Raw genomic sequence first — 115,343 nt, forward strand, 5'->3', positions numbered from 1 at the left:
AGTAGCGGCGAGCGAAACGGGAACAGCCCAAACCGAAAGGCTTGCCTTTCGGGGTTGTAGGACACTCAACATGGAGTTACAAAGGAACGGGGTAAATGAAGCGATCTGGAAAGGTCCGTCATAGAAGGTAAAAACCCTGTAGTTGAAACTTCGTTCCCTCCTGAGTGGATCCTGAGTACGGCCGGACACGTGAAATCCGGTCGGAAGCAGGGAGGACCATCTCCCAAGGCTAAATACTCCCTAGTGACCGATAGTGAACCAGTACCGTGAGGGAAAGGTGAAAAGCACCCCGGAAGGGGAGTGAAACAGTTCCTGAAACCGTGTGCCTACAAGTAGTCAGAGCCCGTTTATGGGTGATGGCGTGCCTTTTGTAGAATGAACCGGCGAGTTACGATTACATGCAAGGTTAAGTTGAAGAGACGGAGCCGCAGCGAAAGCGAGTCTGAATAGGGCGAATGAGTATGTGGTCGTAGACCCGAAACCAGGTGATCTACCCATGTCCAGGGTGAAGTCCAGGTAACACTGGATGGAGGCCCGAACCCACGCACGTTGAAAAGTGCGGGGATGAGGTGTGGGTAGCGGAGAAATTCCAATCGAACTTGGAGATAGCTGGTTCTCTCCGAAATAGCTTTAGGGCTAGCCTCACGTAGTAAGAGTCTTGGAGGTAGAGCACTGTTTGGACTAGGGGCCCTCATCGGGTTACCGAATTCAGACAAACTCCGAATGCCAAAGACTTATCCGTGGGAGTCAGACTGCGAGTGATAAGATCCGTAGTCAAAAGGGAAACAGCCCAGACCACCAGCTAAGGTCCCAAAGTATACGTTAAGTGGAAAAGGATGTGGAGTTGCTTAGACAACCAGGATGTTGGCTTAGAAGCAGCCACCATTTAAAGAGTGCGTAATAGCTCACTGGTCGAGTGACTCTGCGCCGAAAATGTACCGGGGCTAAACGTATCACCGAAGCTGTGGGTGGACACCGTATGGTGTCCGCGGTAGGAGAGCGTTCTAAGGGCGTTGAAGCAGGATCGGAAGGACCTGTGGAGCGCTTAGAAGTGAGAATGCCGGTATGAGTAGCGAAAGATGAGTGAGAATCTCATCCACCGAATGCCTAAGGTTTCCTGAGGAAGGCTCGTCCGCTCAGGGTTAGTCGGGACCTAAGCCGAGGCCGAAAGGCGTAGGCGATGGACAACAGGTTGATATTCCTGTACCACCTCTTTATCGTTTGAGCAATGGGGGGACGCAGGAGGATAGGGTAAGCGCACTGTCGGATATGTGCGTCTAAGCAGTTAGGCTGGTAATGAGGCAAATCCCATTACCATTAAGGCTGAGCTGTGATAGCGAGGGAAATTTAGTACCGAAGTTCCTGATTCCACACTGCCAAGAAAAGCCTCTAGCGAGATAAAAGGTGCCCGTACCGCAAACCGACACAGGTAGGCGAGGAGAGAATCCTAAGGTGAGCGAGAGAACTCTCGTTAAGGAACTCGGCAAAATGACCCCGTAACTTCGGGAGAAGGGGTGCTTTTTTGGGTGTTAAAGCCCGGAAGAGCCGCAGTGAATAGGCCCAGGCGACTGTTTAGCAAAAACACAGGTCTCTGCGAAGCCGCAAGGCGAAGTATAGGGGCTGACGCCTGCCCGGTGCTGGAAGGTTAAGAGGAGGGGTTAGCGCAAGCGAAGCTCTGAATCGAAGCCCCAGTAAACGGCGGCCGTAACTATAACGGTCCTAAGGTAGCGAAATTCCTTGTCGGGTAAGTTCCGACCCGCACGAAAGGCGTAACGATCTGGGCACTGTCTCAACGAGAGACTCGGTGAAATTATAGTACCTGTGAAGATGCAGGTTACCCGCGACAGGACGGAAAGACCCCATGGAGCTTTACTGTAGCCTGATATTGAATTTTGGTACAGCTTGTACAGGATAGGTAGGAGCCTGAGAAGCCGGAGCGCCAGCTTCGGTGGAGGCGTCGGTGGGATACTACCCTGGCTGTATTGAAATTCTAACCCGCACCCCTGATCGGGGTGGGAGACAGTGTCAGGTGGGCAGTTTGACTGGGGCGGTCGCCTCCTAAAGAGTAACGGAGGCGCCCAAAGGTTCCCTCAGAATGGTTGGAAATCATTCGCAGAGTGTAAAGGCACAAGGGAGCTTGACTGCGAGACCTACAAGTCGAGCAGGGACGAAAGTCGGGCTTAGTGATCCGGTGGTTCCGCATGGAAGGGCCATCGCTCAACGGATAAAAGCTACCCTGGGGATAACAGGCTTATCTCCCCCAAGAGTCCACATCGACGGGGAGGTTTGGCACCTCGATGTCGGCTCATCGCATCCTGGGGCTGTAGTCGGTCCCAAGGGTTGGGCTGTTCGCCCATTAAAGCGGTACGCGAGCTGGGTTCAGAACGTCGTGAGACAGTTCGGTCCCTATCCGTCGTGGGCGCAGGAAATTTGAGAGGAGCTGTCCTTAGTACGAGAGGACCGGGATGGACGCACCGCTGGTGTACCAGTTGTCTTGCCAAAGGCATCGCTGGGTAGCTATGTGCGGACGGGATAAGTGCTGAAAGCATCTAAGCATGAAGCCCCCCTCAAGATGAGATTTCCCATAGCGCAAGCTAGTAAGATCCCTGAAAGATGATCAGGTTGATAGGTCAGAGGTGGAAGCGTGGTAACATGTGGAGCTGACTGATACTAATCGATCGAGGACTTAACCAAGTCATTAAGGCTTACTCGTTCTAACTTATTTCTTCTATATTATCTAGTTTTGAGGGAATGATCCCTTAAGTACATAGTCTGGTGGCGAAAGCGAGAAGGTCACACCCGTTCCCATACCGAACACGGAAGTTAAGCTTCTCAGCGCCGATGGTAGTTGGGGGCTATCCCCCTGTGAGAGTAGGACGTTGCCAGGCACTTATTATGCGGAAGTAGTTCAGTGGTAGAACACCACCTTGCCAAGGTGGGGGTCGCGGGTTCGAATCCCGTCTTCCGCTCCAATTCTTGCCGGGGTGGCGGAACTGGCAGACGCACAGGACTTAAAATCCTGCGGTAGGTGACTACCGTACCGGTTCGATTCCGGTCCTCGGCATTCTTAATATTTTTTGGGGCCTTAGCTCAGCTGGGAGAGCGCCTGCTTTGCACGCAGGAGGTCAGCGGTTCGATCCCGCTAGGCTCCACCATAATTCAATTTTATATTTGGCGGTGTAGCTCAGCTGGCTAGAGCGTACGGTTCATACCCGTAAGGTCGGGGGTTCGATCCCCTCCGCCGCTACCAAATGTTTATCTAAATAATGGAGGAATACCCAAGTCCGGCTGAAGGGATCGGTCTTGAAAACCGACAGGCGGGTTAAACCGCGCGGGGGTTCGAATCCCTCTTCCTCCGCCATATTTTTTTTGCCCTTTTTGGAGGGGTAGCGAAGTGGCTAAACGCGGCGGACTGTAAATCCGCTCCCTCAGGGTTCGGCGGTTCGAATCCGTCCCCCTCCACCACTATAGGGGTATAGTTTAAAGGTAGAACGAAGGTCTCCAAAACCTTTGGTGTGGGTTCAATTCCTACTACCCCTGTTTTAAATATGTCTTAGTTTATTCAATTTTGCCGGTGTGGCGGAATTGGCAGACGCGCACGACTCAAAATCGTGTTCCGTGAGGAGTGTCGGTTCGACCCCGACCACCGGTATCAAAAAGTTACGAAAGAAAAACGAGAATGCTCGTCATATCAACGTTTTTAGCGTTCCTGCTACGGTGGGGGCGCTTTTTTCTTTGCCCTAAAAACTGTCTACGAATAAGTTCAAATCTGACGCACCTGTTAAAACGCAGTGGAGGTCGAATGAATCGATGAGCAGGAGAAAAAACGTGTTAGATCAACGAGAATTACGGATTATGGAGATGAAGGTGAAGACATACGTAGAGTCGTGTGCATCAGCGTTGGATTTATTTATAAAGGACTGTGAGGTACGTAATTTACGTCCGCACACCATTCGTAACTATCAGATTGAAATCTATGCGTGTTTGAACCAACAAAGGGAACAGGGGGATTTGAATCGTTGTCTCCAGTTGAGATAACACAGGTGCATATTAGAGAGAAATGTGATTGCTTATATACGTCAACAAAAGGGTTTACGGATTGTAACAATTAAAACACGCTTGCGAGCGTTCTTTAACTATCTGTATAAGACGAAGCATATTCCACATAATCCGATTGACAGCATAAGGTTGCTGAAAGACAGAAAGACCGTCATAGCGACTTTTTCAGCAGAACAGCTGAATAAACTGATTAAGCACCCAGACCTTAGGACGTTCACAGGAGTACGTGATTACACGAAACTATTTCTTATAACACCCCTTCTCAAAAGTCACCCCTATGTTTATACACTTAATGCCTAGTGGCTTACGGAAATGGATATGAAAACATGGAATCCCAACTGTTAATTAAAAAAGTATATTTAAAATATCAATATATACAAGCAATATAGCCCTCGCTGAATAATATTTATCAAGTCCATATCACAATTATGGATAAAAAAATATTAATAGGAGTGAACAATATGTCATGGCATGATCATTGTAATCGAGATAGTTTTCGTTGGGCTGCTTCAGTATGTGATTCCGTACCAGCAGGAGGAGTTAGCCTACGATCGCAGTCAGCGGATAATCCAATAAAGCGTCCAAGACGGGAAATGACGGGTCTAGTACAACCGCTGGAAAGGCAAATGGAGATGGAACGAATACGCAAGGAAATTTTTAGTACGTCCAAGAGAAGAAGAAGAGGCTTTATGTAGAGAAGTAGAACGACAAGGAGTACCATCTAGAGAGTTAGAAGAAATCCGACGAGCAATGCGTGGTCCTGCCCGCTAAGAAGGAAACGAACCAAACCTTGGAGAAAAGCTACGGGAAAGACAAGAAGGCGAACGGAGATAGTGAGTTCAAAGACATGCTGATTATCGAAGATACTGTGACACCGGAGGTCGCTGTGAAAGTACCGAAAGCACATATCGAGATAGCCGTTATAGCATTATTACAAGCGGACTATAAAAGGGCTCGTTTCTTTTGTCAGTTAATGGATCAACGTAGGAGGTAGACACCCTATCACAAGAGGAAGGGGGGCGTTCATATAGCATTATGCCAGGTGTTGAAGAACATGGGCGAAAAATCACGAAACCTTGACAAGGCGATCGTAGTACCGCCCCCTCCGTCTCAATGAAATCTGTTCGTATATATAACCAATTACGTTTAAAAATTTTGCTGTAAAATCGTAAACTCGGGGTCTATTCATCAATGTCCATAGGTGATAAATGTATGCCAACAGGTGATCGTGCGAATGGACTTTTTCGATTTCGGCAGTGGAATGTAAGAAAACGTTGAATGGACTGCATATCTCGTAATTTATTTCGTAAATTAAACTTTTAGCACGACTCAAAATCGTGTTCCGTGAGGAGTGTCAATTCGACCCCGACCACCGGTATTTTTAGAAAAATAACGATAATTTTAAAAAAGTATAAATGCTAACAAACGTTGATCTATCAACATTTGTTAGCATTTTTCTTTTTTCGAGAACACGATAAAAAACGATAAGAATTGATTTTATTTTACACAGATTTTACACAAGAGAAAATTGTCAGATGGTATGTTCCTTACTTTAATATCGATTTATTTGAATCAAAATAGAATGATCTCCCATATATTAAGGAAGTTCCATTTACTTACTTTGTTAGAATCCTCTCCAGTTGATTAAGGAATGAATTTTCTATTATATTAAATATCCTGTAACAATTTACGACTAAAAAACGCATATCTGAAATGATATCCAGATATGCGTAATTAATCAGTTCGTTAATATCTATCCGTAACTATTATGAAAACAATGATATCCAGACGATATTAGTTAAGCATTTTTTCAAATATATTCGTGGTGAAAAGTATCACGATTTAGAAAGCCTTTTGATATACCTGAAGAAATGAGTATCGCCAATATTAAAGAAGTCATCGGCCGCCAATATGCACAAGCTGCAATAAATGCGGTGAAGGGGTTTTGACGGAGTTGAAGTGCACGGTGCCCACGGATTTAATTGATTAATTTAATTCAGATATTTCCAATCACCGGACAGATAGATATGGAGGAGATCTTGCAGGCAGACTAACATTTATGAAAGAAGTCTTAAAAGTAGTTATTGATGCAGTGGGAGCTAATCGTACACTTTTCACTAACTGGGTGCGATTCTTGAATAAAGAAGGATCGTTTTTTATTATTCAAGTAACGGGGCACGTTTAAGGACAATCCTTCGTAAAGTTATAGAAAAAGCCCATCTTTAAATTATTATCCCCTCCAAGTATAGTCTAACACGCACTTATGAAAAGTGGGATTTTTACACTATCTACTTAGGGGGGATAATTTCATGAATACCAGCTTCTCTATTAATTCCTTTTTAAATCGGATAAAAGGTAACTCGTAAATTGTTCTATAATATTAGATACCTCCTCATTTTTTCTGGTTAATCTCCAGAGGTAATTTGAAAGAGTAGTGTGTTCATTGATTGAAATCGTTATTACTTTATTTCTTATATGAGAAGGCAATGAGTGAACAATATAATTTGTTGCAATGGTTATTGCATTCCCATGAACAACCATTTGTAATAACGCATCCAGATTATTAGATATTAAAGCAATTCTATTCGGTAGGTCATCCAAAAATAGTTTTTCAGCAATTATTTTTACATAAGGGTCATTGTATAAAACAATCGTTTCATTTTTTAGGTCATCACCCGAAATACTATTGTTAAACCGTAATGCAGAGCTTTTGGGTACCACCAGCACTGCTTCATCTCGCATTACTGGATCCCAACTTAAAGTCTTATCATGATTATCCGTACCAAATGATACAAATCCCATATCGGCATGTCCATTCTTAACTTGATCTAGAACTACAGTAGTATCTCCTTCCACCATTTGAACATTTATATAGGGATATATCTTTCGGAAATCCAAAGTAGTGTTTACTACTTGTCGAACCATACCTGGGATTGTGGCAATGATTATATTGCCATGTTTTATATTTTTCGATAAAGAAATATCATATTTCATTTTATCGACAGTTTTTAGAATGGTAATAGCATGTTGAATGACTTTTTTTCCTTCCGTTGTTGGAACGACACCTTTCCTTGAACGAGAAAAAAGTGATACCTCCAATTCGGTCTCTAACTGACTGATCGATATACTTATGGTAGGAACTGTCATTCCGTTCTTTTTTGCTGCTTCTGTAAAAGAGCCTAGCTCTCCTACATCGACGAGGTATTGAAGTTGTATTATATTCATTTTCCTTCACCTTGAATAATATTTAAATCTGATTAGTTTTTCTTAAATTTATTTTAACAAAAATTTATGTTAGGATACATATGTACCTCGATTAAAAGAAGGACTAATTATCTGATAAATAAAGACTTTAATAAAAGTAATATTAAGCGATTAAGTATTTAACTATTAAGGTAAATACTTAGTCGCTTTTTACGTTTTAGAAAGAGAAAAGCCATGAATTTAAAAGCCAAATACACATTCATTTATAGTTAAATAAAATTTAATGGTATTTAAATTTAATTAAATTTATTTTATGTAATATCTTTGTTACGATATATATTACCTCATTTAATATTCTAAATAAATAGATTTTAGATTCTAAAGTGGCTGTTTTAAAAGTAAAAAGACTTATGTAATCAAAGATAATTAATCTTGAAAAGGAGAGGACATTATGTTATCAAGAGTAGCTGTTATCACAGGTGGAGCAAGTGGAATAGGAAGAGAAACAGCTTTAAAGTTTGCTAAAAAAGGTGATCGAGTCGTAGTTGCTGACTTTAATGAAGTAATTGGAAAACAAACAGTTGATTTAATTAAATCGAATGGTGGAGAAGCCATTTTTGTAAAAACAGATGTTTCAAATTATGAGGATGTAGAAGCTTTAGTTGATAAGGCTGTTGAAACGTATGGCAGAATCGATGTTATGTTTAATAACGCCGGGATTGGCCGCATTACCCCAGTACTAGATCAAAATTTGGAAGATTATCATAGTGTGATCAATGTCAATCAACATGGTGTAGCTTATGGAATTATAGCTGCGGGAAAGAAAATGCGGGAATTAAATATTAATGGAGTAATAATTAATACAGCATCTGTATTCGGGTTCTTAGCATCTCCTGGTACATTTGCCTATCATGCCACTAAGGGAGCTGTAATCATGATGACCAAGTCTGCAGCCCTTGAACTTGCAGAATATGGAATCCGAGTGGTAGCGATCGCTCCAGGTGTTGTCGATACGCCTATCATTCAAGGGTATAAAGATAGTGGAGTAATAGACTCTATGAAGGCTAAGGTTATGGGGAATAAATTGACTCAGCCCGAACAGATTGCGAATACAGTTTATCTTATTTCATTAGAAGAAGCAAGCGCGGTTAATGGCAGTGTTATCATGGCAGATGAAGGATATGCTTCTTTTAAATAGAATGGTAAATATATCAGTAATACTAACCTATGAAACGATTGGATGAATTTAGATTTATTCTTCTTTTTTATGAGCATGAAAAAAAGGCAAATTCCTAACAAAAAAACGGAGTGATTACTCACTCTGTTAACATTTCATAAAGTAAAGGTGAGAGCTATAAAAAAAGGAAACGTGAAATGATTCTCCATGAGGCAATTGTTCTTTTTAAATAGAACAATTATGGACAAACATTCTTAACAATTTTAAAGAAAAAAGCAAAAATGTTAATCATCGATTGAGAAAGGATTGTTTTTAATGAAAGATACAAGTATTATTCCTGAACCTAAAACATTTGGTCCACTTGGTAATTTACCTCTTATAGATGTGGATAAACCCACTTTATCACTTATGAAATTAGCAGAGGAGTATGGCCCCATTTTTCAATTTAGTACTCCTAGGGATCGCTCTATAATGGTTTCTGATCATAAATTAGTAGCGGAAGTTTGCAATCAGTCCCGTTTTGATAAAAGTATTGAAGGAGCTTTAGAAAAGGTCCGCGCCTTTTCTGGAGACGGATTATTTACAAGTTGGACACACGAGTCTAACTGGAAAAAAGCTCATAATATCCTTACTTCTTCTTTTAGTCAACGAGCTATGAAAGGTTACCATTCCATGATGGTAGATATTGCTGTTCAACTTGTTCAAAAATGGGCTCGTCTTAATCCTGGTGAGAGTGTTAACGTACCAGAAGACATGACTAGGCTGACTTTGGATACCATTGGTTTATGCGGCTTTAACTATCGTTTTAATAGTTACTATCGGGAAACACCTCATCCCTTTATAACTAGTATGGTTCGTGCACTTGATGAATCCATGCATCAAACGTTGGATAAATCAGATGAAGCAATGATGAGAACCAAGCGTCAATTTCAACACGATATTCAAGTGATGTTTTCTCTAGTAGACAATATTATAAAAGAACGTAAAGAAAACGGGAATCAAGAAGAAAAGGATTTATTGTCTCTTATGCTAAATGGAAGTGATCCAGAAACAGGAGAGAAACTAAGTGATGAAAATATTCGTTTTCAAATCATTACGTTTTTAATAGCTGGACACGAAACGACAAGTGGCTTGTTGTCTTTCGCTATTTATTTTTTAATGAAGAACCCTGATAAATTGAAAAAAGCGTATGAAGAAGTAGATCAAGTATTAAATGGAGAAATTCCAACCTATAAACAAGTTTTGCAGCTTAAATATATTCGAATGATTTTAAACGAATCATTGCGTTTATGGCCAACAGCTCCAGGTTTTAGCCTTTATGCAAAAGAAGCTACGGTAATTGGAGGGAAGTACCATATAAAAGAAGGAGAAAAGGTAAAAGTCCTTATCCCTCAGTTGCATCGTGACAAAGGAGCATGGGGAGATGACGTGGAAGACTTCCGCCCCGAAAGGTTTGAGGATCCATATAAAGTTCCTCACGATGCTTATAAACCATTTGGGAACGGCCAACGAGCATGTATTGGAATGCAGTTTGCGCTTCATGAGGCTACTCTGGTACTGGGAATGCTTCTCCAACATTTTGAGTTCAATGATTATACGAATTATCAGCTGGACATCAAACAAACGCTAACGCTAAAACCAAGCGATTTTATGATACAGGTTAAGTCTCGAAATCGGACTGCTATTGGTTCCTCTATTTTGAGACCTAATGTAGAAGCAACAGGTGATCGCAAAGAAGAACAGGAAGGTCAAAATACTTCGATTATAGGAGTAAATAACCGTCCGCTGCTTGTTCTTTACGGCTCCGATACCGGTACGGCAGAAGGAGTTGCAAAAGAACTTGCGGACACAGCAAGTTTACATGGCGTTCGAACGGAAGTAAAAGCCCTTAACGATCGGATTGGCAACTTACCAAAAGAAGGGGCAGTTATCGTTGTTACTTCTTCTTATAACGGAAAGCCGCCAAGCAATGCAGGTCAGTTCGTACAATGGCTGGAGGAAATAAAACGAGGTGAGCTTATAGGTGTTCATTATGCGGTGTTTGGCTGTGGAGACCATAACTGGGCAAGTACATTTCAGTATGTACCTAGATTTATAGATGAGCAACTTGCTCAAAAAGGTGCAACTAGATTTTCAGAACGTGGGGAGGCCGATGCAAGTGGAGACTTTGAAGAGCAGTTCGACCAGTGGAAACACAGAATGTGGCTGGATGCTGCCAAAACTTTTGGATTAGAGCTTAACGAAAATGTGGAGAAGGTAAGAAACACCTTAAGTCTTCAGTTTGTCAAAGGTCTTGGAGGATTCCCTTTAGCTCAGAAATATGAAGCGGTTAATGCATCTGTTGTAGAAAGCCGTGAACTCCAATCAGCTGACAGTGATCGAAGTACTCGGCATATTGAGATAGCATTACCACAAGGAGCTAGTTATCAGGAAGGAGACCACCTTGGGGTGCTACCAAGTAACAGCCGGGAAAATGTCAACCGAATTTTAAAACGCTTTGGATTAAATGGGAATGATCAAGTCATACTGACTGCAAGCGGACGGAGCGAAGCTCACTTGCCTTTGGATCGTCCTGTTAGTTTATATGACCTTCTTAGCTATAGTGTTGAGGTGCAGGAAGCAGCAACTCGGGCACAATTACGGGAACTGGCATCGTTTACGGTTTGCCCTCCACACAAAGTTGAATTGGAAGCTTTAATGGAAGAGGGAATATATGAAGAGCAAGTACTAAAGAAACGCATTTCAATGTTGGATTTTCTTGAAAAGTATGAAGCATGTGAAATACCGTTTGAACGGTTTTTAGAACTTTTACGCCCACTAAAACCTCGGTATTATTCCATTTCGAGTTCTCCTCGTGTGAACCAGAATCGCTGTAGCATTACAGTCGGCGTGGTTCGGACCCCAGCTTGGAGCGGCCAAGGGGAATATCGCGGAGTGGCATCTAATTACTTGGCGGACCGCAATGTAGGGGAAGATGTTTTACTATTCGTTCGCACACCGGAATCTAGATTCCAGCTTCCTGAAAATTCTGAGACCCCGATCATTATGGTAGGACCTGGTACAGGAGTCGCACCTTTCCGAGGTTTCCTGCAGGCGCGCTCTGCCATGAAGCATGAGGGAAAAACACTGGGTGAAGCCCATCTTTATTTTGGATGTAAAAATGAAGCTGATTTTATCTACCGTGAAGAGCTGGAGCAGTATGAAAAAGAGGGAGTTGTCAATCTTCATACGGCCTTTTCTCGTATGAAAGATAAACCTAAAACCTATGTCCAACACTTGATGGCACAGAATGCTGAGGAGTTAATCCGCATTTTGGATCAAGGAGGACGGCTTTATATATGCGGCGATGGTAGCAAGATGGCACCGGAAGTGGAGTGGACTTTGCAAAAAGTTTATCAATCAGTTCACAGGGTTGGAGAACAGGAAGCCCAAAAATGGATGGAAAAGCTTCAGGCGGACGGAACCTATGCAAAAGACGTCTGGGCAGGCATTTAAACACTAAAAACTTAGCATGAACATCTATTTGAAAAGAATCAAGGATGAAATCACAATGGTTTCATCCTTTTTATTAATGAAAATAATAACGAGAATGTGATGAATTGTACTTAAGCTCCATGAAAATAAATATCTGTAACTGATTAAAACATAATAATCGCTATCAATGTGGCTTAATCAAAACAACCCCAGTTCAATACCAGGATTGCTCATTAGTTGTATAGATGCTTTTTTTAAACTTTCCGTTGAATAGGCACAGTTCACTTTTGCAAAGCGATTTTTAACCTAATTTAGCCACAATACGAAGAGCTGTACCATAATTAAACTGTTATGTATAAGAGTTGTAGGTTAATTGAATTGATTGCTCTTTAATCATTACTTTTCTAAAAATAATGATTAAAGAGCAATTTTCGTTTAAATATAATGCTTTGATGAGTATGCTATTTCGAACCCTCATCGAATAATGAATAGAAATAAATTAGATGCTAAAAATATCTATCATTAAAGAGGTGATTACGATAAAAAGTTCGGATTCCATTTCAAATTTGCAATTAGTGCTACTTATTATAACTGTTACTGGTTTAAATAATCATGTCTTTATTATTTCGCCATTGATTCAGACGGCAGGGAGGGACGCATGGTTAGCTGTATTTGTAACGTTAATTTTAATACTACTATGGTGTTTACTCCTATTTTATATTCACAGGAAGGTGAATGGAGAGCATATATTTAAGTGGCTTAGAGGTTATGCAGGAAGCTGGGTCAGCAATTTTTTTGTTTTTATTATTATTCTTTACTTTACGATTATGGCAGCAGTTACATTAAAAGAAATGATCACCTTTATTAATATTACATTTCTACCAGAGACGCCATTATTTTTTTTGACATTGCTCTTTGGGTTCCTGTGTTGGTTTTTGGCGGACACTTCTCTGCGCACCATAAGCATTATTAATGCTTTTCTATTATTTTTTATTGTTATTTTCGGTTTTTTTGTAGCAATTGGAAATTTTCAATTTAAAAACTATTCACTGCTACTCCCGTTTCTAGAGCATGGATATAAGCCTGTTATGAAAAGTTTGATTTTCCAAGCATCCGGAATGGTAGAATTGATCCTATTTATATTTTTGCAACATAAGACGGAAGATCCCTTTCGCTTTCGTCATTTTGCGGTTACAGCTATTCTTTTAACTGTACTTACCCTTGGACCTCTTATTGGAGCAATTGTTGAATTTGGACCTACAGAAGCATCTAAACAACGTTTTCCTCCCTATGAAGAATGGGGGCTCCTTTCGTTGGGCAACTATGTGGAACATGTAGATTTTTTATCTGTTTACCAGTGGCTTTCAGGAACATTTATTAGAATTTCATTATTCGTATACGTCTCAAAAGAGATCATTCCGGTTGAAAAGAGTCAGAGATGGCTCCTTATTTCCATCTTAGTAGCAATTGTCATCATGGCATTAGTGCCTATTAGTGATTTCAAATACTCGGAAATATTAAAATTCGTCATTTTACCGGCCACAGTTTGGTTTGTTCTAGCCTTATCTATTTTCCTCGGCTTTTTAGTAGCTATATTGAAAAAAAGATGGAGGTCAACAGATGTGGTATAAGAGAAATTTTAGTAAAAAAGGTCACAAGTCAACGAGTGGATCTAAATCGCGGAGAGAAAAATCAAATAAATTAACGGAGCTTACTGAGCAGACACTTCGGGAACTTTTTAAAGAATGCACGGATGTAAAATTTGTCTCTCTTCAATTTCACAATTACACGGTGATGCTAACTTACTGTGTAGGAATGGTTAAAAATGACACCCTATACAATGTAATTCCACAACAACTTAGCTCTTTTTTTTCAGACCTAAATAGTAGACTGACTAAAGAAGAAATACTTGAAAGGCTCCATCTACCTTCCCTCAGCTGTATTGAAAACAAAGAACAAGCAATTTCAGAAATATTCGCTGGTAAATTATTTTTAGACTTTGGAATAGAAGGCACCATTTTTTCGGTTGATATTTCAGACCGTCCTCAGAGAAATCCAGATGAATCAAAAACAGAAATTAGTCTATTAGGTCCAAGGGACAATTTTATCGAGGATATTACAGTAAACATGGCTCTTATTCGAAAGCGTCTAAGAACAAATTCACTCGTTAATGAAATGTTTGAATTAGGAAGGAGAACGAAGACTAAGGTCGCAGTATTGTATATAAATGATATTGCTAATCAGGAAATTCTTCAGCAGATTAAAGAAAAACTAACGGATATTGATATAGATGGTCTCATAAATGGAACCCAATTAGAAGAATTAATGAACGATAAGGCATATGCATTATTTCCACGGCACGCCTATACAGGGCGTCCAGATTTTGTTGTCGATTCACTTTTAAACGGTCGATTCGTTATTCTGCTGGATGGTGTCTCATATGCTTATGTGACTCCAATTAATTTGTTTTATCTTCTTAAAAGTGCAGAGGATAAAGAATTTACTTATGTGTATAGCACCTTTGAAAGATTGATGCGAATTGTCGGGTTAGCTGTAGCGACATTCCTCCCAGGATTTTTTGTGGCGCTAACAGCTTTCCATCAAAATCAGCTTCCTCTAACTTTTTTAGCTACGGTTGTAGAATCAAGGAGAGGTGTTCCTCTTCCTTCCTCTTTAGAGGCGATATTGATGCTTCTTTTGTTTGAGTTATTTAGAGAAGCTGGGATGCGTCTCCCATTAGCTGTCGGCCAAACCTTGAGTGTGATAGGTGGTTTAATTATCGGTGATGCAGCAATTAGGGCAGGCTTAACAAGCCCTGCAATGCTTGTTGTTATAGCAGGATCGACAATTGCCACATTTACTTTAATCAACCAGTCCTTGGTGGGAACTATTTCCTTAATTCGATTTTTTGTTATCATTTTGGTTTCATTTTTTGGATTTTTTGGATTTTTTTCGTCCATTTTTTTTGTAGGAGTTTATATCGCTAAAATTCGCATTTTTGGAGTACCATATTTAGCAGTTGCATCCAGAATTGAGTGGAAGAACATTATCAAATCATTATTTCGTTTACCTGAGCAAAAAAAAGGAGGAAGAGCCGGACTTCTCAATCCTATCGACTCAACTCGAAAAGAAGGCGAATCGTGATGAAACAAATTGTTTTAAAAAAGATCTTTATTTTGTTGACGATCTTACCATTAGCTGGTTGTTGGGATACAAATGAACCGGAGAGATTGGTATATGCTCATGGATTGGGCATCGATTATAAGGATGGAGAATATCGTATTTATCTACAAATTATTAATTTACGTTTATTAGCTAAAGCAGAAGTAAGCAGCGGTGGAGCTGAAGTAAAGGTTGAATTAGGAAATGCTAAGGGAAAAACAGTGGATGAGGCTGTTAATAATTTATATCATAGCTCACAAAGAGTGATTTTCTGGGGGCACCTTTCCTTTCTTGTCTTCACGGAAGAGGCGTTAAAACATAGTACCATTAAAGGGACAATTGACTTATTAGATCGGTACCGTGAGACGCGTTATCGTATTTGGGTATTTACGACAAATGATCCATTATCGAAATTACTAGTTTCAATTCCTATACTTGATATGTCAACAGTTTTATCACGATTAAGTGATCCAAAAGCTTCGTTTGCACAAAGTTCAATTATTCGTCCCATTGATATGAGAGAATTGCTAATCTCTCTTAACGAACCTGGGCATGAAGTCGTTCTCCCATTTTTAACAATTGACAAAGATCAATGGACAACAGACAAGGGTCCCCATAATGCTATCAAATCGAATGGTTTAGCTGTTGTGACAAAGAATAAATTAAAGGGGATCCTTACTATTCCACAATCGAAAGGATTTAGGTGGATCAGCAAAGAATTTGTTCGAGATCAGCTCAGTGTTAATAGTAAACGATATTCCACTATTGACCTTTTGATAGAAAAGAAAAAAATAAAGGTAGAGCCAGTAATTAGCGATGGAAACATATCTTTTACGATTAAGGTAAAGGCAAAAGCGATCTTGGATCAAGTAAATTTATACATCAATCGTCAAATTGTATCGTCCGAAGTAGAAGAAGTAATAAAAAAGGAAATTATGAAAACCTATTTAGAGGGGCTTGCTATTGATTCAGATATTTATCGACTTTCAGAAGTACTCTACAGAAAAAACGTACACATTTGGAAAAAGGTCGAACATAATGGGAAAATCCCTTTAACGAAGGAATCCATTCGGAAAATAAGTGTTTCAGTGAATATTGTAAACGGATCGAAGCAGCGTCAAGAACCTACATTAGAATAATCACAAACATAATAAAGCAATGTACATATTATATATCCCATTTTTTATAAAAAGAAAAAACATACCTGAAATAAAAATCCTTCCTATTAACAAGGGGGGATTTTTTATTTGTTCAAAATTTGGTCATAAAAAAATAGAGATTTATGTTTCACTATTTCGTTAAATGTAATATACTATATTCAAATGAGTATAACACATTTACATTAAGCTATATAAATGTAACACAATTAAAGTGGGTAGGGGGTGATTGGAATTAAACTAACGAATCGCCAAGATGAAATCCTTAAAATTGTTAAAGAAAGCGGGCCCATTACGGGGAAGCAGATTGCAGAAAAATTATCTTTAACAAGAGCGGCATTAAGACCGGACTTAGCTATTTTAACAATGGCAGGTAATTTGGATGCAAGGCCGCGGGTCGGTTATTTTTATAACCATAAACGTGATGGTAAGCGTCATGCGGAAAATTTTTTACACCAAAAGGTAGCTGATTATAAAGCTCACCCTATTGTGGTAGAAAAATCAACATCTGTCTATGATGCGATCGTACAGCTATTTTTAGAGGATGTTGGCACATTATATGCCGTTGATGGACTAGGGCATTTAGCAGGGGTCATTTCGAGGAAGGATTTACTTAGAACCGCAATTGGATCAAACAATCTTCATGAATTGCCAGTCAGTGTGATCATGACGAGAATGCCCAATATTATTACAATCGAACCACAAGAAACTTTGCTCCAGGCTGCCAAGAAACTAATTGAAAATCATATTGACTCATTACCTGTAGTAAAGGAAGTGGAGAATCAAAGGAATACATATTTACTAGTAGGTAGAATTACGAAAACGACAATCACTCGTGCATATTTAGAAATAATGGATGAAAAGTCTGGCTAAGGAAAGGGGAAGCAGTATTGGTTCAAAGAGAAGTTGTCTATGTCATCTCTGACTCTGTTGGTGAAACAGCTGAGTTTGTTGTAAAAGCAGTGGCAACACAATTTAATGGGGGTCAAGTAGAAATCCGACGGAGTTCATATGTGGATGACTTTGAAGATATTGAGGATGTGATAGCCTTAGCCAAAAAAGGAAATTCAATTGTCGCATATACACTTGTCATTCCATCTTTAAAAGAATATCTTGACCAACGAGCAAATGAAGAGGGAATATTAGCGGTTGATTTACTTAGCCCGTTAATGAACGCCTTTGTCACAAAATTTAACAAAGAACCTAATCATCGCCCGGGGTTAATGCGAAAATTGGATGAAGAGTACTTCCGGAAAATTGAAGCAATTGAATTTGCCGTAAAATATGATGACGGCCGTGACCCTCGAGGAATCAAAATGGCAGACATTGTTATAACGGGGGTTTCGAGAACGTCTAAAACCCCGCTATCGATGTATTTAGCACATCAGGGGTTTAGGGTCGCCAATGTACCGTTAGTTCCGGAGGTTCCGCCACCTGATGAATTATATGAGGTACCCCGCAAAAATTGTATCGGCTTAGTCATTTCGCCGGATAAATTAAACGGAATACGCATTGAACGCTTGAAAGCATTAGGTCTAGCTTCACGGGCCAATTATGCGAGCTTTGAGCGAATCCTTGAAGAATTGGAATATGCCGAAAAAATTATGAAACGAGTCGGCTGTCCGGTAATCGATGTTTCCAATAAAGCAGTAGAAGAAACAGCTGGTTTAATTTTAGATGTTTTAAAAAAAGAGAGGAGCAAATAAACGTGGAAAAATTTGTTTACCTATTTCATGAAGGAAAAGGCGATATGAAAGAATTGCTTGGAGGCAAAGGAGCCAATTTAGCAGAAATGACACGAATTGGTTTACCTGTACCATATGGCTTTACCATTACGACACAAGCATGCAATGCCTACTATGAAGCTGGTAAAACGATTCCAACCTTAGTAGAAAGCCAGACCTTAGAGGCATTGAGTGTCTTAGAGGAAAAAATGGGTAAAAAATTAGGAGACAAGCAGAATCCGCTGCTTGTATCGGTTCGCTCCGGTTCAGTTTTTTCCATGCCAGGCATGATGGATACGGTTTTAAATCTTGGAATGAATGATGAAACGGTTTTAGCTGTGGCGAAACTTACTGAGAACCCACGTTTTGCATATGACTCTTATCGTCGTTTTATTCAAATGTTTAGTAATGTCGTTCTAAATATTGATGTTTACTATTTTGAAAGATTCCTAGAAGAGACTCGTGAACATAAAGGCTATATGGCTGACCCTGAAATGACTGCAGAAGACTGGCAAGAAATCATTAAAGGCTACAAGGAAATTGTAAAAAAACACACTCGAAAAGCATTTCCTCAGGATCCAAAAGAACAACTATTCCTAGCCATTAATGCGGTATTTAATTCCTGGAATAACCAACGAGCCATCGTTTATCGCCGTTTGAATAAAATAGCGGACCATTTAGGCACTGCCGTAAACATTCAAAGCATGGTATTTGGAAATATGGGAAATGATTCAGGAACAGGCGTTGCTTTTACAAGAAATCCATCAACAGGAGAGCCAGTACTTTATGGTGAATATTTAATCAATGCCCAAGGTGAAGATGTAGTTGCAGGTATTCGTACGCCGCAGCCAATCGCCACTTTGAAGGATGAAATGCCTAGTGTATACAAGCAATTTGCTGACACATGCCACCGACTTGAGCAGCATTATAAAGAAATGCAGGATATTGAATTCACCGTAGAGCGTGGAAAGCTGTTTATTTTGCAGACTCGAAATGGGAAACGTACTGCTCAAGCAGCGATTCGGATTGCGGTTGAAATGGTGGAAGAAGGAATTATTGATAAAAAAACAGCGCTTTTACGTGTCGACCCTGATCAATTAAATCAACTTCTCCATCGCCGTCTAGATGATACGTTTGAAAAGACAATTTTAGCAAAAGGCTTACCAGCATCACCTGGTGCAGCGACAGGTCAAGTTGTGTTTGATGCCGACGAAGCCGAACAATTAAGCAATGATGGGAAAAAAGTCATCCTTGTACGTCCTGAAACAACACCGGACGATATTCACGGGATTGTCGCTTCGCAAGCGATTGTAACAAGTCGCGGCGGTATGACAAGCCATGCAGCCGTTGTGGCAAGAGGGATGGGAAAGGCTTGTATTTGCGGCTGTGAAGCTTTAAAGATTGATTTAAAAGCAAAACAATTTACTGTGGGCGAAACATTGATTAAATATGGTGATGTGATTACCATCGACGGTTCTACTGGCGAATTAATGGTTGGAGAAATTCCAATGATTGACCCTGAGCTCTCTGAAGAGTTCCAACTATTGCTTGCTTGGGCAGACCAAGAAAGAAAAATTGGAGTTCGGGCGAACGCTGATAATCCAGTGGATGCGAAAAAAGCCTTCGAATTCGGTGCCGGCGGAGTTGGATTGTGCCGAACTGAGCACATGTTTATGGATGTAAAGCGCCTGCCGATTGTTCAAAAAATGATTTTGGCCGGAAACTATGAGGAAAGAAAGGAAGCACTCGACGAGCTTCTACCAATGCAGCAAGGTGATTTTGAAGGAATTTTTGAAGCGATGCAAGGCTTTCCGGTTACTATTCGTTTGCTTGACCCACCATTACATGAATTTTTACCGGATAAAGAAGAGCTGTTAGTTGAGGTAACAAAGCTCCAAATTTTAGACCCGCAATCACAGGTATTAAAGGACAAAGAAAAATTGCTTAGAAAAGTTCGCCAACTAGATGAGTTTAACCCGATGCTTGGCCTCCGCGGCTGTCGTCTTGGCATGATTTATCCGGAAATCTATGAAATGCAGGCCAAAGCTATATTCTATGCGGCCGCAAACGTAGCTGATCGAGGGTTAGAAGTGAAACCTGAAATCATGATTCCACTTGTCGGTCATTTCAATGAATTAAAAGAAATGCGCAAGCTTGTAATCGATGCTGCTGATCTTATCCAAGAGGAAACAGGCAAAAGCTTTGAATACACTATTGGGACCATGATTGAGATCCCTCGTGCTGCATTAACAGCCGATCAAATTGCTGAAGAAGCCGACTTCTTCTCATTTGGAACAAACGATTTAACGCAAACAACTTTTGGCTATAGCCGTGATGATGCCGAAGGAAAATTCCTGCAAGCCTACATTGAAAATAAGGTTCTTCCAGAAAATCCATTCGCTGTACTTGACCAACAAGGCGTCGGCAAGCTTGTGGAAACAGGTGTGAAGTTAGGCCGTGAGACGAAACCTGGGCTGAAAACAGGTATTTGCGGAGAACACGGCGGTGAAAAGAGCTCGATTGAATTCTGTTACCAAGCAGGATTAGATTATGTAAGCTGTTCGCCATACCGCGTTCCACTAGCACGTTTAGCAGCGGCCCAAGCAACGATTCGGCATGAACTAAATAAAGAAGAAGCTTTGACAACTGCTTAACGATTTGGGGACGGCACCTATTTAGGTGTCGTTTTTTTATGGGAAAAAGTTTTTTGAAATTAGTAGTAAGTTGCGATTGTTTGGTGATATTATCCAAAAAATATCGGTAATTATACTAAATAATGTCGGTAAGTCTTTGAAAATATGTAGTAAGTGAATTGAATTAGGTAGTAAGCAACGCTTGTTTGGTAATTAAATCCTAATAATGTAGTTAGTGTTTGTAAATCTGTAGTAAGTACATTTAATTATGTAGTAAGCATCCCTTAATTTGTAGTAAGTAGTACAAAGTTTGAAGCACAAGCTAAAAATGGTCATAATCAGTATTAGATCTACCTTATGATAGGATTAGTCTCCCATTTTTCTGCTTATACTAAAAAAAAATCTAAAAAGGGGACTTATTATGGGAGCAATTGAACGGAACGGGTATAGGTTTGTACCAGAATTCAGTTTGATTCAACAAAATGGTGCAATACATGTGTATAATAGAGAGGAATTTATTGAAGAAATCAAATTTCATTTCTCCGGAAAGTTTCCTGAATTTGACCAAATTGAGGACCTGGTGGATGAATACTGTCAAGAGCATAATATTTAGAAGAACGCTTGTTCGATAAATTGTTAGGTGTTATAATGTAAATGCAATAGAATAGGAATTTCTCAAGGGTGGAGGCACATCTCCTAATGAAAGGAGGTGATGCTATTTGACAGTTTTTCAAGCATTGATGCTGGCAATTTCGTTTGCGGGTCTCATTGTCACGGTCCTGTCATTTCACCAAAAAAAATAATCCACCCTTGAGCCGGCAAGCATAAGCGGTGGATTACTGCCCTTTACGCCAATCCCCTTTAAGGGAACCAACTATTGCATGACCGAGTATCTTTGTCATGCTCGGTCTTTTTTACTATGAGCACTTCTTGACTACCATTATACATAATTATGACGGAAAAATAAATCATATTGGAGGGAATTTCATGAGCAAATTAATAAGCATTTACCCTCAAGCAATTGAACATACAAAAATGAAAGTATATCAAGATATTGACCAGTATTTAGAAAGGAAAGAAACCCTGCCAAGCTTTGACCAATATATAACGGATCGCAGACAATATCTTGAACAGCTTTGGATCAATGTCTGGCTTAACAAATCCACAAATGATGTATCCAAAGACGAAAAAAAGCTATATTTAAGCGAGAAGGAATATGAAGTTCAGGGTGTGGATCGAAAGCTGATTAATAAACTTTTTCGTGATGAAATGAGAACATATTTGCCTTTTGACGTCCTGTCATGGGTTACGGAAACTTTTAAAGGGCAGGAAGTGAAATGGGCTGAGTGTTACGAGCAAGCAAAGGAAAACTTTCGAAAAAGAGAGGCCGAAGCACAAATTGAAGAAAAAAAGTTTGCACTGCGAGAAGAAATTGAAGAACTGGCTGCTGATTGGCTGGAAGAAAAATATGAACAGATCTACTTGCATGCCCGCCACTTTGTTGCTAAGCAGTTAGCTGCCGATCTACAAAATAATGTTGAGATTCAATCGAATTATAAAACGGTTGCGGACTTTTTTGAGGAACTGACCGGGGGCATCCAATCAACACTAGATTGGAGCAATAAAAATTTTCAAAATGAAACCTATTTTTATCTTTATGAGGGCTTAATTTCTGATTATCTTACAGAATTACTTCCTAAAAAAGTTGTAGTGGAACTTCCGCCTGACCTAAAAAATGAATTCTCTCAAACGTTTGGTAAAGAAGTAAGTGCATCCTTTGTAAAGGGCTGTATGATCGAGCTTTTGTATGATATCGAGGGTTATATTCTTGAGGACATTCAAGCAGAATATCTTTCTGATTTAATAAAACTGGCTGACATTTCTTTTGATATAACAGTACATCAGCGGATATTGGAAAAAGATCTAGAAGAACGTGAAAGAAGGCAAGCTGAAGAACAAGCAGAAATCCAGCGGAGAAAAGAAGAAGAAGAGAGAATCATGAAGGACATTTTTTCGACAGAATATGATCCTTCATTAAAGCGTCATGTCCGTTATGTTCTTCATATCGGTGAAACCAATACAGGAAAAACCCATCATGCGCTCGAAAAAATGAAAGAAGCAGCGAGTGGATTATACCTTGCCCCTCTAAGACTGTTAGCCCTTGAGGTTTATGATAAATTAAACGCAGAGGGTATACCTTGCTCATTAAAAACAGGCGAAGAAGAAAAAATGGTTCCAAATGCAAGTCATATAGCCTGTACTGTGGAAATGTTTCATGAAAAAGAGTTTTATGAAGTAGTCGTTATTGACGAGGCACAGATGATTACCGATAAGGACCGCGGTTTTTCTTGGTATAAGGCGATTACCAAAGCTAATGCTTTGGAGCTTCACATCATTGGTAGCAGAAATTCACAAAACATGTTGCTTGAGCTTTTAGGGGATGCCGATATCGAAATTCATGATTACAGTCGCAATACCCCGCTTGAGGTGGAGTCAAAGAAATTTGATATCAAACATATTAAAAAAGGGGATGCCCTTATTTGCTTTTCAAGAAGGCGTGTGTTGGAAATGGCATCAAGGCTGCAAAATGATGGCCATTCCGTGAGTATGATTTACGGCAGTATGCCCCCTGAAACTCGCAAGAAGCAAATTCAACAATTTAATGAGGGAAAAACAAAGGTTATGGTCGCGACCGATGCCATTGGAATGGGCTTAAATTTACCAATTCGACGGATTGTTTTTTTGGAAAATGAAAAGTTTGATGGAACAAGAAGACGGCTCTTAACCTCGCAGGAAGTTAAGCAAATTGCTGGAAGGGCCGGGCGCAAAGGGATTTATGATGTTGGAAAGGTTGCTTTTACAAATGACATCAAAAAAATGAAAAATTTACTGCATCAAGAGGACAGGCCCGTACAAACATTTGCCATTGCCCCAACCAATTCAATTTTCGAACGTTTTCAACGCTACTACCATGACCTAGGCACTTTCTTTGAACTGTGGGGGAAGTTTGAGAGCCCTAAAGGTACGAAAAAATCATCGCTCGCTGAGGAACGGATGCTTTATGAAATGATAGCCGGGACAGAAATTGAAGCGCGGTTAACGCTTATGGACTTGTATGGCTTTTTACACCTTCCTTATTCTAAAAATGAACCTGCGTTAACAAAACAATGGGAAGAAACAATGTACTCTATTATTCAGGGAAGAGAACTGCCTGAACCTATTGTAAAGGAGCGCAGTCTTGAAGAACTGGAGTTAAGCTATAAGGCAGTTGGTCTGCATCTTTTATTTTTATACCGTTTAGGTGAGCGAACAGAAACGATTTATTGGGAACGTCTTCGCGAGGAAATCAGTGACATGGTCCAGGAGAGGCTGAAAACAGATATTAAGAAATTTGAGAAAAAGTGTAAAACATGTGGGAAGAAGCTGCCATGGAATCACTCATTTCCAACGTGTGATGCCTGTTACAGGGCAAGGTATCAGGGATATTGGGACGACGAATTTTAGAAGAGCGGAATCAGTTGCAAAGCTGGACAATTCTTAATGCTAAAATTTTCATATTTTTTTATAAAAGGCTGTGTTAAAGGGCATTGTTGATATTGAAACTATGTTGATTGGGGCGGAAGGAGCGAGACTCCTGCGGGAGTACGGGGCAGGGGAGACCCCGCAGACGCTTAAGCGTCGAGGAGGCTCCCCGGAACGCGCGGAAAGCGAAGCGCCTGGAGCGCAAATCAACAGACAAGTTTAACATAGCCTTATAAAAACCAAGTTGTTAAATAACTAGTTCCTTATTAGTGGAGAATAATCGCAAATAGCATACGAATTAGCAGGCCAAATCGCATTCTGATTTGGTCTTTTCTTTAGGATTTAGTTATTTTCCAAAGACTTTTACTGAATCATATAGAAAGTTTACTAAATTTACTGGTGATATACTAATGAAGATAGTGAATTTAAAATGCTGTTATTCTTTCTAAATCCTTGTTTATAAAGGTTATGGTAATTATTCGATAAAAATTCTGAAAATTACTATTGCGCTTATTATTTGAATTTGATATATTTTATCTATAAAAAATGTTTAGTAAATTGTTAACTAAATTTACTAAACATAAGTAAAGAGGTAATCGAATTGGCAACTATAAATGAAATCGCCAAAAAGGCACAAATATCAAAAACGACCGTTTCAAGAGTATTAAATGATGATCAAACTTTATCTGTAACAGAAGAGACTCGCAATAAAATCCTTAAGGTTGCGGAAGAGCTAGATTACATTCCTAAAAGGCAACGGAACAAACCCAAAAAAATAAATGATCCTAAGAAATACGAAAAAATTGGACTATTGATGTATCTTTCACTGGAATCAGAATTTGATGATCCTTATTATTCGGCCATCCGCAATGGGATAGAAAAAAGGATGTTTGAATTGGGAATTGATTTATCGAAAATATTGAGACCTCCTTTTAATAAAAAGGATCTCGAAGGATTGGATGGATTAATAGTTGTTGGAGTCATTGGTCAAGAAGAAGTGGAAAATCAAGTAAAGTTAGTAAAACATTTAGTGTTTGTCGATGTATCTCCTGATGAACAACTTTATGATTCAGTTGTGATAGATTTTGAAAAAGCCACTTCGAATGTTATTCAATACTTATTGGAATTAGGACACGAGAAAATAGGCTATATTGGCGGACAATCATATACCATGGCTGGATTATCAGGGAAATTAGATATTCAAGATATACGAAAAAGAACTTATGAAAAAGTGCTAACAGACCGGGGTCTATACAACTCGGAATATACTTATATAGGAAAATGGACAACGAAAGATGGCTTAACGCTAATGGAGGAAGCGATTAATTCAGGAAATCTCCCTACCGCCTTTTTCATTGGAAGCGACCCTATGGCCATTGGTGCGATGAAAGCCTTAACGGATGCAGGATTAAAAGTACCTGAAGATGTCGCAATCTTTGGCTTTGATGGGATCGAATTATGTGAATTTGTTACTCCTCCATTATCCACTGTTAACGTTCATACTGAGGAAATGGGGAAAGTAGCAGTAAATCTTCTAGTCGAACGCATAAATGGGAGAAACCTTCCATTAAAAGTAGTTGTCCCGACTAGTTTGATCATTAGAAAAAGTTGTGGAGGTGATGGGAGCTAAAAATTTTAAGCAAAAATGATAGCGCTTTCTTTCAGCTGGATTTCAAGATAGTTAAAGAAAAGACAAAATTGATCTTCATTAAGAATTGATAGGGGGATTTTATGATGAAAAAAGGATTGTCGTTATTATTTATTCTTGCTATTTCTCTTGGAATGTTGCTCTCTGCTTGCGGTAACAGTGAGAAAACTGCTAGTCAAGGTAAAAGTGGAGATAAAGTTTTACGCTTTGCTACATGGGATACAGGTGAGAGTCTCAAATACGAGCAAGATATTGCTAAAAAGTTTGAAAAAGCGAATCCAGGAGTAAAAGTGCAGGTTGAAGCATATGCTGACGGGTTTGACGATAAGCTGGCTGCTTCTTTCGGAGCAAAAAATCCCCCTGATGTCATGTATATGTGGAATTATCCAGATTACTATAAATCTCTGGAGCCACTTGATGACTATGTAAAAAAAGACAGTAGTTTTAAAACTACCATTGATGATTTTTATACAAATATATTAAACTATCACAAATTCAATAATGGTACCTATGGATTTCCAATTGGTTTTACTACTCGTGTTATTTACTATAATAAAAAACTTTTCCAAGAAGCAGGGATACCACTTCCGACTTCTAATTGGACATGGGAACAGTTCAGTGATGCAGCGAAAAAGTTATCGAATCCTGAAAAGAAACAATATGGATTTGTCTTCGCTCCTAAAAATAATTCATATGCATTCCAAGAATTTGTATGGAGTAATGGTAGTAGTTTCATTAGTCCTGACGGCAAAAAAGTAGATGGATATATGAATAGTGCAAAAACACAAGAAATTCTTAAAGACTTTAAACAAATGATTGATGAAAAAAGTGCTATTGTGGCTTCTGCCTCTGACAAAATTAGTGATAATTTCAAATCAGGGAAAATTGCGATGATCGAGAACGGCATTTGGCCGCTAGAAGATTTTAAAAAGGCTGGCATGGATTTTGGGACTGCAGAAATTCCATCCTTTAATGGGCAACCTTCAAAAGGTGTGATCCACTCCGCAGGAATTGCAATGGCTAAAGACTCTAAAGAAAAAGACTTGGCTTGGAAATTTATCAAATACTATGTATCAGCAGATGCAGCAAAAATGAGAAAGGCTGATATGCCAGTATTGAAGAGTGTGGCTTCAGAACAAAATTATAAAAATGATCCGTTATTAAATACATTCTATTCGATGCTTGAAAAATCATCAGATACTCCAGGATTTTTACTTACAAGCAAATGGACTGAATTTGACAAAAACTTAGATTATGCCATTAGCAGTGTATTATTAGGGCAAAGTTCAGCAGATAAAGCCTTGAATGAAGCGGTTAAATTAACAGAGCCTTCATTGAAAAAATAGTTTTAAGAGAAAGAAGGGGATCTTTTCATGATTATGAAAACTGAAAATAAAATAACTCAAACGGTTCCCGAACGAATATCCATACTATCAAAAAATAGATGGGGAGAACTTGCTCCCTATCTATTCATTTCTCCTTGGATCATTGGTTTCTTCTGTTTTACGTTCGGACCCTTAATTTTTTCTCTTGTCATTAGCTTTTTTGATTGGCCTGTGGTTGGAACCCCAAAGTTTATTGGTTTCAAAAATTATGTTGATATGTTTACAAATGATCCAGTGTTTTGGCAATCTTTAGGCGTTACTTTTAAGTTTGCAGCTATTTTAGTACCGTTAAACATCGGTATTGCTCTCTTGCTAGCTATATTATTAAATCAAAAAGTAAAATGGCTTTCAGGCTACAGAACGATATTCTATCTACCTACGGTTGTTTCGGGAGTAGCCCTTTCAATGATTTGGTCATGGATGTACGACGGAGAATACGGTTTACTAAACTATTTCCTGTCATTAATAGGCATAAAGGGACCAAACTGGCTAAATGATCCCACCTGGTCACTATTCGCTATTGTGTTTGCAGGGATTTGGGGTCAAGGTGCTATGATGTTGATATTTTTAGCCGGCTTAAAAAATATACCAAAAGATCTATATGAAGCTGCTGAAATAGATGGTGCAAGTAAATGGCATAAGTTCGTTAAAATAACACTTCCGATGCTGAGTCCAACTCTTCTGTTTAATGTCATTACTGCTATCATTTCAGCATTTCAGCAGTTAACTCTAGCGCTTGTTCTTACGGGTGGAGGTCCCTTAAGAAAAACGTATTTCTATGCGATGTATGTTTATGAAAATGCTTTCAAGTATTTTAAAATGGGTTATGCATCCGCAAATGCATGGATTATGTTCTTAATTATTTTGACATTGACATTATTAGTTTTCAAATCATCTAATACTTGGGTTTACTATGAAAATGAAGTGAAAAAGAAACAGAAATAGGAAAGGAGGAAATATGATGAATACGAGAAGTATAACATCGAAGGTTTTTGTACATACAATACTGATCATTTTTAGTTTATTATTTATCGCACCATTTCTTTGGATGTTCATTACAGCATTAAAAACCCCTTCTGAGACATTTGTTTTTCCTCCGAAACTAATTCCGTCTCATTTTGAATTTAGTAATTTTTATAAAGCCTGGACTGTTTTACCTTTTAATACGTTTCTGAAAAATTCTTTGATTGTTACAGGAGTAGGCATCATAGGACAATTGTTATCATCTTCTTTAGTGGCCTATGGATTTGCCAGATTCAATTTTAAAGGAAGGAATATTCTTTTTCTAATTTTACTTGCAGGAATGATGATTCCCTGGGATGTAACTGCGATTCCCTTATATATGGAATTTAATCATTTGGGCTGGATTAATACTTTGAAACCGCTGATTGTTCCGACCTTCTTTGGATCACCTTATTTCATTTTTTTACTTCGTCAATTTTTATTAGGAGTTCCTAAAGAAATGGAAGAAGCAGCGATCATTGACGGGGCGAACCATGTTCAAATTTTTATTAGGATATTCATTCCTTTAATGTCTCCAGTGTTAGTGGTAGTCGGTGTGTTCCAAATGTTAAACGCATGGAATGATTATTTAGGACCTTTAATTTTTCTGAACGATCAAAGCAAATACACTTTAACGTTAGGACTCATGCAATTCAAAGGGATGTTTGGAGTTGATATGACTTCTATCATGGCTTCGACTCTATTAATTTGTATTCCACCCATTATCGTATTTTTTATTGCACAGCGCTACATCCTCGATGGCGTTCAAAATACAGGTATCAAATAATGTTTTTTCACTACCTGAACAAGGATGACAGATAGGAGGAAGTTAGCTGTGATCGCAAGAATTTATCAATTATTTGAATGGATCATGAAATTGTTCATTTTAAACGTATTATGGATTGGATTTACATTACTTGGTTTTGTGGTGTTCGGATTATTCCCAGCCACTGTTGCAATGTTCCATATTGTTATGGAATGGATGAACAAAAAGGATACAAAAATGGTAGCGACTTTTTGGAATTCCTATAAATCTAACTTTTTAAAATCGAACAAAATGGGTTTTGTTATCGTTTTAATAGGTTCCATCCTTATGACGGATCTTCAATTTTTCCATAGGTATGACACCTTGGTATTTAAGGTTCTTTACCTTATGAATTTATCAATGCTGCTATTTTATGTAGTGAATTTACTCTATATTATTCAGGTATTTAACTATTTTGAAGTTAAAACATTTCATTATTTTAAATATGCCACATTAATAGGAATATCTAACCCGATAAAAACGATCATGATCATCATCACTGTCATTCTGTTGTCACTTCTTTTTTTAATCTATCCAGGTCTGTTTTTCATGTTTGGTGGTAGTGGTATTGCCCTCATCTTAGTTTTTATGACAAAAAATAATTTTGCACGCTTAAAAGGTGTAGCTCTATAAATTCATGAAAAATACAGGAGGAGAGGCTATGATCGCACAAAAGGTTAACATTGAGGCCATTCATGAAGATAGTGTTAAAGTCAAAGTTGACCAAAGAGAAGTAAATGGAATTTTATTTGTTCATATCCAAATTAGATCAGAACAACCAATTCAATTCCCGAAAGTAAATTTCGTATGGCATCACCCAATTGTAGATATTCAATCCTATTGGCATCCAGGATCATTCCGTAGTAAAAGTTTCGGTGTCGATTGGGATGGAGGTTTTTCTTCTAAAGCAACAGTATTAGCCCCTGTTGGCTGTTTTTATAATCAAGAAGGACAAAACAGGTTGGCAGTAGCATATTCCAATGCGATGGAGACTGTTAATTTTAATCTAGGTGTCCACGAAGAAACTGGAACGATCAAAGGGCAAATCACATTATTTACAGAGCCATCAAAAATTCGATCATCCTATGATGGAGTTATTCGAATCGACAAAAGGGATATCTCTTATTATCAAGCAATCAAAGATATTTCCTTGTGGTATGAGGAAATGGAAGGATATCGGCCATCCTTTGTTCCAGAAACTGCGAAGCTTCCTATGTATTCGACATGGTATAGCTTTCATCAGGAAATTACTGATGATGAAATCGAGAAACAATGTGAGATTGCAAAACAATTAGGCTGTGGAGCAGTCATCGTTGATGATGGCTGGCAGACAGAAGACAATCATCGTGGTTATGCTTATTGTGGAGATTGGGAAGTGTCTCCTAAAAGAATCAGGGACATGCGGAAACATATTGAACAAGTACATGCTTTAGGAATGAAATATTTATTATGGTATAGTGTCCCATTTGTGGGGATCAATTCAAAAGTGTGGGAACGATTCCAAAACAAAATTTTATATTTTCATGATGATCTTCAAGCAGGAGTATTAGACCCACGTTACCCAGAAGTCAGGGAATATTTGATCTCTACTTACGAAAAAGCTCTAAAAGAGTGGGACTTAGACGGATTTAAACTTGATTTTATTGATTCATTTGATTTAAATCGAGCGAAGGGCCATGCAATTCAATTTGACCCAGAACGAGATTATGAGTCAGTCCAGGAAGCGGTGGATTGTTTATTTACCGATATTATGGAAAGTTTAAAATCAATTAAGCCATCCATTATGGTTGAATTCAGACAAAGATATATCGGCCCTTATATGAGAAAATATGGAAATATTTTCAGGGTAGGAGATTGTCCGAATGATGCAATTACTAACCGTGTTGGGATTATGGATCTACGCTTGCTATCAGGAAACACTGCAGTTCATTCCGATATGATTATGTGGAGTCCAGAAGATACCACTGAAAATGCTGCACTGCAATTAATCAATGCCCTATTCGGTGTTCCGCAATTTTCCATGCGTTTCGAAAAATTAAATAAAGACCATTTTGAAATGGCAAAATTTTGGCTAGGTTTTTCGAAGAAATACCAAGATGTTTTGTTGAATGGTGATTTAAAGCCAACCGCACCAGAATTGCTTTATCCGATAGTAGAAACTGAGAATGACTTTACGAAACTAATCGCCATTTATGCAAATGTTTGTATTAAGTCTGGTACCAATATTCCAGAGGAATTAATTATAGTTAATGGCACGTTATCCGAGGAGTTCATCCTAGATTTAGAAGAAGATCTTAACAATATATCAATCGAGACATTCAGCTGTACAGGAATTTTAATCCGGAAACAAAAAACAGATCTTCCTAAAGGGTTACATAGGATGAAAACAGAAAAATCTGGAGTTCTAATTTTTAGACCTGCCTAAATAAGATTATGACTTGATGTTAATGAATGCTGTTATTCAGCTAGACCAAACTGGTTCTAGGATTACAGCAATGGGACGATTTTTAAACTAGGCTGTGTTAAAGGTCATTGTTGATTTTTACAACTATGTTGATTGGAGTGGAAGGCGCGAGATCCTCGAAAATGCTATCGCATTTCCTTCGTGCGGTGTAGATTCAAAGATGCTGATTCAACGTCCTGCGGGAGTCAGGGCAGGAGAGACCCCACAGGCGCCTAAGCGCCGAGGAGGCTCCCCGGAACACCCGCGGAAAACGAAGCGCCTGGAACGCAAATCAACAGGCAAGTTTAACACAGCCTTAATTTAAAAAGCCGATCCTAGTTGCTAAATATACAAAATAAAAATATAAATTTGGAGGATGAAGATGTCGAAAATTACATTTTTAGGTGCGGGAAGCACGGTGTTTGCCAAAAATGTCCTTGGTGATTGTATGCTCGTTCCAGCGTTGGAGGGATTCGAATTCGCACTTTATGACATTGATGAACAAAAATTAAAAGATTCCGAGAATATGTTGACCAACTTGAAAGTAAGTTTGAACAAAAATATTCAAATTAAAGCCTATTTAGAACGAAAGGAAGCGCTTAAGGACGCAAAATACGTCATTAATGCTATTCAAGTTGGCGGTTATAAACCTAGCACGGTGATTGATTTTGAAATTCCAAAGAAATATGGTTTACGGCAGACGATTGCTGATACAATCGGGATAGGCGGTATCTTTCGCAATCTTCGGACCATTCCGGTGATGCTGGATTTTGCAAAGGATATGGAAGAGGTTTGCCCTGATGCACTCTTTTTAAATTACACAAACCCTATGGCGGTATTAACAGGCGTGATGAATCGTTTCACTGCAATAAAAACAGTCGGCCTTTGTCACAGCGTTCAAGTTTGTACAAGCGAACTATTCAAATCATTGGGCATGGATTCAGAAGGGGTTCAAGAAAAGATTGCAGGGATTAACCATATGGCATGGCTATTGGAAGTAAGAAGAAATGGTGAGGATCTCTATCCAGAGATTAAAAGAAGGGCAAGAGAAAAGCAAAAAACAAAACATCATGATATGGTGAGATTTGAATTAATGGATAAGTTTGGTTATTACGTGACCGAATCATCAGAGCATAACGCCGAGTATCATCCGTACTTTATCAAATCCAAATATCCGGAGCTTATCGAAAAATACAATATTCCGCTTGATGAATATCCGCGCCGATGTGAACAGCAAATAAAGAATTGGGAAACAATGAGAGAGGAATTAGTAAATAATAGGGCATTAGACCATGTACGCACAAAAGAATATGGTTCACGAATTATTGAAGCGATTGAAACGAATATTCCATTTAAATTTGGTGGGAATGTACTGAATACTGGAAGACTTATCAGCAACTTACCTGAAAAAGCTTGTGTGGAAGTTCCTTGTATTGCGGATAGAAGCGGAATCACGCCAACGTATGTAGGAGACCTCCCTGAACAGCTTGCCGCATTAAACCGTACCAATATTAATACGCAGCTGTTAACCATTGAAGCAGCCATTACTCGCAAGCGAGAATATATTTACCAGGCGGCGATGCTGGATCCGCATACGGCTGCAGAATTGTCATTGGATGATATTGTTTCCCTTTGTGATGATTTAATTGAGGCACATGGGGAGTGGCTTCCAAAATTTAAGTCGACAGAGGAAATTACCATCAGCTTGTAAGATTTTATTTTATAGTAGATAGGTAACAGGTTCATTTTAAGAATGAAGACTTTAAGTGGATATCCTTATATTCAAATGGGTTCTGAAAAAGTCCAAAAAAGTAGAGGGAGTTCTATAATCATTCCTCCTCATATGATAATTTTTAAAGTAATAAATCAATAAATAATGAAAAAACCGATTTTCCTTAGCGTGAACTGCACCCTGTCAAGTAGACAGTATCAAAAACTAAAACTAGGCAATGGCCTTAGTTCGATATTCTATCGGGCTAAGGCCATTAAATTTAGCTTGTAAACGGTCTTGGTTATAAAATTGAATGTAGTTTTTTATATCCTTTTGAAGTTCCTTAAAGGATTGATAATGATGAAGATAATATCTTTCTACTTTCAAAGTCCCCCAGAATGATTCCATACATCCATTATCAATACATTTTCCTACTCTAGACATACTGTGAGTAAGATGTTTTTTTTTGACTATTTTTTTAAATCCATTTGATGTATATTGAAACCCACGGTCGCTATGTATTAATAATTTTTCATCTTCTAAAGTAGCCGTAGCTAAAGCACGCTTAATGGTCTTAAAGACTAGCTCATTATCATTTCGATGTCCAATTTCATAGGAAACAATAGAATTGTCATACAGGTCTAAAACAGCGCTTAAATAGGCTTTTTGGCCTTCTCCGTATTTCAATTCTGTTATATCGGTTACCCATTTTTCATTGGGATGTGCTGCTGTAAATTCCCGATTCAAGATATTATCTGCTACATTATTATCTGAAGGACGATGATCCCATTTCTTTTTCCGTCGTATCTTCGCTTGTAATCCAACTAATTTCATTAAACGATGAATCCTTTTCGCATTATAATGTTTATTCATTTTGCGGTTAAGATTCATTGTCATTCTTCGATAACCATAAATTCCTTCCACTTTTTGATAAATTGCTTTGATTTCTTTAAATAAACCACGATTTTCACGTTCTTGATCCGTTTCTTTTCGATTAAGCCATTTATAGTATGAAGATCGATTGGTCTTGCATAATGAACAAAGAAGATGAATAGGGCAATTCTTCTCCTCATTTAATTCGCGTATAGCACAATAAACTACTTCATTCCGAACCCTGCTTAGTACCGCCTTCTTTCGATTTCCTCCAACTTTTTTAATAAAGCATTTTCTACTTCTAATCGATAATTTTTCGCTTCTAATTCCTTAACCTTTATCCTTAATTTCTCTTGTTCTGTCATTTCTTCTACAGGTTTCTTTCTTCCCCGGTGATCCCGTAGGGATTCTGGTCCCTCTGCTTCATACCTTTTTGTCCAGCTGTATATTTGCTGGTAGCTAATATGATATTTTTCTATTACAGCTGAATAATTATGTCCATTTTTTATACAGAGATGAACTGCTTCAACTTTCTCTTCAAATGATAATTTTTTTGATTGAATCATAAGGGATTTCCTCCGATGAGTATTCTTCGTTTCCTTATGATTATTATAATTCTTTATCCAGACTCTGAGAGCGCCACGGCTTACTTTACGCTTTCTACATATTTCCAATATCGAATAAGCCCCCGATAAATAATCTTGAATGGCACTTAATCTTAATTCATCTGAATACTCTTTCCATCCATGTGATTCCTCTAAACCATCAATACCATATAATTCATATTTGTCTTTCCAACTGAGAAGTGTGGAATTAGAAATTTTGTATTCCTTTATTAATCTGCTGGGGCTTATTTCCCCTTCTAAATATTTCATTAGAATTTGGTACTTTTCCTCAGAAGAATATTTACTTCTTTTAGACATAAAAAATCCCCCTAAAGTAACAACAGATTTTTGTTTTTTCATCTGTCTACTTTAAGGGGAGCATATCAGCGATAAGAGGAATCGGTTTTTTGTTTTTATTAGGATTAATTTATATTTAAAATTACCAAAAACTAACTTACCTTCTATATAAAAATGAATTTTGGGAAATATAGCTTTATAAAGCTATATTTCAGGGTACAGAGTTCCCTTAGAATGTGGGAGATATTTCAATTTTATAAAGGGATGATTAATATGTTAAAAACAATAATTTCTTATATTCCATCCTGGCAAGTATTCGTTCAAACATTTATTGTATTTTTTATACCATATTTGATGTCCAAATTATTTAATTGGATTCAGACATCTAAGGAAGAGTGGGAATAATGAAAGTGTGGAGATCAAAGAGAGGAAAAATAAAAAAACAGGCCAATCAAATTCACCATGAAAATGACAACAAGCCGGTTGAAGATTCACTGGATAGTTTCACTGGAAACTTCAATGTGGATGCTGAACTTATCAGACAAAAAATGAGCCAGAATTCTGATGTACAATTTCGAGAGTTTTACATAGGAGGAACGGGCACCCAGGCTATGATTGTCTTTGTGGAAGGATTGTCCGATAAAGACATCATTGAAAAACATATTTTGAGATCATTGATGAATGATTTTTCCGAGGAATATAAAAAGGAAACCATTTATGAAAAAGGAGCCATTTCAAAAGAATTTATTAAAAATAAAATCCTTCCTATTGGTGAAGTGAAAGAGATTTCTAACATTAATGAGTTGATGTCAAAAGTATTGAGAGGCTGGACGGCACTTTTAATATCTGGGTCACCTGCTGTCCTCATTCTTGGTACAGCAAAAGGAAAACAAAGAACAATTGAAGAGCCAATATCAGAGGCTTTGGTAAGAGGTCCACGAATAGGTTTTACTGAATCTATAAAGGAAAATACTGCTCTTTTGAGGAGTCATGGTGAAAATATTCATTTATTGTTAACGAAATTTCAAGTAGGCAAGTCTTCTAAAAAAGAATTGGTTATCGCTTATATAGAAGGGATTGCTAATCCGGAAATAGTAGAAGAGGTAAAGGCGAGAATTCAGAAAATCAGTATGGATTATATTCAGGAATCAGGTTATATAGAGCAACTTGTTGAGGATAATTACCTTAGCCCATTTCCGCAAGTGCAGAGTACGGAACGGCCTGACCGTGTTATGGGTGCATTGATGGAAGGACGAGTTGCAATCCTGTTAGATGGGACACCTTTTGCTTTAATTGTTCCGGTTACATTTAGTATGCTGCTGCAATCACCCGAGGATTATTATGAGCGATGGATTCCCGGTACAACTCTTCGTTTACTACGTTTTCTTGCAGCCTTTGTTTCATTGTTTGGGCCTGCCCTTTATATTGCCTTTATCTCCTATCATCCCGGATTAATACCAACTAAATTAGTTATTTCAATTGCTGGGACGCGAGAAGGCGTTCCGTTTCCTGCCATTATAGAAGCATTGATCATGGAAATATCAATTGAAATTTTGAGAGAAGCTGGGCTCCGTTTACCTAGACCGATTGGTCCAGCGATAGGAATTGTAGGTGGACTTGTTATTGGGGAAGCTGCTGTACAAGCTGGGATTGTCAGCCCAATTATGGTGATTGTCGTAGCGATAACAGCTATTTCTTCTTTTGCGATCCCGTCGTATAATGCAGGGGTTACATTACGTATTCTGCGCTTTGTGGTCATGTTTAGTGCTGCATTGTTTGGGTTGTATGGAATCATCCTTTTTATGCTTTTGCTTTGCAGTCATTTGGTAAGGCTGAAGAGTTTTGGGGTACCTTATGTTAGCCCAGCTGTTCCTTATCGTATCAGTGATTGGAAAGATTTTATGGTCCGTATGCCGCTCCAAGTAATGAAGAGTCGTCCGAAGATGTTTCATACTAAGAATCCAGTACGAAAAGGATAGTGCATTTTGATAAGGAGATGGATCAATGATGATGACTAGTTCAAAAGAACAGATTACTACTACACAAGCAACAGTCATTCTCATCAATTATATTCTTGCATCAGGGATCCTCACTTTGCCGAGAGTTATAACAGAGAAGGTAAAAACACCAGATGGCTGGATTAGTGTTATTTTAGGTGGGTTAATTGCGATATTAATGGGGATTATTATGGTTAAATTAAGCCAACAATATCCGAATAAAACCTTTTATCAATACAGTCAGGATATTGTAGGTAAGTGGGTAGGGTGGCTACTTAGTCTTATATTCATTGTTTATTTTTTTTCACTTTCCGCATATGAGGTTAAAGTACTAGGAGAAGTAACAAGTTTTTATTTATTGGAAGGTACCCCTATATGGGCCATTATCATACCCTTTATGTGGATAGGACTCTATTTGCTCTTAGGAGGGCTTAACTCAGTTGCCCGACTTTATGAAATTATACTCCCCATTTCATTCCTCCTTTTTTTGTTGGTTATCTTTATGAGTTTCAAAATATTTAACCTAGATAATTTACGTCCTGTTTTGGGAATGGGAATAGCACCTGTATTTAAAGGGATTAAGACAACTACTTTCACATTTATTGGTCCGGAGATTATGTTGCTCCTTTTAACGTATATGGCAAAGCCCGATAAAGGGGTAAAGGTTATTTTGGTTGGAGTCTCAACAACCATAATCTTTTATGTGATCACGGTTGTGATGGTCATTGGTGCATTATCTATAGATGGAGTATTAGCAAGAACATGGCCAACTATTTCCCAAATTAGAAGCTTTGAAATTCCTGGCTTAATATTTGAACGATTTGAGTCGCTGTTACTCGTCATATGGATCATGCAAATATTTACAACATTTACGATTACATATTACGCTGCCGCTTTGGGGTTGGCTCAACTCTTTAATAAGAACATTCGTTCACCTCTTTTTATTTTGCTCCCAGTAATTTATTTCATGACGATGATCCCCAAAACGCTCAACGATTTATTTAATATGGCGGATATGATTAGCAATGTTGCTTTATATCTATTTAGTACAATACCCCTGCTTCTAATCATCTCGAAATGTAAGGGGGGGAAGGCATGAAACAAAGCCGTAACAATAAATTATTATTATTATTCCTGCCCATTCTTTTACTTTTCTCACTTACTGGGTGCTGGAGTAGTCGTGAACTCGAAGACTTAAATATTGGTATTGGTCTAGCGATAGATAAAGCTAAGAAGGATGCCATTGAGAGAGGCTTTGAAAAACAAAATGGTAATTATCCTAAAAAAGATGTCATCACATTGACCCATCAAGTTGTTAACCCAAAAGCAACAGGATCAGAGAGTAAAGGAGGTTCACAACAAAAAGCCTATATTAATATTTCTGTATCTGGAGATTCTTATCTTCAACTTTTACGTGAAGTATCCATAAAAAATGATCGTCCTATCATTTTCCATCATATGAAAGTAGTTGTGATCGGTGAGGCCATTGCACGAAGGAATGGTTTAGATCAATTGCTTGATCTTTTTTTTCGTGATAATGAGATGAGACCAAGTTGTCAGGTGTTTATTAGCAAAGGTAGAGCAATCGATATATTGGAATCAAAAAAACCAGGAGATTTACCAGCTAATCGTTTACTTGGAATTGCTGATAATCAATATAAGACTACAAAAATTTTGCCTCCAATGTCACTTGGAAAAGTAGAAAGTCAACTTCTATCAGGATCCAGTTTTCTTTTGCAAAATGTTATTTCAACGGATGGGGAGATAAAATTATCTGGAGCAGCCGTGATCAATGGAAAGACAAAAAAACTAGAAGGTTTTTTAAGCGAACCGGAGTTAGAAGGCATAACATGGATAACTGGAAAGGGAAAAGGGGGTTTAGTGAAAATCCGTGATAAAAAAACAGGGCAGGTAATTATATACGAGATAAAGTCGATGAAAAGTAAAATTACTCCTCATGTTGTGAATGGAAAGGTACAATCCTTTGATGTGAAAATAAAATCAGAAGGACGCATATCTGAAAATTGGAACGGTGAAGCGCCCCATGGAAAAAATTTTCGTAAAAGTACGGAAAAAACGGTTGAAGAAGAAGTGAATCGATTGATAAAAAATACTTTAGTAACCATGCAAGAGAAATTTCATGTCGATGTTGCGGGCTTTGGAAACCAAGTAAGAATAGAATACCCAAGAGTGTGGGAAAGGGGAAAAAAAGATTGGGATCAAACTTTTAGTGAGGTTCCCATTAAATATACGGTCGATTTGACGATAACTGATTTTGGTGGCTCGGGTTATAAATAATATCGTTTATATTCTTTTTTTACACAAAAGCAAGCAAATTTTATTATTTAAACCTTCGATCAATGAGAAGCGCCAAATGTCGTTTCTCATTTTTTTTTGGAGAGAGAATATTTACAGGAGAAGTTTCAATAAAATTAACAAGAATAAAAGTTTGAATTTTATTGAAATTCTTATGATAAAATTAGGAAAAAAGGAGGGGATTATTTGTTAAAAAAATTAAAAACATCTTTAAGTCCTTTACATGTCTTAAATACTACCCAATTTTTATCCGCATTTGCAGATAGCGCTATTATTATAATTATTGCTTTTATGATTAAAAAGTCATTTGGACTCAATGATGAACAAAATCCTTATATTTTTTTAGTTGAAACATTTTTCTTATTTTCTTATGTTATTTTTGCACCATTTGTAGGAACATTTGCAGACAGGAATGCCAAATCAAAAGTATTATTCGTGGGAAATTCCGTCAAGACAATTGGAGCTTTACTTATTATTTTAGGAGTCAATCCTGCCTTTTGTTATGGGTTAATAGGTGTCGGTGCTGCCATTTATGGTCCTGGTAAGTACGGCATTTTAAAAGAGTTAACAACTGATCGAAAACAACTGTTAGATGCAAATGGAAAAATAGAAGGTTTTACCATCTTAGCTATTATCATAGGAACAGTGGCCGGGGGATTTCTTTCTGGTAATTTAGTAGTTGGAGAAATCTTTTGTTTAGTCATTTATATTATATCTGTTGTTTTAGCATTAAACATCCCTGCAAACGATGGAAATCGTACATTAAAGTACGGTAGAGAAGCAACACAGTTTATTAAAGACCTGAAAAAATCTTTCAAAAATCTAAAATTAAACTTTACTTTAACCGGTAGCGCATCTTTTTGGATGATTTCTGTTGTCATAAAAAATGGGCTAATTATTTGGATTCCTGTCCACTTAGGTATAAAAGGCGGATTTCCACAATCATTAATTATTGGGATGACGGCTATTGGCATTGTTATTGGATCTCTATTAGCAAAAAAATATACTTCTATTGAAAAATTTTATCGCGCCAATATATACGGGTTTATAGTTGCTGCGTTAGCAATTGTTTTCCCGATGATTTCTGGTCATAATTTGTTTGATGTAATCCTTACCTGTATTTTTTTACTTGGTATGGGTGTTTTTGCCGGTATGTTTATTATTCCACTTAACGCAACAATGCAAGATGAAGGACATCAAACATTGGGAGTAGGAAAAACGATTGCAATACAAAATTTTACAGACAATTGTCTGATGTTATTTGGATCATACTCAGTTTATCTTTTAAACAAACAATACGGATTTTCCGTTATGGCTTCCCTGATCATATTTGGTTTTGTATTTGCTTTATTAATTTGTTATTTAAGTATTATATCTAAAAAAATCAGAATAAAATAAATACTATATAACTGAAAAGCTTTTAAAAAAATGGGAGGGAAATGGTTAAATTGATATGGAATCGTGAAAAGCGTATGCCAATTATCTTTGTATCAGCCATAATCCTTTTTATTAGCAGCCTCTTTATGCCTTTCGTTTTGGTATTTTTAATACAAGAATCAGTTTATCATTCAAAATCCTACTGGTTTTTTGAAACACCTACTTCAGCCTATATAACATTTATGATTGGAATGGTTTGGATACCAATCGTTTTAATATTACATCTTATCATCCAATGGAAATATGAATTACGATTACTTAAATGGATTACGATTTTTTTAATTTGCTGGAGTATTCCTTTCTTCATATATGGTATATCTAATTATTATTACTTCGATAAAAAGGGGTTGCACTATAACCACTTAGAATCAATTAATCAGATAACTACTTATGAGTGGGAGAATTTCAAAGAAGTAAAAGAAATTTATTCAAGAAATAAGGGGATCACTTATTTAACTAATTATCAATTTTTAACGACAGACAATAAAGTTATCACACTTCCTTATGATATTAAATTTAAAGAAAATCAAAATAGGATAATAGAAAAACTTAAAGAACACGATATTAGAGTAACAAGCAATTATATGGATCAATATGAATAATTTTGGAAATCAGGTATGACTGGACTCCTTCGAACGAACGGACAGTTGATTTATGTTTTGAAAAACAAGGTATGATATAAAGAGGAGCAAATAAGTGTAATCTGATGCAAGAGTTTAAAAGAGAGGTAGCTATGATTAGTATAAAGAAAAATTCTGAAATTGCTATTGTCATTGTTCATGAAATATATGGAATTAACCAACATATGAATTATATTTGTGAAAAATTATCGCAACATGGTTTGGATGTTATGTGCCCCAATTTACTCATACAAGAAAATCCTTTTGATTATACGCAAGGGGAAGAAGCATATTATAATTTTATGGAGAATGTTGGTTTTCAAAATGCTTTATTAAAAATAAAAGATTTGTTATCCAATATCAAAAATAAATATAAAAAGGTATTTGTAGTCGGATTTAGTGTTGGGGCTACTGTTGCTTGGTTGAGCAGTGAGGAAAACACTTTGGACGGAGTAATTGGATATTATGGTTCACGTATCAGAAATTATGTGGAAATAAATCCTCAATGTCCAGTGTTACTGTTTTTCCCACAAAAAGAAAAGTCATTTAATGTTGATGAGTTGATTGCAAATTTAAATAAAAAGGGTAAGGTCAAGATACAAAATTTTGAAGGGGAACATGGATTTAGTGACCCATATTCCAAAAATTATAATGAAGAATCCGCTAGAAAGGCCATTAACGAATTGATTAATTTTATAAAATATAGAGCCTAATTTGATATTAAAAAAGCGCTTGGGACATTTTTTCAGTCCCAAGCGTTTTTTCATGCTTAATAGTGAGGTAAAAACAACATTCTTTAAGAAAACAGACTTCTTTTAACAAACAAGTATAGAACTTTCGGAGTGCGATATGATAGTAAAAGGGATTTAGGGCAAGCTTCCAGTAAATATGGAAAGAGGGAATAGAGATTGAATAAAAGAATTTACTATCATACGGTTATTTTTTTCGTCATCATTTCATTATCTGTTGCTTTCCTTGATAAAAGTTCTGTATCCTCATCTGAAAATACTGGGGCATGGGCCCAACAGCTAACTCAACTTATTAGCAAAGACGCTGTTTTACAAGGCGCCGTTGTCGGAATTAGTGTCCGCAATGCAAAAGACGGTAAAATCATTTACGATCATCAAGGCAATCTCCGCCTTCGACCTGCTTCGAATATGAAACTTTTGACGGCGGCAGCCGCTCTATCTGTACTTGGAGAAGATTATACTTTTTCTACTGAAGTGTTAACAGACGGTCAGGTAAGAAAGAAAAAACTGTTGGGCAATCTTTATCTTAAAGGAAAAGGGGATCCGACACTATTAAAATCCGACTTTGACAAAATGGCTGAGGACATTCACAGCCAAGGGATCAATGAAATAAAAGGGAGCCTGATTGGCGATGATTCTTGGTACGATCAAGTTCGGTATTCAACTGATTTATCGTGGAGTGATGAAGGCACCTATTATGGGGCACAAGTTTCTGCCCTCACTGCATCTCCAGATAAAGACTATGATGCAGGTTCCATCATTGTGGAGGTAAAACCAGGTGCTAAAAGCAGCGACCAAGCGATAGTAACGACAACCCCAAAAACGAACTATGAAAAAATAATCAATCAAGTTAAGACAGTTCCGGAAGACGGAAAAAAAGATACTACAATAGAACGGGAACATGCAAAAAATAGTATTACGATTAAAGGAACGATTCCCGTTAACGCAAAAGAAGAAAAAGAATCGATTGGGGTATGGAATCCAACCCGTTACGCGTTAACCCTTTTTAAACAATCACTAGCTGACCATGGCATCGAAGTATCAGGAAAATTAAAAACCGATTCGGTGCCTGACACCGCAAAAGTTTTAATCACACACCAATCTATACCTTTGTCTGAGCTATTTATTCCGTTTATGAAGCTAAGTAACAATGGACATGCAGAGGTTTTGGTTAAAGAAATGGGCAAGGTGAAAAAGGAAGAAGGCAGCTGGGAAAAGGGTTTAGAAGTGTTGAAGGCTGAAATAGCTAAATTTGGAGTAACCACAGATGCAATTCTCGTTCGGGATGGGTCAGGAATATCCGATGCAGATCTTATCCCGGCGAATCAAATATCTCAGCTTTTATTTGCGGTTCAAAAGGAAAAGTGGTTTCCAGTCTTTCTAAATTCGTTGCCCGTTGCCGGTGAGAGTGAACGAATGGTGGGCGGTAATTTGCGTAATCGGATGAAAGGACCTGCCATTCAGGGGAAGGTCAAAGCAAAGACCGGAACGATCTCGACGGTTAGTTCGTTATCAGGCTATGTCCAAACAAAAAGCGGCCAAACCATAATCTTTTCCATCCTGTTGAATAATCTGTTAGATGAGGAGAAAGGAAAACCGATCGAGGATAAAATGGTTCAGATTCTGGCGAACATTTAAATGGCTAAAATAGTAGGATTTGCTGTGCGTTTGCATGGACTTTTTAAAATGATGGCTCTGTTGAATTTCTTTAAACGAAAACCTGCCTCTTACCCAGCGCAGGTTTTCGTATCATTTTGTATGTCATTAAGATGGTTTAAATACCTTTGAATGGAATCGTGGTTTAATTCTAGAAATCTTTGCAAGCTGTCCGGGATAAACTTGTCGGTGCACTCCAGCGTGTTCGGACTTAAGGAGATTTTTAAAAATACTTGTTCTTTTGAATCCCTACATCTAATGTTCACTTTTGTTTCCTTATTTTTAATATCTACAATTTCATATCTCATTCAGCTAACACACTCAATTCTAAACTTCTAGTCATAAAGCATGCTCTTTCAAGGTTTTGAATGCACTCTATTCGAATGCTTTCTTCACATACAAAATCATTTAAAAGCTCATTCTTTAATCTGGAATAGATCATCAAAATTTGATCATTATTCATCTGATTTAAATTGTTTCTTGCTGCATATGTAAGAAATTCTCTTTCAAAGTATTCAGCAGTCCCGAATAAAATAGTCACGATCGTCTCCATCCTTCCACCTAAAACTAAATTATTTTACAAATCACTTTTATTTTTTCTAAAAAGTCAATTATATCACCGATTTTTTTACTGATTGTTTTATCACCCCATACAATGTTTTCTAAAAATAAAAATCCCACCCAAAAAAAGATTGGTGGAATAAAAGTATGTTCGGCATTATTACAATGCATTAGTTTTATATCCAATCCTTTTTGGCAACCCGACTATCCTAGCCAATGACCTTAGACTCGTAGCTTTGCGTCCTTTACCTTTCGATAAGTTTGCCTTTTTCAATTTGATACTTTTATACTATATCGAAAGATAGATAGGTTCAACATAATTCAACAAAAATTTACAAAAAAAACAATAAATCTAATTATTTTCACATCTATCTATATACCTGTATATTATCGGTTTTGTGCTCCAAAAGTTTATAGTTGTAAATGAAAAAAGTGTAAAAATAAAGGACTTTTTAACACGATAGTAGAATGGAAAATAGAAACGGTCATGATTTTTTTAAAATTGGTGGTTCAACATACAATCGTTAGTAATGAATTAACAAAAATTTGTGGCCCAATTTATTAAAACTGGAGGAAAAATGAAGGAAAATCTAGCTATTTTACAAAACAACAGTAGACTCTCCAAGTCTAAGAGAATTTGGATGGCCTGTGTGCTTGGGTCTTTATCAGCTTTTGGACCATTATCCATTGATATGTACCTTCCTGCACTGCCGAATTTGGGAAAAGACTTTCACGCAAATCCATCCGTTGTCCAGCTTAGCTTAACCTTTTTCTTACTCGGAATATCTTCCGGGCAGTTGTTTTCTGGTCCGCTAAGTGATATCCGCGGGCGTCGTAAACCGCTTTTGATTGGTTTAATTATTTATTTTATCGTCTCCCTATTGTGTGTGTTTAGCACTTCTATCTGGACTTTAATTGCGTTGCGCTTTATTCAAGGATTGTCCGCATCAGCAGGAGTTGTCATCTCAAGGGCAGTTGTCCGCGATTTATATTCCGGCACTGAATTAACCAAATTCTTTGCACTTTTAGCATTAGTTAACGGGGTCGCACCAATTATGGCACCAGTTATTGGTGCCCAGCTGCTTCGATTTGTTCCATGGCAAGGTGTGTTTATCGTTTTAAGTTTAATAGGGTTGATCATGTTTTTTGTCGTCCTATTCGGGTTACCAGAAACTCTTCAACTGGAAAGACGTTCAACAGGAGGAGTCAAAAATACCATTGTGACTTTTCGAAACTTAATATTGGATCGGAGTTTCATTGGATACGCTTTGGTTCAGAGCCTTGTTTTTTCCGCCATGTTCGCTTATATTTCAGGCTCTCCGTTTGTGGTGCAAAATATATATGGGGCTTCACCGCAAATGTTTAGTCTTATTTTTGCCATTAATGGCTTGGGGATTATGATTGCCAGTCAAGTGACGGGAAAACTGGCGGGGCGCATACGTGAGTCCAAACTTCTTGTTTTTGGTTTGGGAATGTCGTGGATGGGAGCATTCATATTATTCATTTTCTTATTATTGCGCCTTGATCTGATTTTTATTTTACTACCACTCTTTTTTGTTGTATCAAGCGTTGGGATGGTGAATACAGCCGGATTTTCACTAGCTATGCAAAAACAAGGGAAGTCTGCCGGCAGCGCATCAGCCCTGCTAGGCGTGCTATCGTTAGCTTCCGGTGCGATTGTGGCTCCCCTTGTAGGAATTGGAGGCGGACAATCTGCCATTCCAATGGGTGTTGTAATAATATGTGTCAGCAGTGGTGCTGTTCTTTCTTACTTATGCCTAGTTCGAAAAGCTAAAGCGACAACTAATGACGATGGACAATAAAGCATTTGTCATAAAAAATCTTAAAAATAATAGGATATAGTAAAAAGAAAAGAAGTGAATAATAGACGGCAATGGTGCCATGGATGCAGTTTTAGGCTGTATCATGGCACCTTTTTGCATGTTGGAGGTGGATGTATGACACTGAAACGGGTTCCGGCATTTGCCTTAGCGAGTCGAATGATCCCTTATATCGATGAGGGATTAAGAGAACAGCTACAAGTGCCAAACAATATTAATAGTCTAGCGTTAGTAACGAGTACAAGTGATGATGTCGGCTACACCGCATTAGATGAAGCGACAAAAAAAGCTGCGGTAGAAGTGATTTATGCAAAGTCATTTTATGCTGGTTCGGCGCATTCATCAGGACCACTTTCAGGGGAGTTTTTGGGAATTTTAGGGGCGACCACTCCGTCCGAAGTCAAAAGTGGGCTCGAGGTGGCAATTCAAACGATCAATGAAGGACCGGCGTTTTATGCCGTGGATGAGGAAGGAAATCACGCCTATTACGCCCATACGATTTCAAGGACTGGTACGTATTTATCAAAACTGGCGGGAATCGAGCCAGGTGAGCCGTTAGCCTATTTAATCGCTCCTCCACTTGAAGCGATTGTCGCTTTAGATGCCGCCTTAAAAGCTGCTGATGTGAAGCTTTGTGTGTTTTATGGACCCCCGACGGAAACGAATTTTGGCGGCGGGCTTTTAACTGGCAGCCAATCGGCCTGCGCTGCCGCAGCTGAAGCCTTTGCAGATACCGTAAGAAAAATCGCGCTCAATCCGCATCATTCATTATAGAAGTGAGGAATGGCTAAATGGAAAAAAAGCAGCGCGTCATTCAAGAATACGTACCGGGTAAGCAATTGACATTAGCTCACATCATTGCGAATCCTGATAAGGCACTTTATACAAAGCTTGGAATTTCACAGGTAGGAGCAATCGGTATTTTAACGTTAACACCAACAGAAACGGCGATTATTGCCGCCGATATCGCCACAAAATCGGCCGATATTGAAATCGGCTATTTAGATCGATTCACTGGTTCATTGGTGATTTGCGGAACCGTTTCCGACGTTGAGATGGCTATTAACAAGATAAATCAATTTTTAAGTATGCACTTAAAATTCGAACCGGCGGAGATAACCCGATCATGAAAAAAGGCAAAGTTATGATCATTGGTCCGATTGGTTCTGGGAAATCGACATTGACAAAACGTTTGCTCGAGGATTCTTCACCTGTAACGAAAACTCAGGCGCTTACCTATATGGATTGGATCATTGATACACCTGGGGAATACAGTGAAAATCCAATGTTTTACCGTTCTTTAATGGCAACATCATTAGAAGCAAAAATCCTTCTGGTCATTCAAGATGCTACCAGACACCACCAACTACTGCCGCCAAATTTTTCACAAGGCTTTCCATTGCGTTCATTTGGAGTGATAACAAAGATAGACCACCCGGATGCACATATCGAACAAGCAGTACAGCTATTAAGGCAAGTATTGCCATTAAGTGAGATTTTTCAAGTGTCATCCGTTACGTTAGAGGGAATGGATGAACTGAGAGAAGCTATCTTGAAGGTAATATAAATCGCTCCAATACATATTGTGCGAATTGGGCGAATAATATGGTACAAACCTATTCGCAAGGAGCGGACGATTTTGATGGTGTTTAAGCATGAAATTACGGATGTTGTCGAGATGCTGATGGAAACCGAAAGGGTAGATGGAATATGAGAAACGATAAAATCATGATTGTCGATGATGATCCCATCACCCGAATGGATTTACGTGAAATGCTTCTAGCGGAGGGCTATCAAGTTGCAATGGAATGCAAAAACGGAGAGGAAGCGGTAGAAAAAAGTCTTAAACTAAAGCCAGATTTAATTATTATGGATGTCAAAATACCGTTTTTAAATGGGATTAAGGCTTCGAAAATTATTCGTAAAAAAATAGATACGGCTATTCTACTGCTATCAGCCTATAGTCACCGCGAGCTGATTGAGAACGCAAAGGAAGCGGGCGTTTCAGCCTATCTTGTAAAGCCGGTGACAGAAGCCGATTTAATTCCAGCAATCGAAATTGCTCTCTACCAGCAGAGACAAATTCAAAGTCTCTCAATGGAATTACAATCCTTAAAGGCAAAATTGAAAGAGCGCCACCTGATAGAAAAAGCGAAAGGAAAAGTCATGGAAGCACTGCTATTGTCGGAAGATGCTGCGTACAGGAGGATTCGTGAATACAGCATGAAAAATCGAATTGCCCTCGCTGTGGTCGCGGGATTTATTTTAAATAAGCCGAAAGAGTTTTTAGAAACAACTCTTTTGCAGGAGTGACATTGTTTTGAATGTTAAGGTAATGAAAAGTGTCGGGATTGATATTGGCACCAGTACTTCCAAATTTATGATAAGTGAGTTGACACTTGGGAGGGTCTCTAGTCAGTTTGCTCTCCCTCATTTTGATATCGTTGATAGAAAAGTGACTTATGTTAGCAACATTATTTCGACCCCGCTTAAAAACGAAGATGAAATCGATCTGCCGCCATTAGTGTCATGGCTTGAAAAAGAATACGAAGACTTGGGGCTTAAGCTTTCTGATATCAAATCAGGTGCCGTTATTATCACAGGTGAGACAGCTATAAAAAAGAATGCGGACGCATTGATTCACTTTTTGGCAGAGCGTGCAGGTGATTTTGTTGTCGCAATAGCTGGAGCAAGCCTTGAAGGAGTTCTAGCGGGAAGGGGCTCTGGGGCATATGAGCATTCTCTAAAATCCAAGGGGGTTGTCGCCAACATTGATATTGGCGGCGGCACAGCAAATGTCGTTCTTTTTCAACAGGGGAAAGTGCTTGAAACCATTACCTTTCACGTTGGCGGTAGATTAATCGAGCTGGACGGCAGCGGTAAAATTTTATCAATATCCCCTTCGTTAATGCCATGGATTTTTGATAAAAATTTTAAAATTGAAAAGGGAATGTGCTTAACTTACGGGGAATTGGCTGAAATAGCATCAGCTCTTTGCTTTGATATGCTTGATGTCCTATTCGGGAAAAAAACGCTTGCATCACTTGTTCACAGCGCCTCCACTGCTAAGCTACCGACGATCCATGAGGTGATGATTTCCGGAGGAGTGGGGCGACTAATGGGACAAAAATCTCCAACTACTCTAACAGAGGTAGCGCAATACAATGACATTGGACCACTATTAGCGAGTGAGCTGGCAAAAGCGTTCATGTCCTATCCTTTTAAGATTGTAAAAGCCATGCAAACATCAAGTGCAACAGCCATCGGTGCTGGCATGCAATCCACCAAATTAAGCGGAGCGACAATTTCGATTCAGTCTAGTCTTTTGCCGTTACGAAATGTTCCAGTTGTAAAAGTGTCATGGAATGAGTTGAATGTTGAACAGCAAATGGAAATGACTTTTAGAAAAGGGAAGGAATTATATGGGGTTAACGAGGGACTACCTTTCGCGATTGGGTTAGCAGACATTTCATATTTGTCTTATTCGGCGGTAAAAGAGTTAGCGAAGGTAATGGCGTCATTGTACACGAAGTACTTTCCAGATTCGAAGGTCCTTGTTGTTGTATGTGAAAATGACATGGCCAAGGCCTTAGGACAATTGTTACGGTTACAAACTGATTATGATGTGATTTGCATTGACCAAGTGGTCATTGACCACGGTGATTATATTGATATAGGTGCACCATTACATGATTCGATGGTACCTGTTGTAGTCAAGACATTGGCTTTTAAGTAGGAGGTTTTGGAGTGGATTCCGCAGGTTTATTGAATAATTCCGCGAACTTTTGTGATAATTCCGCGGGTTCTGGGAATAATTCCGCGAGTATTTGAAGGAATTCCGCGGATTTCACAGATAATTCCGCGAGTTCGAGGAGAATTCCTCAAGTATTGGAAAGAATTCGAGTGCTTTAGAATGGATTCCGCGGATTTATTGAATAATTCCGCGAACTTTTGTGATAATTCCGCGGGTTCTGGGAATAATTCCGCGAGTATTTGAAGGAATTCCGCGGAGTTCACCAATAATTCCGCGAGTTCGAGGAGAATTCCTCAAGCATCGGAAAGAATTCGAGTGCTTTAGAATGGATTCCGCGGATTTATTGAATAATTCCGCGAACTTTTGTGATAATTCCGCGGATTCTGGGAATAATTCCGCGAGTATTTGAAGGAATTCCGCGGAGATCACCAATAATTCCGCGAGTTCGAGGAGAATTCCTCAAGCAATTGAAAGAATTCGAGTGCTTTAGAATGGATTCCGCGAACTTTTATGATAATTCCGCGAGCATTTGAAGGATTTCCAAAGAGTTCACAAATAGTGCCCGAAATCACTTACATTGGCCGTCATGGGGCATTAAATTCAAAAATAGTGCCTGAGATCAATCATTTTGGCCATCTACGGGCACTAACTTCAAAAACTGAGATCAACCAATTTGGCTGTCTTGGGACACTAAGTTCACAATAAATGTCTAAAACAGGAGGTGAACACGTTGAAATCGAAAATAACCTTGCTTCATAGAACATATCAGTTTGCTAGTTTGAAAGAAATCCTTGCGAAAGCGAACGAGGAAAAGTCAGGCGATGAGCTTGCCGGTATTGCAGCGAGTGATGCACAGGAAAGACTCGCGGCGAGGCATCTTTTATCGGAGTTGAAGCTAAGTGATATCCGAAATAACCCTGTTTTACCGCCGGAAGAGGACGAGGTTTCTAGAGTGATCGAGGAATCTGTCAATGAAAAAATATATCAATCTATGGCAAATTGGACCATAAGTGAGTTAAGGGAATCCTTGCTTTCAGAGGCGACTACGAACCAAGAGATCGGTCGGATCCGCAAAGGGCTAACCAGTGAGATGGTTGCGGCGGTGACTAAAATAATGTCAAACCTAGACCTCATTCAAGCCGCTTCAAAAATCGAAGTCGTGACTGAGTGTAACTATCGGATTGGTCACAAAGGAACCCTTGCCGGTAGGGCACAGCCGAATCATCCTACTGACAATATTCAAGGGATTAAGGCTTCACTTTACGAAGCACTTAGCTATGGAATCGGTGATGCCGTCATCGGGATCAATCCGGTTATCGATACCGCGGACAGCGTAAGGAAAATTTTACTAATGACAAAGGAAGAGATGGAACGTCTCCAAATTCCGACACAAAACTGTGTCCTCGCACATGTGACGACACAGATGCGGGCAATAAAAAATGGTGCCCCGTCAGATATGCTTTTTCAAAGCTTGGCAGGAACAGAGGATGGAAACAAAGCCTTTGGGATTAGTGTGGGACTATTAAATGAAGCTAATGATTTAATTCAAAAAGAAGGATGTGCCCACGGAGAAAATCTTTGGTATTTTGAAACAGGTCAGGGCTCGGAGCTGTCATCAGATGCTCATCATGGCATCGATCAAGTGACCCTTGAATCACGCTGCTACGGGCTTGCGAAAAAATACAAACCGTTTATTGTCAACACGGTGGTTGGTTTTATCGGGCCGGAGTACTTATACAATAGCAAGCAAGTCATCCGCGCTGGCTTAGAGGATCATTTCATGGGTAAGATGCAGGGTCTGCCAATGGGCGTGGATGTTTGCTACACCAATCATATGAAGGCAGACCAAAATGACATGGAGAATCTTGCCATCCTGCTTGGATCTGCCGGAGTGAACTACCTGATTGGGGTGCCGATGGCCGATGATTGCATGTTGAATTATCAATCAACCAGCTATCATGATATTGCTTCGGTTCGAAGGGTATTAGACCTCAGGCCCGCACCAAGCTTTGAAAAATGGCTCGAGAAAATGGGAATCATGGAGCATGGTAGATTAACTGCACGGGCTGGGGATCCAACAATTTTTATATAAGGGGGGAGAGGCGTTTGAAGGAAGGGCAAATTGAACTCATCGTGCAAAAAGTAATGGAGCAGCTCCAGAAAAAATACGAAACGAACCAAATAGTGACAGAGCTCGTTGAAAAAGAGTTTATTTTTTCAGAACAACATTGGAAAACATCGATTCCCACCCCTGCCTATTCAGAAGGTGTTGGGGAATTAGTCAGTACTACTCCAGCCCGAATAGGGGTTTGGCGAACTGGTACAAGACCACTCACGAAAACAATGTTAAAGCTGCAATATGACCATGCAGCGGCCATCGATGCGGTTGGCGGTGAGGTCTTGGAGAAAACGCTTGAGGAATTTGACTTGTTTACAGTAGAAACATGTTATGAAAATAAGGAAGTGTATCTTAAAAGACCAGACAAAGGTCGTGTGCTGACAGATACAGCTGTTCAAACGATCCGCGAGCGGTGCCAAAAGCAGCCTCAAGTGCAAATTGTCGTTTCGGATGGTTTAAGTGCAAGCGCAGTGGAAACCAATTTAAAGGATGTTTATCCAGCCTTACTCGATTCGCTGAAAATACACCATCTCACTTGGGGAACTCCTTTTTTTGTAAAAGGAGGCCGGGTTGCTTGCATGGATCATATCGGTGATATTTTACAGCCGGAGGTTCTTGTTTTGTTAATCGGAGAACGGCCTGGTCTCGTTTCTGCCAGCTCGATGAGTGCATACATGTGCTACAAACCACGTAAGGGAATTATCGAATCTGAACGCACGGTTATCTCCAACATTCATCCATATGGAACTCCGCCGATTGAAGCAGGCGCCCATATTGGCACAGTTTTACGAAAAATGATCGAACAGCAGGTAAGCGGTGTAAAACTAGAGTTATAGAAGTTGAAGAAAAACACATGAATTAGAGAGTTTTCCATTTATATGTGATGAAGCAAATAGATCAGCTACCCTGAAAGGAGGGATGAGAATGGAGGTTTTCCTAGGATTTGCAATGGTTATCTTTACCCTTGCGGTCGGTACTGCTATAGGAATTCGAGCAAATAGAAATGTAAGGTCCTTTAGCGAGGAGGAGCATGAAATTTTCGTTGGTCGAAAGGAAAAAAAGTAGAAAGGGGAGAATGGAATGAAAAATAAGAGCCAACAATTGCTTGAAGACAAGAAACACCTTAATCACTACGGATATGCCCAAGAGCTTTTACGCGACATGGGTGGGTTTTCAAATTTTGCGATCTCATTCTCAATTATTTCCATTTTAACAGGTGCCGTATCCCTTTATGGTCATGGACTGCTTTATGGCGGTTCAGGGATGATGGGCTTTGGCTGGACCATTGTCGCGTTTTTCGTTCTATTAATTGCGGCCTCACTGGCAGAACTAGCATCGGCTATTCCTACTGCAGGAGCGCTGTACCACTGGGCTGCAGCGTTAAAAGGTACTAGAATTGGCTGGTATACTGCGTGGATTAACTTAATTGGACAAATTGGAATTGTAGCCGGAATCGATTACTCCGTAGCCCTATTCGCCGATCCACTTCTAGCTGGAACCTTCAACTATACCTCTACCGATACAACGATCCTAATCGTTTTTGGCATTGTTCTCCTTTTACATGGAATTCTCAATCACGTTGGAATTAAAATTGTTGCAAAATTAAACGACTTTTCCGCTTGGTATCATATGGGTGTTGTCGCCATCTTAGTGGTCAGTTTAGCCTTTTTTACAAAAAACGGCCTGCAGCCGATTGATTATTTGTTTCAGGTGGGAAAAACCTTTTCTGATAAACCGTATTTCTTGGCCTTCTTAATTGGATTATTACAGGCACAATGGACCTTCACGGGTTATGATGCATCAGCTCATACGATTGAAGAAACCGTTCATCCTCGGGTGCGTGCCCCATGGGGAATTTTTAATTCTGTTGCATTTTCGTTTGTCTTTGGTTTTATTATGCTGGCCTTTGTAACGCTTTCGATTCATGATGCTAGCGGTGCGGTTAAATCAGACAATGCCTTTATCTACGTCATCAGCCAAGCATTAGGGGGGACGTTTGGAAATATCGTTCTTTGGCTAGTCACCTTTGCGATGTTTTTCTGTGGACTCTCCTCGATTACATCGTTTTCAAGGATGATGTACGCTTTTTCAAGGGATAAAGGGATGCCAGGAAGCCGTCACTGGGCCGAAATCAGCAGAAAATATCGAACCCCGGCAAAAGCTATCTGGCTCTCCGTTATCCTCTCTTTTGCATTGGCATTAATCGACTATATTACAAAGCTCGTCAACCCAAATGCAGGGTACTCTACGATTGCGTTTTTAACGGCAGTGAGCGTTGTGGGATTATATGTGGCATATGGAATTCCGATTTTCCTTAAACTTAGAGCTGAAGCAAAGGGAGATTTTTTACCAAAACATTATGGTCCATGGAGCTTAGGGAAATGGAGCAAACCAATCAATATCATCAGCATCATTTGGATCATTTTTATATCGATCATTATGGTTATTCCGCCGAATCAAATGGCAGCATACGCCTTAGGTGGAATGCTTGTCCTGTTAATTCTGATGGACTTAGGCTACTACAAGAAACACTTTCATGGTCCACAAGCCGCTCTCGAAAAATCAATTGAAGAGATTAAAAAGCTTGAAGATGAATTTGAACATGGTAATCACTAGGAAGTGTGCTATCATCACGAAGTCTTTGTGTTTTTTTTAAAATAAGCAGCACTAAAAAGTGCCCTCTTACTGAGCGGCACTTTTTTTAACGGTGTTTAATTGAAAACGGGTGACTGAGCAAGAATGTTCTTTTTTATTTTTGCTTATGATACGATTTGATTACTAAAGAAAATGAGGTGTTTTCATGAAAATTGAAGTATGGTCGGATTATGTCTGTCCGTTTTGTTATATTGGAAAGCGTCGTTTAGAAGAGGCGTTGGAACAGTTTCCACAAAAGGATCAAGTCGAGGTGGAGTTTAAAAGCTTTGAGCTTGATCCTAATGTACCCCAAAAAAATGAGCAGAGTGTGTATGAAATGTTAGCAAGGAAATATGGAATGACATTAGAGCAGGCAAAACAAATGACTCGAAACGTAAGCGAGCAAGCGGCGAGTGTTGGGTTATCCTATCATTTTGAGAATATGAAGGAGATAAATACCTTTGATGCTCACCGTTTAGCTAAATTTGCAAAAATACATGGGAAAGAAGCCGAAGTCTCTGAGAAGCTTTTATATGCCTATTTTACCGAATCAAAACATATTGGTGAGTATGAAACACTAGCAGATATAGCCGCAGCTGTAGGTTTAGATCGTCAAGAAGCTTTAGCTGTCCTTCATGACCAAAATGCCTTTGCAAATGATGTCCGCGTTGATGAAGAGATTGCCCAACAGTACAGAATTACGGGTGTACCATATTTTGTCATCAATCAAAAATACGCCATTTCTGGCGCACAGCCGCTTGAAACCTTTAAAGGGGCACTACAAAAAGTGTTGGAAGAGGAATCCGCTTCGCCGATATTACAGGATCTTTCCACAGGAAGTGTGGATGAAGCAGGCTGTAAGGATGGCAGCTGTGTGATTCCTAATCACCATAAATAAGGGGCTGTCCCAAAATGTGACAGGCACCACAATATGTACAAAGTTCATGATAATTTTTCAGCAAAGTTGATTGGAGCGGAAGGCGCTCGACTCCTGCGGGAGTACGGGCAGGGGAGACCCGCAGGCGCAGGTAGCGCCGAGGAGGCTCCCCAGACCGCCACTAGAGCGGAAATCAACAGCCAAGTTTAACAGACAATTAATAGAAGGGGGTGCTCCTAAAAGTTATACTTTTGGGACACCATCTAAAACAAAATAAAAATGGGAAAGGGAGCACTTGTTTCCTTTCCCATCTTTATTATTACATTTTATCGAAAGAGAAGAATTTATCTTCTTGCCATTCTGAAATAAGACATGTTATTACCATCCCAACATCTTTCTATTTGATAATTGCCCTGTATTGTATTGACACACCTTCTGCATTCTGTTGGTCTTCTGCGTGTAGTACGGCGGGACGTACGTTTTCTTGAAGTGTGCCGACAAGAAGTCCGTTTTCGTGAAGTTTTCACACGAGTAGTCTGTTTTCGTGAAGTCTTCCGACGGGAAGTCTGTTTTCGTGAAGTGATTCGACGGGAAGTCCGTTTCCTTGAAGTGCGATTAAAGCCCGGATCCCTGAACATAAAATCCCCAAAGTCTGTTCCTCTAACTTCATTTGCTGCATTTTGAATATCCTCCGAAGAAAAATCTTCCATTTTTTTGCACCTCCTTTTGAAATTGAAAAGGGAGTACGAAAATTAATTACCCATTAAAAACTCTCTCTTCTTTTATTACATTACGTTTTATCGAATCTATTGGTATGAGACAATGGCCCAATCATCAAAAATTGCTGTCCATTTGTAGCAGGCATGCACTTTGTTTCATAAAAATAAAGAAGGAGGGATGACAATGGACGAGACTGTAAATTTACCTTTGTATAAGCTTTTTGTAAATCCTTATGACCTTAGGGAACTTAAAAGAGATATTTGGATTGATGATCCCATTCCTGCCCAATTAAAGGTTGAAGGGAAAAAACTTGAAGTTGATATAAGTTATCGGGGGTCTCATATCCGCGATTATCATAAAAAGTCTTATCAGATCAATTATTATAAGCCAAAAAAATTTAAGGGGTCCAAACTTGTTCATTTAAATTCCGAGTTCAGAGACCCTTCTTTAATCCGTAACAAACTGTCATTTGATTTTTTTACTGACATTGGTGTAATATCTCCAAACGCCAGACATGTTTTTTTAACCCTAAATGGAAAAGCAGAAGGGGTGTATCTGGAAATCGAATCGGTGGATGAGGATTTTTTAAAAAGAAGAAATCTTCCAGATGGAGCAATTTTTTATGCAGTTGATGGAGATGCTAATTTTTCTCTTATTAGTGACTTAGATAAGGAAATCAAAAAATCCCTTGAATTAGGCTATGAAATAAAAATTGGAACTGAAAAAGATCATTCCCATTTGGAAGATTTCATTTACAAAATTAATACGACCACTAGGGCGGAGTTTGAAAAAGAAATTATTAAATATTTGAATGTGGATCAATACTTACGATGGATGGCAGGTGTCATTTTTACCTCCAATTATGATGGCTTCGTTCATAATTATGCTCTTTATCGCAATGGGGAGACTGAGCAGTTTGGGATCATTCCATGGGATTACGATGCAACCTGGGGAAGGGATGTCAATGGTAAGTACATGGAGGCAGGGTACGTCCCGATAGATGGATATAATACATTAACAGCACGGCTGCTGGACGTTGATAATTACAGAAAGCAATATCGAAGCATTCTTGAAGATAACTTGAGCCATAAATTTACCGTTGAATATATGACTCCTAAGATAGAACATCTGTTACAATCCATCAGACCCTTTGTACTCAAGGACCCTTATAAAAAGGGAAAAATAGATGATTTCGATAAAGAAATAACTGTTATGTTAGAATATATCGAGGATAGAAGAGAGTACTTGCAAAGGAAATTATATAAATTAGATTGATTGAAAGAACCATTTAAGTTTTAGATTAACCAGCTTGAAATCGAATTCTGATTTCTACAAAAAAAGGGCTTCGAAATTACAAACGGAGCTCTTTTTAATAGATAAAAAAGGTATTTATGATGAAATGGCACATAAAAACATGGTTTCAGTCACCAAAATTTTTTAGTGAACAATAACCGAGATTTTTTCAAAAGGCTGTGTTAAAGGTCATTGTTGATTTTTGAAACTACGTTGATTGGAGCGGAAGGCGCGAGATCCTCGAAAATGCTATTGCATTTCCTTCGTGCGGTGTAGATTCAAAGATGCTGATTCAACGTCCTGCGGGAGTACGGGGCAGGGGAGACCACACAGGCGCGAGGCTCCCCGGAACGCCCGCGGATGCTCGCTTCTTGAGCGCAAATCAACAGGCAAGTTTAACAGTCTTTCAAAAAAACAACATCAAAAATTAACAAAGCTTTTGTGAAAAATGATTAATCACCATGATGTTCAGGTTTTGGAGGATTTACATATTTGCCGTTCATTTTTACGCCAACACCTTGGTCATAGACCATTTTGCCGCCAAAGTAGCCAACAGAAAGAATGGCAGCAGAGCATGTTAACGAGAGCAGGCAATAAATAATTAATAAAGATTTTCGAAATTCTTTCTTTTTAAACAGAAAAAAGAATCGGAAAGCAACAACAATAAAGGTTAGTCCTGTGGTGAGGTCCGCCAAGTTTTGATGGTATTCGAAAACATTCGTATTCCCTCTGGCATCTTCTTCTGGACCAGTGCCAACCGCTAACCATGCTGTAAGAAAGGCAAGAGTCCACAACCAAAAACCTTGCTTAGGAGATATCCTTTGTTTTGTGATAATCCAAAATAAATCATAACACGTTGCTATAATGATGAGAACAATAGGAAAATGCACCACAATAGGGTGCATATGGGACCATACCTCCTGAAACATCACATTTCCTCCTCTTTGATATTCCGAGTAAAGGAAAAAGGCTATCTTTCTCCCTCTATGTACGGAATCGACAACTAGTTAGTGCTAAATCGTCATCGAACCATAAATAGGATCAGTTTAAAACAGTAAAGTAATTCTTCACATGTTGATAAACTAATCATTTCGAAAGTAGCCTTTTTGTTAATTGTAAGAAAAGTTAACGGCAGGAACATAAGAATTGCCTTCTACATCCAAAAGGAATTGTAAAATGTCTTCCGCAGCATGGGAATTAATAAACTTCCTTTGACAGCTGATTATTTCATTTAGTTTTTCACAATCATTTTCAAGTAATTGATGAATGGTATCTTTAATATCATCTGTATCCTTACATATAACCCCTAAATTTGCTTTTTGGGCAAAAGCGGGATTGCTTTCCTCTTGTCCGGGTAAAGCGCCTGTAATGACGATCGGGACATTAGCAGCAATCGCTTCAAACATGACATTTGGACTTCCTCTTGTAAAGGCAATATCAGAGCTTAACATTAAATCTTGAATGTTTTTGGTGAAACCGAAAATTTCCACTCTATCTCCATATTTAGAATTAAGGGAGTGCTCTAATTTTGCTTTTAATTTTTCATTTCTACCGGCGACAATTTTTACCCTACAATCAAAATTGTCAAGCAGATTTTCAGCGATGGTCTTCATGTTTCCGACACCTTCACCACCGCTCATTATTAAGCAATTTAAAGGAGTTCCTTTTTTATATGTCACTTTCCTTTTTGGATTGTTTCGGAAAAACCTAGAGCGTACTGGGAATCCAAGCACTTTAATATTCTCATCTGGAATACCGTATTCGATACATTTATCTCTTGCTTCGGTCGTTGGGCTAATAATGTAATCTGCCCGTTTATCCGCCCAAAGGGGATAAATATTTACCAAGTCTGCAATTAGAATGATAAAAGGAATTTTAATTTGTTGCTTTTCTAAGATATTTAATATTGAACCATTAAAATTCGGATGAACAGATAAAATCAGATCTGGTTTTACCTCGTCTAATAACTTTAAAAAATTCTCTTTTATAAGCATTTCAATAAGGTTGTCAACCATCTTCGGCTTTAGTGCGGAGACGTTCCATACTAGTTTCCAAAGACTTTCTGCTGTTCTGGTGATTGGCCCGTACGACTTTCCAACATTAAGAAGTATCGGTCCACCAAGCGAAAATCCATCGATTACATGAATCCGGACATCAGAATCGTCCTTTATTTGCTCAAATAAAGATTCAGTGATACTTTTATGTCCATGACCAGTATGATCTGATGAAATAATTAGGATATTTTTACGCATTTTACCAAGCCTTTCTTAAAACCTGCTATAATTATAGCAAAATCAGTCCATTTTGAGACAAGTGCTCACAAAGTTAATACTTTTTTAAGATTTAGGTTATACTCGATGTAGCATATGTACCTTTTCTACTTTCATTATCTTACCATAAAGGAGCTTTAAACATATTTGGAAAAGAATAATTTTAAAATCATTTATACAATCTTTGTATTTATTGCACTCGCTGCCTTTGATAATATAATAATTGGCCTATTTCCGCCACTATTTTCTAAAATTGCAGCAGATTTAGATGTGAATATTGCTAAAATGGGCGTTGTATCAGCAGCAAATATTTTAGTTACAGCACTATCCTCCATATATTGGGGATATCTTTCCGGTAAATTTAAACGGAAAAAGTTAATCATTATTGGAACTCTTATATGGGTATTATCTGTATTTTTAACGTCAATTAGTAAAAGTTATTTCCAACTTTTATTATTCCAAATCATTACCGGTATAGGACTGGGATGTATTGCCTCTATCGGATTCAGTGTGCTAACTGATTCCATACCATATCGGATGCGAGGTATGGTGTTAAGTCTTTGGGGTATGACCCAAGGCTTAGGCGGGATTGCTGGAGCCCTAATGGCATCGTTAATCGCGACCAGAACCAGTTGGCGAACACCATTTGAAATCGTCGGGTTTATTGGCTTTTTCTTAATCATTTTGTATTTATTTGTAGAAGAGCCTACCCGTGGGAAAGCTGAGCCTGAGCTTCTGGAAGCCATGAAAAAGGGACAATCATATGATTATGTCATAAAAGCTAAGCATTTAAGAATGATTTTATTTAAACGTAGCAACCTATTCTTATTTTTACAAGCATTATTTATGAATATTTCGATAGGCAGCCTAATCTGGTTACCTACCTTATACATATACAAAATAGTACAGCAAGGCTATGGGATGGACACAGCCATCATCGCATCCGGTTATCTTTATGCCATTTTTCAAATCGGAGGAATGAGCTCAGTATATTTTGGACATCTCGGAGACAGGCTACAAAAGAAGTCCTTTAAAGGACGAGCTTATTTAACTGCCATCTTTGTGTTTCTTACAATGCCGCTATACATTCTTATGTTTATGGTACCAATGACTGGTCTATCACTCCCTGAAGGGACAAATGCGATCCTAATTTTTGTTCAATTATTAAAACAAATCGTCACGAACCCATGGATTGCATTATTGTTTGTCTTATCACTCTTTGCTTCTGCTGCGCAATCTGCAAACACACCAAACTGGCTGGCACTTATAACAGATGTAAATTTACCAGAGCATAGAGGAACGGCATTCAGTATGGCAAACCTTTCAAACAGCTTAGGTAGAACGCTTGGAAATATTGGCGTAGGTTTTTTGCTAAGTATCATTTCGGTTCATTATAAAGAGCCAAACAGTTATATCATCACCTTATCACTGTTGCAAGTATTTCTTATTCCTGCTGCATTGTGTTATTTGTTAATGGCAAAAAATAATGTCACAGATATTAAGAAAGTGAAATTGACACTAAAGAAAAGAGCACAAACCGATTGATGTGGAAATTTTCAAAATATAGATCCTCCTATTTTCATTTTACGTCTAATTGTATAACAATTACCACTATTAATTAGAATTCTTAATGAACTATTTACATACGATGAGAAAGGTCGTTCGATAAGAGCGACCTTTTCCTTTTTTAAGGCTGTGTTAAAGGTCATTGTTGATCTTTGGAACTATGTTGATCGGAGTGGAATGCGCGAGATCCTCGAAAATGCTATCGCATTTCCTTCGTGCGGTGTTGATTCAAGGATGCTGATTCAACGTCCTGCGGGAGTACGGGGCCGAGGAGGTTCCCCGGAAAGCCCGCGGATGCTCGCTTCTTGCGCGCAAATCAACAGGCAAGTTTAACACAACCCAGCCTTAAAATAAGAAATTTTGATTTAGGTAATGGTCGAGTTTCAGGCGATTTGAGATTTTCATAGCAGAACTTTATGAAAAAAAAGATTGACTTCGCTACAGAAACCGATTACGATACAATTCGTAACCATTACGATTAATTAATCTATGAATCTTAAAATCAATCGTCGAAAATATGAATATGCGAAATAAATCGTAATAATTCCAATTTAAAGATAGAGAATGGGGAGACTGAAAGAGTGAAAAAACTTTTTTTAACGCTTATCGTTGTATTATTGGTGGCTAGTGGCTGCTCGAATGCAAGCCAGGTTACAGGAGATAATACCAAATCAAAAAAACTGCAAATCGTCACCACCTTTTATCCTATGTATTATTTTACGAAACAAGTAGCGGGAGATTTAGCGAATGTAGATATGCTGATACCTAACGGAGTAGAACCGCATGATTGGGAACCAACCACAAAAGATATGGCCAGAATTCAAGATGCCGATGTTTTTATTTACAATAGTAAATATTTTGAAACTTGGGCAGATAAAGTGTTAGGAAGTATGAACCATTCAAAATTAAAAGTAGTAGAAGCTTCTAGTGGAATTAAATTAATGAATGCAACCACCGGGGAAGAAGATGGTTCGAAAGCATCTATGGATCCGCATGTGTGGCTTTCACCGGTTTTAGCAGAAAAAGAAGTTGATAATATCACGAAAGCTCTTGAACAATCAGATCCAAAGCATAAACAGCAATATGAACAAAATGCTGAAGCATTTAAAAAGAAGCTTGTTGACTTGGATCAGCAATATAAAGAAACTCTTAGTCATGCAAAGAAAAAAGAGTTTGTTACCCAGCATGCTGCATTCGGCTATCTCGCCAAGCAATATGGGTTAACGCAAATTCCGATTGCAGGACTATCTCCAGACGTTGAGCCAACATTAGGTAAACTGACTGAATTAGCCAATTTAACGAAGAAGAAAAATATTAAAGTAATCTATTTTGAAGGATTAACTTCATCAAAAGTTGCTCAGACTTTAGCCAACGAAATCGGTGCCCAAACCGAAGTCTTAAACCCGCTTGAAGGCCTAACAAAAGAAGATCAACAGCAAGGACTTGACTATCTTGGCGTGATGAAAAAGAATCTAGATGCCTTAATGAAGTCACTAAGTGAATAGTCTAACTGAATAGAGTAATAGGTAAATTTTTTCGAGGATGTCCCAAAAAAGTGTCAAACCACTCAGCCAACAATTTTTAGTTGAACTTTGCTTCATTAGCGACTATATATTGTGTGTTAGGTGGAGGTCAGACACTTTAGAGACATCTTCGTTTTTTGTATAGAATTAAAATTCTGAATGGAGGCGATTTTTACAGTTGACACCAAAAATCATTTTTTGAGATGCTATAAGTAACAAAAAACTACCAATTTGGTGGATATGGAAATGGGGTTGAAAATTTCTTGTTTCATACCACCGAACGAGGGGGAAGAACATGCTCCGAAAAGTGATTGTAGTAACAGATGATGAAGAAAGTGTCAAAAGAGCAGAAAAAGAAGTATTAAGAGCAAAACATAAAGGACATGAATTTGCACTTGATTTGACAAGAATAATAGACAGGGAACGAAAAAAAGAGATTATGAAGAGACTGACAAGATTTTAAAAAAATAGTCTTCATTTTAAAAACCAAAATGACGATCTAAAAGTAGGCATTTAAAAAATAATAAATGTCATTAATAATTGATTTACAAAAAAAGAGGTCTTAATATCTCGATTGGAGAATGGGTACTACGAAATGTGTGTGAGCAAAACAAAAAGTGGCTGGAAGCAGGTTCCCCCCTAAAATACGGTTTCGGTGAACATAACTGCAAAACAATTTTTTCAATTGAATTTGACCGAAATTGTTCGAAAAAACTTAAGTGAAACTGGACTAGATCCGAAGTATCTAGAACTTGAGATTACAGAAAGCATGACAGTGGACGTTGAGCGTGCCATCACTACATTTAATGATTTGAAAAAGACCGGTGTAAAAATCAGCATCGATGATTTCGGGACTGGATATAGTTCTCTTCTTTATCTTAAAAAGTTTCCGATTGATCGATTAAAAGTAGATCAATCCTTTATTCGCGATAGTATTACAGACTCTCATGATGAAAGCATTGTTAAGACAATTTTTGAAATGGCACACAACCTCCATCTTCAAGTTATAGGTGGAGGTGTTGAAACAAAGGAACACGTATCTTTCCTGGTGGAACAAATGTGTATGGAGGCCAAACGCTATTATTTCAGCAAACCTAATCGGTTCCTGAATTTGAATTTAATTAGTAGCTACGAAAATCGATGGTAAGGAAAAGTTTTGCAATAATTTTTGCTCATAATAATATTGACATTTGTATACATATTTAAATGAATGATTTTTCATTTATATAGCATGCTAAACTACGTAGATTAAGTGTAATACATATAAAAATTGAGGAGAGATTATCATGATCATTGTAACGACAGAAAACATTGCAGGGTACAAAATTAAAGAAGTAAAGGGAGCTTGCTATGGGCTGGTGGTAAGAAGCCGTGGTTTTGCCGGGCAAGTGACCGCGAGTCTCCGTTCTTTGATCGGCGGTGAAATAAAAGAATACACAGAAATGCTTGAAGATGCAAGAAAACAAGCAATTGACCGTTTAATAAAAAATGCTCATGCAATGGGTGCTAATGCCGTCATTATGTTTCGGTATGATTCGGGCGAAATCGGGCAAAACATGAGTGAAATTGTCGCATACGGAACAGCAGTTGTTATTGAAAAGGCTGAATAAAAATGCACTGGCTCCTGTATTACTTTTTATTCCAAATTATCTTTGTTCTTTTCTTTTGGATTTTTTCCAAACGCAAAGATAAACGGTATAAAACACAAAGAAGGAACATCCCTGAAGGATTTGTGCCGACAGAAGAGGTATCTATTGATCCAGTTTCTCAGGTTAAAACACGTGTTTTTATCAACCCAAGGACCGGAGACCGAATATATATCGATGAATAAGATCATAGGGTTTAGATGCCGATCAAAAAAACGGAACGAACCCATATACTTATCTGATATGCATCATGGAAAAATAAAACACCACTCGTGAAAAGTGGTGTTTTATTTCAATTCATTGCTCCATTAGATTTCCTACAGAAACATTTTGCTTGTTCGTTGGTTCATCAAGAGAATGAATTGTAGCTGTTCCGTTTTGCTGGTCAACATGTTCAATATAAATCCGTGATCCATTGTAGGTTACATTAGCCATGGTTTGTGAATTAGCAATTTCCTGAGCGCGTTGTGCGTCCATGTTTAGTCCTCCTTTTCATTAGTCACATTGAAAGTATTTGCTATGACCTATTTTATATACATGCTGAAGGGATAGAACGGTTCTGGGATGTTAATTTTTGAACGGTAAAGCATTTCTGATACGGTTACACACCTATAACCTTGTTTGGAGAAAAACTCCAAAATCTTTTCTAACGCTAGGACCGTTTGGCAGGATTGCGACAGTTCGGTGCCATGCCAATCATGGAGTACAATAATATTGCCAGGTTTGATCCCATTTGTTATTCTTTTTATAATTTTGCTTGCAGGTGGGTTATTCCAGTCTTTTGGATCCATATGCCAGGACCACATGACGACAAGTTTCCCATTTTTTACAGCTGTATTCACAATCACATCATTATAATGACCTGCTACAGGGCGGTAGAGAACAGGTTTATAACCAATGATTTTTTGAATAATGCGGTCGGTTTTGACTATTTCAGATGATAATTTGGTGGCAGAAATATTTGGATTGTTTATATGGTTATATGTATGATTTGCTACTTCATGTCCTTCTTTAACTTCCCTTCTCAAAATTTCTGGATACAATATGGCCTTCTTGCCCGTTACAAAAAAGGTTGCTTTAGCATCATATTTTGCTAATAGATCAAGAATGAGCGGGGTGAAAACCGGATGTGGTCCGTCATCAAAAGTGAGTGCGACCATTTTTTCCTTTGTATTGATTTCCCAAATGACATTCCCTGTTTTTTCATATTCAGGTCGCTCTCTCATAGCGGCAAAAGCATTAGTTTCAGAAAAGCAAAAAACAGTAAAAATAAGCATAAGAATTTTTTTCACGAAAAATCTACTCCTAACGGTGATTAAAGTTATTGTATGGAGTTAACGCTAAATTATTTAATAGGGAAACTGTTTTTGGCGAATAGCTTGTATTTTTCATCAAAGAAAAGCTACAATATTATACGAGAAAAAAATAGAAGAAGTAGGGAAAAGACATGATTGCAAAGACAGAAGAAGATATTAACGGTTTGAAAGAAATTGGCAGAATTTGTGCTCTGGTAAGAGATGAATTGGTACGGAGAACGAAGCCTGGCATCACTACGAAAGAATTGGATGAAATAGCCGGAAAACTTTTTGAGCAGGAAGGTGCTGTTTCCGCTCCAAAAGGAGTATACGATTTTCCCGGCTATACATGTATTAGTGTCAATGAAGAGGTGGCACACGGCATTCCAGGAAATCGGGTTATTCAGGAAGGCGATCTTGTCAATATTGATGTTTCTGGTTCCAAGAATGGCTATTTCGCTGATACTGGAATTTCGATTGTCGTTGGAAACGGGGATCAAGTCATTAGTAATCTATGCGAAGTTGCCAAAAAAGCATTTGAGGCTGGTTTAAAAAAGGTTAAGCCTGGATCCAAATTAAGTGGAATGGGAAAAGTCGTTTATCAAACGGCGAGGCAGCATGGATTTACTGTCATCAAAAACTTGACAGGACACGGTATCGGACGGACGATTCACGAAAAGCCTGAGTATATTTTCAATTACTATGAGCCTTCAGAGGATGCCTTATTGAAGGAAGGCATGGTCATTGCGTTTGAACCTTTTATCTCAACCCTTGAAGAGGAAGTTTTTGAGGCAGGGGACGGATGGACCTATGTGACAGAGGAAAGCTTTGTAGCCCAGTATGAGCATACGATGATCGTGACGAAAGATGGTCCAATTATTATTACATTATAAATTGAAATAGTAGAGGATGTCCCAAAGGGTCTAACACTTTAGGGGCATCCTCTTTCTTCAAGCTTGAAAACGTTTATTTTCGATGGTGATAATTTTTTGATCCTTATTGTCGTGAGCAATTTGCTTTGTGCTTTCTACTAATTGATAAACATGGTTTCCACATTTCTGTGCTCCTTTTATCAGGAGCGGTACTCCAATAAAATCGATTCCTAATCCTCGAGAGAATAAACCACCAAACGTCATTGCTAGCGGTACTGTAGGGGAAGTATCCGAAAAAATAATTTTTTCATCGAAATCGTATCTCTCTTCAAATATAGAACATAAATCTTTTAATGCGGGAATGACCAACTTAGAATTTCTCCTTCCAATCGTATAAACGGGATTTCCTTCCTCATCCTTCCCGTGAAAAATAAGCCTGCCAGCATCTTTTTTCTTCAATTTATTAAAAAAGGGAATGGCTAATATTTCTTTCTGGGTTAGTGATTGTGAGGATGGTGAAAGGAACTTTAAATGGTAGGCTGCTGCCATCGCTGTTGTATGCGTTCCGCCAAAATCATGATAAATGTAAATCATGGATATCCTCCAGTTTCCAAATGTATATGTATAGATACTTTTTCCAATTGGAAAAACAATATACGTTACTAGCTTCGGTGAAAATGCATGATATCGGGCATGAAAATCTTTTTACGTTACTGGCTTCGGTGAAAATACATGATATCGGGCACGTAAATCTGTTTACGTGCCCGGTTTTGGGGAAAATGCATGATATCGGGCACGTAAACCTTTTTACGTGCCCGGTTTTGGGGAAAATGCATGATATTGGCATGAAAATCTTTTTACGTTACCAGCTTCGGTGAAAATGCATGATATCGGGCATGAAAATCTTTTTACGTTACCAGCTTCGGTGAAAATGCATGATATCGGGCACGAAAATCTTTTTACGTAACTGGCTTCGGTGAAAATGCATAATATCGGGCACGTAAATCTTTTTACGTGCCCAGTTTCGATGAAAATGCATGATATCGGGCACGTAAACCTTTTTACGTGCCCGGTTTTGGGAAAAATGAATGGTTTCGGTCATGTAAACAATTTTTACATGCCCATTTTCGGGAAAAATGAATGAGATCGGTCACGTAAAATTCTTGTTGGTAACACTTTTAGATTTTTAACTTCTATTTTTGGAGAAAATCGGCCTTTTTCATTAGCAATTATACTAAAAATGAAGTTTTCTTCTTTGAGTTAAATATCAACATGGAATTTTTACATATCCTTTTTATTCATTTTCCTTAACGATTTCCTTAGTACTTCTAACGGTATCAATTGGTCGTACTAATTTTTCGATGGTTTCACGCTTTGGTTCCAAGAATGGAGGCAAGGATAGTTTTTCACCGAGCGTTTCATATGGCTCGTCGCCCATAAAGCCTGGTCCATCAGTGGCAAACTCAAATAAGATTTGTGGTGCGACTCTTACATACAATGATCCAAAAAAGAAACGGTCAACAAAACCGGATGTTTGGAATCCGAAGCTTTCGATCCGTTCAATCCATTCTTCTAGAACAGCCCGATTTTCAACGCGAAATGCGGTATGGTGGACGGTACCAAAGCCTTGTCGGGCCTGAGGAAGCTCCGTATTATATTCAACAACGACCTGAGCTCCATTTCCACCTTCGCCTACTTCGAATAAATGAAAATCTCCTTCATTAGCGATTTCTTTAAATTGGAGAACTTTTTCCATCATTTCCTTAAAGTAATCAAAATTAGCAATACGAACAAAGATGGGCCCTAATCCCGTAATCGCATGCTCTAAAGGAATCGGTCCTTTTTGCCAAGGGGCACCGGATACTACCCCTTTATTGTTTTCATCAGAAATCAATTGGTATTGTTGATCATCAAAATCAACAAAGGATAATGTTTTTTTACCAAATTGCTCAATAATTCCAGTATGTTTGACTTTCAAACGGTCAAACCGTTTCACCCAGTAATTAAGCGCAGCATCGCTTGGTACGCGGAAAGATGTTTTCGAAATCTCATTTGTCCCATGGACGCCTTTGGGAATGCCGGGGAAATCGAAGAATGTCATATCTGTCCCAGGGCTGCCGGTATCATCGGCAAAAAATAAATGATAGGTTTGAATATCATCTTGGTTAACGGTTTTTTTTACTAAACGCATCCCTAATACGTAAGTGAAAAATTCATAGTTCTTTTCGGCACTGCTAGTAATTGCTGTTACGTGATGAATCCCTTTTAATCCGTTCATTTTAAATCCTCCCATTTGAGAATATTATTATTTTTCCACATTACTGCTTAAAACATTTTATTTTGAATTAAAATATCTTTAATTCGAGATAAATATTATCATGTAATGATATAACTGTCAATGGATAGTCAAAAAGATGATTTCGAAAACGACATTTATATTTAAAGATGATAAAATATTATAAAATATCTAAAAATAAAGTGGGGTTCTAAAATGATAAAAGCAATATTTTTTGATTTAGATGATACACTCCTATGGGATCAAAAAAGCGTAAAGGAAGCTTTTTTTGCCACGTGTAAATTAGCAGAAGAACGGTACGAAATCGACCATCATCATTTAGAAGAAGCAGTGCGAGAAGCAGCAAGAGAGCTTTATTCCTCCTATGAATTTTACTCTTTTACACAAATGATTGGAATCAATCCGTTTGAAGGTTTATGGGGGGATTTTTTGGATGATCATCATGATGATTTTAGAAAAATGAAAGAAACCGTTCCAAACTACCGAAGAGATGCTTGGACTGCAGGGCTAAAAAAGATGGGTTTAGATAACCCGCAGTTTGGCCAAGAATTAGCAGAGATTTTCCCTAAAGAGCGACGGAAGGCACCGTTTGTGTATGAAGAATCCTTCAAAATTTTAGAAAATCTAAAAGGAAAATATCAGCTTCTTCTTTTAACAAATGGCTCACCAGACCTGCAAAATACAAAACTTACGATTACGCCGGAGCTGGTTCCTTATTTTGATCAAATTGTCATTTCAGGTGATTTTGGAAGAGGAAAGCCGGATCCATCTATTTTTGAACATGCCTTAACACTTATGTCCATACATAAAGATGAAGCCATTATGGTCGGAGACAACTTGATGACAGATATTTTAGGCGCAAATCGGGCAGGAATGAAATCAGTTTGGATTAATCGGCATAACAAGGAGCGAAATGAAGTAATTCCGACCTACGAAATTAAACATTTGGAAGAGCTTTATTTGATCTTAAAGGCCCTTTAGAAGGAGCGGAGCCAGCTGGATAATGGATTGGAAAGAATATAATTTTGACTTCTAGGCTTTCTTTGTTAAACTTCTCATAATTGAGGAGGTGCCTGTTTTGGAATTACGGCAATTAAGAATATTCGTTGAAGTGGCAAAGCATAAAAGCATTACAAAAGCTGCTGAGTCTATGCATATTTCACAACCAGCTTTGAGTAAAGCCATCATGGCGTTAGAAGAAGAGCTTGGGATGATCCTGATTATTAGAACCAATAAAACGAGTGATCTGACTGACGCCGGGAAGGTGGTACTCGAATATGCCCTGAAAATGAACGTTTTACAAGATGAAATGAAAAGAACGTTAAATGATATGACAAATCTCACAAGAGGTCAGGTTACCATTGGGCTGCCACCTTTTATAGGAAGTTTATTTTTTCCAAAAGTCATGGCAAAATTTCATCATGCATATCCGAATATCGAATTGAATATCACCGAATATGGCGGGGCCAGAGTAGTGAAGAGTATTGAAGAAGGTGAATTTGAGCTCGGGGTTGCAGTGTTGCCAATTGATGAACAGCAATTTCAGGTCTACCCTATCGTGGAAGAGGAAATGAAGCTGCTGGTCTATAAGCACCATCGATTAGCTTCACGAAGTAAGGTAGATTTAAAGGAATTAAAGGATGAAGAATTTATCTTTTATCATGAAGAATTCGCTCTCAATAAAATCATGAGAAACTATTTCATTGAAGCGGGTTTTGAGCCTAAGATTTTATTTAAAAGCTCCCAATGGGATCTGATGACAGAAATGGTCGCTGAGAATCTAGGAATAACTATTCTACCACAGTCTATTTGTAATCGGGCAATTAAAAAGGATATTAAAATTATTGATCTTAAGCAAACCATTTTGTGGAGCTTGGTAGTGATTACCAAAAGAGACCGGTATACTTCCAATGCAACTAGAACCTTTATTGATTTCATTTTAAAGGAGTCATTATAACTAATAGTTATGAAAATCATTCTGAATATGTATTTTACGAATGACAAAAATAGTCGTAACATTACTCTATGTTGATTTCAATCAGGAGAATCTTTCCTCCATTTTTTAGAAAGGATTTTTAGAATGAAGCTTGGAGTAATTATCATACAAGTATTATTTTTACATGTTTTTTTATTTCTTGGAGCAGCACTTAAAGAAGTGATTCCACTTCCCATTCCTGCTTCCATGTACGGACTTTGTCTCCTATTTCTGGCACTATGCTGCAAAATCATAAAGCTGGAATGGGTTGAAAAAGGAGCCAATTGGCTGATGGCGGAATTGTTGCTTTTCTTTATTCCATCAGCAGTAGGTATTGTAAATTATAACGACATTTTCAGCTTACAAGGAGCGGAAATCATTGTATTGATTGTAATTAGTACCATTATTGTAATGGGGATGACAGCGTTAGTTGCAGAGAAAATCACTGGAAGAAAAAGGAGTGAGCAGATATGATGACGATCCTGTTTACCGTCATTACATATATCATATACCGCATTTCCAAAAAGATTTATGGAAAATGGGCGATTCCGTTTTTTCATCCATTATTGATTGCACCAATTCTATTGATTGTTCTGATCTTTCTCACGCATGTGTCAGCTAATCAATATCTGAAGGACTCTCAGTTGCTCACTCATTTGCTAGGACCGGCAACCATTGCGTTTGCAGTACCTATTTATAAAAACTTAAAGATTGTAAAAAAATATTTGGGCACGATCATTTTAAGTATCACTACAGGTACTTTAGTGGCGATTTTTTCAACTTTTGTTCTGTCTAAAATGTTTCACTTAAATCCTGACTTTATCACATCCATTATTCCTAGGTCGATTACGACTCCGATTGCGATTGAGGTCTCCAAAGAAATTGGCGGCTTGCCGACATTGACGACTGTTTTCGTTATCTTAACTGGTGTGATTGGCGGGATGGTCGGTCCGATGGTAATTAAGTGGTTGTCAATTAAAACGCCGATTGCTAGAGGGCTAGCATTAGGAATGGGCGCACATGGTGCCGGCACAAATAAAGCCATGGAATATGGTGAGAATGAAGCTACATTTTCGTCCCTTGCTATGATTTTTGCGGCATGGATTACTTTGATATGGGGTGCTTTGCTGATCCCTGGTATGATGAAAATCCATCTTATTTTTTAAAAATCTGTATAAGACAAACAAATTTTTTTTAAGGAAGATTGTGAAGTATTGCACTTAACCTATAGATGGGGTTGGACGAGTACTCCTAAAGGACTGTGCCACAATTAAATCAAATGTAAAGAAAAAGACTGGTATTCAACGGTGCTTTTATGGTTATGTACTTGATATAAACGATGTCAACCTTGAAGGACCTCTGTCACAGGTTGAAGTTTCAGGTTGGCTCAATGCAGCTGCAGTTTGTGTACTGCCATCCAACAAGGAAGGCTTCGGGCTCGCAGCGCTTGAAGCAATGGCATGTGGCACTCCTGTAGTTGGCAGTGATATTGGTGGTCTTTCTTATTTGCTTGCAGAAGGATACGGTGTATTAGTTCCACCTGGTAATTGTAATGTCCTAGCAGAAGGAATCACAAGTGTGCTCCAAAGCGAAGAGCTACGAGAAAAATTAATAGAAAATGGAGCGAAACGGGCAGATGAGCACGGACAAACTAAAATTGCCAAAAACTTATGGAAATATATGTAAAATAAAGCGTGGTAAAGGTTAAGGGCAAGAATCTATCGGTTCTTGCTCTAAATCTATTTTCTATTACTACTTAAGTCATAAAGCTATTTAGAGTGGATCGTGTAACTAAACAGGATTATAGGTGACTAATCTTGGAATTAACACTAGAACGGCACATAAAAATCATAAATTGCACATATCCGATTTTTTCAATGTGAAAATCCAGAAAATGAGCTTCGATATTTATAAACGGAATTAATTGATCTAATTCTGTCCCAAATGTCTTCGAAACATGATAAGATAACTATTTTGTAAAGGGGATGCATCAAGACATCCCTTTGGTGTTAACCTTACTTTTTAAATACATGACTTCCAATTACTACCGCGGTCTCTCTCGAATCCAGCCAATGACTACTCGCGGTTACAGGATTGTAAAAGAATAACGAACCAGCTGCCACATTCCGATACTCTGTCAACGCGTCATTGACGGCTTTAATAGCATCCTCATCAGCAGGCTTATTAATTTCGCCATTACGAACAGGTTGAAATTGACCGCGTTCATAAATGACATCTTTAATGGTCTTAGGAAAATCCGGGCTGTCTACTCTATTCAGGACAACACAGGCAACGGCAATCTGGCCTTCGAGTGGTTCTCCTTCTGCTTCAGCTCTTACCAACCTGGCAAGCAGGTCCTTTTCATAATCAGAAATCCCTACTTTCATTTCTTGTTTTGCCGTATTTTCCTTATTCTCTTCATTCCCCGTATTCTCATTATTCCCTGTATTCACCGTTTGTTCTACATATATCAAATCTAAATTCTTGATTTGAGGATTAAGACTTGCTAACTCTTGCAATGTTAAATGATGATCCACGGCGATTTGTGACATGGTATCACCGCTTTTGACGGTATAAGCAAAAGTCGGTGAGGCAAATAAAAATGACGCCAATAAGGCTATGATAATCGTTAATTTTTTCATTGATAATACCTCCATAAAAATTAGGATTCTTCGAAAATCTTTGATTGATACCTATTTGTATGAGCTCAAAAAATAGAATAGTATTACAGTTTGTTTACAAGAAACAAGTTGGTGCCTGACACCCAACACGCTAATGTGGGTATGACAATTTGTCAGACTATGACTTTTTGTCATAGTTAGGAGAGGACACCATTGCCTAAGTCTTCACATATCGAGCACAGGGATCTGCAATATGTAACGAAAAAAGTGATTAGGAAGTTAATTTTTATTGTTGGCATAAAATTTGCATCAATATTAGTGAAGTAGCAAAATTTAAAAACTAGGAGTGAAAGATGATGATGCTATCAAAAATGAAAAAAGGGTACTTACTAGCGCTTTTATCATTAGTCCTTATTCCAGCAGGCTGCTCCTCAGATCAGACCACTGCTAAGGCAAAGCCCCAATCAAAGGAGACAGCTTCTGTTAAACAGACTGCAATGAAAACCTATGAACCACCTAGTATGGACAAAGTTCCAAACGGTCCTCTAGGGGATTCCATAAAATTGGGTTTTAAAATTTTGAATGAGACCAAAACAGTTCTTCCAAACAATGTTGGGAACAATTTATCTTGTTCAAGCTGTCATGGGACAGCAGGTACCGATACGACTTCACCGTTAACAGGTGTCACCGCTGTATATCCTGCTTATAATCCACGTGCTGGAAAAGTGTTGACAATTGAGGATCGAATCAATGGATGCTTTAAAAGGAGTATGAATGGAAAACCACTTGAGGCAAGTAGTGATGCAATGAGAGGGATGGTCGCTTACTTAAACTATATTTCTACAGATGTACCAGTTGGTACTAAAGAGCGGCCATGGGTGGTTAAAAATTCATTGCAAAATGTTCCGAAGGTAGATCTTGCAAATGGCGAGAAACTATATCAACAATCATGTTCCTCATGTCATGGCGCTGATGGGGCTGGTACAGGAGCCACTACAGGACCTGCACTTTGGGGCAGTAATTCCTTCAATATTGGTGCTGGTATGGGAAGAATCTCAACGGCAGCTGGATACATTCAAAGAAATATGCCGCTTACCGAAATGGGTGGTATTAAAAAAGGCGGCTTAACTGACCAGCAAGCTGCGGATCTTGCAGGATTTATTCTTTCAAAAGAACGACCTGATTTTGCCGAAAAAGCCAATGATTGGCCGCTTGGTGGCGCACCAGCAGATGTACCTTATGAATTAAAAAGTAACAAGCAATAATTCTTTAACTCCATAAACTAAGATAAATACGAAAGCCATTGAATCATGGATTCATTTTTATCACATAAAACTAGGACATGAAAGCCCCTGAAACTTTTCAGAGGCTTTTTTCTGTTTTCAATAGTGACGGAAAATAAACATTGTTCAAAAAACATTCATAAAAGGTTCATAGAATCATCTTACTTTTTAAATAGGAATCAATTTACATCTTATATAGTAATAGTGTAAACATCAAAAATACGGAGTGTATGTATGAAAGCTAAATGGTTTTTAATGGTTTCATTCATCTTAATTACAGTCGTGATATTAAATTATTCATTTGATACTTCTAAAGAAACTCCTATACGAATCGGAGTTTTAACGATCGGTGATAGTCGCTATGAAAAGCTGGTTGGTTTACAAAACGGACTGAAGGAATTAGGTTATCAACAAAATGAATTTCAATTTATTGTAAAAAACGCAAAAGAGAACCCGTCAAAACTGCAAAAACAGATTGATGAATTAATCCATAGTCACCCCGAGATAATCGTAACTCTTGGCGGAATTGAAACCATTGAATTAAAGAAAGTGATGGATAAGAACCATATAAACATACCAGTCGTATTTGCAGGAGCTGCATCCCCAAAAGAAATGGGCATGATCAAAGATGAAAAAGCGCCTGGAGGGCAGTTTACTGGGATTAATAATTATCATACTAGTATTTCTGGAAAACGATTAGAAATACTTGTTGACTTAATCCCAAGTATCCAAAGAGTACATATTTTATATGATAATGAATCCGAGATTAGTAAACTTAGTTTGCAAAAAACGTTAGAAGCGGCAAATGAATTATCCGTATCTGTAAAGCCATGGAATGTCAGTGATGCAGATTTCCCCAAAAACTTAGAGAATAATCTCAAGAAGAACGATGCTTTATTCCTATTACCGAGCTTTCGAATTGAATCAATGACAGACCAACTTGTGAATATAGAAAATAATTACAGGATTCCTACGATGGGAATCTATGAACATGAAGTGAAAAACGGATTTCTCCTCAGTTACGGAACAAGCTTTAAGGATCAAGGATACCAAGCAGCAAGGTATGTCAGTTTATTGATTAAAGGAAATTCCCCAGGAGAATTACCCGTGGAAATGCCTGATAACATTCGCTTCTTAGTTAATAAACAAGAACAGGATTTATTGGGAATTCATCTTAACCAAGATTTATTAAAAATTGCAGAATTTAGTGATGTTAATAAAAAGGGGAGCAATAAATGATGAAATCACAGTCTAAATGGCTCGGCTCCCAGCCCATTCGGGATAAGGTGGTTGTGTTCGGGATTCTTATGTCATCCATTCCATTGCTGCTCTTAAGTTTCTATTACTTTTATCATACAAAAATGGATTTAGAGGAACGGATTAAGGAAAAACAAATACTAGTTCTGAAAAATTTATCAACAGAAATTACAATGGATGTTAATCTTACTTTTCAGCATTTACAAAAACTAGCACTGGTATATGGATCAAACCAGACGGATAGCGAATTTTATCAACTATTGCAGCAAAATGAGTCGATAGAGGAAATTGTTTTGACCAATGAAAACGGGATCGTGGTAAAAAGAATCTCTAGATACAAACTTAATAAGCCTGAGAAAAATGAAAAATGGTATTCAAAAGAGATGTGGCTCAGTTTTCAAAATAATGAAAAAGCATATGGAAATGTTGAGTTAAATGAGTATGGTCAGCCGGTTGTAAAACTTGCCGTTCCTTTTGTGGAAAATGGAAAAAGAAAAGGGGTGGGGGTCGTCCTACAACTGCAAAAGATGGTTGGAAAAATATCGTCGTTACGTCAGGACTCTTCAACCTATTTATATTTGATGGATAGCAGTGGAAAGGTAATTGCTCATCAGGATTTCAGCAAACTCTGGAAAAAAGAAAATCCTGATACCGCTACTTCAGTACTAGGAGTTAAAGAAAAATTCCCAGGATTAAATTGGACACTTGTGATGGAACAGCCGAAAATGGCCGCTTACAAACCCATTAATTATATGTTCCAGGATGGATTGCTAGTTGTTGCTCTACTCACCTGTCTTGTCAGCTTAATTAGTATTTATGCCGGCTTATACTTTACCAAGCCAATTATACTTCTTGATAAAGCGATGAATAAAATGAAATCAGGGGAAAAATTACACCCACTCTCTGTTCAACAAAATGACGAAATTGGAAAATTAGTGGATTCCTTTAATGAAATGAGTAGGGAAATTCATGATAAATCAAGGCGGATTGAACAGGAAAAAGAACAGCTAAATGTTGTGTTGGAAGGTATTGGTGCGGGTCTGGCCCTTGTGACAAAGGAATATAAAATCACTTGGATGAATTCAATACTAAAAAGCTTATATGAAAAGGATCAGTTCCACTTACCTTGCTATCAGCTTATTGAGGGTAGCAAAGCCCCATGCAAAGATTGCATCATAACGAATAATCGTATCGAAGACAATGCAAATAAATTGTTTACCTTAGAAGATCGGTTTGGAGATAAAAGGATTTTTCGACACCGTGTTTTTCCTTTGACACATGTAATGGATGGTGAAGGTGAATTCGTCCTTTTCATTGAGGACATAACAAAGGAAAAGAAAATCGAAGAAAAAATTGTCCAGACGGATAAACTCGCTGCACTTGGGTTGATGGCATCTAGTTTTGCTCATGAAGTGAATAATCCGCTAACGACCATCAATGTTTACTCAGAAGATTTACTAGATCGAATGAATGGACATGACCCTTCTTTGGACGATGCTGAGATGTCTATCTACCTTAAAAAAATTAAGGATAATACGGAACGGTGTAAACAAATAACAGCCAACCTATTAAATTTTTCTAGGAAGACAAATTGGACGATTTCATCCATTGACTTAGAGGATACGCTTCAAAATGCCATTAGTTTAGTGGAATATCCCCTAAGAAAAAAGAAGATTACGCTTCACGTACAGCTTGGAGATATCCCAGACTTTCATGGAGATCGTTTAAAGCTAATGCAAGTGCTTGTTAATTTACTCAATAACTCTATTGATTCCATTGAAGAGGATGGAACGATTAGTATTTTGGGAGAAATGAAAAATCGGGAGTTAAATCTAATAATCAGAGATTCAGGAGAAGGTATTAGGAAGGAAGACTTACCAAAAATCTTTGATCCATTTTATACTACGAAACCAATTGGGAAAGGTACCGGTCTTGGTTTGTCGGTTTGTTATGGAATTATTCAACAATTCGGCGGAACCATACAATTTTCAAGTGAATTAGGAAAAGGAACAACAGTAGAATTAAAGATTCCTATCCAAACAAAGCAAGGGAGGGAACATCATGGGAACAAATAGGATAATAATTGTTGATGATGAGAAAGATTTACTAGAACTGCTTGTCAATCGCTTAAAACGAAAAGGATACGAAGTAGATTTTGCTGAAAATGCTGAGGATGCCATACCGTTAGTAAAATGCCATTTTTATGATATAGCCATTTACGATATCCGCTTGCCGAAAATGGATGGTATTTCGTTGTTGAAGGAAACCAAAAAAATTCAGCCTGAGATTCAAGTGATTATGCTAACTGGACATGGAACAATTGAAACCGCAATTGAAGCAATGAAGCTCGGAGCATTTGATTATTTAGCTAAGCCCTACAATCTTTCTGAACTTGAAATTGCGATCGCGAAGGCTATTGAGAATAAAAGGCTAAAAGAGAAAAATGAAAGTATGAAAACAATCATCCAGCAGCAAAATTCATTTCAGATTATCGGGGAAAATGATAAGTTTCGAGCACTATTAGACTTAACAGAACGAGTATCAAACAGTGATGTTCCTGTATTAATTGAAGGAGAAAGCGGGACTGGCAAAGAGTTATTTGCCAAAGCCCTTCATTACTGGAGTTTTCGAGCAGAGGAGCCATTTGTAGCAATAAATTCTGGCGCGTTGCCAGAACAATTGCTTGAGAGTGAGCTGTTCGGACACGTAAAAGGGGCATTTACCGGAGCCAATCAGGATAAGAAAGGACTAGTAGAGGCGGCCAACGGCGGAACATTATTTTTGGATGAGCTTGGGGAAATGCCGTTTACCCTACAAGTAAAACTATTAAGATTTCTTGAAACGGGTGAGTTCCGTAGAGTAGGCGATGTAAGAGAGAGAAAAGTAAAGGTAAGAACGGTTGCAGCAACAAATCGACAATTAGAAAAAGAAGTAGCAAATGGGAATTTTAGAGAAGACTTATATTATCGTCTCCATGTGCTGAAGCTGACCATTCCTCCATTAAGAGCCCGGATGGATGACTTGCCATTCCTCATTGATTTTTTTATTAAAGGTAGAAAAACTTTGTCATCCGAAGCAATTGCGGCATTACAATCGTACCATTTTCCAGGGAATGTTAGAGAGCTTCATCACTTATTAGAACGGGGCATTTTATTAAGCAATGGAAATACGATCGAAGAGTCTGATTTATTGCTTTCAAATGTTGAAAAGTCCAGTCAAAAGAGCTTAATAAATATGTACTCTTCACTTGAACAACTTGAGAAAGATCATATTTATAAAGTACTATCCGAGATGGGATGGAATAAAACAAAAGCAGCAGAGGTTTTAGGGGTTAGTGTTAGGAATCTATATCGAAAAATAGACCAATATCAGTTAAAAGTACCAATTTAAAAAATGTTGCTTTTATGAATAAGGGATACCCCTTATATCAATGAAAAGATAAGTTAAGCGTAAAATAGTTCAAACGAATGGGGAATCTTTTACGCTTATCTTTTTATTTTGTCATCAAAAAGGTCAATAAATAATGAACCATTCGAAGAAATGACAGCATACTGAATATCGGTCATTTTCAAGTTTCTTTTTTTTAATTCCTCTTCAAGCCATTTCCATGAATATTGAGTATTGAAATTCTTCTCGACTGGAATTCTATCCATGATCAGTTCGATAGGAAGAGTGAGCTTCTTCGAAGGATTACTTGGATTGATATCTTTCTGAATAACATTTTGATAGTCTTTTTTTTTCATTATCGACAATTTTCCGCTTACCTCAACTAAAGCAAACTCTACCTCAAAAATATTAAAGATTCCTTGTTCCCTTAGTTGCTGGTTTAAATCATCTATTGTATACATGATTTTTTTCATATTTTCATCTAATAATTTTCCATTTTCAATGACCACGGTCGGCTGCCCAGAAAGCCACAAACGAAAACGCCTGCTTTTTGTAGAAATAATTGAAAGTAGAAAATAAATGACAATGAGCGATATAAAAGCAACAAGCATGGGGAAAAAACTTAGATTGTAATCAAACCCCATATTAGAAATAAACGAACCAATTATCACCGCAATTGCAAAATTGTGATGGGTATTTTTAGAATTTACTCGTCTTCCCATCCATAATGACACAATCATTAAAATGAAAAAAGAAACCACCGTTCGTACTATTGAAATCCACACATGTTCCAAATGATTTTCATCCTTTATCAGTTTCTATCACTGTTTCATTATTGACCAAATTGAAACGAAATATTTCACAAATTGGTGCTTGCAGATTTAAATGATCAATAAGACAAAAAAGAGGACGTCTATTTATCATCCTCTTTTAATCGAACTGTATATTCTATGCATTTTCCACGAACTGATATTCTGGCGGTTTTACTTTAAATCCTCTAGTGATCCAAAGAAGATATATTAGACCAAGCGAGAACCAAGATAACCCGAAAATCATGGCTAGTTTATCGAGACTGAACCATAAATAGATTAAAAAGGCGAGTCCAATAGCCGGGAAAACAACATATCCAATAAAGCTCATATCCATGCTCGCTTTGTTTTTCCAATAAAACATAATCACAGAGAGATTAACAAAAGAAAAAGCTGTAAAGGCACCAAAGTTAATCAACGATGTCGCAGTAACAAGGTCTAAAAATAAGGCACAAAGAGATAATATACCAATAAAGATGATATTAAAAATAGGAGTTTGTGATTTTCTATGCAAATGACCGAACCATTTTCTAGGAAGAACGCCATCTCTACCCATGGCAAACAGCAGCCGTGAAGCACTCGTTTGCGCGGCAAGACCTGATGCTAAAACGGAAATAAGGGCACCACTTGTAAAAATAGATTGAAAGAGTATTCCCCCGATGTGTTTGGCAATCTCTGGCGAGGCACCATCGATATTTTTTAAAACTGAAACGTCTGGATATAAATTTTGCATGAAAAAAGTAACCCCAATAAAGAAGATACCGCCAATTAACGCTATTAAAAAGATAGCTTTTGGAATATTTTTCTCTGGGTTAATGGTTTCTTCGGCTAATGTAGTCACCGCATCAAATCCTAGAAAAGAAAGAGCTAGAATAGAAGCACCAGAGAATAATAGACTTAAGCTGATATCTTTAGAATAGAATGGGCTCCATTCAAATCCTGAATTTCCGTCCCCGCTTATAATCGCCCTGATCGTTAATATGACAAAGATAATGGCAACTAACAATTGAAAAAGAACAAAGAGTGTATTTGCTGTAACGGCGATTTTGATTCCTGCAATGTTCATAATCGTTATAATCAAGATTAAACCAATCACCCACACCCATGATGGAACATTTGGAAAGCTTGCAGATAAGTAAATTCCGGCAAGAACGGCGTTAATCATCGGTAAAAATAAGTAATCTAACAATGCTGACCAGCCAACCAGAAAACCAAGCTGTGGGCTCATCGTTTTCTTTGTGTATGTATAAGCAGAACCCGCATCAGGAAATTGCTTCACCATTTTTCCATAGCTTAAAGCGGTAAATAAAATGGCAATCGTTATTAAAATATAGGAAGCGGGGACATGCCCATTCGTTTCCTTTGAAACCACCCCAAATGTGTCAAACACCGCAAACGGTGACATATAGGCTAATCCAAGAAAAACAATAGGTGTTACCCCGAGCGTGCGTTTTAACATTCCTTGTGAAGACCCCAACCCTCATTCCTCCTCTAGTAAGCATGAATATTATTTTAAATGAATTAAAATTCATTGTGAAGATATTTTTTTGAAAAGCTGTGTTAAAGGTCACTGTTGATTTTGAAACTATGTTGATTGGAGCGGAAGGCGCGAGATCCTCGAAAATGCTATCGCATTTCCTAAGTGCGGTGTTGATTCAAAGTTGCTGATTCAACGTCCTGCGGAATTACGGGGCAGGGGAGACCCCACAGGGCTTAAGCGCCGAGTTATCCACGGAACGCCCGCGGATGCTCGCTTCTTGAGCGCAAATCAACAGGCAAGTTTAACACAGCCTTTTGAAAAAATAATTCCAGGTATCGAAAAAAACAAATTAAAATACTTGAAATACATAATCGGATGTACTATTATTTATTTTAGTTTATCATCAATATATTGATGAGATTTTTAAAAATAATCCTATATGTTGTAATAGCCTTAAGAAAAGACGCCAATATGGCTTAATAGGGAATCTGGTGAAAATCCAGAACTGCCCCCGCAACTGTAAATGCCGACGAAATGAACAGACCACTGTGTAAGAACACTTATAAAAATAGGTGCTTATCCGGGAAGGGTTCAAAGTAGGGTGACGCATTAGTCAGGAGACCTGTCTTTCTTAAGTAGTTTCACTTCTTCGGGGATTGAGAAGATGAATCGATGGCGACAGGAGGCATGTTTTTTTCCTTTTGTAGTTAATCGTTTCATCCGCTCATCATTGTGAGCGGTTTTTTTATTTTAGAGGGGGATTAATCATGACAACGGAAATTCAAACAGAGATTAAATATGTATTGGAAGCGATAAACCAGGCGGCAGAGAATTACAAAATAGATACAGCCGAACTTGAAAAGCGAATAAGAGAACTTGATAGAACTGGATCCGATGCAAATGAACAAGCATTATTATATTCCGTAAATCAAATCGCAATCGACCAGCCTGATTGGACTTTTGTTGCGGCCCGATTATATCTTAATGAGTTATATGAAAAAGCGGCAAAAAACCGTGGATATGACCGTTCTCAAAACTATGGGGACTTTCACCAGTTAATAAATACATTGACTGATTACGGCATTTACTCTGATGAACTATTAAACAATTACACTAAAGCTGAAATTGATGAATTGGCCAAAGAAATCAATCCGGAACGTGATGAGTTATTTAATTACATTGGATTGTTCTTGTTCGCTGACCGATATCTTGCTACAGATTATGAAAAAAATGTGTTTGAACTTCCACAGGAAAGGTTCATGATCATTGCAATGACCATCATGAAGGATGAGAGGAAGACCATTCGCTTACAACTTGTGAAGGAAGCGTATTGGGCATTAAGTCATTTATACATGACGGTTGCTACCCCAACATTAGCCAACGCAGGGAAAAGCTTTGGCCAACTTTCCTCCTGTTTTATTGATACTATAGAAGATTCCCTTGATAGCATCTATTTGAATAATTGGGACATAGCTCGGTTAAGTAAAGATGGAGGTGGGATTGGAATCTATTATGGAAAAGTCCGTGCACTCGGTTCCGATATCAAAAAATTCAAAGGAAACTCCTCAGGTGTTGTTCCATGGATCAAATTAGTCAATGATACTGCGGTCAGTGTTGACCAGCTCGGGCAGCGTCAGGGTGCCATCGCTATTTATCTCGATCTATTCCATAAAGATATTATGAATGGATTTCTTGATTTGAAGACGAATAACGGGGATGAACGCCGCAAAGCCCATGACATTTTTATCGGTGTCACCGTTCCCGATCTTTTTATGAAAAAAATCGAAGAAACCGATGAAACAGGAAGAAGCATTGGAGAATGGCATACATTTTGCCCGCATCAAGTCAAGCAAATCATGGGCTGGAAAGATGACGATGGCAATCCACTCGGTATTGAAGATTTTTACGATGACATCGATCGCCACCTTTTTACTGAAAAATATGAAGCGGCCGTGAAAAATCCACTGCTACCAAGGAAAACCTACCGCGCAATGGATGTGATGGTTCGGATCATGGTGTCCCAACTAGAAACCGGAACTCCTTACATGTTCTATCGAGACGAAGTCAATCGACAAAACCCTAATAAGCATATTGCTGGGGAAGGACGAACTTCAATTTACTGCAGTAATCTATGCACAGAAATTGCTCAAAACATGTCGGCAACAACGATTGTAAGTGAATATCAAGATGAAGACGGAAATATCGTAATCGTACGGAAACCTGGTGATTTCGTTGTTTGTAATTTATCTTCTATTAATCTAGCGAAAGCGATAACGGCAAATGTGCTGGAGCGGTTAATTCCCATTCAGGTTAGAATGCTGGATAACGTGATTGACTTAAATACGATATCAGTTGGACAAGCACAGCTGACGAATAAAAAGTATCGAGCTGTTGGACTTGGTACTTTTGGCTGGCACCATCTTCTTGCGTTAAAGGAAATTCATTGGGAATCTCTTCAGGCTGTTGAATATGCAGATGAATTGTATGAGAATATTGCCTATTTAACGATTCGTTCTTCGATGGAATTGGCAAAGGAAAAAGGAGCATATTCCCGCTTTAACGGATCTGAATGGGATACCGGAAAGTATTTTGAACGACGTGGGTACCTGTCCGATAAGTGGCAGGAACTACAATGCGAGGTAACAGAGCACGGGATTCGAAACGGTTGGTTAATGGCGATTGCGCCTAATTCATCAACTGCAAAAATAGGAGGGTCAACCGATGGCATTGATCCTATTTATTCGGTTGAATATGCAGAGGAAAAGAAAAATTTTAAATTTAAAGTGACTGCTCCTGATCTCAATCATCATACTTACAACTATTATCGTCGTGCAAGACATGAATTAGATCAAGTTTGGAGCATTAAACAAAACGCAGCCAGACAGCGTCATATCGATCAGGGAATCAGCTTTAATTTATATGTTAAGCATGATATTAAAGCAAAAGAATTGCTCCTCCTACATCTAGAAGCTTGGAAGCATGGGTTAAAGACAACTTATTATATTAGAAGTACATCTCAAGCAGAAATAGATGCATGTGAGGCTTGTCAAAGCTAGAATTGGAGGAGATTTTCATGGATATCCATACACCGTTATCAAAAATAAAACTGCTTAACCCCGAATTTCCTAATAAATCGACAGGGATCGTAAATGGACAATCATCAGGTCTGTTGAATTGGAATGATATCGCTTATCCACAGATGTATGATTTGTATCAGACATTATTATCGAATTTTTGGAAGGCACAAGAAATTAATATGCAGGATGATATCAAGCAATGGGACCAGCTGAGTGCAGTCGAGAAGGATGTATTTTTACGAATTAATACCCAGCTGGCCTCATTAGACAGCCTGCAAACACCAACCATGTATCAAGTGATGGATTACGTTACCGACTCAAGCTTTAAAGCCATATTTGCCGTGATTTCTCAACAGGAAGCCGTCCATAATGAGTCCTATTCCTATATATTAAGCTCACTTGTCCCATTAAGCGAACAAAACTTCCGCTTTAATCAAGCAAAGAGTGATCCGCTTGTTCAAAAACGGAACCAGCTAATATTAGTTGCTTATGAATGCTTTCGTGAAGATCCGACACCACAGCATTTATTCCAATTAGGGGTAAACTCTATTAATCTAGAGGGAATTTATTTTTATGCCGGATTCGCCTTTTTCTATCATCTTGCCCGCCAGCAAAAAATGCTGAAAACAAGCACGATGATTAGTTATATTCAGCGGGATGAAATGCAGCATGCCTATTTTGTTGCCCAATTTATCCGCATTCTGTTAACCGAAAATCCGGAGTTAAACACCAATGCCAATATAGAATATGTTTATCAAACCATTAGACAAGCTGTTGAACTTGAGAAGGAATGGGCTCATGCTATATTAACGGATATTGATGGAATTGATTTGCAGGAGTATGAGCATTACACGGAATATCTTGCGAATAAACGCTTGCGGCAGCTTGGTTTGCAAAACCTGTACGAGGAACGAAACAACCCAATGCCTTGGATTCATGTTTTTAGTGATGAAATGATGAACGAGACGAAATCAGATTTCTTTGAACAGAAGTCAAGAACGTACTCAAAGGTATCACAATCGAATGGTTTCGATGAGCTGTGAAAATTGCTGTTGTCTATACTTCGAAGACAGGGAATACCGAAGAACTAATCCAGATCCTCTTTCAGCTATTTTTAAACAAAAATAGTGATGTCGCACTCTATCGAATTGAACAATTTCCCCTTAAGGAGTTAAGTCAATTTGATGGAATTGTTCTTGGAACTTATACATGGGGAGATGGAGAAATACCATGTGAAATGATGGACCTTTATCGTGAGTTCGAAATTCAGAATGTAAGGCATATAATTACAGGGGTAGTTGGAACAGGCGACAGCGGTTATCCAAAGTTTTGCGGCGCTGTGGATGGATTTAGGGATATGCTCTACGTTCAAACGAAACTAGCTGTGACCTTGAAGGTCGAGCTGTCTCCACAACGTCAGGATATCGAACGATGTAAACGATTTGTAGGAATTTTTATGGATAAATTGTAGAAATGATATCGACTTAGAGGAGTAAGGCTGGTTAACTATTGGTTAAGCAGCCTTTACTGTCGTATAGAGTCAATAACTGTCGTAAGAAGTTTTTACTGTCGTATAGCGGTCTCAAACTGTCGGATAAGCAGTATTTATTGTCGTATAACAGCTATTAACTGTCGCAAGAAGTTATTACTGTCGTATAGAGGTCACTTATTGTCGGATAAGCACATGTTACTGGCGGATAGACTGATTTAACTTTCGGATAAACTACTTTTACTGTCGGAAGTGAAATAAGTTAGGGGACAGGCACTTATTTTGTATGTTACGATCAGTTTAGCAATAGGTAACTTCCGTTTAGGGGGAAAGAATAATGATCCAATTTAAGAATGATTTCATGACAGTTTTTCAAAGCTCTTTATTTCAAACGACTTGTACGGTAATAGAAGGAAAGGATTTCGTTTTGGTGGTAGACCCGAATTGGCTTCCGACTGAGATAGAGGAAATCCAAACGTTCATCGCGCAGATTCAAGGGAAAAAAGAGCTTTTTCTTCTATTTACCCATGGAGACTTTGACCATATTATCGCATATAAGGCATTTCCAGGTGCAAAAGTGATTGGAAGCAAGGGCCTGCAACAACACCCAAATAAACAGCAAAAAGTAAACTTAATTCATCAATTTGACAATGACTATTATATTAAGCGTCCATATCCGATTGCATTTCCAGAAGTGGATTTGGTTGTAGAGGAGGACGGACAGCAAATAGTAATTGGGGATACGACGATTACCTTCTACTTGTCGCCTGGACATACGCATGATGGTTTGTTTACAATCATTGAACCATTGGGTATTTGGATTGCTGGTGATTACCTATCAGATTTTGAGCTTCCTTTTATCTACGACAGTGCAAAGGCGTATGTGGAAACTCTTCAGAAAGCTGTACGAGTGCTAGAGACTCATACCGTATCGGTACTTGTGCCCGGTCATGGTCAAACAACGACCAGTAAGGAAAAGATGAAAAGAAGAATTCAAAACTCACAGGAGTATCTTGAAAGTTTGATCTCAGCCGTTATGAAAGAGGACTTGGAGAAAATGGCTTCAATGGAAAAAGAAATGCCGTTCCCATCATCCTTTACGAAACAATGCCATGAAGAGAATATTGCTATTATTCGGAAGGAATTCTTAAAATAGAAGCGAACCATCTGAAAAATCAAAGGATTATTCCATTTCCCCTGATAGTAGTTATTTGCATTTCTAGCCACAATTCTATTTAATAAAAGGGTTCGAAAATATATTAAAGTAGAGGTAATACATATGAAGGCACTTATGTTCAAAACTTTTGGCGGTCCAGAAGTACTGGAATATGGTGAAATCACAGATGCCACCATCGGACCGGAGGAAATACTTGTAAGGATGAAAGCCATTGGCCTGAATTTTGCAGATATATATCGAAGAAAAGGAAACTATCATCTTGCAGGTGAGCCTCCTTATATTTTAGGCTATGAAGGTTCAGGAATAGTAGAGAAAATAGGTGAAAAAGTAAAAGGAATAAACATTGGAGATCGTATTGCGTTTGCCGATGTACCATATGCCAATGCAGAACTAGTATCAGTTCCATTGGATAAAGCTGTTCCTATTCCGGATTCAATTTCGTTTGAGGAGGCTGCATCCGTATTGCTGCAAGGTTTGACTGCGCATTATTTAACAAAGGACAGCTATCCTGTGAAAAAGAACGATGTTGTTCTGATCCATGCGGCAGCCGGAGGTGTAGGGCAACTCCTTGTACAAATAGTCAAGCTGCTTGGTGGAAAGGTTATAGGTTTAACGTCTTCCATTGAAAAAGCAGAAGCAGCGAAGGAAGCTGGTGCAGATAAGGTCTTCCTGTACAAGGATGACTGGAAGAGAGAAGTGCTGGAAGAGACGAACAGCACAGGTGTTGACGTAGCATATGATTCAGTAGGTTCCACACTCCAAAACAGCTTTGCGGTAACTCGCATTGGAGGAACTGTTGTTTTTTACGGCATGGCAGGGGGAGATCCAGAACCAGTTGACCCAAGAATGCTAATGGACACATCAAAAACGCTGACAGGTGGAGATCTTTGGAATGTTCTTACTTCACATGACGAAAGAGTTGCTCGTTCAAATGAACTTTTTCATTGGATGACAGCTGGGAAGGTAAGGATATCTAAGCCAAAATCGTTCGCATTGCAAGATGGTCAAGAAGCGCACCGATATTTAGAAAGCCGCAAAAGTACGGGAAAAATATTGTTAAAACCTTAAATGCAATATCAACAACTAACATAGCTAATATTTAAATAAAGTAAGCATATGAGAAAAGGAACTTCCGTTAAAAGGGAGTTCCTTTTTTGTTGATTTAGAAGGATCAAATATTCCACTGCACTCATATAAAAGAGGGAATCAATTAGAGACCGACTCATCCTAAGTCTCAAGTCGGATAGAAAAATCAAGCTCAAGCGCAATTATGAAATATATAGAAAAAAGGTAAGATGAAATCAAGAAAAACAAAAGGAGGAAAATAAAATGAAAAAATTCGGTTTACTTTTAGCAGGTGGCATAGCTGCCATCGTATTACTCTCAACTATTGGTCCAATGATCGGGCTTGCAGTTAGTCTCGTGCTACTATATTTCATCTATAAGAAGTTTTTAAAGACGGAATCTACAGGCTGGAAAATTGGGTTGATTATTATCGGCTTAATTATCTTAGCAGCTTCTATCCATAATATTCCTGCACTGATTGGCGTCGGTGCTGCCTATGTACTCTATCTTGTGTATAAAAAATGGAACAGAAACAAAAAAACAGTGGTCAATAAAGAAACTGATCCTTTTATCAATTTCGAAAAACAATGGAATGAATTAAACAAAAAGTAATTTCAAAGGAGAGATTGAAAATGACAAACCTATTTATAAAACTAAAAAATACGATTATCGCTGATTTGAACGAGGCTCTTGATCAACAGGAAAAACAAAACCCAATTGCCATGCTTAATCATTACCTGTGCCAATGTGAGCAGGAAACGGATAAGGTTCGCAAGCTGGTAGAACGTCAATACCGTTTAAAGGATGAGTTTACGAGAGAATATAACCAAGCAATAGAATTAGCTGAAAAAAGGAAGCAACAATCAGAAATTGCCTCGAAAGCTGGGGAAACGGAGCTGTATCAATTTGCTACAGGAGAACATCAACAGTATACAGAACGCGCACAACGCTTACTTCCATTGATCGCACAAGTATCAGAACAATTAGGTCAATTGGAAGCTAGATACGAAGAAATGAAGCAAAAGCTAAAGGATATGCAGCTTCGCCGTCTGGAGTTAATGGGGCGGGAAAATGTAACACGGGCAAATCTTCGGATGAACCAGGTTCTAGAATCTAATTCTTACTCTGATCAACCATACTCAAAGTTCAAGGACATTGAAAATTATCTTGACGGATTAGAACATAAGGTGAACAATGCCTATTATCGTAGCACCATCGATGCTCGGGTTGCACAGATTGAAAAAGAGTTAGAAAGTAAATCTGATGTCTTTATCGAAAAATCAAAATAACTTTTAGCAAATGGGGCTATGATATTACTATCATGGCTCTTTTTTTTCCTGCACCTTCGGACAGCTTAGCGGATGGACTTGAATGACGAGCTAATTACATTATTACTTGATAAAAATGACATTCAAACAATTTTTTTATACTGTAGAATGGAGGTGAATCCATGTCAAAGAGAAATCCTATTACGTATACAGGAAAAGTCTTGGATCAAAGAAATAACCTTACTGGTCCTGACAATTCCGATAAGGCATCATATCCTAAACGACCAAAAAACGTACCTATTCAACAGCCAAATAAGGATTAGGTAACAGTTTATCGAAGTAAATGAATTATCCAAGATAACTTTTAAAAATATGTTTGATTATTACAAACTACAAATAGACTTTCAAGAGAAAATTAATAAACACAATAAAAGCCTAAGTACAATACTTAGGCTTTTCATTAGATATCTTTATAGGTTTTGTCCCTTTAATTAGATACATATTTTTTAACAACATTAAGGAGTCAACTGCATACTTTAATATTGAGTAAGTAACTCACTCAATAAAAAAGGGGGTTATTCAGTTGAGTAAAAAAAATCTTTTGTTGAGCCTAATTTTTAGAAAGCGAAATCAACGTGAAAATGCTCTTAACCTTCGTATTAATAATGCTAACAGCATAAATGAAGAAGGTTACGTTAAAATTGGTGGTATTGAACAGTGGATCTCTATACGGGGGGAAGATAAATGCAACCCTGTTTTATTGTTTGTCCACGGTGGGCCCGGCTCTACCTATTCTATATTCAGTCCATTGCTGCGTCCTTGGGAAAGGCATTTTACTCTTGTGCAATGGGATCAGCGTGGTTCAGGGAAAACCTTTAAAAAAAATGGCAGAACAGGTAGTGGAAGTATTACATTGGACCGCCTTGCAGAAGATGGAATTGAGCTTGCAGAGTATTTATGCACAAGACTTTCTAAAGAAAAAATAATTTTATTAGGCAGCTCTGTAGGCAGTCTAACTGGTGTAATAATGGCAAAACTTCGACCAGACCTATTTTACGCTTTTGTGGGTACAGATCAAAATGCCCCAGATTCAGAATTCCTGTCCTATAAATTGGCAATTGACGCTCTCAAATCCGGAGGAAACAAGAAGGGTTTAAAGTTGATTGAGAAAATGGGTCCAGATCCATCAAAGTGGAATCGGAAATATTTTGAAAAAAGGAATCAATATTTAGTCAAAGCTGTTCAGGGAATCCCAAATATGATTACAGATGTAATAATTCCAAATATGCTCTCATCCCCAGGGCATACAATAAATGATATTTTGGATATTTTCAAAGGTATGAGATTTTCTCTTGATCAATTGTATGAGGAACTATTGGCTATTGACAATCAAAGGTTTGGTTGGGAATTCAATTTGCCCTTTTTTGTTTTTCAGGGAGATCATGATATTGTTACGCCAACCGCAGTAGCCAAATCATATTTTGATAAAATCAGTGCTCCTTATAAGGAATTTGTTTTAATCAAAAATGCAGGTCATCTAGCCTGTTTTGCCAGAGAAGATCAATTCCTTGAGGAACTGATAATAAGAGTATTGCCACTAGTACCTGAATCGGCACATAGGTAATTGAGCAGTCCAATCAAATATTTTTATAATGATGTAATGAGGGGAGTAGTGTAGATGTCTCCACTAAATAGAAAAAAACTTGATAAAATTCGTGATGAACGTACAAATCAAATAAAAAAAGCTGCCCTTAAAATATTTGCTCGATATGGTTATTTAGGAACAAAAACGAGTTTGGTCGCATCAGAAGCTGGAATTAGCGAAGGACTTATATATAAATACTTTAAATCCAAGGATGAACTCTTTACTACCCTCATCCAAGAACTTATGGAAGAAGCAAAAAGTGAATTAGAAGGTCTTTATCATCTTGAGGGAAGCCCTTTTGACCAAATACGAACATTGACTAAAAATATGATTTCTGAGGAAAACAGAGATGCTTTTGTACTAATTCAGAGAGCTCGTAAAGATGAGGATGTTCCAGAAAAGATAATCCCAATTTTCAAGCAATACTCAGCCTATAATTTGATAGATATACTAGTTCCTATCATTGTAAAAGGTCAGGAATTAGGGGAATTTTCCAATGAAGATCCAAGAAAGCTGGCATCCTGGTATTTTTTTATCATAAACAGTATTTGTATCCAAGAAGTGGAGAAAGAGGAATATGGCCTACCAAGTATAGATGTATTAATGCGTATTTTAAAAAAATAACAATTTTTAAGCAAGATTGTGAAGAGTTCCGTTATTCAACAAATGAGAGGCATAGATGTGCTTTAACAATTTTTTCAAGACAGCAAGGTATCTTCTTATAGTAGTTGTTCGTTATATAATAAAAGAGCTTGGCGAATGGGGGAAATTGTTATGGAAAAGGTACTTATTCTTGGTGCAAGTGGTCTAGTAGGAAGAGCATTAATCGATGAATTAAAAGATGGATATGACCTATATGGAACATATGGTTCTTCGGTAACCAGTCTCTCCGATGATAAGCAGTTCCAATTGAAAGTTCAGCAAATCGATAATCTGAAAGAAATTATCCGTTCAATAAAACCAGACATTGTGATTTCATGCCTAAGAGGAGATTTTGATCAACAGCTCAAGTTTCATGAAGAATTGGCAATGGAATTACGAAATAAAAGTAGTCGTGTGTATTACTTTTCGACCACAAATGTATTTGATGGTAATTTTTCAAGACCTCACACAGAAACAGATATACCTATTTCCGAATCAGATTATGGGAATTTCAAAATTGAATCTGAAAATATGCTTAAAGAAATTTTAAATGAGCGAGTAATGATAATCCGAATCCCAGCGATATGGGGTAAAGATTCTCCAAGATGGAACTCAATTAAAGAAAGCATAAAAAATAATAAAGTGATAGATGTATATAGCAATTTAGTATGTAACAATCTTTTGGATGTTCTTTTAGCAAAACAAATGCGGTTCATTATTGAAAATAAGCTAAAAGGGATATTTCACTTAGGTTCAGTTGATATGATGACTCAGGGACAATTTTATGAAAAGATAATAAGTAAACTAGGAAGTAAAAAAAGCATATTGCAATATCACTTATTTCAGGATAATGCCGACACTTGTTACTTTACTTTGAAGTCAAATCGTAATGATATACCAATGTCTCTGCAAAGTACGAATAAAGATATTATAACTTACCTTCTTTAATAAGGAGAAACCCCATTTTATTGCACTGCTGACAGTTTACTTGAATAAATGTAAGAAACGTAACAGCCATAAATACAAAGTATGTAATAGAGGATGGGGACATCCCAAATCCTCCTCAAATAGTCAAAAACTTTTCTTTTAACAACAGTGGCCGAAATGGTGCCAAGGATGATGGAATCCGTAACCACCATAAAAAGGGTAATGGTGATGATAAAAACCGTGACCATAAGGATGATAGCCATATCCCATCATCATCGGATGGCCGTATGGACCATAATAAGGGGGCATGTAGACACCTACTTCCTTTATTTTTAATACACTTTAGACATATGTATGATGGTTTAGAAATGAGCATTTCTTATCTAAAAATGGGCATTATATTGGTGATAAATAAGGTTTTAAATGAAGGACTTAGATTAATCTAAGTCCTTTTGCTTATATTGGTGTCTAATGTTATTCAAGTAAACGGAGCAGTTTTGATGAAGATAACAACTTTATTTATCTCAATAATTATAAAGAAGAAAACAAAAAATATTATATTAAGCTAATGTTAATCCTTAGTAAAGTTTTCCTGAATAAAGAAATCAAATAGGTCAAAAGGTGTATATTGTTATTAAATATAATAGGGGAAAGGAAATACAGATCATCTATGAAAAAAGTAGCAATGAAATTGAAAAAAACAATGAAAAAAGCAGCGATAAAATTGAAAAAAACAATAAAAAACGGATATAGTAAAATAACAATGAGAATGAAACTATTTGGAAGTTATCTCATTATCATTCTATTTTTCGCTTCGATTTCTTTTGCTGCATACCAGAACATAAACAAACTAAATGATCAAATACATAACATAGGGAATTCGAAAGTGCCTAGAGTCGAATTAATAGGAAACGTAAAAGAAGAAGTCACTAATGTTAATCTTTATATTACCCAATATGCATATGAACAGAGTGCTGAAAATAAATCAAAAATAGCAACAAATTTACGTGAGGATATTAGAAATGTAAAGACAAATATTGCAGAAATGGAAAAGCACATTACTCGTGCTGAAGATAAAAAATTATTAGCGGACTTTAATGATAAATTTAATCAATACTCTTCTGCTATTCCTATGTTTATTGCAAATTCAATATCTGGGAATAACAATGAAGTAAAAAAACAAATGAATGATTTAACACCATTTAAGGAGAGTACCATACTATCTCTAGATCAACTTCAAAGTGGTATCCTAAAAGACACACAAACGATTATCAAGGATTCAGAACAGAACTCTTCTCGTGCAATCATTCAAATTATTATGGTATCGGTTATTCTCGCTCTTTTCAGTATTATAGTTGCAATATTTTTTACTAGGCACATTAAAAAGTCTGTTTCAGTGGTAGTAGAAAATGTTGATACAACCACACATTCTATTGTTAAAATTAAGAAATCGATTGATAAAAATGTTTCTAGCTCAGGAGAATTAGATACTTCTATGAATAAAGCAAACAATTCGGTAAGTGAGCTGGTTGCATCAATTCAACAAGTGGCTAGTAATACGAATCAAACGGCTTCCAGTGTAGATGATATCTCCACAGCAGTAGAGGAAATGAGCGCTTCCATTACTTTAGTTGCAACAAGTGCAGGAAACCTAGAAGCATCTGCTGAAGAAACCTCAGCTTCTATCCAAGAGATGATGGCTTCGATTGAACAAGTAGCTGGAAACGTTGGTAATGCTGGTGCAAGTGTGGAACAAATCTCTTCAGCCATTGAGGAAATGAGCAAGTCGATTAAAGGTGTAAGTGAATATGCAGATGATCTAACAAACCAAGCTGGACAAGCTTCGGCAACTGTTGAGGAAATGGTTGCTTCTATTAAGCAAGTTGCGGCAAGTGCACAAACAATAAACCAATTGAGCAATTCAGTTAAGATAGATGCCCTTGATGGAACCCATTCCTTAAATGAAACACTCGATAGCATGAAAGAAATATCTCAGGTAATTACTCAATCAAGTGGTGTAATGATTAACCTAGGGAAGAGCTCTGAGAAGATTGGCAACATTATTAAACTGATCGATGATATTTCAGACCAAACCAACTTATTAGCCCTTAACGCTGCGATTGAAGCGGCACGTGCTGGAGAACATGGAAGAGGATTTGCAGTTGTAGCAGACGAAGTACGAAAACTAGCAGAACGTTCTGCAAAAGCAACAAAAGAAATCGCAGGTCTAATAAAAGGTATTCAAGATGAAACGACCGTTGCCGTAACATCTATTCAAGAAGGTGCGCATAAAGTAAGGGTTGGGAATGAGTTAGCAGATAAAACCAAACAGGCGATCACGAAAATTACTCAAGGAATTGTAAAAGTAACAGAAGAAACGGATCAAGTTGCCAAAGCAACGGAAAAACAAACGAAAAACAGTGAAATTTTTGCACGGTCGGTTGAAAATGTTTCGAAGCAAGCAACAGAGATGACCCTTTCAACAAGAGAGCAAACACTAACTGCCGATGAAATCCTATCAGGAATTATCCATATTCAAGAAATGGTTCAACAAATATCGATTGCAACAGTTGAGCAAGCAAAAGGAAGCCGTGCCATTGTAGAAGCGGTAGAAGATGTAACAAACCAATCTGTATCTGTAACATCTGCAACCAAAGAACAGGCTTTATCAGCAGAGGAAATCGTTCGCAATATTAACAGCATGAAGAAAATGGTCCAACAAATAACCATGGCAACCAACGACCAAGCAAGATATGGTAAAGATATAAAACTAGAAGTTGAAAATGTACTTAAACAAACTGAAGAGTTGAATACAATCATTGAAACACAAAGCACTGAGGTAGAAGAAATCGTCCATGCGATTACGAAAGTAAATAAACAAATGGAAAAAATTAAGTAATCCGTCTCTTAACGGGCGTTTCTGTAATATGCAGGAACGCCTTTTTACTATTCAAGTTCATGTTTTATTAATTCCTAAATTCAGGATAAACGCCCAATACCTATAACCCAAAAGTGCATATGATTAAGTGTTAATACCTAATAAAACTAAACGAGGAGGAAGAAAGTGAACCCTATCTATATGGATGTATATTATAATGCCTATAATCCGACATATGAAAGGATTCGCCCAGGCTTTGGTTTAGGAGGACCAGGCTCAGGTTTTGGTTTCTCTCCAGGTCTTGGTTTAGGAGGACCAGGCTCAGGCCTTGGTTTTGCTCCAGGTCTAGGTTTAGGAGGACCAGGTTCAGGTTTTGGTTTTGCTCCAGGTCTAGGTTTAGGAGGACCAGGTTCAGGTCTTGGTTTTTATCCAGGTCTTGGTTTTGGCGCTCCGGGCGTTGGATACGGCTATCCGTACCCATACCCGCCGTATCCTTATCCACCCTACTCATATCCACCGTACCCACACTATTAATAAAATTCTTTAAAGTTTTTACCTATATCTTAAGCCTCCTTAAATTAAATGAGACATTGTTAATTTGTGGGGGTATTTTTCCTTTCTAGGAAATCAAAACTTTAGTTAGAAGAGAAATTGGGTGCTGTTAAAAGAGTCTAATCTACCAAGCCTTTTACATATTACACCTTCCGATGCTAAGCGGTAATTTGTTTATACGACTAATAAGTTTATTTTATTAAACCTCCAATTGTTTCTTTCTGTTTGTTTTTGAAAAAGCTATAAGGCTCCCGTGCTTAGCCTCCGGAGCTGTGATTCGCGCATATATTTAAATATTCGCGCATATATCCGTTCAATTCGTGCATAAGATGCTGCGTCGTGCAATGAAGCAAAGTTGTTCGGGAAAAACAGAAGCTAAACCAACAAAATTCGCAGATAAATAGTGCTGATTCGCAGATATAAATAAAAATTAGCAGATATTTCGTTCAAATTCACAAATAAATTTTATTAACTGGAGAAATGTCTCAAATTGTAGTTTCCCAAACAATTGAAAAATACCTCTTATCTTTTAAAAGAGGATGTCCTTTTGAGCCAATCTTTTAAGAAAGAAAAATGTTGTACTTATCAAATACAAAACCATTCTTGGAAAAGATAGCTAAGGAAAATGGACAAGGATTTTTTATGTATTCTAATTCAGGTCGGAAGAATGTATAGTAAAGGATTATAATCATTAATGGAGAAGAACATAATAATTTGGACGTTCACCTACGTTTAACAGCCAAATTTTAGATTGGTTATTTTAAGTAAACTAAATAAAAAGTGGAAAGGACTTCCGTTAAGGAAGTCCAATGCATGTAATCACCCTTCAGTTACAAAGGGAACTATACTAAGTTCTAATCAGCTTCGTTTGTGGTGTCATCGTTGGTATCATCGGCACCTTCGCCCACCTGGTTACCCACAGCACCGCCTGCAACGGCACCTGCAACAGTCCCCAGTGGACCCAAAATTGAACCCACAGCAGCACCAGTAACAGCACCAACTCCGGTTCCAACAGCTTCACCAGCATCGTTGTCGTTATTAGCACGATTGCGTTCGTTGTTTTCAGCCATCCATCTCACTCCTTGGTTTGTAATATGGAAACCACTAATGTACAGACTTAGTAGTTCCAAAACATATTTTGCCCAACAGAGAGAGATTTACGCAAAGGATTAAAAATAAGGTTATATTTATAAAGAATGTAAAAGGCAATGGAAAATAAGAAAGCAGTCCTTAAGCGATCAGGAACAACATAGTGTGAGCTGATGAAGGTAGTTGAAATTTACCTAATTGAAGACCCTCTTGCATTTAATCATAATCTTACAAGTAGTTATATTATTTTTTCTTGCCTATGCATTTTTTTGAACCTTTGTACGTTAAATTATTTATCTATTTGTTCGTCTTGTTGCTTTTTTCTCAATTTAAAAACATAAAAAGTTGGAAAAATACCGCATATGAATAATATCCCACCGCAAATTACTCCATCAATAACATTATATCCTGCACTCTTTGATACCAAGAAACCAAGCACAGTAGAGATTAGTAGCAGGACAATAATTGATACTCCTAAATTCTTTTTTGGAGATTTCTCCACGTTTTCATGCTCCACGCTTATACTCATGGATAAATATGCTGAAATTACTGTTGTTATCATAAATACAAGCCACAATGGATTGTCACGCATACGATCCAATCCTTTTGTCACTGCATCATACGCTAAAATTCCGATTATTCCAAGTGTTTGAAGGATGTAGGCAATCCGTATGTTTTTTAAATTTTTAACAATTAATCGTTCATCTGTAATCTTCTTCATTTCTTAGCTCTCCCTTTCTACCCAGAATATTTCATCTAATGTTTTATTAACTGCATAGCATATATCCAAACATAGCTTTAAAGTTGGGTTATAGCTTCCTTTTTCAATTAAGCTAATCGTTTGTCGAGTGACTCCAACCTTTTCAGCTAGTTGCTGTTGTGTTAGATCTACTTCAGTACGTGCTAACTTCACTTTATTTTTCATAATGTAGACCTCCTTGGTATAATTGTAATATATATATTCCATATTTCAATATATATTTTACGTAATTTATGAATTAATTATTCTAAAAGTTTCAATTAGAACACACTGAAGGACAGAATATGTGACAGTCAAATGGCGGTTTTTAGTATAAAAAAAGGGGAGAATAAAGGTTAAGTCTTTGAAAAGAGGAGTGAGTTAAATTTAAAGTGAAAAAGATTATTATGTTTATTCTTATTTTTATTTTATATAATCACTCTTTTTCTTTTATTTCAGCGGAATCAAATAATGAATTGGCAGCAGCTTTTATAAAAAATAATGATTTATGGATTAAAATTAAAGATAAGGAAATGAGAGTTACAAATGGTGAGTATGTAAGATTTCCTAAATGGTCTTTTGATGGGAACTGGATCGCATACATTAGAGGGATCAAAGAAGGCCAAACTCCTTTGTATCAAGGAGAACTTTGGCTATATGATGTAAAATCAAACACTCATTTTAAAGTTACTTCAAATGTAAATAAAAATTTTCAGTGGGCACCAAATCGAAATACTCTTGGTTATCAATCTGATAAAGTTTTAAAGATTACAGATGTTAAATCATTAAACGTACATCATAATATTGCATCAGGAATTATCAACTTTTCATGGTTGCCTGATGGGAGTGGCTTATTAACTTCCTCTAAAGCAGGAGAAAGTGTTTTTTCGGACATTTTGTTAAACAAATTTATTCTTAAAAATAACAATCAGTTTCAACCCCATCATTTTTTTACTATACGAGTTAGAGAGGATGACAATTTTTATGGAACAAGTCAGTTTAAATGGTCTTATGATCATTGCTGGATTGCTTTTCAGATTATCCCAACAGCTTCTTTGTCTGCTGATAGTAATACAATAGGTGTCTTATCTAATGATGGGAGAAGCTTTTACATGGTTGGTGAGATGTTAAATTACGAGGAATGGTTTCAGTGGGCTCCAGGTAAAAATTTCTTAGCATATGTTCAAGGAATTAATCGAATTTCGACATTGAATAAGAAATTAGAGGTTAAGAACATTCATAAGGATACCAAAGTTTTAATTACTCCAAAAGGATATGTGGATCGAGATTTAACATGGAAAACTGATAATCAAATATTCGTATCACGTTCTGCTGAAAGTGATTTAGTAGATGTTGCGCAGAGACCAATGCCAAGTATTTATCATGTTAATCTCGTAACTAATAAGCAAAAAAAAATAACATATCCATCCTCAAACGAAGGCGACTTTTATCCAATAAGTTTAAAAAATGAAGAAAAATTTATATGGATTAGAACTAATCGAGAACAAGCAAGTGTTTTAATTGGTGATACAAATGGAATAAATCAGAGGCACTGGATAAAGAAGATTGATTTAGGTACCTGGTATTATGAACACTGGAATTGGAATGAAGTTTTTAGTTTATATCAACCTTAATTTATTGATCTAACAGCGTCCTTATTCAATTCAATCAGTAGATTTATGAGTTGTTGAACGAACGTGGCACTTCTTCCAAAAGGACTCTTTCATATTGAGGTAAAGTTGAAGGCTGGCAATAAGCAATCACTACTTTTTGGAAGCTTATTTTAATTGAGCCCAATTAAGAAGGCTAATTAAAGAACGTTTTCTGTTTTTGGTTTTAAAATGGTTCCACTTTTATCTGTCCATAGGTACTGGGAGTAGGTTGAGTGCGTTTCTGAAAAAGAAGAAACGCTTTTTTATTGCGCTAACGGTCAGTATAACAAAATAATAAAAAAACCTTTATAACTTACCCTAAAGTCCTTTTTATACCCCCTAGAGAATATACATGTAAAAATAATTTTTGAAATGGGGGGTGTTTGGAATTGCAAGGGAGGGTAAGTTTAAGCGTTGGTTGGATTACTTTGTTTCTAATGGGTACTGACTTGTTTGTGGTATCTCCATTATTGCCGTTCATTTCAAAAGCATATAAGGTTAGTCCAACGACGACTGGATGGATGGTAACTGTTTTTGCGGTTACATATTCTTTTTCGGCTCCTTTATTTGGGTGGCTTTCAGATAAAAATGGACGAAGAACATTTATTACATTTGGTTTATTGCTATTTGTAATATCTAACGCACTAACTGCTTTTGCTTCTTCATTTTTATGGCTCATTGTTAGCCGTATTTTAGCAGGTTTGTCCGTTGCTTCAATCACTCCTTTGATATACGCAATCATTGGAGATATTGCGCCACCAAATCGAAGAGGAACATGGCTTTCAATTGTTGTTTCAGGACATTTAACGGCTCTTTGGGCAGGAGCGCCATTCGGTACGTTATTAGAGTATTTTCTTGGTTGGCGTTCAGTATTTGTTGTAATGGCGATCATAGGAACTATATTGGCGGTGGTGAATTTCAGAACATGGGAAGCTATTCCTAAAAGTGTTTTTTCAAGAAATCTATTAGAAGGAAAACTACTAAGAATACTTGGTTCTGTAAGTGTTACAACCATTTGGGCGATTTCAATGTATGCCCTTTATGTTTATTTAGGTGCAGCTCTTGACTCCGAAAATAGATTCTCATCAACAGAAATCGCATTAGCTGTTACTTTTTATGGTGTCGGTGCTGTTATAGGAAGCCTTACAAGTGGGCAATTAACAGATAAATTCGGAGTAAGGAAAATTTCGAAGGCTACGCTAATTATCTTAATTCTAATACTTATTTGTTTAGGGATATTTTTCTCATCTGGTGATTGGATTTATTTATTTCTTTTTATTTGGGCTTTGGTTGGGTATGCAGGATTTACCTCATACCAAGCACGATTAGCGGTGGAATATCCAAAAGAACGAGGAATTGTTATGGCATGGAATAATACTGCTTTGTATATTGGCATCACCATTGGTTCAATGATTGGAGGTTATGTCATAACTAAATGGGGATATCCATTACTTCCATATGTTTGTAGCGTTGCAGCAGGCGTAAGTTTTGTGCTTAGTACCCAAAAGGTACAAGAAGCCAAAAAAGAATCTGCTTTTTCAGCAGATACATGACTTCAGAACGAGGTCTATTTGTTTTGCTATTGGGAGAGTTTATGTTATAAGCTGAGACGGTTATTACTAACGGTATATAAGCGATATTGACCCGTCGCTTGTTTATGTTAATTTTTTATACAGCATGATATGTGGACCAATAGGAGGGTAATCAAAAACTTCACCTTGTATGTTAAAACCTAATTTATTATAAAATTCTTGAACTGTCGTTCTTCCTTTGCACCATAAAAAGTCAACACCTTGTTCCTTTAGTAAATTTTCAGCATAGTTAATAACTGCCCTTCCGACTCCTAACTTTCGAAACTCATCGAGAGTTGCCATTCCTCTTAAGCGATATTGCATTTCATTAGAAAAATTAGGATTTTTTTCGATACAAAAGGATGCAATACTTATTAGCTTTCCTTGATAAAATGCTCCAACATGAAATGCATGATCTGCATGGTCTGTATCATATATGCAGTCCTCAAGTGTCTGGTGAGGACGTAGAACACTATGTCTAAGACTGTAAGTCATTTCTGGCTTTATTTTTCTAACCTCTAACATGTTTTTCCTCCAATTTTTTGTAATAGAAATAGATTATCATGAATGTAATATATAATTCTCTTTCTATTCTAGTAATCCTGCTTTAGTCGATTACTTTTTTTGGGAATTTTATTGAAGGACCGGATACATACAATGAGTTAAAGCCAGGTGAAAGATTCTTATATGGTACTACAAATACTAGTATAATATCCTAGGTGTATTAAAACTCTTAACGATCTATACGAACAATTTGTATCATAAATAAAGGAGTATTGATTTCTGTAAAGAAAGAATAAATAAAGAAAAAATTGAGGGGATGATGAATATTTTAGAACGAAGCAACGATATTATTCAGATTAAGCATTGGGAAGAGAAGGACCTTGATTTGCTTTTTCGTATAAATGCTCCTGAGATGATGCAACATCTTGGAGGGCCAGAAAGTAAGGATCAGATTTTGAACCGTCACAAAAGGTATCTTGATCTTGGTAGTAGGGGATGTATGTATAGCATTACTTTATTACCAGAGTTGGAAGCAGTAGGTTCAGTTGGTTACTGGCAAACTACTTGGAACGGTGAAAGTGTTTACGAAACTGGATGGAGCGTCCTACCCTCCTATCAGGGAAAAGGGATAGCTACTATGGCAGTGAAGTTGGCAATAGAGGAAGCAGCTGCCGAGAACAAGTATAATTACATACACGCATTCCCTTCAATTGACAATCCTGCTTCAAATGCAATTTGTCGGAAGCTTGACTTCGAATTTATTTCTCAATGCGAATTCGAATATCCTCCGGGCAGCTTTATGAGATGTAATAATTGGCGTTACAACTTAATTCATCGTAAATAGATTCATAACCCCGTTTGCTTTATACAAAAGCTTAATTCTTCTTAATTAAAGAGTAAGAGTTTAACAATAAAAGTTCATTGAATTGTTAAATAATAGAAAAAAAAAAACCCCCAATTGTCTTAATATTAAGGTAATTAAAATTGTTGGAGAGTGAGAAAAATGCAATCGGTTATTGAATACTATCAAAATAGTAATGAAGAATCTCGCCTTACCACTGACAATGCAAGGAAAATTGAATTTATTATAACAACAAGGACTTTGGACCAATATATTAAACCCTCCCATAATATCTTAGAATTAGGTGCAGGAACAGGAATTTACTCATTTTACTATGCAGAAAAAGGAAATAATGTAGCTGCCACAGATATAACTCCAAAACATATAGATATTATTCACCAGAAGTTATTGCAAAGAAACGATGATCAATTAAACCTTGAAGCCAAAGTAGCAAATGCAACTAATTTACATGAGTTTGACTCAGAGAGTTTTGATGTTGTCTTGTGTCTTGGACCTATGTATCATCTTACTAATGAAACCGATAGAGTTAAATGTTTACAAGAGTCTTTAAGAGTTTTGAAAAAAGGTGGGTTGTTAGATATTGCTTATATTAACAAGCACTACATACTCCACTCAATTATGTCTAAAGACAAAGAATATTTGAGCAAACAATTTGTAGATAAGATACTGAGAACAGGTGTAATAAGGGAAGGAGAAAAAGAATGTTTTTGGACGGATGCTTTTTTTACTTCACCTGAAGAAATGACGTTGTTTTTAAAGAAATTTGACGTTCGATTAATTGACCATTTAGCTTCAGATGGCTTCAGTCCATACCTAAAAAATTTTATTAATGATTTAAAAAACGAAGAATTAAATGCTTGGATTTATTACATTGAAAACAGTTGTAGAGAAAAGAGTATATTAGGAATGAGTAATCATGCCCTTCTAATATGTGAAAAAAGTGTCTGATTAAATATTCCATATTCAGCGTAAACGTAAAATAATCCCTACCAATTGATATGGGGATATAAAGGGAATCCAAGTGCTGTAAAACGGGGTTTATTCTGAAACTTGGTCCAATTAATCAAAGGTTTGTTTGGTTTAGGGTATTATTAAATTTAAAAATTCATTATTTTGCTTAAGAGGGCATTACTTCGACAATGAGGTAATGCCATTTTCTTATTCAAGTAACCTTTTAGTTTATTGAAACAAGTTTGTATCAATTTTCTGTTTATTTACGTCTCATTAGTAAAGGGGGGGGGATTATGACAACAAAACTAAGACTTTCACTTTTAATAGCGGCTTTTTCTAGTTTATGTTTATTTGGATGTATCGATATTGTAAATAAAGAAGTTACAATAAACGAAGTTACAAAAATGAAGGATAGCGATGTGACTAAAATTGTTTTTTCTGATGGACGAGGTAAAAACAAGCCATTTACTCTAAAAGATAAGATGAAAATAAATGAATTCTTAAAGATGATCGATGGATATGTTATTAAAAAAGAAAGCAAACACGAAGAAATTAAAGGTTGGATTAATGCGGTTGACTTTTATAATGGAGACAAGAAACTAGCGAGCATTACATTTTCAAACCCTTTGAAAATAGACGGAGTTTATTATGAAATTGTTAAAGGGCAATTAAGTACAGAAAAAATTGAGAACTTTATTAAATCTATAAATCCTGATTGGAAATTGCAATAGTAAAAGAATGTCCAGGGGCCCCCTAATTTACGTTCTTCATAATGAAAAGAAGATCATAAAGATAATATGGATACGTCTAATATTATGGGAGAGATTTATGAATATTAAAAAATCATTATTTGTGTTTATATTATTTTTAATTTGTTTAACGGCTTGTACAAATAAAAGTATTAAAAATATTGAACATCAATCCCTTCAAAAATCTAATCATACTGAATTACCCAGTAGTGTAAACGAAGAAAATGTTAATGTGGAAATGAAAGTAGAACATCCTATATACGAAGTAAAGACAGACAAATTGACATTACAAATAAAGAATAAAGGAGAATCTTTGTCATTTGGTACGCGTTATACTATTGAATTTTTCAAAGATGGATCTTGGTTTGAAATCCCATTAAAAGATGATATTGATTTTACAATGATAGATATTAAGTTAGGTACAGGTAAGACTTATAAAAATATAATTAGCTTAAAGACACTTAAATATGACTTAATACCTGGACACTACCGTGTTATAAAAAGTTTTTATACAGGCGGAAAAGAAATAACATTATCATCACTATTTGAATTAAAATAATTGTTCAACTTTCCTAAATTAATAAAGACTTATTAGAAATTATTAGATTCTTTTTCAAGAAAGTGAAGTATTTTTTTTAGCAAATTCATTTCTATTTGTTCTTACCCATCTTTTAAAGAATTTATATTTTGAGAAGCTATATGAATATCATGTTTTTTAACGTAAATTTCATATTGTCTCTGTCGATCCCCTCCAAACATAGGAGTTGTATTTGGATTAAATAGAGTTTTAGTCTTATATTGAATTCCTGTCTGTTTAAGTTTACCGACTGCTCTAAAATAATTTTCATCATTGAGCGCAATATATACGGCTATCCAGTTTTTATAAGAAAAATAATTAATTGTAGCAAAAAGCAATAAAATCGGAGCAAATATAATTAGGAAAATAATAAAGACATTCATAATTGTGCCTCCCTTTTTTATTGATTTAATCTCATTTACCTTAAAATTAATTATACTATATATTTTGAATATTTCGTGAATAAACAAGCAAGGAATTCATTCCCTTTAACTAGAGTAAGTGTTTTGGTTAATACAACTTATAACAGCATCTTGAATTATACGACGGTCGTATATCTTAAATGAGGAGAACTGCCCATTTTTGTTGAAATAAAATCACAGTTAATTGAATAAAGAATGTGTACAAATTGGTGAACATTTGAAATTGAGAAGGAGTTTAGTCTGCCCTTTTTGAAATGTTTTTTTATTATTAGATTAAGTTGGGGGGATTGCACCAATGGGTTATTTGGCCTCTTTAATTACTAAGGAACGCCATTGGCAGTGGGACTTCTTTTAATTTGGACTCACCAGATTAAAAAAAATGGGGAAATCCAAGTTGAGCAAAACAAGAAAATAATTCAATTGTTGGAAAAAGAGAAAAAAGTATAGATTGTTTTGGTATATTATGGTGTGCTAACGTGGGGTTGAATTTATAAACGGGGTTGCAGAGGCAGCTCCTATTTTTATTGTAAATAATTCTTTGTTAAAAGAAGGAATATTGTGATAATAAATTGAATTATGAATTGTTGGTTAATAATATTGATTTATTAGATTAATATATATACATATAAAAGAGGTGAATTTATGTTTATAAAGCAGCCATTTGACGAATTTTTAGGTTTTGAATACAAAAGGATTGATGATAATAATTTGCAACTTCGATTGCCAATCCAAGATTTAATTGTAAATAGTGCCGGTGTTGTTCATGGGGGAGTCATTTCTTCATTAGCTGATGTTGCCATGTCAAACTTGATTCCGCCTAATGAAAACGGGATACAACGAGTAGTAACTGTCGATTTAAATGTTTCCTTTTTGAAACCTGCTACTGGATCATATTTGATTGCAAATGCTCAAATTGAAAAACAGGGTAAAACTTTAATCCACACAGAGTGTTCGATTTTAAACGATAATCAAGAACTTGTTGCTAAATCTAAAGCTATCTTATTTCGTAAATCTTGAGTATTAGTAAGAAAAGTTACTGTTCAATAGGTCCATATGTGGACCTATAATAATTTTTTTGGAAAATATTTTAAAAAATGTATACATTCAACAAAAACAATGATATTATCATTTTATAAAATGATAATGAAATTGAAGGGAAATACAATGACAAAAAAATCTGACCTGATCCTTCATCCAATTCGAATGAGAATTATACAACAATTGCTACTAGGGAAACCGATGACGATTGCTCAACTTTTAGATGCACTTGGCGATGTTCCTCAAGCTACTTTATATCGCCATATGAATCTTTTAATTAATGCAGATCTTATTGAGATAATCGATAAGAAAAAAGTAAAAGGAACGGAAGAACGAGTGTTTTCAGTCAAGAAAGAGAACTTACAGGTTCCAGAAAGTGAAATAGAAGCCACTTCACAGGAAGATCATATTCGCCATTTTTCAGTATTTCACGGCAATTTGCTTCAGTTAGCGACAACTTATCTGACGAAAACTTCTCCAAAACAGTATGAAAAAGATGGATTTGCTTATTGGTATACACCTATTCATCTAACGGACGATGAATTTCAGGAGCTCGTCCAGTCAATGAATAAATCTATTGAAAAAGCGATAAATAACAAGCCGACACCTGATCGAACCACTCGAATTTTTGCAGGCATGTTCATTCCACAAAAGTCCCAAGAATAAGGAGGTATCGCGAATGCATTATGGCTATGAAATTGGAATTGATAAACTCTGGGATTGGTTGCCACTTCTTCTTCCCCTGCTAATTTTACAATTAATTTTACTTTTTGTAGCATTACGGGATTTGTTAAAAAGGAACCTTAGCAATGAATCCAAATGGTTATGGATCATGATCATTGTATTTGTCAATCTTTTCGGTCCAATTTTGTACTTTACCATAGGGAGAAGAGGACGATAATATGAGCATAATTCAGGTGAAACATCTTCAAAAAAGATATGGAGATAATGAGATCATTAAAGACATTGACTTTCAAATCGATTATGGAGAATGCGTTGCTCTTCTGGGTCCTAATGGAGCTGGTAAAACAACTATTATCAAAATGCTTTTAGATATTACAAAACCTACAGGTGGGCAGATTCTATTCCAAGGGAAGCGTCATGACAAAATGCGTGAGTTTATTGGATACTTACCGCAACATCCAACGTTCTATTCGTGGATGACAGGAATGGAATTGCTCGAATTTATGGGTGGACTTTCAGGCTTATATAAGGAAATTTTAGAACAGCGAATCAAAGAATTATTGGACTTAGTGGGGTTGACTAAGGAGAAGGATAAACAGATCGGAACCTATTCAGGTGGGATGAAGCAAAGGTTGGGCATCGCCCAGGCACTTATCCATCAACCTAAGTTGCTTATTATGGATGAACCTGTTTCCGCACTGGATCCAATAGGGCGAAGAGACATGTTGGAATTGCTTAAAGTAATCAAACAGAAATCAACCATCCTATTTTCCACTCATATTCTGCACGATGCGGAAGAGCTTTGTGATAAGATACTTATCCTTAACCAAGGTAAATTGCTTGTCAACGGCTTGATTAATCAAGTGATTAATCAAAATCAACAACCTGTATTTATTATACAGGCACCTCGAGTTAACGAGTGGGCTCCACAACTTGTAAACGAAGATATCGTTGAATCTATTGTAGAAACAGGTAGTTCCGCAAAAGTGCGTGTTAAAAACATTGAACAGGGAAGAATTTGGCTGTTAGACAATATTAGCCGTTTGAGACTTCCAATTCAAAAGTTCGAACTAGTTCAGGAAAGCCTCGAAGAGATCTTTTTAAGGATGGTGAAGTAAACATGAGCCGCCTATTTGTTCTATTAAAGAAAGAGTGGCTGGAAGCTAGAAGAAGTTACAAATTATTGTGGTTTCCTGTGGTATTTATGTTTTTGGGAATCATTCAGCCTCTTTCGTCCTATTATTTACCTCAAATACTGAAAATTGCAGGCGGATTGCCTGAAGGTATGAAGATAACTTTACCAAAGTTTACTGCAGAAGATGTTCTGGCTTCGACCTTGACTAGTCAATTTGATCAATTGGGCTTAATAATTATTGTAATTGGTATGATGGGGGTCGTTGTATCGGATAAACAAAACGGAATGCTAGCGTTTATTTTGACACGCAACACAACATTAGGCGAGTATTTACTTAGCAAGTGGATTGGGCAGGCTGCTATTGTCGCAGTGTCAGTCGTAACTGGAATTCTGATGGCAATATTTTATACCTCCTATTTGTTTAAGGCTGTGTCATTAGCTAGAGTCGTTGCAGGGCTTGGTGTTTATTATATTTGGTGCCTGTTCATCTTAACGCTTGCACTTATGTTGGGTGCGTTACTATCTAGATCCTCGGCAGTCGCTGTGTTATCCATTTTTGTTCTAATACTTTTGAAAGCCATAACCGCAATTGGGTCTGGATTTCAAATCTTAAATCCCGCGTATTTGACGAATCATGCGGTCAACATCATGATATCCGGCAATGCTTTACCTCATCTTTTAACAACATTGACTATAACTTTATTCCTCATAGTACTCTTCATGTTCTTATCAAAATATTATTTATACCGAAAAGAGTTGCCTTCAATGTAACTTAATATGTATACCAAAAACCATGATGAAGATTTGTATTAAGTGAGATTAGATAATAAACGAATCATGCATTTATAAAAAGGAGGAGATAGAAGGTGAGTATTCAAGTTGTATTGGAAGATAGCGAATTTATATTGGATATTTCAGGCTGGACAGCGGTAACTAATTTAAGACGGAAGATAAAGATTCCTTACAATTCAGTCGTTGATGTACAGACGGGTAATTTCAAGTTTCCCTTGACAGCTATAAAAAGAACAGGCATTACTACATTGGATTATAAAGCTGGAATTTTTTTGATAGATGGAAAAAAATATTTCTTATCCTTTCATTCAGACAATAAAGTAATAATTCTTAGTTTGAAAGAAAATGAATTTGACAAAGTAGTAATTGAAAGCGAAGATCCTGAACAACTAGCAAACAATATTTTGATGCGCTGTTCTTCACAATAAAAAAAGAGACGCTTAAATTTTTGGGGAACCGTAGCATCTCTTCTGTAAGTGTTTAATAAACCAAAAGTCTAACGTTATTTCTACTAATCATCTAGATGTCTTAGCTTGTACCGATGATTTTTAAGGAACTCTAATTCATGTAAACGGGCAATTTTTAAATGACCTCTGTCCGTCGGATGCGGATCAGGCGGAGATTGACAGAAATGTGTCCAAGTACAAACCCTCCATTGTCCATTAGTGAATTTTCCTTGAAAATCCTTATGGACATTAACCACTTTATAATGATAAATTGAACGGTTTTTGTTAATAACACTGTTATTCTTTTGAATAAAGAATTCTATAGTAGTGTAATTTGGGTCATCGCCTTTGAAAGGGTTGTAAACGGTCATTACGTATATTTCTGCATGAGATCTAATGCTCTTACGAATTTCATTCATGATTTGTGGCCAGTTCTGGGCAAAAGTTGAATCTGCATTTGATAAACAGGCAGGAATATTAGAGGTATGGAGGCAATTTAATAAATCGGCACCACCAATACTAATGGTGATTATATCCGCATTTTTAACAGCTTTTCGGGTGTTTATATCGTGTTGAAGATGATTAAGCAAATCACTGCTTGTGAAACCAGGATTGGCACGATTAGTTAAATTGACACAATGGTATAGCTTATCCAAGAAGTCACGAAAGTAATTAACGTATCCATAATTGTTCGTAGCACCAACTCCAAATCCAATGGAATCTCCAAGAGCCGTATATTGGAAACAATGTTGGGGGTGATGGTGTTCTTGAAAACCAGACAAATAATCACCTCTTTTTAATTAATCAATATTATTCTATTATTCAAGGTAAGAGTAAGAAACGGCTAATATCCTTGAATCGTTAATATCATTTTTTTACGTTCGGGTAAAGATGTATCTATAACTAAGGATCGCCTTTTCTTTATTAACGTTACGAAGAAGTTAAGTGAAAGAATTATGGAAGAAGTTTTATTTCACATCATGAGGGAATACATTTGTTTATATGCTTATTAGATAGAAAAGTATTATATAAACAGTGAAAAAAGTACTATTTACATTTAATTGTAATAGGATTATTATTTGGTAGTACAATTTAATAATCTTATACTAGGGGTGTCCAATACGTTGGGCTGAGAGAGAAACACGGAGTTTCTTAACCCTCAGGACCTGATCTGGTTCATACCAGCGTGGGGAAGTTAGAATCTACTATTCGTAATGACAAATATGTCGTTACTGTTTATGCTAACATTAGCCGGGTCTTTTAAATAGACCCGGCTTTTTTCATGCGGTTATTGAGCAGACTCTGTCCTTTTTAATCTATAAAAAGGGAGAATGAAAAGATGAAAAAGAGTTCATTAAGTGAGATTAATCTGTCAATCATGTCGAGTTTTTCTGGAAGCAGGAAAGTTTATATTGAGGGATCTAGACCAGATATTAAGGTTCCAATGCGTGAAATTCAACTAAGTCCGACAACGGGAACATTTGGACAAGAGGAAAATCCGCCCGTTCGAGTTTATGACACGAGTGGCCCCTATACTGACACTGATCATTTGATTGACATTCGTAAGGGTCTTAGTCCTGTTTGCCGTAGCTGGATCAGTAAAAATGAAGATGTAGAAGAATATGAAGGCCGTGAAGTAAAACCAGAGGATAACGGGTATAAACAACATGATCCGAAGGCAAATATAGAAATTTTTCCTGGATTGAAACGAAAACCTTTAAGAGCCAAAAAAGGAAGAAACGTAACTCAAATGCATTATGCATGTAAAGGGATTATTACTCCTGAAATGGAGTTTATCGCGATAAGAGAGAATGTTACCCCGGAGTTTGTCCGGGATGAGGTTGCACGGGGCCGTGCTATTATACCTGCGAATATCAATCATCCGGAAAGCGAGCCGATGATTATTGGAAGCCGGTTTCATGTGAAAATTAATGCGAATATTGGGAACTCGGCTGTGACCTCGTCGATTGAGGAAGAAGTAGAAAAAATGACATGGGCTACGCGGTGGGGTGCGGATACCATGATGGACCTTTCAACGGGTAAGAATATACATACGACACGTGAATGGATTATTCGAAATTCACCTGTACCAGTGGGAACTGTTCCTATTTATCAAGCACTTGAAAAAGTAAATGGAATTGCTGAAGATTTAACTTGGGAGGTATATCGCGATACCTTAATTGAGCAGGCTGAGCAAGGCGTTGATTATTTTACCATACATGCAGGTGTGCTACTGCGATACATCCCTTTAACAGCAAAGCGTGTTACAGGGATTGTATCCCGGGGAGGCTCCATCATGGCTCAATGGTGTCTTGCTCACCATAAGGAAAACTTCCTTTATACTCACTTTGAAGAAATCTGTGAAATTATGAAAACGTATGATGTATCCTTCTCATTAGGTGATGGTCTCCGCCCCGGATCGATTGCCGATGCGAATGATGAGGCTCAATTTGCAGAATTAGAAACGCTTGGAGAACTGACAAAAATAGCATGGAAGAATGATGTTCAAGTCATGATTGAAGGTCCAGGACATGTTCCGATGCACTTAATTAAAGAAAACGTGGAAAAGCAAATGGAAATTTGTCAGGAGGCACCTTTTTATACCTTAGGACCATTAACAACAGATATTGCACCTGGGTATGATCATATTACATCCGCAATAGGAGCGGCCATGATTGGCTGGTTTGGGACCGCAATGCTATGTTACGTGACACCAAAAGAACATCTTGGTCTGCCGAATAAAGAAGATGTCCGAACCGGGGTTATCACCTACAAAATCGCCGCCCATGCTGCTGATTTAGCAAAAGGCCATCCTGGAGCTCAAATTCGTGATGATGCACTTTCCAAGGCAAGATTTGAATTTCGCTGGAGAGATCAATTTAATCTATCTCTTGATCCTGAAAGAGCGTTAGAATATCATGACGAAACGCTTCCAGCTGAAGGAGCAAAAACATCCCATTTTTGTTCGATGTGCGGCCCGAAATTTTGCAGTATGAGAATTTCACAAGATATACGTGACTTAGCAAGGGAAAAGGGCCTTGGTTTTGAGTCAATTATTGATGAAGGTCTAAAAGAAAAAGCAGACGAATTCAGAAATAATGGTGGAGAAATTTATAAATAAAAGCTGGGATGAGAGAATCATGAATCCAGTACTCCGAAATAAAAAAGCGAAAGAAATAGATGTTGAACGATTAGAAAAACATATAAAAAACATTCAAAGCAAGTGTCGCCATACATTTTTTGAAACTTCTACATCGAGTCTTAGAAAATGTTTGATTTGTCAATATGAGGAAACCATATGCTATCGTTTCTCAACTAACGAATAAAAGCATTTCCTGGGTTTACTCACTTGGCTAAGTTAAACTATCATGTTGATTTTCTAAATAAAATTGGTATACCTACCTGTTAATTCGATAAGAAGTAGAAATTCGTTGTCATTTATGAATAAACCCTGTTGGAAGCAGTTTGGAAGCTTTGGTTCTTGTTTTTTGTCACTAATAAGGCCCATTTGGGAGAAATACATGAAATCGGGCAAGTTAATCATTTTATCTTCCCGGCATCGGTGAAAATACAAGAAATCGGGCATGTAAATCATTTTATTTTCCCGGAATCGGTGAAAATACAAGAAATCGGGCATGTAAATCATTTTACGTGCCCGGTATCGGTGAAAATGCAAGAAATCGGGCATGTAGAACATTTTACGTGCCCGGTATCGGTGAAAATGCAAGAAATCGGGCATGTAAACCTTTTTACTTGCCTGCTATAGAGAAAAATGCATGAAATCAGTGACATAAGCCTTTTTACGTGCCCTGAATGCAATCATGTACGGTCTTACAAATGTCGGATTCCCTTATGAGCTCGATGATTTTACCGACAATCTGGATTGCCTTTCTTTTTTGGTCGTACCCCCAGACTGTTTTTCATAAAAATAGCTGAAATAAGAAAGCAGGTTAGCTTGTCTACAAATGAATACCCTTTTAGCACTTTATACCAGAGGTTAACTTTTTCCTAATCCACGACAAACTGGTCAAAAATGTCTGCTATTTTTTTCAATACATCAAATGACTCCCTCTTCATCCTCTAAATTAAAGTCCTCCTCACGTAAGATTTTTTTGAAAGGCTTTTGGTTAAGATACGATTCAAATTTCGTACCAAATAATGTTTCTGGTCTTAGGTATTTATACATGTGGGGATCAGGTAGCCATTCTGCTGTCTTAATGTCAATCACATATTTAAAATCGTTTACGGTAAAGCCTTCTCCTAATCTGGCTCGGATGATGTTTTGCGTCTTATGATTACTTGGCTTGTAGGAGGCTTTTGTTTTTTCATTAAGGTATTGAATGATTTCGACGACAGGGATCTTTTTCTCTGAAGTAATCTTTGAAGTACTCTCTGGTATTGCTTGGTTCAGGCTAGTTTCATCTACGATCCAGTCTGAATCCGAAGATGGTTCATCCTGATCCATTGATGGCTCAGACGCGTGTTCGTCTAAGACCTCCACCCGTTCGTAGTCAATCGTGTACCACTTTGTATTGTCCATTTTGGTTTTATTCCAATTCCCAGAGATCAAATAGCCCTGTTTCTCCAGCGAGTGAATCGCACGTTTGATCGTACTCTCCGACCAGAACGGCATCTGCTTCTGCCAATCCTTATACGTGTTATAAATCCATTTCCGCCCTTCGATGACATGCTTACTAGACGACAGCCAAAAATGAATTTGCTGCAGGACAATGGCCTCATTAATTCCAATTTTCACTGCCAAAGACGGAATAATCATCAGCGGCGCTTCATTCATCAAACATTTACTCATATCATTTTCCTCCTATTTTATAGAGTGGTATCTTCCATCCACTCATGCATTTTTTCTTTCATACTATATATAGGGAAAAAGGGGGGTAAAAGGACAGGGTAGGGAAAAAATATTTTTCAGTGGGGTCAGATACACTCAAGGAATTAATGAAAGAATTGCAGTGTTTTTATATAACTAAGCTGTTATTTAGGTTTAAGAAGGAATTTTATTAATGAAGGGGAATATATAACGTTATTGAAAATTTAGCATTTTCTATGTAGTTGAAATCTGATAAATCAAAAGAGTAAGAAGGTGCTAATAAATGAATATCGTTGAGACTAAATATTTCAATTTACAAAGACTATCTGACGGAGTTTATGCAGCGATTGCAAACCCTGGTGAAGGTGCGTGGAGCAATGCTGGGTTTGTAGATTTAGGCAATGAATTACTTGTGTTTGATTCATTCTCTACCCCGATAGCTGCGAAGGAATTATTGAAACAAGCAGAAGAGATTACAGGAAAAAAAGTGAAATACTTAATAAACAGCCATTATCATGGTGATCATGTGTTTGGAAACCAAGTGTTCATAGATTCTACTATCATTTCTACTTCTTTAACTCGAAAGTTATTTGAAGAAAAAAATGTGATTGATAACGTTGAAAAAGAACAGGAAGAAATGGGACAATATTTAAAATCTCTAGAAAAACAAATAGAATCAACCACTGACACTATATTAAAGCATAGCTTGTTAAATCAATTTAAAGAAATGTCTAAAGTTCTAGAGGCAGTACCTTATTTAAAAATGGTACTACCGAATTTGATTTTTGAAAAAAATCTAGTTATTCACGGGTCGAAACGTAATGTAGAATTACACTGTTATGGTGGGGG

The 115,343-nt window shown here is 37.4% G+C and carries 108 protein-coding genes, 8 tRNA genes, 2 rRNA genes, 1 pseudogene and 3 riboswitches (1 of these 122 running past the window's edge); of the genes and pseudogenes, 96 read left to right on the forward strand and 23 right to left on the reverse strand.

The window, feature by feature from the left end:
• From BN1082_RS12755 to BN1082_RS12820, 14 genes and pseudogenes are all read left to right on the forward strand, one after another.
• Positions 1-2,694, forward strand: a 23S ribosomal RNA gene (locus BN1082_RS12755); the annotation flags it as partial.
• A gap of 77 nt (positions 2,695-2,771) precedes the next feature.
• Positions 2,772-2,888, forward strand: a 5S ribosomal RNA gene (rrf, locus tag BN1082_RS12760).
• A 9-nt stretch (positions 2,889-2,897) separates the two neighbouring features.
• Positions 2,898-2,972, forward strand: a tRNA-Gly gene (locus BN1082_RS12765).
• 6 nt (positions 2,973-2,978) lie between these two features.
• Positions 2,979-3,064: transfer RNA gene (locus BN1082_RS12770), tRNA-Leu, on the forward strand.
• A gap of 15 nt (positions 3,065-3,079) precedes the next feature.
• Positions 3,080-3,155: transfer RNA gene (locus BN1082_RS12775), tRNA-Ala, on the forward strand.
• Between the two features lie 18 nt (positions 3,156-3,173).
• Positions 3,174-3,250 (forward strand) — tRNA-Met (locus BN1082_RS12780).
• A gap of 18 nt (positions 3,251-3,268) precedes the next feature.
• Positions 3,269-3,361: transfer RNA gene (locus BN1082_RS12785), tRNA-Ser, on the forward strand.
• A 19-nt stretch (positions 3,362-3,380) separates the two neighbouring features.
• Positions 3,381-3,465, forward strand: a tRNA-Tyr gene (locus tag BN1082_RS12790).
• Positions 3,466-3,469: 4 nt separating this feature from the next.
• Positions 3,470-3,540 (forward strand) — tRNA-Trp (locus BN1082_RS12795).
• A 30-nt stretch (positions 3,541-3,570) separates the two neighbouring features.
• A tRNA-Leu gene (locus tag BN1082_RS12800) sits at positions 3,571-3,652 on the forward strand.
• 176 nt (positions 3,653-3,828) lie between these two features.
• Complete coding sequence (locus BN1082_RS12805) at positions 3,829-4,038, forward strand: hypothetical protein (RefSeq protein ID WP_245640417.1); 210 nt, start codon at positions 3,829-3,831, stop codon at positions 4,036-4,038.
• A gap of 482 nt (positions 4,039-4,520) precedes the next feature.
• Positions 4,521-4,754, forward strand: a complete 234-nt coding sequence (locus tag BN1082_RS12810) for a hypothetical protein (RefSeq protein ID WP_090635016.1) — start codon at positions 4,521-4,523, stop codon at positions 4,752-4,754.
• Between the two features lie 59 nt (positions 4,755-4,813).
• Complete coding sequence (locus BN1082_RS12815; RefSeq protein WP_141650861.1) at positions 4,814-5,053, forward strand: hypothetical protein; 240 nt, start codon at positions 4,814-4,816, stop codon at positions 5,051-5,053.
• Positions 5,054-5,891: 838 nt separating this feature from the next.
• Positions 5,892-6,172, forward strand: a pseudogene (locus tag BN1082_RS12820) (oxidoreductase); the annotation flags it as partial.
• A gap of 215 nt (positions 6,173-6,387) precedes the next feature.
• Here BN1082_RS12820 and BN1082_RS12825 read toward each other — a convergent pair.
• Positions 6,388-7,284, reverse strand: coding sequence for a LysR family transcriptional regulator (locus BN1082_RS12825; protein ID WP_090635018.1), 897 nt, complete (start codon positions 7,282-7,284; stop codon positions 6,388-6,390).
• Positions 7,285-7,714: 430 nt separating this feature from the next.
• Between BN1082_RS12825 and BN1082_RS12830 the strand changes: the two genes are divergently transcribed.
• The 18 genes from BN1082_RS12830 (at position 7,715) to melA (ending at position 33,106) form a co-directional block, all read left to right on the forward strand.
• Positions 7,715-8,461 (forward strand): SDR family NAD(P)-dependent oxidoreductase, encoded by a 747-nt coding sequence (locus tag BN1082_RS12830; protein ID WP_176699766.1) that lies wholly within the window; start codon positions 7,715-7,717, stop codon positions 8,459-8,461.
• Between the two features lie 294 nt (positions 8,462-8,755).
• The gene (locus BN1082_RS12835; RefSeq protein ID WP_090635020.1) at positions 8,756-11,935 is read left to right on the forward strand and encodes a bifunctional cytochrome P450/NADPH--P450 reductase; all 3,180 of its coding nucleotides are present in this window, start codon (positions 8,756-8,758) and stop codon (positions 11,933-11,935) included.
• A 482-nt stretch (positions 11,936-12,417) separates the two neighbouring features.
• The gene (locus BN1082_RS12840; RefSeq protein ID WP_245640418.1) at positions 12,418-13,545 is read left to right on the forward strand and encodes a GerAB/ArcD/ProY family transporter; all 1,128 of its coding nucleotides are present in this window, start codon (positions 12,418-12,420) and stop codon (positions 13,543-13,545) included.
• Entirely contained in the window at positions 13,535-15,058 is a 1,524-nt protein-coding gene (locus BN1082_RS12845) for a spore germination protein (protein ID WP_090635021.1), read from the forward strand. Before BN1082_RS12840 ends, BN1082_RS12845 begins: the two co-directional genes overlap by 11 nt.
• Positions 15,058-16,215 (forward strand): Ger(x)C family spore germination protein, encoded by a 1,158-nt coding sequence (locus BN1082_RS12850; RefSeq protein ID WP_090635022.1) that lies wholly within the window; start codon positions 15,058-15,060, stop codon positions 16,213-16,215. The genes BN1082_RS12845 and BN1082_RS12850 overlap by 1 nt, the downstream gene beginning before the upstream one ends.
• A gap of 243 nt (positions 16,216-16,458) precedes the next feature.
• Positions 16,459-17,106 carry a transcriptional regulator CcpN gene (gene ccpN, locus BN1082_RS12855; RefSeq protein ID WP_218055157.1) on the forward strand — a complete coding sequence of 216 codons (648 nt, stop codon included), beginning with the start codon at positions 16,459-16,461 and terminating at the stop codon, positions 17,104-17,106.
• Positions 17,107-17,123: 17 nt separating this feature from the next.
• Complete coding sequence (locus BN1082_RS12860) at positions 17,124-17,939, forward strand: pyruvate, water dikinase regulatory protein (protein ID WP_090635023.1); 816 nt, start codon at positions 17,124-17,126, stop codon at positions 17,937-17,939.
• Positions 17,940-17,941: 2 nt separating this feature from the next.
• Positions 17,942-20,611, forward strand: coding sequence for a pyruvate, phosphate dikinase (ppdK, locus tag BN1082_RS12865; protein WP_090635024.1), 2,670 nt, complete (start codon positions 17,942-17,944; stop codon positions 20,609-20,611).
• Between the two features lie 400 nt (positions 20,612-21,011).
• Complete coding sequence (locus BN1082_RS12870; protein ID WP_090635025.1) at positions 21,012-21,203, forward strand: YbxH family protein; 192 nt, start codon at positions 21,012-21,014, stop codon at positions 21,201-21,203.
• A gap of 106 nt (positions 21,204-21,309) precedes the next feature.
• Positions 21,310-21,393 (forward strand): putative holin-like toxin, encoded by an 84-nt coding sequence (locus BN1082_RS28880; protein ID WP_425412168.1) that lies wholly within the window; start codon positions 21,310-21,312, stop codon positions 21,391-21,393.
• A gap of 184 nt (positions 21,394-21,577) precedes the next feature.
• Entirely contained in the window at positions 21,578-24,094 is a 2,517-nt protein-coding gene (locus BN1082_RS12875; protein ID WP_090635026.1) for a DEAD/DEAH box helicase, read from the forward strand.
• A 619-nt stretch (positions 24,095-24,713) separates the two neighbouring features.
• Positions 24,714-25,742 carry a LacI family DNA-binding transcriptional regulator gene (locus tag BN1082_RS12880; protein ID WP_090635027.1) on the forward strand — a complete coding sequence of 343 codons (1,029 nt, stop codon included), beginning with the start codon at positions 24,714-24,716 and terminating at the stop codon, positions 25,740-25,742.
• Between the two features lie 104 nt (positions 25,743-25,846).
• Positions 25,847-27,106 (forward strand): ABC transporter substrate-binding protein, encoded by a 1,260-nt coding sequence (locus BN1082_RS12885; RefSeq protein ID WP_090635028.1) that lies wholly within the window; start codon positions 25,847-25,849, stop codon positions 27,104-27,106.
• A gap of 27 nt (positions 27,107-27,133) precedes the next feature.
• On the forward strand, positions 27,134-28,090 hold the full coding sequence (locus BN1082_RS12890; protein ID WP_090635029.1) for a carbohydrate ABC transporter permease: 957 nt from the start codon (positions 27,134-27,136) through the stop codon (positions 28,088-28,090).
• A 16-nt stretch (positions 28,091-28,106) separates the two neighbouring features.
• Positions 28,107-28,934, forward strand: a complete 828-nt coding sequence (locus BN1082_RS12895) for a carbohydrate ABC transporter permease (protein ID WP_090635030.1) — start codon at positions 28,107-28,109, stop codon at positions 28,932-28,934.
• A 48-nt stretch (positions 28,935-28,982) separates the two neighbouring features.
• Positions 28,983-29,585: a YesL family protein gene (locus BN1082_RS12900; protein ID WP_090635031.1), complete on the forward strand. Its 603-nt coding sequence runs from the start codon at positions 28,983-28,985 to the stop codon at positions 29,583-29,585.
• 28 nt (positions 29,586-29,613) lie between these two features.
• Entirely contained in the window at positions 29,614-31,377 is a 1,764-nt protein-coding gene (locus BN1082_RS12905; RefSeq protein WP_090635032.1) for a glycoside hydrolase family 36 protein, read from the forward strand.
• Positions 31,378-31,777: 400 nt separating this feature from the next.
• Positions 31,778-33,106, forward strand: coding sequence for an alpha-glucosidase/alpha-galactosidase (melA, locus tag BN1082_RS12915; protein ID WP_090635034.1), 1,329 nt, complete (start codon positions 31,778-31,780; stop codon positions 33,104-33,106).
• A gap of 231 nt (positions 33,107-33,337) precedes the next feature.
• Here the strand turns inward: melA and BN1082_RS12920 are convergent, their stop codons facing one another.
• The gene (locus BN1082_RS12920) at positions 33,338-34,306 is read right to left on the reverse strand and encodes an IS3 family transposase (RefSeq protein ID WP_141650833.1); all 969 of its coding nucleotides are present in this window, start codon (positions 34,304-34,306) and stop codon (positions 33,338-33,340) included.
• A complete protein-coding gene (locus BN1082_RS12925; RefSeq protein ID WP_176699691.1) occupies positions 34,225-34,902 on the reverse strand; it encodes a helix-turn-helix domain-containing protein in 678 nt (225 codons plus the stop codon). Before BN1082_RS12925 ends, BN1082_RS12920 begins: the two co-directional genes overlap by 82 nt.
• A gap of 383 nt (positions 34,903-35,285) precedes the next feature.
• Between BN1082_RS12925 and BN1082_RS12935 the strand changes: the two genes are divergently transcribed.
• The 7 genes from BN1082_RS12935 (at position 35,286) to dacB (ending at position 43,638) form a co-directional block, all read left to right on the forward strand.
• A complete protein-coding gene (locus BN1082_RS12935) occupies positions 35,286-36,860 on the forward strand; it encodes a spore germination protein (protein WP_090635035.1) in 1,575 nt (524 codons plus the stop codon).
• A 28-nt stretch (positions 36,861-36,888) separates the two neighbouring features.
• Entirely contained in the window at positions 36,889-37,977 is a 1,089-nt protein-coding gene (locus BN1082_RS12940) for a spore germination protein (protein ID WP_090636437.1), read from the forward strand.
• On the forward strand, positions 37,974-39,176 hold the full coding sequence (locus BN1082_RS12945) for a Ger(x)C family spore germination protein (protein WP_090635036.1): 1,203 nt from the start codon (positions 37,974-37,976) through the stop codon (positions 39,174-39,176). Before BN1082_RS12940 ends, BN1082_RS12945 begins: the two co-directional genes overlap by 4 nt.
• A 204-nt stretch (positions 39,177-39,380) precedes the next feature.
• A complete protein-coding gene (gene lplT, locus BN1082_RS12950) occupies positions 39,381-40,592 on the forward strand; it encodes a lysophospholipid transporter LplT (RefSeq protein ID WP_176699767.1) in 1,212 nt (403 codons plus the stop codon).
• 41 nt (positions 40,593-40,633) lie between these two features.
• Positions 40,634-41,233, forward strand: a complete 600-nt coding sequence (locus BN1082_RS12955) for a hypothetical protein (protein ID WP_090635038.1) — start codon at positions 40,634-40,636, stop codon at positions 41,231-41,233.
• Between the two features lie 131 nt (positions 41,234-41,364).
• Complete coding sequence (locus BN1082_RS12960; RefSeq protein WP_090635039.1) at positions 41,365-41,964, forward strand: dienelactone hydrolase family protein; 600 nt, start codon at positions 41,365-41,367, stop codon at positions 41,962-41,964.
• A 195-nt stretch (positions 41,965-42,159) separates the two neighbouring features.
• Positions 42,160-43,638: a D-alanyl-D-alanine carboxypeptidase/D-alanyl-D-alanine endopeptidase gene (dacB, locus tag BN1082_RS12965; protein WP_090635040.1), complete on the forward strand. Its 1,479-nt coding sequence runs from the start codon at positions 42,160-42,162 to the stop codon at positions 43,636-43,638.
• A gap of 322 nt (positions 43,639-43,960) precedes the next feature.
• On the opposite strand, the gene BN1082_RS12970 is transcribed toward dacB, so the two are convergent.
• A complete protein-coding gene (locus tag BN1082_RS12970) occupies positions 43,961-44,209 on the reverse strand; it encodes a hypothetical protein (protein WP_245640419.1) in 249 nt (82 codons plus the stop codon).
• Positions 44,210-44,408: 199 nt separating this feature from the next.
• Positions 44,409-44,493: riboswitch (cyclic di-GMP riboswitch) on the reverse strand.
• Between the two features lie 302 nt (positions 44,494-44,795).
• Between BN1082_RS12970 and BN1082_RS12975 the strand changes: the two genes are divergently transcribed.
• The 11 genes from BN1082_RS12975 (at position 44,796) to BN1082_RS13025 (ending at position 55,463) form a co-directional block, all read left to right on the forward strand.
• On the forward strand, positions 44,796-46,040 hold the full coding sequence (locus BN1082_RS12975) for a multidrug effflux MFS transporter (RefSeq protein ID WP_245640420.1): 1,245 nt from the start codon (positions 44,796-44,798) through the stop codon (positions 46,038-46,040).
• Between the two features lie 135 nt (positions 46,041-46,175).
• The gene (eutL, locus tag BN1082_RS12980) at positions 46,176-46,832 is read left to right on the forward strand and encodes an ethanolamine utilization microcompartment protein EutL (protein ID WP_090635041.1); all 657 of its coding nucleotides are present in this window, start codon (positions 46,176-46,178) and stop codon (positions 46,830-46,832) included.
• A gap of 17 nt (positions 46,833-46,849) precedes the next feature.
• Entirely contained in the window at positions 46,850-47,188 is a 339-nt protein-coding gene (gene eutS, locus BN1082_RS12985; protein ID WP_090635042.1) for an ethanolamine utilization microcompartment protein EutS, read from the forward strand.
• Entirely contained in the window at positions 47,185-47,625 is a 441-nt protein-coding gene (locus BN1082_RS12990; RefSeq protein WP_090635043.1) for a EutP/PduV family microcompartment system protein, read from the forward strand. The genes eutS and BN1082_RS12990 overlap by 4 nt, the downstream gene beginning before the upstream one ends.
• Positions 47,626-47,768: 143 nt before the next feature.
• The gene (locus BN1082_RS12995; protein WP_090635044.1) at positions 47,769-48,371 is read left to right on the forward strand and encodes an ANTAR domain-containing response regulator; all 603 of its coding nucleotides are present in this window, start codon (positions 47,769-47,771) and stop codon (positions 48,369-48,371) included.
• A gap of 7 nt (positions 48,372-48,378) precedes the next feature.
• Positions 48,379-49,794 (forward strand): ethanolamine ammonia-lyase reactivating factor EutA, encoded by a 1,416-nt coding sequence (locus tag BN1082_RS13000; RefSeq protein WP_090635045.1) that lies wholly within the window; start codon positions 48,379-48,381, stop codon positions 49,792-49,794.
• A gap of 748 nt (positions 49,795-50,542) precedes the next feature.
• Positions 50,543-51,904, forward strand: coding sequence for an ethanolamine ammonia-lyase subunit EutB (locus BN1082_RS13010; RefSeq protein ID WP_090635047.1), 1,362 nt, complete (start codon positions 50,543-50,545; stop codon positions 51,902-51,904).
• Between the two features lie 53 nt (positions 51,905-51,957).
• Positions 51,958-52,767 (forward strand): ethanolamine ammonia-lyase subunit EutC, encoded by an 810-nt coding sequence (gene eutC / locus BN1082_RS13015; RefSeq protein ID WP_090636445.1) that lies wholly within the window; start codon positions 51,958-51,960, stop codon positions 52,765-52,767.
• Positions 52,768-52,855: 88 nt separating this feature from the next.
• A complete protein-coding gene (locus tag BN1082_RS27490) occupies positions 52,856-52,996 on the forward strand; it encodes a hypothetical protein (RefSeq protein WP_176699768.1) in 141 nt (46 codons plus the stop codon).
• Between the two features lie 15 nt (positions 52,997-53,011).
• The gene (locus BN1082_RS13020) at positions 53,012-54,547 is read left to right on the forward strand and encodes an amino acid permease (RefSeq protein WP_090635048.1); all 1,536 of its coding nucleotides are present in this window, start codon (positions 53,012-53,014) and stop codon (positions 54,545-54,547) included.
• Between the two features lie 184 nt (positions 54,548-54,731).
• Positions 54,732-55,463, forward strand: coding sequence for a DsbA family oxidoreductase (locus tag BN1082_RS13025; RefSeq protein WP_090635049.1), 732 nt, complete (start codon positions 54,732-54,734; stop codon positions 55,461-55,463).
• Positions 55,464-55,786: 323 nt separating this feature from the next.
• Here the strand turns inward: BN1082_RS13025 and BN1082_RS28885 are convergent, their stop codons facing one another.
• Positions 55,787-56,152, reverse strand: coding sequence for a CotG/ExsB N-terminal domain-containing protein (locus BN1082_RS28885; protein WP_425412150.1), 366 nt, complete (start codon positions 56,150-56,152; stop codon positions 55,787-55,789).
• Positions 56,153-56,345: 193 nt separating this feature from the next.
• Between BN1082_RS28885 and BN1082_RS13030 the strand changes: the two genes are divergently transcribed.
• Positions 56,346-57,437: a CotH kinase family protein gene (locus BN1082_RS13030; RefSeq protein WP_090635050.1), complete on the forward strand. Its 1,092-nt coding sequence runs from the start codon at positions 56,346-56,348 to the stop codon at positions 57,435-57,437.
• A gap of 470 nt (positions 57,438-57,907) precedes the next feature.
• Here the strand turns inward: BN1082_RS13030 and BN1082_RS13035 are convergent, their stop codons facing one another.
• Positions 57,908-58,384: a DUF2231 domain-containing protein gene (locus BN1082_RS13035; protein WP_090635051.1), complete on the reverse strand. Its 477-nt coding sequence runs from the start codon at positions 58,382-58,384 to the stop codon at positions 57,908-57,910.
• A gap of 180 nt (positions 58,385-58,564) precedes the next feature.
• Positions 58,565-59,707, reverse strand: coding sequence for an MGDG synthase family glycosyltransferase (locus tag BN1082_RS13040; protein WP_090635052.1), 1,143 nt, complete (start codon positions 59,705-59,707; stop codon positions 58,565-58,567).
• A gap of 165 nt (positions 59,708-59,872) precedes the next feature.
• Here BN1082_RS13040 and BN1082_RS13045 point away from each other — a divergent pair, with 165 nt between their 5' ends.
• The 6 genes from BN1082_RS13045 (at position 59,873) to BN1082_RS13065 (ending at position 64,645) form a co-directional block, all read left to right on the forward strand.
• Positions 59,873-61,270: an MFS transporter gene (locus BN1082_RS13045; RefSeq protein ID WP_176699770.1), complete on the forward strand. Its 1,398-nt coding sequence runs from the start codon at positions 59,873-59,875 to the stop codon at positions 61,268-61,270.
• A 602-nt stretch (positions 61,271-61,872) separates the two neighbouring features.
• Entirely contained in the window at positions 61,873-62,796 is a 924-nt protein-coding gene (locus BN1082_RS13050) for a metal ABC transporter substrate-binding protein (RefSeq protein ID WP_090635053.1), read from the forward strand.
• A gap of 313 nt (positions 62,797-63,109) precedes the next feature.
• On the forward strand, positions 63,110-63,277 hold the full coding sequence (locus BN1082_RS27500) for a hypothetical protein (protein ID WP_176699771.1): 168 nt from the start codon (positions 63,110-63,112) through the stop codon (positions 63,275-63,277).
• 192 nt (positions 63,278-63,469) lie between these two features.
• A complete protein-coding gene (locus BN1082_RS13055) occupies positions 63,470-63,961 on the forward strand; it encodes an EAL domain-containing protein (RefSeq protein ID WP_090635054.1) in 492 nt (163 codons plus the stop codon).
• Positions 63,962-64,100: 139 nt separating this feature from the next.
• Positions 64,101-64,424, forward strand: a complete 324-nt coding sequence (locus tag BN1082_RS13060; protein WP_090635055.1) for a heavy metal-binding domain-containing protein — start codon at positions 64,101-64,103, stop codon at positions 64,422-64,424.
• 2 nt (positions 64,425-64,426) lie between these two features.
• Positions 64,427-64,645: a hypothetical protein gene (locus BN1082_RS13065; protein WP_090635056.1), complete on the forward strand. Its 219-nt coding sequence runs from the start codon at positions 64,427-64,429 to the stop codon at positions 64,643-64,645.
• 112 nt (positions 64,646-64,757) lie between these two features.
• Here BN1082_RS13065 and BN1082_RS13070 read toward each other — a convergent pair whose 3' ends face one another.
• The gene (locus tag BN1082_RS13070; protein ID WP_090635057.1) at positions 64,758-64,937 is read right to left on the reverse strand and encodes a small acid-soluble spore protein H; all 180 of its coding nucleotides are present in this window, start codon (positions 64,935-64,937) and stop codon (positions 64,758-64,760) included.
• Positions 64,938-64,984: 47 nt separating this feature from the next.
• Positions 64,985-65,752: a polysaccharide deacetylase family protein gene (locus BN1082_RS13075; protein ID WP_090635058.1), complete on the reverse strand. Its 768-nt coding sequence runs from the start codon at positions 65,750-65,752 to the stop codon at positions 64,985-64,987.
• A 155-nt stretch (positions 65,753-65,907) separates the two neighbouring features.
• Between BN1082_RS13075 and map the strand changes: the two genes are divergently transcribed.
• On the forward strand, positions 65,908-66,648 hold the full coding sequence (gene map / locus BN1082_RS13080) for a type I methionyl aminopeptidase (protein WP_090635059.1): 741 nt from the start codon (positions 65,908-65,910) through the stop codon (positions 66,646-66,648).
• Between the two features lie 57 nt (positions 66,649-66,705).
• Here map and BN1082_RS13085 read toward each other — a convergent pair whose 3' ends face one another.
• Positions 66,706-67,221: a DUF3189 family protein gene (locus BN1082_RS13085; protein WP_090635060.1), complete on the reverse strand. Its 516-nt coding sequence runs from the start codon at positions 67,219-67,221 to the stop codon at positions 66,706-66,708.
• Between the two features lie 20 nt (positions 67,222-67,241).
• On the opposite strand from BN1082_RS13085, the gene BN1082_RS27005 reads away from it, so the two are divergent.
• Entirely contained in the window at positions 67,242-67,505 is a 264-nt protein-coding gene (locus BN1082_RS27005; protein ID WP_176699773.1) for a hypothetical protein, read from the forward strand.
• A gap of 416 nt (positions 67,506-67,921) precedes the next feature.
• Here BN1082_RS27005 and BN1082_RS13090 read toward each other — a convergent pair whose 3' ends face one another.
• Complete coding sequence (locus BN1082_RS13090; protein ID WP_090635061.1) at positions 67,922-68,905, reverse strand: ring-cleaving dioxygenase; 984 nt, start codon at positions 68,903-68,905, stop codon at positions 67,922-67,924.
• Between the two features lie 213 nt (positions 68,906-69,118).
• Between BN1082_RS13090 and BN1082_RS13095 the strand changes: the two genes are divergently transcribed.
• The 5 genes from BN1082_RS13095 to BN1082_RS13115 all read left to right on the forward strand — a co-directional run bounded on the left by BN1082_RS13095 (position 69,119) and on the right by BN1082_RS13115 (position 72,584).
• Positions 69,119-69,904 carry an HAD family hydrolase gene (locus BN1082_RS13095; protein WP_090635062.1) on the forward strand — a complete coding sequence of 262 codons (786 nt, stop codon included), beginning with the start codon at positions 69,119-69,121 and terminating at the stop codon, positions 69,902-69,904.
• A gap of 97 nt (positions 69,905-70,001) precedes the next feature.
• Positions 70,002-70,880 (forward strand): LysR family transcriptional regulator, encoded by an 879-nt coding sequence (locus tag BN1082_RS13100; RefSeq protein WP_176699775.1) that lies wholly within the window; start codon positions 70,002-70,004, stop codon positions 70,878-70,880.
• Between the two features lie 123 nt (positions 70,881-71,003).
• Positions 71,004-71,372: a CidA/LrgA family protein gene (locus tag BN1082_RS13105; protein WP_090635064.1), complete on the forward strand. Its 369-nt coding sequence runs from the start codon at positions 71,004-71,006 to the stop codon at positions 71,370-71,372.
• The gene (locus BN1082_RS13110) at positions 71,369-72,064 is read left to right on the forward strand and encodes an LrgB family protein (protein WP_090635065.1); all 696 of its coding nucleotides are present in this window, start codon (positions 71,369-71,371) and stop codon (positions 72,062-72,064) included. The genes BN1082_RS13105 and BN1082_RS13110 overlap by 4 nt, the downstream gene beginning before the upstream one ends.
• 166 nt (positions 72,065-72,230) lie before the next feature.
• Positions 72,231-72,584 (forward strand): glycosyltransferase family 4 protein, encoded by a 354-nt coding sequence (locus BN1082_RS13115; RefSeq protein WP_281177026.1) that lies wholly within the window; start codon positions 72,231-72,233, stop codon positions 72,582-72,584.
• A 329-nt stretch (positions 72,585-72,913) separates the two neighbouring features.
• On the opposite strand, the gene BN1082_RS13120 is transcribed toward BN1082_RS13115, so the two are convergent.
• Positions 72,914-73,540 carry a cell wall hydrolase gene (locus BN1082_RS13120; protein ID WP_090635067.1) on the reverse strand — a complete coding sequence of 209 codons (627 nt, stop codon included), beginning with the start codon at positions 73,538-73,540 and terminating at the stop codon, positions 72,914-72,916.
• A 335-nt stretch (positions 73,541-73,875) separates the two neighbouring features.
• Here BN1082_RS13120 and BN1082_RS13125 point away from each other — a divergent pair, with 335 nt between their 5' ends.
• The 4 genes from BN1082_RS13125 (at position 73,876) to BN1082_RS13140 (ending at position 79,449) form a co-directional block, all read left to right on the forward strand.
• Entirely contained in the window at positions 73,876-74,784 is a 909-nt protein-coding gene (locus BN1082_RS13125) for a c-type cytochrome (protein WP_245640421.1), read from the forward strand.
• A gap of 252 nt (positions 74,785-75,036) precedes the next feature.
• Positions 75,037-76,041 (forward strand): ABC transporter substrate-binding protein, encoded by a 1,005-nt coding sequence (locus tag BN1082_RS13130; RefSeq protein ID WP_090635068.1) that lies wholly within the window; start codon positions 75,037-75,039, stop codon positions 76,039-76,041.
• Positions 76,038-78,134, forward strand: coding sequence for an ATP-binding protein (locus BN1082_RS13135; RefSeq protein ID WP_090635069.1), 2,097 nt, complete (start codon positions 76,038-76,040; stop codon positions 78,132-78,134). Before BN1082_RS13130 ends, BN1082_RS13135 begins: the two co-directional genes overlap by 4 nt.
• Positions 78,121-79,449 (forward strand): sigma-54-dependent transcriptional regulator, encoded by a 1,329-nt coding sequence (locus BN1082_RS13140; protein ID WP_090635070.1) that lies wholly within the window; start codon positions 78,121-78,123, stop codon positions 79,447-79,449. The genes BN1082_RS13135 and BN1082_RS13140 overlap by 14 nt, the downstream gene beginning before the upstream one ends.
• Positions 79,450-79,544: 95 nt before the next feature.
• Here the strand turns inward: BN1082_RS13140 and BN1082_RS13145 are convergent, their stop codons facing one another.
• Both BN1082_RS13145 and BN1082_RS13150 read right to left on the reverse strand, forming a co-directional pair.
• A complete protein-coding gene (locus BN1082_RS13145; protein ID WP_245640472.1) occupies positions 79,545-80,231 on the reverse strand; it encodes a DUF421 domain-containing protein in 687 nt (228 codons plus the stop codon).
• A 163-nt stretch (positions 80,232-80,394) separates the two neighbouring features.
• Positions 80,395-81,732 (reverse strand): APC family permease, encoded by a 1,338-nt coding sequence (locus tag BN1082_RS13150; RefSeq protein WP_245640422.1) that lies wholly within the window; start codon positions 81,730-81,732, stop codon positions 80,395-80,397.
• Between the two features lie 447 nt (positions 81,733-82,179).
• Positions 82,180-82,378: riboswitch (cobalamin riboswitch) on the forward strand.
• A 124-nt stretch (positions 82,379-82,502) separates the two neighbouring features.
• Here BN1082_RS13150 and BN1082_RS13155 point away from each other — a divergent pair.
• The 11 genes from BN1082_RS13155 (at position 82,503) to BN1082_RS13200 (ending at position 93,046) form a co-directional block, all read left to right on the forward strand.
• The gene (locus BN1082_RS13155) at positions 82,503-84,791 is read left to right on the forward strand and encodes a ribonucleoside-diphosphate reductase subunit alpha (RefSeq protein WP_090635072.1); all 2,289 of its coding nucleotides are present in this window, start codon (positions 82,503-82,505) and stop codon (positions 84,789-84,791) included.
• A 17-nt stretch (positions 84,792-84,808) separates the two neighbouring features.
• Complete coding sequence (locus tag BN1082_RS13160; protein ID WP_090635073.1) at positions 84,809-85,855, forward strand: ribonucleotide-diphosphate reductase subunit beta; 1,047 nt, start codon at positions 84,809-84,811, stop codon at positions 85,853-85,855.
• Positions 85,852-86,283 carry a flavodoxin domain-containing protein gene (locus BN1082_RS13165; RefSeq protein WP_090635074.1) on the forward strand — a complete coding sequence of 144 codons (432 nt, stop codon included), beginning with the start codon at positions 85,852-85,854 and terminating at the stop codon, positions 86,281-86,283. Before BN1082_RS13160 ends, BN1082_RS13165 begins: the two co-directional genes overlap by 4 nt.
• 355 nt (positions 86,284-86,638) lie before the next feature.
• Entirely contained in the window at positions 86,639-87,457 is an 819-nt protein-coding gene (locus BN1082_RS13170; RefSeq protein ID WP_090635075.1) for an MBL fold metallo-hydrolase, read from the forward strand.
• A 123-nt stretch (positions 87,458-87,580) separates the two neighbouring features.
• Positions 87,581-88,546, forward strand: coding sequence for a quinone oxidoreductase family protein (locus BN1082_RS13175; protein ID WP_090635076.1), 966 nt, complete (start codon positions 87,581-87,583; stop codon positions 88,544-88,546).
• A gap of 261 nt (positions 88,547-88,807) precedes the next feature.
• Positions 88,808-89,155, forward strand: coding sequence for a lmo0954 family membrane protein (locus BN1082_RS13180; protein ID WP_090635077.1), 348 nt, complete (start codon positions 88,808-88,810; stop codon positions 89,153-89,155).
• Between the two features lie 20 nt (positions 89,156-89,175).
• Positions 89,176-89,832 (forward strand): PspA/IM30 family protein, encoded by a 657-nt coding sequence (locus BN1082_RS13185; protein WP_090635078.1) that lies wholly within the window; start codon positions 89,176-89,178, stop codon positions 89,830-89,832.
• Positions 89,833-89,993: 161 nt separating this feature from the next.
• Positions 89,994-90,134, forward strand: coding sequence for a hypothetical protein (locus BN1082_RS27505; protein ID WP_176699776.1), 141 nt, complete (start codon positions 89,994-89,996; stop codon positions 90,132-90,134).
• Between the two features lie 260 nt (positions 90,135-90,394).
• Positions 90,395-91,435 carry an alpha/beta fold hydrolase gene (locus BN1082_RS13190; RefSeq protein WP_090635079.1) on the forward strand — a complete coding sequence of 347 codons (1,041 nt, stop codon included), beginning with the start codon at positions 90,395-90,397 and terminating at the stop codon, positions 91,433-91,435.
• 54 nt (positions 91,436-91,489) lie between these two features.
• On the forward strand, positions 91,490-92,080 hold the full coding sequence (locus BN1082_RS13195) for a TetR/AcrR family transcriptional regulator (RefSeq protein ID WP_090635080.1): 591 nt from the start codon (positions 91,490-91,492) through the stop codon (positions 92,078-92,080).
• Positions 92,081-92,230: 150 nt separating this feature from the next.
• Positions 92,231-93,046, forward strand: a complete 816-nt coding sequence (locus BN1082_RS13200; RefSeq protein WP_090635081.1) for a sugar nucleotide-binding protein — start codon at positions 92,231-92,233, stop codon at positions 93,044-93,046.
• On the opposite strand, the gene BN1082_RS28555 is transcribed toward BN1082_RS13200, so the two are convergent.
• Positions 93,027-93,149 carry a hypothetical protein gene (locus BN1082_RS28555; protein WP_281177013.1) on the reverse strand — a complete coding sequence of 41 codons (123 nt, stop codon included), beginning with the start codon at positions 93,147-93,149 and terminating at the stop codon, positions 93,027-93,029. The genes BN1082_RS13200 and BN1082_RS28555 overlap by 20 nt on opposite strands.
• A gap of 35 nt (positions 93,150-93,184) precedes the next feature.
• On the reverse strand, positions 93,185-93,334 hold the full coding sequence (locus BN1082_RS27510; RefSeq protein WP_176699777.1) for a hypothetical protein: 150 nt from the start codon (positions 93,332-93,334) through the stop codon (positions 93,185-93,187).
• A gap of 376 nt (positions 93,335-93,710) precedes the next feature.
• On the opposite strand from BN1082_RS27510, the gene BN1082_RS13205 reads away from it, so the two are divergent.
• Together BN1082_RS13205 and BN1082_RS13210 are read left to right on the forward strand one after the other, a co-directional pair.
• Entirely contained in the window at positions 93,711-95,924 is a 2,214-nt protein-coding gene (locus BN1082_RS13205; RefSeq protein WP_245640423.1) for a methyl-accepting chemotaxis protein, read from the forward strand.
• A gap of 165 nt (positions 95,925-96,089) precedes the next feature.
• Positions 96,090-96,437, forward strand: coding sequence for a spore coat protein (locus BN1082_RS13210; RefSeq protein ID WP_425412151.1), 348 nt, complete (start codon positions 96,090-96,092; stop codon positions 96,435-96,437).
• Positions 96,438-97,309: 872 nt separating this feature from the next.
• Here the strand turns inward: BN1082_RS13210 and BN1082_RS13215 are convergent.
• The 3 genes from BN1082_RS13215 to BN1082_RS13225 form a co-directional block, all read right to left on the reverse strand.
• Complete coding sequence (locus BN1082_RS13215) at positions 97,310-97,525, reverse strand: glycine zipper domain-containing protein (RefSeq protein ID WP_090635082.1); 216 nt, start codon at positions 97,523-97,525, stop codon at positions 97,310-97,312.
• Between the two features lie 308 nt (positions 97,526-97,833).
• Positions 97,834-98,265, reverse strand: coding sequence for a hypothetical protein (locus BN1082_RS13220; protein WP_090635083.1), 432 nt, complete (start codon positions 98,263-98,265; stop codon positions 97,834-97,836).
• A gap of 3 nt (positions 98,266-98,268) precedes the next feature.
• The gene (locus tag BN1082_RS13225) at positions 98,269-98,469 is read right to left on the reverse strand and encodes a helix-turn-helix transcriptional regulator (RefSeq protein WP_090635084.1); all 201 of its coding nucleotides are present in this window, start codon (positions 98,467-98,469) and stop codon (positions 98,269-98,271) included.
• A 206-nt stretch (positions 98,470-98,675) separates the two neighbouring features.
• Here BN1082_RS13225 and BN1082_RS13230 point away from each other — a divergent pair, with 206 nt between their 5' ends.
• Together BN1082_RS13230 and BN1082_RS13235 are read left to right on the forward strand one after the other, a co-directional pair.
• On the forward strand, positions 98,676-99,917 hold the full coding sequence (locus tag BN1082_RS13230) for a TolB-like translocation protein (RefSeq protein WP_090635085.1): 1,242 nt from the start codon (positions 98,676-98,678) through the stop codon (positions 99,915-99,917).
• A gap of 407 nt (positions 99,918-100,324) precedes the next feature.
• Complete coding sequence (locus tag BN1082_RS13235; RefSeq protein WP_090635086.1) at positions 100,325-101,488, forward strand: MFS transporter; 1,164 nt, start codon at positions 100,325-100,327, stop codon at positions 101,486-101,488.
• 102 nt (positions 101,489-101,590) lie between these two features.
• Here the strand turns inward: BN1082_RS13235 and BN1082_RS13240 are convergent, their stop codons facing one another.
• Positions 101,591-102,031 carry a GNAT family N-acetyltransferase gene (locus BN1082_RS13240; protein ID WP_090635087.1) on the reverse strand — a complete coding sequence of 147 codons (441 nt, stop codon included), beginning with the start codon at positions 102,029-102,031 and terminating at the stop codon, positions 101,591-101,593.
• 295 nt (positions 102,032-102,326) lie between these two features.
• On the opposite strand from BN1082_RS13240, the gene BN1082_RS13245 reads away from it, so the two are divergent.
• From BN1082_RS13245 to BN1082_RS13260, 4 genes are all read left to right on the forward strand, one after another.
• The gene (locus tag BN1082_RS13245) at positions 102,327-102,854 is read left to right on the forward strand and encodes a GNAT family N-acetyltransferase (RefSeq protein ID WP_090635088.1); all 528 of its coding nucleotides are present in this window, start codon (positions 102,327-102,329) and stop codon (positions 102,852-102,854) included.
• A 159-nt stretch (positions 102,855-103,013) separates the two neighbouring features.
• Positions 103,014-103,820, forward strand: a complete 807-nt coding sequence (locus tag BN1082_RS13250) for a class I SAM-dependent methyltransferase (protein ID WP_090635089.1) — start codon at positions 103,014-103,016, stop codon at positions 103,818-103,820.
• Between the two features lie 296 nt (positions 103,821-104,116).
• Positions 104,117-104,554, forward strand: a complete 438-nt coding sequence (locus BN1082_RS13255; protein ID WP_090635090.1) for a hypothetical protein — start codon at positions 104,117-104,119, stop codon at positions 104,552-104,554.
• Positions 104,555-104,651: 97 nt separating this feature from the next.
• Positions 104,652-105,131, forward strand: a complete 480-nt coding sequence (locus BN1082_RS13260) for an immunoglobulin-like domain-containing protein (RefSeq protein WP_090635091.1) — start codon at positions 104,652-104,654, stop codon at positions 105,129-105,131.
• Between the two features lie 101 nt (positions 105,132-105,232).
• On the opposite strand, the gene BN1082_RS13265 is transcribed toward BN1082_RS13260, so the two are convergent.
• Positions 105,233-105,532 carry a hypothetical protein gene (locus BN1082_RS13265; RefSeq protein WP_090635092.1) on the reverse strand — a complete coding sequence of 100 codons (300 nt, stop codon included), beginning with the start codon at positions 105,530-105,532 and terminating at the stop codon, positions 105,233-105,235.
• A 681-nt stretch (positions 105,533-106,213) separates the two neighbouring features.
• On the opposite strand from BN1082_RS13265, the gene BN1082_RS13270 reads away from it, so the two are divergent.
• From BN1082_RS13270 to BN1082_RS13295, 6 genes are all read left to right on the forward strand, one after another.
• Positions 106,214-106,588: a PaaI family thioesterase gene (locus BN1082_RS13270; RefSeq protein ID WP_090635093.1), complete on the forward strand. Its 375-nt coding sequence runs from the start codon at positions 106,214-106,216 to the stop codon at positions 106,586-106,588.
• Positions 106,589-106,735: 147 nt separating this feature from the next.
• Positions 106,736-107,275, forward strand: coding sequence for a helix-turn-helix domain-containing protein (locus BN1082_RS13275; protein ID WP_176699779.1), 540 nt, complete (start codon positions 106,736-106,738; stop codon positions 107,273-107,275).
• A 13-nt stretch (positions 107,276-107,288) separates the two neighbouring features.
• Positions 107,289-107,510 (forward strand): PLD nuclease N-terminal domain-containing protein, encoded by a 222-nt coding sequence (locus BN1082_RS13280; RefSeq protein WP_090635095.1) that lies wholly within the window; start codon positions 107,289-107,291, stop codon positions 107,508-107,510.
• Position 107,511: 1 nt separating this feature from the next.
• Positions 107,512-108,411 (forward strand): ABC transporter ATP-binding protein, encoded by a 900-nt coding sequence (locus BN1082_RS13285; RefSeq protein ID WP_090635096.1) that lies wholly within the window; start codon positions 107,512-107,514, stop codon positions 108,409-108,411.
• Between the two features lie 2 nt (positions 108,412-108,413).
• Positions 108,414-109,199 (forward strand): ABC transporter permease, encoded by a 786-nt coding sequence (locus tag BN1082_RS13290; RefSeq protein WP_090635097.1) that lies wholly within the window; start codon positions 108,414-108,416, stop codon positions 109,197-109,199.
• A 95-nt stretch (positions 109,200-109,294) separates the two neighbouring features.
• Positions 109,295-109,648 (forward strand): PH domain-containing protein, encoded by a 354-nt coding sequence (locus BN1082_RS13295; protein WP_090635098.1) that lies wholly within the window; start codon positions 109,295-109,297, stop codon positions 109,646-109,648.
• A gap of 83 nt (positions 109,649-109,731) precedes the next feature.
• Here BN1082_RS13295 and BN1082_RS13300 read toward each other — a convergent pair whose 3' ends face one another.
• Positions 109,732-110,448, reverse strand: coding sequence for a GDSL-type esterase/lipase family protein (locus BN1082_RS13300; protein ID WP_090635099.1), 717 nt, complete (start codon positions 110,446-110,448; stop codon positions 109,732-109,734).
• 316 nt (positions 110,449-110,764) lie between these two features.
• Positions 110,765-110,876, forward strand: a riboswitch (TPP riboswitch).
• A gap of 129 nt (positions 110,877-111,005) precedes the next feature.
• On the opposite strand from BN1082_RS13300, the gene thiC reads away from it, so the two are divergent.
• Together thiC and BN1082_RS13310 are read left to right on the forward strand one after the other, a co-directional pair.
• Positions 111,006-112,787: a phosphomethylpyrimidine synthase ThiC gene (gene thiC / locus BN1082_RS13305; RefSeq protein WP_090635100.1), complete on the forward strand. Its 1,782-nt coding sequence runs from the start codon at positions 111,006-111,008 to the stop codon at positions 112,785-112,787.
• Positions 112,788-113,120: 333 nt separating this feature from the next.
• Entirely contained in the window at positions 113,121-113,432 is a 312-nt protein-coding gene (locus tag BN1082_RS13310) for a hypothetical protein (protein WP_176699780.1), read from the forward strand.
• A gap of 291 nt (positions 113,433-113,723) precedes the next feature.
• Here the strand turns inward: BN1082_RS13310 and BN1082_RS13315 are convergent, their stop codons facing one another.
• Positions 113,724-114,476, reverse strand: a complete 753-nt coding sequence (locus tag BN1082_RS13315; RefSeq protein ID WP_090635102.1) for a conserved phage C-terminal domain-containing protein — start codon at positions 114,474-114,476, stop codon at positions 113,724-113,726.
• A gap of 301 nt (positions 114,477-114,777) precedes the next feature.
• On the opposite strand from BN1082_RS13315, the gene BN1082_RS13320 reads away from it, so the two are divergent.
• Positions 114,778-115,343 carry the 5' portion of an MBL fold metallo-hydrolase gene (locus tag BN1082_RS13320; protein ID WP_090635103.1) on the forward strand. 379 nt of this gene lie beyond the right edge of the window, so only the first 566 of its 945 coding nucleotides appear in the window; its start codon is at positions 114,778-114,780; its stop codon lies beyond the right edge, outside the window.

Source organism: Neobacillus massiliamazoniensis (assembly GCF_001048695.1).
GTDB lineage: Bacteria > Bacillota > Bacilli > Bacillales > Cytobacillaceae > Neobacillus > Neobacillus massiliamazoniensis.

Coding starts and splice junctions, on each gene's coding strand:
- BN1082_RS13275 (WP_176699779.1), top strand. CDS start 106,736: ATGACAAAAAAATCTGACCTGATCCTTCATCCAATTCGAATGAGAATT.
- BN1082_RS13195 (WP_090635080.1), top strand. CDS start 91,490: ATGTCTCCACTAAATAGAAAAAAACTTGATAAAATTCGTGATGAACGT.
- BN1082_RS13135 (WP_090635069.1), top strand. CDS start 76,038: ATGATGAAATCACAGTCTAAATGGCTCGGCTCCCAGCCCATTCGGGAT.
- BN1082_RS13090 (WP_090635061.1), bottom strand. CDS start 68,905: ATGAACGGATTAAAAGGGATTCATCACGTAACAGCAATTACTAGCAGT.
- BN1082_RS27505 (WP_176699776.1), top strand. CDS start 89,994: ATGTCAAAGAGAAATCCTATTACGTATACAGGAAAAGTCTTGGATCAA.
- BN1082_RS13035 (WP_090635051.1), bottom strand. CDS start 58,384: ATGTTTCAGGAGGTATGGTCCCATATGCACCCTATTGTGGTGCATTTT.
- BN1082_RS13160 (WP_090635073.1), top strand. CDS start 84,809: ATGGATATCCATACACCGTTATCAAAAATAAAACTGCTTAACCCCGAA.
- BN1082_RS13260 (WP_090635091.1), top strand. CDS start 104,652: ATGAATATTAAAAAATCATTATTTGTGTTTATATTATTTTTAATTTGT.
- BN1082_RS13245 (WP_090635088.1), top strand. CDS start 102,327: ATGATGAATATTTTAGAACGAAGCAACGATATTATTCAGATTAAGCAT.
- BN1082_RS27500 (WP_176699771.1), top strand. CDS start 63,110: ATGCTCCGAAAAGTGATTGTAGTAACAGATGATGAAGAAAGTGTCAAA.
- BN1082_RS27005 (WP_176699773.1), top strand. CDS start 67,242: ATGTATATGTATAGATACTTTTTCCAATTGGAAAAACAATATACGTTA.
- BN1082_RS12960 (WP_090635039.1), top strand. CDS start 41,365: ATGATTAGTATAAAGAAAAATTCTGAAATTGCTATTGTCATTGTTCAT.
- BN1082_RS13120 (WP_090635067.1), bottom strand. CDS start 73,540: ATGAAAAAATTAACGATTATCATAGCCTTATTGGCGTCATTTTTATTT.
- BN1082_RS27510 (WP_176699777.1), bottom strand. CDS start 93,334: ATGCCCCCTTATTATGGTCCATACGGCCATCCGATGATGATGGGATAT.
- BN1082_RS12935 (WP_090635035.1), top strand. CDS start 35,286: ATGAAAGTGTGGAGATCAAAGAGAGGAAAAATAAAAAAACAGGCCAAT.
- BN1082_RS13030 (WP_090635050.1), top strand. CDS start 56,346: ATGGACGAGACTGTAAATTTACCTTTGTATAAGCTTTTTGTAAATCCT.
- BN1082_RS13095 (WP_090635062.1), top strand. CDS start 69,119: ATGATAAAAGCAATATTTTTTGATTTAGATGATACACTCCTATGGGAT.
- BN1082_RS13065 (WP_090635056.1), top strand. CDS start 64,427: ATGCACTGGCTCCTGTATTACTTTTTATTCCAAATTATCTTTGTTCTT.
- BN1082_RS13280 (WP_090635095.1), top strand. CDS start 107,289: ATGCATTATGGCTATGAAATTGGAATTGATAAACTCTGGGATTGGTTG.
- BN1082_RS13155 (WP_090635072.1), top strand. CDS start 82,503: ATGACAACGGAAATTCAAACAGAGATTAAATATGTATTGGAAGCGATA.
- BN1082_RS12810 (WP_090635016.1), top strand. CDS start 4,521: ATGTCATGGCATGATCATTGTAATCGAGATAGTTTTCGTTGGGCTGCT.
- BN1082_RS13285 (WP_090635096.1), top strand. CDS start 107,512: ATGAGCATAATTCAGGTGAAACATCTTCAAAAAAGATATGGAGATAAT.
- BN1082_RS27490 (WP_176699768.1), top strand. CDS start 52,856: ATGGAGGTTTTCCTAGGATTTGCAATGGTTATCTTTACCCTTGCGGTC.
- BN1082_RS12850 (WP_090635022.1), top strand. CDS start 15,058: ATGAAACAAATTGTTTTAAAAAAGATCTTTATTTTGTTGACGATCTTA.
- BN1082_RS13240 (WP_090635087.1), bottom strand. CDS start 102,031: ATGTTAGAGGTTAGAAAAATAAAGCCAGAAATGACTTACAGTCTTAGA.
- BN1082_RS13270 (WP_090635093.1), top strand. CDS start 106,214: ATGTTTATAAAGCAGCCATTTGACGAATTTTTAGGTTTTGAATACAAA.
- melA (WP_090635034.1), top strand. CDS start 31,778: ATGTCGAAAATTACATTTTTAGGTGCGGGAAGCACGGTGTTTGCCAAA.
- BN1082_RS13200 (WP_090635081.1), top strand. CDS start 92,231: ATGGAAAAGGTACTTATTCTTGGTGCAAGTGGTCTAGTAGGAAGAGCA.
- BN1082_RS12940 (WP_090636437.1), top strand. CDS start 36,889: ATGATGACTAGTTCAAAAGAACAGATTACTACTACACAAGCAACAGTC.
- BN1082_RS12845 (WP_090635021.1), top strand. CDS start 13,535: ATGTGGTATAAGAGAAATTTTAGTAAAAAAGGTCACAAGTCAACGAGT.
- BN1082_RS13265 (WP_090635092.1), bottom strand. CDS start 105,532: ATGAATGTCTTTATTATTTTCCTAATTATATTTGCTCCGATTTTATTG.
- BN1082_RS12890 (WP_090635029.1), top strand. CDS start 27,134: ATGATTATGAAAACTGAAAATAAAATAACTCAAACGGTTCCCGAACGA.
- BN1082_RS13220 (WP_090635083.1), bottom strand. CDS start 98,265: ATGAAGAAGATTACAGATGAACGATTAATTGTTAAAAATTTAAAAAAC.
- BN1082_RS13170 (WP_090635075.1), top strand. CDS start 86,639: ATGATCCAATTTAAGAATGATTTCATGACAGTTTTTCAAAGCTCTTTA.
- eutS (WP_090635042.1), top strand. CDS start 46,850: ATGGAAAAAAAGCAGCGCGTCATTCAAGAATACGTACCGGGTAAGCAA.
- BN1082_RS13110 (WP_090635065.1), top strand. CDS start 71,369: ATGATGACGATCCTGTTTACCGTCATTACATATATCATATACCGCATT.
- BN1082_RS13020 (WP_090635048.1), top strand. CDS start 53,012: ATGAAAAATAAGAGCCAACAATTGCTTGAAGACAAGAAACACCTTAAT.
- BN1082_RS12835 (WP_090635020.1), top strand. CDS start 8,756: ATGAAAGATACAAGTATTATTCCTGAACCTAAAACATTTGGTCCACTT.
- BN1082_RS12830 (WP_176699766.1), top strand. CDS start 7,715: ATGTTATCAAGAGTAGCTGTTATCACAGGTGGAGCAAGTGGAATAGGA.
- BN1082_RS12885 (WP_090635028.1), top strand. CDS start 25,847: ATGAAAAAAGGATTGTCGTTATTATTTATTCTTGCTATTTCTCTTGGA.
- BN1082_RS13315 (WP_090635102.1), bottom strand. CDS start 114,476: ATGAGTAAATGTTTGATGAATGAAGCGCCGCTGATGATTATTCCGTCT.
- BN1082_RS13180 (WP_090635077.1), top strand. CDS start 88,808: ATGAAAAAATTCGGTTTACTTTTAGCAGGTGGCATAGCTGCCATCGTA.
- BN1082_RS12895 (WP_090635030.1), top strand. CDS start 28,107: ATGAATACGAGAAGTATAACATCGAAGGTTTTTGTACATACAATACTG.
- BN1082_RS13175 (WP_090635076.1), top strand. CDS start 87,581: ATGAAGGCACTTATGTTCAAAACTTTTGGCGGTCCAGAAGTACTGGAA.
- BN1082_RS12870 (WP_090635025.1), top strand. CDS start 21,012: ATGGGAGCAATTGAACGGAACGGGTATAGGTTTGTACCAGAATTCAGT.
- BN1082_RS13205 (WP_245640423.1), top strand. CDS start 93,711: ATGAAATTGAAAAAAACAATGAAAAAAGCAGCGATAAAATTGAAAAAA.
- BN1082_RS12970 (WP_245640419.1), bottom strand. CDS start 44,209: ATGGAGACGATCGTGACTATTTTATTCGGGACTGCTGAATACTTTGAA.
- BN1082_RS13070 (WP_090635057.1), bottom strand. CDS start 64,937: ATGGACGCACAACGCGCTCAGGAAATTGCTAATTCACAAACCATGGCT.
- BN1082_RS12875 (WP_090635026.1), top strand. CDS start 21,578: ATGAGCAAATTAATAAGCATTTACCCTCAAGCAATTGAACATACAAAA.
- thiC (WP_090635100.1), top strand. CDS start 111,006: ATGAAAAAGAGTTCATTAAGTGAGATTAATCTGTCAATCATGTCGAGT.
- BN1082_RS28555 (WP_281177013.1), bottom strand. CDS start 93,149: ATGTCCCCATCCTCTATTACATACTTTGTATTTATGGCTGTTACGTTT.
- BN1082_RS13085 (WP_090635060.1), bottom strand. CDS start 67,221: ATGATTTACATTTATCATGATTTTGGCGGAACGCATACAACAGCGATG.
- BN1082_RS13060 (WP_090635055.1), top strand. CDS start 64,101: ATGATCATTGTAACGACAGAAAACATTGCAGGGTACAAAATTAAAGAA.
- BN1082_RS12945 (WP_090635036.1), top strand. CDS start 37,974: ATGAAACAAAGCCGTAACAATAAATTATTATTATTATTCCTGCCCATT.
- map (WP_090635059.1), top strand. CDS start 65,908: ATGATTGCAAAGACAGAAGAAGATATTAACGGTTTGAAAGAAATTGGC.
- BN1082_RS12990 (WP_090635043.1), top strand. CDS start 47,185: ATGAAAAAAGGCAAAGTTATGATCATTGGTCCGATTGGTTCTGGGAAA.
- BN1082_RS12925 (WP_176699691.1), bottom strand. CDS start 34,902: ATGTCTAAAAGAAGTAAATATTCTTCTGAGGAAAAGTACCAAATTCTA.
- BN1082_RS13290 (WP_090635097.1), top strand. CDS start 108,414: ATGAGCCGCCTATTTGTTCTATTAAAGAAAGAGTGGCTGGAAGCTAGA.
- BN1082_RS13215 (WP_090635082.1), bottom strand. CDS start 97,525: ATGGCTGAAAACAACGAACGCAATCGTGCTAATAACGACAACGATGCT.
- BN1082_RS12905 (WP_090635032.1), top strand. CDS start 29,614: ATGATCGCACAAAAGGTTAACATTGAGGCCATTCATGAAGATAGTGTT.
- BN1082_RS12975 (WP_245640420.1), top strand. CDS start 44,796: ATGAAGGAAAATCTAGCTATTTTACAAAACAACAGTAGACTCTCCAAG.
- BN1082_RS13040 (WP_090635052.1), bottom strand. CDS start 59,707: ATGCGTAAAAATATCCTAATTATTTCATCAGATCATACTGGTCATGGA.
- BN1082_RS13250 (WP_090635089.1), top strand. CDS start 103,014: ATGCAATCGGTTATTGAATACTATCAAAATAGTAATGAAGAATCTCGC.
- BN1082_RS13025 (WP_090635049.1), top strand. CDS start 54,732: ATGAAAATTGAAGTATGGTCGGATTATGTCTGTCCGTTTTGTTATATT.
- eutC (WP_090636445.1), top strand. CDS start 51,958: ATGGAGCAGCTCCAGAAAAAATACGAAACGAACCAAATAGTGACAGAG.
- BN1082_RS28885 (WP_425412150.1), bottom strand. CDS start 56,152: ATGGAAGATTTTTCTTCGGAGGATATTCAAAATGCAGCAAATGAAGTT.
- BN1082_RS12825 (WP_090635018.1), bottom strand. CDS start 7,284: ATGAATATAATACAACTTCAATACCTCGTCGATGTAGGAGAGCTAGGC.
- eutL (WP_090635041.1), top strand. CDS start 46,176: ATGACACTGAAACGGGTTCCGGCATTTGCCTTAGCGAGTCGAATGATC.
- BN1082_RS12995 (WP_090635044.1), top strand. CDS start 47,769: ATGAGAAACGATAAAATCATGATTGTCGATGATGATCCCATCACCCGA.
- BN1082_RS13125 (WP_245640421.1), top strand. CDS start 73,876: ATGATGCTATCAAAAATGAAAAAAGGGTACTTACTAGCGCTTTTATCA.
- BN1082_RS12840 (WP_245640418.1), top strand. CDS start 12,418: ATGCTAAAAATATCTATCATTAAAGAGGTGATTACGATAAAAAGTTCG.
- BN1082_RS13185 (WP_090635078.1), top strand. CDS start 89,176: ATGACAAACCTATTTATAAAACTAAAAAATACGATTATCGCTGATTTG.
- BN1082_RS13130 (WP_090635068.1), top strand. CDS start 75,037: ATGAAAGCTAAATGGTTTTTAATGGTTTCATTCATCTTAATTACAGTC.
- BN1082_RS13225 (WP_090635084.1), bottom strand. CDS start 98,469: ATGAAAAATAAAGTGAAGTTAGCACGTACTGAAGTAGATCTAACACAA.
- BN1082_RS12955 (WP_090635038.1), top strand. CDS start 40,634: ATGGTTAAATTGATATGGAATCGTGAAAAGCGTATGCCAATTATCTTT.
- BN1082_RS13140 (WP_090635070.1), top strand. CDS start 78,121: ATGGGAACAAATAGGATAATAATTGTTGATGATGAGAAAGATTTACTA.
- BN1082_RS13105 (WP_090635064.1), top strand. CDS start 71,004: ATGAAGCTTGGAGTAATTATCATACAAGTATTATTTTTACATGTTTTT.
- BN1082_RS13255 (WP_090635090.1), top strand. CDS start 104,117: ATGACAACAAAACTAAGACTTTCACTTTTAATAGCGGCTTTTTCTAGT.